79 protein-coding genes and 2 tRNA genes (2 of these 81 cut by a window edge) are annotated in these 115,343 nt (G+C 37.8%); 16 read left to right on the top strand and 65 right to left on the bottom strand.

What is annotated here, in order from left to right:
- A protein-coding gene (gene bamG, locus LNQ34_RS11795; RefSeq protein ID WP_229999846.1) for a BamG family beta-barrel-assembly machinery protein crosses the window boundary here: on the bottom strand, positions 1 to 174 show its 5' portion. 1,062 nt of this gene lie to the left of the window's left edge; only the first 174 of its 1,236 coding nucleotides appear in the window; it begins with the start codon at positions 172 to 174; its stop codon lies off the left edge, out of view.
- Positions 175 to 1,503 (bottom strand): DUF4270 family protein, encoded by a 1,329-nt coding sequence (locus tag LNQ34_RS11790; RefSeq protein ID WP_229999845.1) that lies wholly within the window; start codon positions 1,501 to 1,503, stop codon positions 175 to 177. It abuts the gene before it with no gap.
- 231 nt (positions 1,504 to 1,734) lie between these two features.
- On the opposite strand from LNQ34_RS11790, the gene LNQ34_RS11785 reads away from it, so the two are divergent.
- From LNQ34_RS11785 to LNQ34_RS11765, 5 genes are all read left to right on the top strand, one after another.
- On the top strand, positions 1,735 to 2,577 hold the full coding sequence (locus LNQ34_RS11785; protein ID WP_229999844.1) for a DUF6268 family outer membrane beta-barrel protein: 843 nt from the start codon (positions 1,735 to 1,737) through the stop codon (positions 2,575 to 2,577).
- A gap of 16 nt (positions 2,578 to 2,593) precedes the next feature.
- Positions 2,594 to 3,598 carry a Kelch repeat-containing protein gene (locus tag LNQ34_RS11780; RefSeq protein WP_202702085.1) on the top strand — a complete coding sequence of 335 codons (1,005 nt, stop codon included), beginning with the start codon at positions 2,594 to 2,596 and terminating at the stop codon, positions 3,596 to 3,598.
- 49 nt (positions 3,599 to 3,647) lie between these two features.
- Positions 3,648 to 3,920 (top strand): DUF4907 domain-containing protein, encoded by a 273-nt coding sequence (locus LNQ34_RS11775; RefSeq protein WP_229999843.1) that lies wholly within the window; start codon positions 3,648 to 3,650, stop codon positions 3,918 to 3,920.
- Positions 3,921 to 5,027 (top strand): sensor histidine kinase, encoded by a 1,107-nt coding sequence (locus LNQ34_RS11770; RefSeq protein WP_202702087.1) that lies wholly within the window; start codon positions 3,921 to 3,923, stop codon positions 5,025 to 5,027.
- Between the two features lie 137 nt (positions 5,028 to 5,164).
- A complete protein-coding gene (locus tag LNQ34_RS11765; protein WP_202702088.1) occupies positions 5,165 to 5,881 on the top strand; it encodes a LytR/AlgR family response regulator transcription factor in 717 nt (238 codons plus the stop codon).
- 81 nt (positions 5,882 to 5,962) lie between these two features.
- Here the strand turns inward: LNQ34_RS11765 and LNQ34_RS11760 are convergent, their stop codons facing one another.
- Together LNQ34_RS11760 and LNQ34_RS11755 are read right to left on the bottom strand one after the other, a co-directional pair.
- Positions 5,963 to 6,481, bottom strand: coding sequence for a gamma carbonic anhydrase family protein (locus tag LNQ34_RS11760; RefSeq protein WP_229999842.1), 519 nt, complete (start codon positions 6,479 to 6,481; stop codon positions 5,963 to 5,965).
- A 9-nt stretch (positions 6,482 to 6,490) separates the two neighbouring features.
- Positions 6,491 to 7,480, bottom strand: coding sequence for a PorP/SprF family type IX secretion system membrane protein (locus LNQ34_RS11755; RefSeq protein WP_202702090.1), 990 nt, complete (start codon positions 7,478 to 7,480; stop codon positions 6,491 to 6,493).
- Positions 7,481 to 7,626: 146 nt separating this feature from the next.
- On the opposite strand from LNQ34_RS11755, the gene LNQ34_RS11750 reads away from it, so the two are divergent.
- The 3 genes from LNQ34_RS11750 (at position 7,627) to LNQ34_RS11740 (ending at position 9,995) form a co-directional block, all read left to right on the top strand.
- Positions 7,627 to 8,526 carry a NifU family protein gene (locus LNQ34_RS11750; RefSeq protein ID WP_202702091.1) on the top strand — a complete coding sequence of 300 codons (900 nt, stop codon included), beginning with the start codon at positions 7,627 to 7,629 and terminating at the stop codon, positions 8,524 to 8,526.
- Positions 8,527 to 8,687: 161 nt separating this feature from the next.
- Positions 8,688 to 9,095, top strand: coding sequence for a YtxH domain-containing protein (locus LNQ34_RS11745; RefSeq protein ID WP_229999840.1), 408 nt, complete (start codon positions 8,688 to 8,690; stop codon positions 9,093 to 9,095).
- Between the two features lie 87 nt (positions 9,096 to 9,182).
- A complete protein-coding gene (locus tag LNQ34_RS11740; protein ID WP_202702093.1) occupies positions 9,183 to 9,995 on the top strand; it encodes a mechanosensitive ion channel family protein in 813 nt (270 codons plus the stop codon).
- A 6-nt stretch (positions 9,996 to 10,001) separates the two neighbouring features.
- Here LNQ34_RS11740 and tsaB read toward each other — a convergent pair whose 3' ends face one another.
- From tsaB to LNQ34_RS11705, 7 genes are all read right to left on the bottom strand, one after another.
- Positions 10,002 to 10,676, bottom strand: coding sequence for a tRNA (adenosine(37)-N6)-threonylcarbamoyltransferase complex dimerization subunit type 1 TsaB (tsaB, locus tag LNQ34_RS11735; protein WP_202702094.1), 675 nt, complete (start codon positions 10,674 to 10,676; stop codon positions 10,002 to 10,004).
- Between the two features lie 34 nt (positions 10,677 to 10,710).
- Positions 10,711 to 12,003 (bottom strand): efflux RND transporter periplasmic adaptor subunit, encoded by a 1,293-nt coding sequence (locus LNQ34_RS11730; protein WP_229999839.1) that lies wholly within the window; start codon positions 12,001 to 12,003, stop codon positions 10,711 to 10,713.
- Positions 12,004 to 12,009: 6 nt separating this feature from the next.
- Positions 12,010 to 13,392, bottom strand: coding sequence for a TolC family protein (locus LNQ34_RS11725; RefSeq protein ID WP_202702096.1), 1,383 nt, complete (start codon positions 13,390 to 13,392; stop codon positions 12,010 to 12,012).
- Between the two features lie 80 nt (positions 13,393 to 13,472).
- Positions 13,473 to 14,588, bottom strand: a complete 1,116-nt coding sequence (locus LNQ34_RS11720) for an efflux RND transporter periplasmic adaptor subunit (protein WP_202702097.1) — start codon at positions 14,586 to 14,588, stop codon at positions 13,473 to 13,475.
- Between the two features lie 40 nt (positions 14,589 to 14,628).
- The gene (locus LNQ34_RS11715; protein WP_202702098.1) at positions 14,629 to 15,894 is read right to left on the bottom strand and encodes an ABC transporter permease; all 1,266 of its coding nucleotides are present in this window, start codon (positions 15,892 to 15,894) and stop codon (positions 14,629 to 14,631) included.
- A 2-nt stretch (positions 15,895 to 15,896) separates the two neighbouring features.
- Entirely contained in the window at positions 15,897 to 17,141 is a 1,245-nt protein-coding gene (locus LNQ34_RS11710; protein WP_202702099.1) for an ABC transporter permease, read from the bottom strand.
- The gene (locus LNQ34_RS11705; RefSeq protein ID WP_017497898.1) at positions 17,134 to 17,835 is read right to left on the bottom strand and encodes an ABC transporter ATP-binding protein; all 702 of its coding nucleotides are present in this window, start codon (positions 17,833 to 17,835) and stop codon (positions 17,134 to 17,136) included. The genes LNQ34_RS11710 and LNQ34_RS11705 overlap by 8 nt, the downstream gene beginning before the upstream one ends.
- A 180-nt stretch (positions 17,836 to 18,015) precedes the next feature.
- Here LNQ34_RS11705 and LNQ34_RS11700 point away from each other — a divergent pair, with 180 nt between their 5' ends.
- Positions 18,016 to 19,422, top strand: a complete 1,407-nt coding sequence (locus LNQ34_RS11700; protein WP_229999837.1) for a DUF4403 family protein — start codon at positions 18,016 to 18,018, stop codon at positions 19,420 to 19,422.
- Between the two features lie 79 nt (positions 19,423 to 19,501).
- Here the strand turns inward: LNQ34_RS11700 and LNQ34_RS11695 are convergent, their stop codons facing one another.
- The 17 genes from LNQ34_RS11695 to tnpA all read right to left on the bottom strand — a co-directional run bounded on the left by LNQ34_RS11695 (position 19,502) and on the right by tnpA (position 40,864).
- Positions 19,502 to 19,804 (bottom strand): hypothetical protein, encoded by a 303-nt coding sequence (locus tag LNQ34_RS11695; RefSeq protein ID WP_229999835.1) that lies wholly within the window; start codon positions 19,802 to 19,804, stop codon positions 19,502 to 19,504.
- Positions 19,797 to 20,336 (bottom strand): DUF420 domain-containing protein, encoded by a 540-nt coding sequence (locus LNQ34_RS11690; RefSeq protein WP_017497895.1) that lies wholly within the window; start codon positions 20,334 to 20,336, stop codon positions 19,797 to 19,799. Before LNQ34_RS11690 ends, LNQ34_RS11695 begins: the two co-directional genes overlap by 8 nt.
- Before the next feature lie 2 nt (positions 20,337 to 20,338).
- Positions 20,339 to 21,028, bottom strand: a complete 690-nt coding sequence (locus tag LNQ34_RS11685) for an SCO family protein (protein ID WP_229999834.1) — start codon at positions 21,026 to 21,028, stop codon at positions 20,339 to 20,341.
- 10 nt (positions 21,029 to 21,038) lie between these two features.
- Positions 21,039 to 21,680, bottom strand: a complete 642-nt coding sequence (locus LNQ34_RS11680; RefSeq protein WP_202702103.1) for a hypothetical protein — start codon at positions 21,678 to 21,680, stop codon at positions 21,039 to 21,041.
- A 78-nt stretch (positions 21,681 to 21,758) separates the two neighbouring features.
- Positions 21,759 to 22,109, bottom strand: a complete 351-nt coding sequence (locus tag LNQ34_RS11675; protein ID WP_017497892.1) for a cytochrome C oxidase subunit IV family protein — start codon at positions 22,107 to 22,109, stop codon at positions 21,759 to 21,761.
- Between the two features lie 18 nt (positions 22,110 to 22,127).
- Positions 22,128 to 23,114, bottom strand: coding sequence for a cytochrome c oxidase subunit 3 (locus LNQ34_RS11670; protein ID WP_202702105.1), 987 nt, complete (start codon positions 23,112 to 23,114; stop codon positions 22,128 to 22,130).
- A 42-nt stretch (positions 23,115 to 23,156) separates the two neighbouring features.
- Complete coding sequence (locus LNQ34_RS11665) at positions 23,157 to 23,756, bottom strand: cytochrome c oxidase subunit 3 (RefSeq protein WP_017497890.1); 600 nt, start codon at positions 23,754 to 23,756, stop codon at positions 23,157 to 23,159.
- Positions 23,757 to 23,758: 2 nt separating this feature from the next.
- Entirely contained in the window at positions 23,759 to 24,661 is a 903-nt protein-coding gene (gene cyoE, locus LNQ34_RS11660; RefSeq protein WP_017497889.1) for a heme o synthase, read from the bottom strand.
- Positions 24,662 to 24,820: 159 nt separating this feature from the next.
- On the bottom strand, positions 24,821 to 26,944 hold the full coding sequence (locus tag LNQ34_RS11655; RefSeq protein ID WP_202702106.1) for an energy transducer TonB: 2,124 nt from the start codon (positions 26,942 to 26,944) through the stop codon (positions 24,821 to 24,823).
- An 18-nt stretch (positions 26,945 to 26,962) separates the two neighbouring features.
- Positions 26,963 to 27,706 (bottom strand): deoxyribose-phosphate aldolase, encoded by a 744-nt coding sequence (deoC, locus tag LNQ34_RS11650; protein WP_202702107.1) that lies wholly within the window; start codon positions 27,704 to 27,706, stop codon positions 26,963 to 26,965.
- Between the two features lie 368 nt (positions 27,707 to 28,074).
- On the bottom strand, positions 28,075 to 28,458 hold the full coding sequence (locus LNQ34_RS11645; protein ID WP_202702108.1) for a VanZ family protein: 384 nt from the start codon (positions 28,456 to 28,458) through the stop codon (positions 28,075 to 28,077).
- On the bottom strand, positions 28,451 to 28,831 hold the full coding sequence (gene gcvH / locus LNQ34_RS11640; RefSeq protein WP_026110132.1) for a glycine cleavage system protein GcvH: 381 nt from the start codon (positions 28,829 to 28,831) through the stop codon (positions 28,451 to 28,453). The genes LNQ34_RS11645 and gcvH overlap by 8 nt, the downstream gene beginning before the upstream one ends.
- Before the next feature lie 88 nt (positions 28,832 to 28,919).
- Positions 28,920 to 36,143 (bottom strand): T9SS outer membrane translocon Sov/SprA, encoded by a 7,224-nt coding sequence (gene sov, locus LNQ34_RS11635; RefSeq protein ID WP_229999832.1) that lies wholly within the window; start codon positions 36,141 to 36,143, stop codon positions 28,920 to 28,922.
- 24 nt (positions 36,144 to 36,167) lie between these two features.
- Positions 36,168 to 36,749 (bottom strand): Holliday junction branch migration protein RuvA, encoded by a 582-nt coding sequence (gene ruvA, locus LNQ34_RS11630; protein ID WP_017497883.1) that lies wholly within the window; start codon positions 36,747 to 36,749, stop codon positions 36,168 to 36,170.
- Between the two features lie 77 nt (positions 36,750 to 36,826).
- Positions 36,827 to 39,118 carry an NADP-dependent malic enzyme gene (locus LNQ34_RS11625; protein ID WP_229999831.1) on the bottom strand — a complete coding sequence of 764 codons (2,292 nt, stop codon included), beginning with the start codon at positions 39,116 to 39,118 and terminating at the stop codon, positions 36,827 to 36,829.
- 160 nt (positions 39,119 to 39,278) lie between these two features.
- Positions 39,279 to 39,704: a CBS domain-containing protein gene (locus tag LNQ34_RS11620; protein ID WP_017497881.1), complete on the bottom strand. Its 426-nt coding sequence runs from the start codon at positions 39,702 to 39,704 to the stop codon at positions 39,279 to 39,281.
- A 707-nt stretch (positions 39,705 to 40,411) separates the two neighbouring features.
- On the bottom strand, positions 40,412 to 40,864 hold the full coding sequence (gene tnpA / locus LNQ34_RS11615) for an IS200/IS605 family transposase (RefSeq protein ID WP_229999829.1): 453 nt from the start codon (positions 40,862 to 40,864) through the stop codon (positions 40,412 to 40,414).
- Positions 40,865 to 41,181: 317 nt separating this feature from the next.
- On the opposite strand from tnpA, the gene LNQ34_RS11610 reads away from it, so the two are divergent.
- Positions 41,182 to 41,511, top strand: coding sequence for a hypothetical protein (locus LNQ34_RS11610; protein ID WP_229999827.1), 330 nt, complete (start codon positions 41,182 to 41,184; stop codon positions 41,509 to 41,511).
- Positions 41,512 to 41,768: 257 nt separating this feature from the next.
- Here LNQ34_RS11610 and LNQ34_RS11605 read toward each other — a convergent pair whose 3' ends face one another.
- From LNQ34_RS11605 to LNQ34_RS11505, 21 genes are all read right to left on the bottom strand, one after another.
- Positions 41,769 to 43,709, bottom strand: a complete 1,941-nt coding sequence (locus LNQ34_RS11605) for an OmpA family protein (protein WP_229999825.1) — start codon at positions 43,707 to 43,709, stop codon at positions 41,769 to 41,771.
- 11 nt (positions 43,710 to 43,720) lie between these two features.
- Complete coding sequence (locus LNQ34_RS11600; RefSeq protein WP_229999823.1) at positions 43,721 to 44,626, bottom strand: PorP/SprF family type IX secretion system membrane protein; 906 nt, start codon at positions 44,624 to 44,626, stop codon at positions 43,721 to 43,723.
- A 49-nt stretch (positions 44,627 to 44,675) separates the two neighbouring features.
- Positions 44,676 to 58,922, bottom strand: coding sequence for an HYR domain-containing protein (locus LNQ34_RS11595; protein WP_229999821.1), 14,247 nt, complete (start codon positions 58,920 to 58,922; stop codon positions 44,676 to 44,678).
- A 480-nt stretch (positions 58,923 to 59,402) separates the two neighbouring features.
- A complete protein-coding gene (locus tag LNQ34_RS11590) occupies positions 59,403 to 72,374 on the bottom strand; it encodes a PKD domain-containing protein (protein ID WP_229999819.1) in 12,972 nt (4,323 codons plus the stop codon).
- 270 nt (positions 72,375 to 72,644) lie between these two features.
- Entirely contained in the window at positions 72,645 to 73,571 is a 927-nt protein-coding gene (gene queG, locus LNQ34_RS11585) for a tRNA epoxyqueuosine(34) reductase QueG (protein ID WP_017498169.1), read from the bottom strand.
- Complete coding sequence (locus LNQ34_RS11580) at positions 73,568 to 74,914, bottom strand: cytochrome P450 (RefSeq protein ID WP_229999813.1); 1,347 nt, start codon at positions 74,912 to 74,914, stop codon at positions 73,568 to 73,570. The genes queG and LNQ34_RS11580 overlap by 4 nt, the downstream gene beginning before the upstream one ends.
- Before the next feature lie 11 nt (positions 74,915 to 74,925).
- Entirely contained in the window at positions 74,926 to 75,948 is a 1,023-nt protein-coding gene (gene ruvB, locus LNQ34_RS11575) for a Holliday junction branch migration DNA helicase RuvB (RefSeq protein ID WP_017498167.1), read from the bottom strand.
- Between the two features lie 187 nt (positions 75,949 to 76,135).
- Entirely contained in the window at positions 76,136 to 76,705 is a 570-nt protein-coding gene (locus LNQ34_RS11570) for a hypothetical protein (protein ID WP_229999812.1), read from the bottom strand.
- Positions 76,692 to 77,186, bottom strand: a complete 495-nt coding sequence (locus tag LNQ34_RS11565) for an RNA polymerase sigma factor (protein ID WP_229999810.1) — start codon at positions 77,184 to 77,186, stop codon at positions 76,692 to 76,694. Before LNQ34_RS11565 ends, LNQ34_RS11570 begins: the two co-directional genes overlap by 14 nt.
- A gap of 1 nt (position 77,187) precedes the next feature.
- Positions 77,188 to 78,024, bottom strand: a complete 837-nt coding sequence (locus tag LNQ34_RS11560; RefSeq protein ID WP_229999809.1) for an alpha/beta fold hydrolase — start codon at positions 78,022 to 78,024, stop codon at positions 77,188 to 77,190.
- 154 nt (positions 78,025 to 78,178) lie between these two features.
- The gene (locus LNQ34_RS11555; protein WP_229999807.1) at positions 78,179 to 79,609 is read right to left on the bottom strand and encodes an AcvB/VirJ family lysyl-phosphatidylglycerol hydrolase; all 1,431 of its coding nucleotides are present in this window, start codon (positions 79,607 to 79,609) and stop codon (positions 78,179 to 78,181) included.
- 231 nt (positions 79,610 to 79,840) lie between these two features.
- The gene (locus LNQ34_RS11550; protein ID WP_229999803.1) at positions 79,841 to 80,512 is read right to left on the bottom strand and encodes a DUF998 domain-containing protein; all 672 of its coding nucleotides are present in this window, start codon (positions 80,510 to 80,512) and stop codon (positions 79,841 to 79,843) included.
- Positions 80,512 to 83,139, bottom strand: coding sequence for a bifunctional lysylphosphatidylglycerol flippase/synthetase MprF (gene mprF / locus LNQ34_RS11545; protein WP_229999801.1), 2,628 nt, complete (start codon positions 83,137 to 83,139; stop codon positions 80,512 to 80,514). Before mprF ends, LNQ34_RS11550 begins: the two co-directional genes overlap by 1 nt.
- A gap of 586 nt (positions 83,140 to 83,725) precedes the next feature.
- Complete coding sequence (locus LNQ34_RS11540; protein ID WP_202702259.1) at positions 83,726 to 85,528, bottom strand: cytochrome c oxidase subunit I; 1,803 nt, start codon at positions 85,526 to 85,528, stop codon at positions 83,726 to 83,728.
- A gap of 31 nt (positions 85,529 to 85,559) precedes the next feature.
- A complete protein-coding gene (locus LNQ34_RS11535) occupies positions 85,560 to 86,756 on the bottom strand; it encodes a cytochrome c oxidase subunit II (RefSeq protein WP_202702260.1) in 1,197 nt (398 codons plus the stop codon).
- Between the two features lie 19 nt (positions 86,757 to 86,775).
- Complete coding sequence (locus LNQ34_RS11530; protein WP_202702261.1) at positions 86,776 to 88,296, bottom strand: quinol:cytochrome C oxidoreductase; 1,521 nt, start codon at positions 88,294 to 88,296, stop codon at positions 86,776 to 86,778.
- Positions 88,297 to 88,323: 27 nt separating this feature from the next.
- The gene (locus LNQ34_RS11525) at positions 88,324 to 88,869 is read right to left on the bottom strand and encodes a c-type cytochrome (RefSeq protein WP_229999799.1); all 546 of its coding nucleotides are present in this window, start codon (positions 88,867 to 88,869) and stop codon (positions 88,324 to 88,326) included.
- Between the two features lie 8 nt (positions 88,870 to 88,877).
- Positions 88,878 to 89,402 (bottom strand): DUF3341 domain-containing protein, encoded by a 525-nt coding sequence (locus LNQ34_RS11520; RefSeq protein ID WP_017498155.1) that lies wholly within the window; start codon positions 89,400 to 89,402, stop codon positions 88,878 to 88,880.
- On the bottom strand, positions 89,395 to 90,798 hold the full coding sequence (gene nrfD / locus LNQ34_RS11515) for an NrfD/PsrC family molybdoenzyme membrane anchor subunit (protein WP_017498154.1): 1,404 nt from the start codon (positions 90,796 to 90,798) through the stop codon (positions 89,395 to 89,397). Before nrfD ends, LNQ34_RS11520 begins: the two co-directional genes overlap by 8 nt.
- Before the next feature lie 33 nt (positions 90,799 to 90,831).
- Positions 90,832 to 93,891: a TAT-variant-translocated molybdopterin oxidoreductase gene (locus LNQ34_RS11510; RefSeq protein ID WP_202702262.1), complete on the bottom strand. Its 3,060-nt coding sequence runs from the start codon at positions 93,889 to 93,891 to the stop codon at positions 90,832 to 90,834.
- Between the two features lie 32 nt (positions 93,892 to 93,923).
- Positions 93,924 to 95,258 carry a c-type cytochrome gene (locus LNQ34_RS11505; RefSeq protein ID WP_202702263.1) on the bottom strand — a complete coding sequence of 445 codons (1,335 nt, stop codon included), beginning with the start codon at positions 95,256 to 95,258 and terminating at the stop codon, positions 93,924 to 93,926.
- Positions 95,259 to 95,477: 219 nt separating this feature from the next.
- On the opposite strand from LNQ34_RS11505, the gene LNQ34_RS11500 reads away from it, so the two are divergent.
- A complete protein-coding gene (locus LNQ34_RS11500) occupies positions 95,478 to 95,867 on the top strand; it encodes an SPOR domain-containing protein (protein ID WP_202702264.1) in 390 nt (129 codons plus the stop codon).
- A gap of 131 nt (positions 95,868 to 95,998) precedes the next feature.
- Here the strand turns inward: LNQ34_RS11500 and LNQ34_RS11495 are convergent, their stop codons facing one another.
- From LNQ34_RS11495 to rimP, 5 genes are all read right to left on the bottom strand, one after another.
- Positions 95,999 to 96,781: an acid phosphatase gene (locus LNQ34_RS11495; RefSeq protein WP_229999798.1), complete on the bottom strand. Its 783-nt coding sequence runs from the start codon at positions 96,779 to 96,781 to the stop codon at positions 95,999 to 96,001.
- 221 nt (positions 96,782 to 97,002) lie between these two features.
- Positions 97,003 to 97,512 (bottom strand): DUF4920 domain-containing protein, encoded by a 510-nt coding sequence (locus LNQ34_RS11490; RefSeq protein WP_202702266.1) that lies wholly within the window; start codon positions 97,510 to 97,512, stop codon positions 97,003 to 97,005.
- A gap of 154 nt (positions 97,513 to 97,666) precedes the next feature.
- Positions 97,667 to 100,546 (bottom strand): translation initiation factor IF-2, encoded by a 2,880-nt coding sequence (gene infB / locus LNQ34_RS11485; RefSeq protein WP_229999797.1) that lies wholly within the window; start codon positions 100,544 to 100,546, stop codon positions 97,667 to 97,669.
- A 48-nt stretch (positions 100,547 to 100,594) separates the two neighbouring features.
- On the bottom strand, positions 100,595 to 101,848 hold the full coding sequence (gene nusA / locus LNQ34_RS11480) for a transcription termination factor NusA (protein ID WP_017498147.1): 1,254 nt from the start codon (positions 101,846 to 101,848) through the stop codon (positions 100,595 to 100,597).
- Between the two features lie 13 nt (positions 101,849 to 101,861).
- Positions 101,862 to 102,326 carry a ribosome assembly cofactor RimP gene (gene rimP, locus LNQ34_RS11475; RefSeq protein ID WP_202702268.1) on the bottom strand — a complete coding sequence of 155 codons (465 nt, stop codon included), beginning with the start codon at positions 102,324 to 102,326 and terminating at the stop codon, positions 101,862 to 101,864.
- A gap of 166 nt (positions 102,327 to 102,492) precedes the next feature.
- On the opposite strand from rimP, the gene LNQ34_RS11470 reads away from it, so the two are divergent.
- A complete protein-coding gene (locus LNQ34_RS11470; protein WP_229999795.1) occupies positions 102,493 to 103,317 on the top strand; it encodes a universal stress protein in 825 nt (274 codons plus the stop codon).
- A 48-nt stretch (positions 103,318 to 103,365) separates the two neighbouring features.
- Here the strand turns inward: LNQ34_RS11470 and LNQ34_RS11465 are convergent.
- Together LNQ34_RS11465 and LNQ34_RS11460 are read right to left on the bottom strand one after the other, a co-directional pair.
- Positions 103,366 to 103,436, bottom strand: a tRNA-Gln gene (locus LNQ34_RS11465).
- A 529-nt stretch (positions 103,437 to 103,965) separates the two neighbouring features.
- Positions 103,966 to 104,142 carry a hypothetical protein gene (locus tag LNQ34_RS11460; RefSeq protein ID WP_017498143.1) on the bottom strand — a complete coding sequence of 59 codons (177 nt, stop codon included), beginning with the start codon at positions 104,140 to 104,142 and terminating at the stop codon, positions 103,966 to 103,968.
- Between the two features lie 246 nt (positions 104,143 to 104,388).
- On the opposite strand from LNQ34_RS11460, the gene LNQ34_RS11455 reads away from it, so the two are divergent.
- Positions 104,389 to 104,736, top strand: coding sequence for an ISAon1 family transposase N-terminal region protein (locus LNQ34_RS11455; protein WP_229998832.1), 348 nt, complete (start codon positions 104,389 to 104,391; stop codon positions 104,734 to 104,736).
- Positions 104,729 to 105,712, top strand: a complete 984-nt coding sequence (locus tag LNQ34_RS11450) for an ISAon1 family transposase (protein ID WP_428979062.1) — start codon at positions 104,729 to 104,731, stop codon at positions 105,710 to 105,712. Before LNQ34_RS11455 ends, LNQ34_RS11450 begins: the two co-directional genes overlap by 8 nt.
- 102 nt (positions 105,713 to 105,814) lie before the next feature.
- Here the strand turns inward: LNQ34_RS11450 and LNQ34_RS11445 are convergent.
- Positions 105,815 to 105,885, bottom strand: a tRNA-Gln gene (locus LNQ34_RS11445).
- Between the two features lie 245 nt (positions 105,886 to 106,130).
- Between LNQ34_RS11445 and LNQ34_RS11440 the strand changes: the two genes are divergently transcribed.
- Both LNQ34_RS11440 and LNQ34_RS11435 read left to right on the top strand, forming a co-directional pair.
- The gene (locus tag LNQ34_RS11440; RefSeq protein ID WP_229999794.1) at positions 106,131 to 109,409 is read left to right on the top strand and encodes a glycosyltransferase family 117 protein; all 3,279 of its coding nucleotides are present in this window, start codon (positions 106,131 to 106,133) and stop codon (positions 109,407 to 109,409) included.
- 95 nt (positions 109,410 to 109,504) lie between these two features.
- Positions 109,505 to 110,140: a polysaccharide deacetylase family protein gene (locus LNQ34_RS11435; RefSeq protein ID WP_229999792.1), complete on the top strand. Its 636-nt coding sequence runs from the start codon at positions 109,505 to 109,507 to the stop codon at positions 110,138 to 110,140.
- 24 nt (positions 110,141 to 110,164) lie between these two features.
- Here LNQ34_RS11435 and LNQ34_RS11430 read toward each other — a convergent pair whose 3' ends face one another.
- From LNQ34_RS11430 to LNQ34_RS11395, 8 genes are all read right to left on the bottom strand, one after another.
- The gene (locus tag LNQ34_RS11430) at positions 110,165 to 110,467 is read right to left on the bottom strand and encodes a thioredoxin family protein (RefSeq protein WP_068844990.1); all 303 of its coding nucleotides are present in this window, start codon (positions 110,465 to 110,467) and stop codon (positions 110,165 to 110,167) included.
- Positions 110,468 to 110,541: 74 nt separating this feature from the next.
- Positions 110,542 to 111,777 (bottom strand): metallophosphoesterase, encoded by a 1,236-nt coding sequence (locus LNQ34_RS11425; RefSeq protein ID WP_202702272.1) that lies wholly within the window; start codon positions 111,775 to 111,777, stop codon positions 110,542 to 110,544.
- 179 nt (positions 111,778 to 111,956) lie between these two features.
- On the bottom strand, positions 111,957 to 112,142 hold the full coding sequence (locus LNQ34_RS11420; protein ID WP_202702273.1) for a hypothetical protein: 186 nt from the start codon (positions 112,140 to 112,142) through the stop codon (positions 111,957 to 111,959).
- Positions 112,143 to 112,248: 106 nt separating this feature from the next.
- Positions 112,249 to 113,586 carry a sensor histidine kinase gene (locus LNQ34_RS11415; protein WP_229999790.1) on the bottom strand — a complete coding sequence of 446 codons (1,338 nt, stop codon included), beginning with the start codon at positions 113,584 to 113,586 and terminating at the stop codon, positions 112,249 to 112,251.
- 12 nt (positions 113,587 to 113,598) lie between these two features.
- Positions 113,599 to 114,273, bottom strand: coding sequence for a response regulator transcription factor (locus LNQ34_RS11410; protein WP_202702274.1), 675 nt, complete (start codon positions 114,271 to 114,273; stop codon positions 113,599 to 113,601).
- A 190-nt stretch (positions 114,274 to 114,463) separates the two neighbouring features.
- Complete coding sequence (locus tag LNQ34_RS11405; protein WP_026110151.1) at positions 114,464 to 114,655, bottom strand: hypothetical protein; 192 nt, start codon at positions 114,653 to 114,655, stop codon at positions 114,464 to 114,466.
- A 45-nt stretch (positions 114,656 to 114,700) separates the two neighbouring features.
- The gene (locus tag LNQ34_RS11400; RefSeq protein WP_229999789.1) at positions 114,701 to 114,898 is read right to left on the bottom strand and encodes a hypothetical protein; all 198 of its coding nucleotides are present in this window, start codon (positions 114,896 to 114,898) and stop codon (positions 114,701 to 114,703) included.
- 171 nt (positions 114,899 to 115,069) lie between these two features.
- A protein-coding gene (locus tag LNQ34_RS11395) for a DUF4394 domain-containing protein (protein WP_229999787.1) crosses the window boundary here: on the bottom strand, positions 115,070 to 115,343 show its final stretch. The gene runs 1,262 nt beyond the window's last position; 274 of the gene's 1,536 nt are visible here — the last part of the coding sequence; its start codon lies off the right edge, out of view; it ends in the stop codon at positions 115,070 to 115,072.

Below are 115,343 nucleotides of genomic sequence, written 5' to 3'. Positions count from 1 at the left end.
AGTGGCAGAAGGCAAAGCAATTCCTGAAGACCCAATAGAAGGAATGTTTCCAAAATCAGAATCGTACACACTTCCTAAACCATACAGCGAGTAAGGAGAACTTGAAATACTTTGAGAAAACGACGTTAGCGACATCAAAATGAGGCAGCTTAAACAGGCAATTTTACTTTTCATTTAATAAGAGATATAATAAATTTTAAGCAGGAGTTTATTGTTCAAATGTTTCTGATCGCCTAAAACAATCCGGTTAACTGTCTTAGAAATCCCTGGCAAAGTGAGGATAAGAGAAGATCTGGAACTAGATTGCTTCAGCATTTCTTTCTGCAGAAAATAACCAATTGGGACCGAGTATCCAACATTCTCATTGAATTCATCCTTCTTTTTGTTCAGAATACCAAATACTGCCGTTCCAGCCGAATTGACCAACGAAGTACTGATCCGGTTTAAATTATCGCTAACATAAACTTTTAAAGAATCTTCCAGCGGATATTTTTCTGAGTACGTATTGTTTACAGGCTTTAAAAACAATTGCGCATCTACAATCGCACCATTAGCCGAAATACGTTTCAATTGTTTGATGTTCGGGAAATCAATCCGACAGGCAACTCCGGTACCGGACTGAATAAATCCCTGACGATTGGTTAATGCACTGGACAGCTTGCTATTCGAGGCAGGCAGATTTTGAATTATAGTTCCTGTTTTATCTAACGAGACTGCATTAAATTGCTTTTGTACATCCGAAATCTTAAAATCTAAGATATATGGAACTTCTTCCGTATTCGCCTGATATTTGGAATAATACAGCCGTACCTTACTCGACGCAACATGAAAGCCAATAACGTTTGCTGAATTCGAAACAGAGGGAACCAGAACAAGTCCTTTTAAATATTCGCTGAAACTATCAAAATCTGTGATTTCTCTCTTTTTTAGTTTCTGAAAAAGAGCGACTCCAAAAGCATTGTCCATCTTAAGACTAATCGAATCTTTCCCTACTGGCCTGGGTTTGTATGAAATGGTCCCCAGACTTTCATCACTATAACTTAAAACCGAATTATTGTAAAAATTCTTATCGTTTATGTTTGGTTTTACTTTTTGATTTAAACGATGAATATTGAAGGTCTGTACTCTAGTGGTATCTCCGTAATAATATTTATCATATTTCAAAATCATCGAAATAGAATCAAAAACATAATTGGTGGATTCTGTATCAGATCCGTCATTTTTTAAAGAATAAGAATCGGAAGCCAACTGAAAATAACTGTTCGATTTCACTTTTCCATAAATAGGATCTTCATAATTGCCAATTAAAATTCGGTTTTTCCCGGAGGTAATCAAAGAGTCAAAATTTATGGTTGACATCTCCACAGTCATCGTATCAATCAAAATAACTTTATTGCCCACGGCCAGATAATCAGACCCCACTACAAACTCACCCGTATCCGAATCGGTTCCGCATGAAAACAGAGTCATCGCCAAAAATAACATTCCTATGTACTTGTGCATATTCTAATTTTTTGAACAAATATAAATGGCACTCTTTCGCGCCACATCATAACATATACCGTCATGCTTTTTTACACTATAAACAGCCAAAAAATATCTATAACAGATCTACATCATCAAATACCTCGTTCGGCTTTGAAATCGGCTGTTTAGTCTATCAAAAATCGCCATACATATATCTTCTTTTTTTTAAAACCACTAGCCTCCTACTTTTGAACCAATAAATAAGTAATGAAAATAAGAATACTAATTCGTTCGTTTTTTTTGATTTCGTTTTTCAGTATGGAAGCTCAGGAGACTATTGGCATTAACCTGGATTTAAAAACAGAGCCAACTGCAAAAGCTGATTTTACAGAAAGTAGTATTGTTCTATCCTACAGCAAAAAGACTGACACTAAAAACAAAATAACAAACACGTTAGCGTATTCGAATTTAAACGTGAATTACGAACCAGGCAGCTACAAAACACGGGAGAACCAGGAGCATTTCAATCAGATTAAAAACAATTTTAAAATTTCACATGATTTCTCCAATACATTTAATATGAGTTTTTCGATTGTTCCCACAGTAAATTTTCAAAGCAGTCCGGGTCTGGATGACACTTCTCTTTTGGGAAGTTTGGAAATGAATCAGCAGTTCAATTCAAAAGCCAGACTTACAATTGGAATTTCGAGATCAGCTGTACTGGGTAATCCTAAGTTCTTACCTGTAGTGTCTTTCAATTATAAATTCAGCAATGAAAGCAGTTTGCTAATTGGCTTCCCGGATTCAAAGATTTCGTACTCCAATAATATTCGCAACACTTTTAATCTGACCAATAGCTTCAACGGTAATTTTTATCATCTGGATGAGGCAAAACAAGGAATTGATAACGCAGCGAAAGCTACGCTGTCGCAAATGACTACAGCATTCGAATATGAAAGAAATGTAGACCAGAACTGGTTTCTAAATTTTAAGGCCGGCTATGATTTTGACAAGAAATACAGTAGAACAGACAAAGACAATCATAGAGTTTATGATTTTAATACCGGTAACAGCTATGTCTTAGGAATTGGCATCAAATACAAACAATAAATAAACTTAATACATTATGAATAATTTAAAAAAAGGAATACTATTCGCGACGCTGTTTTCTGGTCTCTTTTTTATAAGCTGCAGCAATGACAGCAGCGAGGAGCTAATAGGAAACTGGGTTAAAAAATCGGCATTCGACGGACCCGCAAGATCCAGTGCGACCAGTTTTGTCATTGGCGATTTTGCTTATGTCGCAACAGGTTATACCGGAGATGTTTATCTGAAAGATTTATGGTCGTATAATTCAACGGGAGATTACTGGGAACAAAAAGCGGATCTTCCGGGTATTGGAAGAAGTTCTGCCTCGGCTTTTGCCTTAAATCAAAAAGGATATATTGGTTTGGGTTATGACGGAACTAATAAATTAAAAGATTTTTATCAGTACGATCCCAGCAGCAATACCTGGGTCCAAAAGACTGATTTTGCCGGAACAGGCCGCTACGCAGCGGTAGGTTTTCAGGCGGGTGGAAAAGCCTATTTTGGAACCGGTTATGATGGAAATTACCTGAAAGATTTCTATCAGTACAACGATCAAGCCAATAGCTGGACGCTTGTAAATGGTTTTAGCGGAAATAAAAGACGTAATGCCACTGCTTTTGTAATTGCCGATAAAGTTTATTTGGGAACGGGAATTAATAACGGAGTATATCAGGAGGATTTTTGGGAATTTGATCCCGTGACTGAGGCATGGACCAGAAAACGAGACATTGATAAAGATACTGAAGACGACAGCTCCTACAATGATGATTATGCTGTTGTTCGCTCAAATGCCTCTGCTTTTGCCATGAATGGTTTGGGATATGTTGTAGGAGGAGATAACATCAAAACCATCTGGGAATATAACCCCACCACGGATTTATGGGCAGAAAAAACACCTATGGAAGGGGCGACCAGAACAGATGCCGTTGGCTTTGCCATCAACAATCGTGGTTTTTATATGCTGGGAAGAACGGGTTCAACCTATTTTGATGATGCGTGGGAATTTAAACCGTTAGAAGCACAAACAAGTAATGACAACTAAAATAAAAATACCGTTCTTCTGGAGTAAAATCCGCAAGAATGTATTGCTTATGGCACTTATTTTACAATTTTTAGCCTGTGCGAAAAAGGAACCTTTTACGATCGAAGCCTTCAAAACTACGTCAGGTTGGGGTTATTCGATTGCTTTAAAGGATAAAATCATTATCAAGCAGGCTATTATTCCGGTAATAAACGACTCTAAAAGCTTTAGTACAAAAAGTGATGCTCTAAAAATGGCTCAGCTGGTAGTAACCAGACTCCATCAAAATAGATCCCCCACAATAACCAAAAATGACTTAATTTTATTAAAAATAAAATTATAAATGACAGTAGATACGATTAGAAATACCAGTTCAAACAAAATTCTATTTCATGGTATCATTTGGATTTTCTTTATTCTGACTTCATTAATTCAATTTTATGAAAGTCCGTTTAAAGTTAGTCCTGATTTTTATGTGCAGTGGGGTACAGGAATTGTTTTGTTTTATCTGAACTATTTTTATCTGGTTCCTGTTTTGCTGTTGGAAAAAAAGTACTGGCTGTACTTTGTGTTTGTATCTGCCCTGATTTTACTTTTTATGGTTATCAGACTCAATTATTTTATTCCTGATTTTGCTCAGACACGAGTCGTAAAAGCTTTACCGCCGCCGGAAGTTCTTAAACTGATCCATAAAGGCGGGAGACTAAAGACTTTTGTGGCTACAAAACAGCCCTTATTTTTTAAAATCGGTCCCTCTTTTTTTTATATTTTGATCATTACCATTAGTGCAGTTATCAGAACACTGACCGAATTTTACAACAATCAGCAAAACAAATTAATCGCCGAAACACACCGAACCAATACAGAGTTGATCTATCTGCGCAAACAAACCAATCCGCATTTTTTATTCAATTCATTAAATAGTATTTATTCTCTGGCACACAAAAAATCAGATTTAGTTCCGGATGCGATCGTTACCTTATCAGAATTGATGCGCTATATGCTGTATGAAACCGATAACAAAACGGTCGATTTAGAAAAAGAAATCAATTACATCCAGAACTACATTGAATTGCAAAAACTCAGATTAAACAATATTGAAGACATCGTAATCAATGTTCATGGAGACACCAGAAACAAATTTATTGAACCTTTATTATTGATTTCCTTTGTCGAAAATGCGTTCAAATACGGAACCGATTACAAAGGTGCTGCTCACGTAAAAATTAAAATATTCATTCTAAACAGCAGTCTGGATTTCTGGATTGAAAATACGATTGAAGACTATAGTAAAGATCCTGACAACTCAGGAATTGGACTGGTCAACATTCAAAACCGACTGGATCTACTTTATCCCAATGCGCATAAACTTGATATCACACAAGACGACGAATTTTTTCGCGTGCATTTGAATTTGGAATTGGATAAAATTCAAACCGCGATAGATTAAACCTTTTTACATAAGGTTACTTTGTTATAAAAGCCAAAAGTTCTTCTACGTATTTTTATGATAATTTTAAAACTTATTTTATTGGTTAAAAAGTACTTTTGGCGCTAAACAAAACTTTAAAACTAAAACTTCAACAGATGAAATGTGTAATTATAGACGATGAACCTTTAGCAGTTGAATTGCTGGAAGATTTTGTTCAAAAAGTAGATTCTCTCGAATTGATCCATACTTTTAACAATGCCATTGATGCCATTTCTTTCATCAATCAAAACAATGTTGATTTGATTTTTCTGGACATCCAGATGCCGCATTTCTCAGGAATCGATTTCTTAAATACGATCGAGAAAAAACCATTGGTTATTTTCACAACTGCTTTTTCTGATTATGCTGTTGAAGGTTTCAACCTCGGAGCAGTCGATTATTTGGTCAAACCCATTCCGTTTCACCGGTTTTTAAAATCGGTCGTGCGGGCACAGCAGGTATTAAATCCGACCACAACGGTTCAGGTTATTTCAGAACACACTACTTCGCCGGAACTGGAACAGGATTTTATGTTCGTAAGAGCGGAGTACGAAAATGTAAAAATGAATTTCTCTGACATTCTATTTATTGAAGGACTAAAAGATTACGTAAAAATTTATACTATTGATAACAAATTTACTCTCACACTAATCAGTTTAATTAAGCTTGAAAATCTGCTTTCGAACAAAGGTTTTTCCCGAATTCACCGCTCTTATATCATCAATATAAAACACGTGAAATCCATTCAGAAGAATAAAGTTTTGATTAGTGATAAACGTATTCCTATTAGTGAAAGCTATAAGACTTCTTTCTTCGAAAGAATCAACCTTTAGATTAAATTTCAAAAATAAAATTCCAAATTCCAAGGTTTGACACTTTTGGAATTTGGAATTTTATTTTTGAAATTTTTATTTTTATTCTTCGTTTTTAAACCAGCCGGAATACATGACGTAATTGTTTGAAATACGCTCAATTTCGCCTGCAAAATCAGACTGATCAATGTCTTTTACTTTTTTAGCCGGGACACCTGCATAAATACTTCCTGAAGTTATAACCATATTCTGAGTAACGACAGCACCGGCTGCAATAATCGAGTTGCTTTCAACCACACAATTATCCATAACAATAGCCCCCATACCAATCAAAACATTATCGTGAATCGTGCAGCCATGAACAATGGCATTGTGTCCTATGGAAACATTGCTGCCTATAATAGTAGGGTGTTTTTGATACGTACAATGGATGATAGCACCATCCTGAATGTTCACCTTATTTCCAATAGTAATGAAGTTAACATCACCACGAATAACGGCATTAAACCAAACACTGCAGGAATCTCCAAAAGTCACATCGCCTACAATTGTAGCATTTTCGGCCACGTAACAATCTTCTGGAATCAAAGGTGTTTTTCCGTTTACAGATTTAATCAGCATAATAAATTTTTAATTAATGGCAGGGCAATTACAGTCGTAACGTTCCTTTTTACAAAATAAATTGATTCCCAGTGTAATTTGGTGGTAACCACCCGTATCAAATTTCACATCACCGGTAACCTGAGAGTAGGTATAGGCAAACATGAAATTTTTATAATTCACCCCAACGATTGGCGTGATATACTGTAGTTTTTGCGCAGCTACTCCACTATTAGTGCCGTACTGGGTACCATTAAAACCTTTTCGATAAGACAAGGCAGCCCAAAGACTTCCAAAATCCATATTTTTATAAGCCTTAAGGTTTAAATCGATAGTCTTTTCTTTTGTTTTATCGAACACCTGAAACAATACAGATGGCTCCCAGGTCACTTTACTTCTTTTTCCAAAAACATATCCCGCGCTTAAAAGAAGCTTTCTCAGATTATTACTTTCATATTCGGTGTACAATTCTCTTCGGGTTTCCAGAACGCCCTGAACTGTTGCATGGGCATAAAAATCAAGATAGTTGTACGATGCTCCAATATCTAAATTAAAGTACGAATCTTTTTGAATAGAACCAAAAACGATAGGGTCAAAAGTAGTTCCAAATTTAGTTTCATCCAATTGACTCTGAATCACTCCCCCACTAATACCAAATGAAAGCTGATTTAAATCGAGTTCATCTCTGGAAAACAAGATATGATGAGCATAGGTAAGTTTTACCCCTTTTTGAGAATGGTAACCGTTTTTATCGTTAAAGATAATAATCCCGGCTCCTGAACGCTCTCCTATCCTGCCATTAAAAGTCAGGGTTTGCAAAGACGGAGCATCCTCCTGACCAAACCACTGTTTTCGGGCAGTCAATCTAATTTTGGCACAATTTGCCGCTCCCGCCATAGACGGATGAATGAGGTAATAATTATCTGACAAATAGTCCGAATAAACTGGTATCCCTTCTTGTGAGTAAGAGTAGGTTGATACAATTAAAAAAAACAATAAAACTCTGATTCTAAACTTCATAAAAACATCATATTGATCTAATAAATTTGAGGCGCCACAAATTTAATAAGATTTATTGGAAAAGAGTCTTAATTCTTTTATTAAAAAATCAAATAGTAGGTATTAGCAAAAAATAACTTTACTAAATTTGTAAAAAATTACAACTCATGACAAAAATCACCATAAAAGAAACTCAAAATCCAACAATCTTAAAGTTCGAATTTGAAGATTTTATTACTCAAAATCAAAGTTTCGAATTCAAAAATATTGACGAAGCACAAGCCTCCCCTTTAGCACAGCAATTGTTTTATTTACCGTTTGTAAAAACCGTTTATATTTCAGGAAACTTTATCGCCATCGAAAGATATAGTATTGTAGAATGGGAGGATGTAAAAGATGCCGTTGCCGAACAAATTACTGCATTTGTAGACAAAGGTGGCGTAATCATTAATGCGGATGAAACCAAAGCTAAAAAACAGCCGATCACCGTTTATGGAGAAACAACTCCAAATCCTGCAGCTCTAAAATTTGTGGTGAGCAGAATGCTGACAAGAAATGCGGTTGAATATAAAAATATCGATCAGACTGCTTCTTCTCCACTGGCCAAAGAGTTGTTCAAATTCCCGTATGTAAAAGAAGTTTTTATTGATGAAAATTATATTTCGGTAACCAAATACGACATCAACGACTGGCAGGAAATCACACTTGAAGTACGAACTTTTATCAAGCAGTTTATCGAAAACGGAGGAACTGTTTTAGATGAAAGTCTAATTGAAGTGGCTACAAAAAATGATATCACAAAAGACGAAGCATTTGACAAACTGGATGTTACTTCGCAACAAATCATTAACATTCTTGAAGAATATGTAAAACCGGCAGTTGCTGCTGACGGTGGAAATATTGCTTTTGATTCTTATAATGAAGAGGACAAAACGGTAAAAGTAATTCTACAAGGAGCTTGTAGTGGCTGCCCGTCTTCAACTTTTACTTTAAAAAGCGGAATCGAAAATATGCTAAAAAGCATGTTAAATGACGAAGCCATAAAAGTAGAGGCTGTAAACGCTTAATTTTTTATCCTTTATAAAATACCGAAAGCGTCTGTCATTGGCAGGCGCTTTTTTAATTAAAACATATATCTCACTAATTATCAGCAAATTATTAATCAAATAACGCTGTACTATTTTAAAAATAGTTAATATTGTATTCTAAACCAATCAATATCAAGACTATGGGATTATCTTCATTCTTTAAGAACTTATTTGGCACAGCCAAAGATTCTGCTACTGATCTGGCACATCAGGCCGAAACCACTTTTGAACAAGCCAAAGAGGCCGCTGCTCCTTATATTGATAAAGCAGAAACCTTCGCCGAAGAAACTTTCGCAAAAGCCAAAGAAGCATCAGAACCGCTGATTGAAACAGCAACGGATTATGCGCATCAGGCGAAAGATATTGTTAGCGAGTATGTTGAAAAAGCATCTGATTCTATAAGTGATGTAATTGATTCTGTAAAAGAAAAAACCACCGAACTAACCGGAGAAACTAAAGCAATTGTTTCAGAAACCGTAACGGATAGCAGCGAAAAAACGCTTACTAAAGCTGATGATGTTATTGATGGAACTACCAACAAGGAATAAAACTCCTTTTTCTTATACCGGGAAATATTTTTATATTTGCAAAACTAATATACCTTCTCTTTGGGAAGGTTTTTTTATTCTAAAAATATGTACAATTCAGAACAGATTAGCAATTATGCTGCTAAATTTATTAACGTATTAATTGATTATTCTCCAAAATTAATCTCGGCATTCATCATTTTATTTGTCGGAATCTATGCCATCCGATTAATCAGCAGAATCATCACAAAAATAATGATCCAAAGAAATCTGGATCCCACATTGACCCGATTCCTCTCTGACATATTGATTTGGGCACTTCGAATTTTATTGTTTGTGACCTTTATTTCAAAATTGGGTATCGAAACCTCCTCTTTTGTTGCCATATTAGGAGCGATGGGTCTTGCCGTAGGTTTGTCTTTACAGGGCTCTCTATCCAATTTTGCAGGAGGAATGTTAATTATCGTATTCAAACCTTTCAAAGTAGGCGATACGATTGAAACACAAGGTGGAGTTATTGCAACAGTTGTAGAAATTCAGATTTTTGTAACCAAGATGTTAACCGCTAACAATCAAACTGTTTTTGTTCCAAATGGAGCTTTATCAAACGGTACCATTATCAATTATTCAATGCAAGGAGAACGAAGAGCCGATTTGACTTTTGCGGTTTCGTATGATTCTGATATAAAAAAGGCAAAGGACATTCTTTTGAACGTTTTAAACAACAATCCAAAAGTACTTAAAAAACCTGCTCCTGAGGTTTTTGTAAAAAACTTAACCGCAAGTTCTGTAGAGTTTGCCGTACGTCCATGGGCAAAAAACGCTAATTATGGAGCTGTTTTTTCTGAGACTTTAGAGAATTGTAAAGCGGCATTAGATGAAGCCGGAATTTCGGTTCAGCCGTATACTCTTCAAAAATAAAAAGGTTTATGCTTTTTTTGATGGAGGAGCCATCATAAAATCTTTTAAATAATAAGGTTCAAAATAAGCGACATCAACAGTGTCGCTTTTTTGATATTTATCATAACTGATCTTACTCATCGCAGCAGCCGAAGGATATTTGATCTCTTCCAAAAACACAAAATTTGATTGGGTTAAAACTGTTTTGCATTTTTCGGCACAATCACCTACAAAATACACAGTCTCTGTATACCCCTTAAAAGAATCCTCCGTAATAATTTCAGCCTGAATTGTTCTTTCCACTTTTAAATCAGCTGCAAATATTTCGCTATACACTTCCATTCTTCTGGCATCCAGCATTGGAATAATTTTCCCTTCGGAAACCTTAGCCTGTGAAGCTAATGTTTGTAAAGTATCAACTGCAATCAAAGGAATATTTAAGGCAAAACACAATCCTTTCGCGGCCGAAACCCCAATACGCAGACCGGTATAAGACCCTGGTCCCTGACTCACGGCAACAGCCACTAAATCCTCAATCGCGACACCAGCTTCAGCAATTACCTCTTCGATAAAAACGTGGAGTTTTTCAGCATGTGAATAACCTTCTTCGGCGATTTCCCTGCATATAATGGTTTCTCCGTTTTTAGCAATGGATACGGAGCAATTTTTGGTAGCGGTTTCAATATTGAGAATAAAAGACAATGTATGTAATTTTAAATTTTTATTATGACGCAAATTATTTCTTAGAAGTATCTGCTTTTTTGAGTTTTACTTTATCTCCGGAATTCAAATCTTTAGAGACAGTGGTATAAGGTCCTGTAATAACAACATCTCCTGCTTTCAATCCTGTCATTACTTCGATATTCGTATCGTCCTGTATACCGGTTTTAATTATTTTAATTTTGGCTTTGTTTCCTACTTTTACAAAAACGCACTCAAACTTTTTATCGCTTTTCGGAGCTGCTTTTTTATCCTCGTTTGGATCTTCTACCTTAAAGTCTTTTACCGCAGCTGTATCAGATTTAACCACAACCGAACTGATTGGCACTGCCAAAACATTGTTTTTAGTTTTGGTACGAATATCAACCGTAGCCGTCATTCCAGGTCTGAAAGGAGAATAAGTACTTGGTTGTCCTTCCAGTAAATCCTGATACGATTCTTTCAGTATACGTACTTTAACTTTAAAATTTGTTACCTGATCAGAAGTTAATGCTGTACTGGCCGAATTAGAAATACTGGTTACGATACCTTTAAATTTCTTTTTCAGATAAGCGTCAACTTCCACGTTAGCTTCGTCACCAATTTTCACCTTAACGATGTCATTTTCGTTTACGTCAACTTCAACTTCCATATTGTTTAAGTTGGCTACACGTAAAAGCTCCGTTCCGGCCATTTGCTGCGTTCCTAAGACACGCTCTCCCAGTTCCACATTTAAAACCGAAATAGTTCCGTCAGCAGGAGCATAAATTAAAGTACGCCCTAAGTTGTCTCTGGCCTCTGTAACCGATGCCGAAGCACTTTTAACATTGTAATACGCATTTTGCTTGGTGGCCTTGGCTACTTCATAAGTCGAAATTGCCTTATCCCAATCTGATCTTGAAATTACTCCTTTTTCGTATAACGTTTTGTTACGGTCGTAATTTGCTTTTGCTTCATTATAACTAGCCTCAGACTGCGTTAAACCAGCCTTAGTTCCTGACAGATTAGCCACAGTACGATCTAAACCGGAGGTGTACAAATCAGGATTTATTTTTACCAATAAATCTCCTTTTTTAACCACCTGCCCTTCTTTTACATTTAACGCAATAATTTCTCCCGAAACCATTGACGAAAGCTTCACTTCAATTTCAGGCTGGATTTTTCCTGTTGCCGAAACTGTTTCAACAATTGTTGAAGCTATTACTTTTGAAATTTCTACTTCTGTTCCTTCATCCTTATTCCCAATAACTCCTGCTTTCGAAAGACCAACTAAAACTGCAATAAGTGCTACTGCGCCACCTACTAAAAGATAAATCGTTTTTTTAGACATAATAAATTATTTTGTAACAATTGGAACAATTGGAATTCCAAAGTAGAATTCTAATATTTTTATTTTAAATATATAATCGTATTTTGTTCTGATCACATCGGACTGTGCATTGGTTAACAATGTTTGCGCCTGAGTAAAATCAAAAGAATTCATTAAACCTACATCATACTTTTCTTTCGCATAGTTATAGGCCTGCTGTCTTGCTTCTAATGTTACGGTAGACGATTCGTAAGTATTTAATGCTCCTTTTGCATTTGTAAAAGCTGTATAAACATTACGTTGCAAATCTAAACTTTTTTGCTCTAAATCTATTTTAGATTTCTCTAAACTTACTTTACTACGCTCTACATTATTTCGAACTGAAAAACCGTTAAAAATTGGCACATCTAAACGAAATCCAAAACTATGTCCCTTATTGTCACTAAACTGTTGAAATATTGGATCCGGCCCTACTAGGTATGGTTTATTATTTTCATCCAATCTGGTTCGGTCACTGTAACTCGCTCTAGTATCGAATCCATAGAATCCTCTTAATGTTGGCTGATAAGCTCCTTTTGCAATGGTAACACTTTTCTGTGCAATTTCAAGATTGGTTTGTGCCAGTTTTAGTTCAGTTCTTGTTTCTTTTGCTTTATTGTAAATCTCATCGGGAGTTTGAGCCATAATGTTATTTTCATCTTTTGCGTTAGTATCATCTACCACATCAAAATCTGTAAATTCTTTTAGTTGTAAAAGTTGGGCCAAACTCAATTTTGAGATTAAGAAATTATTCTCTGAAACGGTGATATTTTGTTTATCAGTTGCTACAGTTGCTTTTAAATCAAACAAATCACCTCTGGGAATAGTCCCGGCATTAACCATTTCCTCTGAACGAGCCAAACGTTTTTCATCAATCGTTAGCTGTTCTTTTTTTATTTTTAAATCTTCTTTATTCGAAAGGATCTGAAGGAAGGCATTGGCCACATTCAGCGAAATATCTTCCTGCATTTTCATCAATTGATACTGTGAAGCTATGATGGCAAGTTTTGTTCTTCTATACGTATTTTGAATTTGCAAACCTTTATAAATATCGACTCCCGCACTTAAACCTACAGAAGAATACTGTGTTGTTTGATTACGCAAAAGACCGGTTGTAAGATCCTGATTCAAACCAATGTTCCAGGAATGTGATGCATTGCCGCTTACTGACGGAAGATAACTTCCAAAGGCAGCCCTTTTGTCAATCGCTGCATTTTGAACATCCAGTTCTGACAACTTTATTGTGATATTATTTTCTAATGCATAACGAACACATTCTTCCAAAGTCCATTTCTTGGTTTGCGCCTGACCAGACAAGCCAAACCCGAATAACACCGCAAAAACCAGACTATTATATTTATTTATTTTCATATATTTTGAATGAAAGCATAGTAACCCTACTACACAAATTTAACATTTTTTAAAAATCAAAAATTCTTTATTTGCTCAAATTACTTATTTTCTTCTTCATTGATCAAACCCTGATTCCAGATTTTAATTTTATCCGAAGCTTTGATTCCGCTTTTCACCTCGACATAAATTCCATCACTTACTCCTAAAACTAAATCTCTTCTTTGAAATTTCTGAGGGTTAGTTTCAATCTCAACATAGGGTTTTTGCGTTTTTTTATCGAACTGTACCAGTGATTCTTTTATTGCCAAAACTTTATCTGCTTTTTCTAAGATAATTGAAGCGTTTGCACTTAAACCTGCTCTGATAAAAGTAGCATCTCTATTCACCAAAGCTGCTTTAATTTCAAACTGAATTGCTCCGTTCTCTACCACTCCCTTAGGCGCAATATCGGTCAGAGCAGCTTCAAATTTTTTATTCTCGATCGCTCCAACGGTAATTTCAATTGGCATTTTTTCTTTGATTTTCCCCACTTCAGATTCATCAATTTTTCCAATAAAAATCATTCTTCCCACATCAGCTACGCTCGCAATAGTAGTTCCTTCATTAAAATTGTTACTCTCAATAACCTGATTTCCTACTTTTACCGGAACTGCCAGTACCATTCCGTTTACTGTTGAACGGATTAACGTATTGGCATAACTTCCAAGTGAAGTTGTTGTTCCAGTTTTAACAATATCTAAACTTTGCTTTGCTGCCAGATAGTTTTGTTTGGCCTGTTTGTACGCTAATTGTGCTGCATCAAAATCATTTGCTGAAATTACGTCCTTATCAAACAATGTTTTTTGTCTTTGATATATTTTTTCCTGATTGTCTAAAGCAATTTTGGCAGTCTGTACCTGATTCTGTGTACTGCTTACGTTAGAAACATTGGCTACAACTCTAATTTTGGCAATAAGATCACCGGCTTTAATTTTCTCTCCCGCTTTGATATACACTTCTTCGATAATACCTGAGATGTTTGGTTTGATCAGGACTTCTTCATTAGGCTGAATATTACCGGTTGCAATGGTATTTTTGATAATGGTTTTAATCTCTGCTTTCTCCGTTTTAAATACAATTGGAGACTCTTGATTCTTAGCGTACAGGTAATACAGTGCGCCAAAGAAAACTATAGCAATAAAGATTAAAATGGTTACGGTTACTCCTTTTTTCATTGTGTTTTCAGTTTAATTCGATTATATTCTGATTGATAATTTATTCTGTTCGTAAAGCATCTACAGGCTTCACATTAATTGCGGTTTGTGCCGGAATAAACCCTGCCAGCAAACCAGATCCTACTAATATTATTAAAGCTACAAATACGACTCCTAAATCGACGCTTGGATTAGCAAACATCGTGTTACTATCCGGTGGCATCGAAGCTAAAGCCATATTTAAGAGCGCGATAATTCCGGTAGCTACAGCAATACCCAGCATTCCTGAAATAATCGTTAAAAATATAGATTCAGATAAAATTTGCCCACGAATCGCTGCAGGAGTTGCTCCTAAAGCTCTTCTGATACCTATTTCTTTGGTACGTTCTTTCACTACAATAAGCATAATATTCGAAATACCAATTACTCCCGAAATCAAAACCAAAGTCCCTACAAAATAGGCAATAATTTTTAGGATGTTAAATAAACTTTGCACTTTATTGTACTGTTCGTATAAATCAAAATTCCCAACCGCTCTTTCATCAGCAGGATTAACGGAGTGAAGTGCTTTTATTTTTTCTAAAATTTTTGGTTTTAAATCGGTAATAGATGTACCGTCTTTTGCGGTTAGTGCCATCCACCCTACTTTATCTCCAAAATTAAAAGCCTGCTGAAAAGTAGTAAAGGGAATAAATATATTTTTTTGCTCCTGCTCTGCATTCCCCCCTTGCTGTTTTGATTTATAAACCCCCACCACCATGAAATTGATCCCGTTGATTTTCACATAAGTTCCAATCGCTTCTTCTTCTTTTCCATAAAGTTCATTGGTCACTCCTTTACCAATTACCGCAACTTTTCGTCTTTCGAGAATGTCCTGCTGATTGACAAATCGCCCTTTAATGATATCCATCGGCTGTTGTTTAATCAACTCCGGATAATCTCCGTAAATGGTAAATGCAGAAGTTTTGGTACCACGAACTACATTATTGGTTCCGTTAAAATCACCCAGCTGATTTCGTGGAGACACGTACACCAGATCCGGTAAAGCTGATTTTAATGCTGCAACATCGCTATTTCTGAAATCATAACGGCGTACTTTAGGCAAACCTTTGTAGGCTTTGGTTGTGGTTTGACTCCACATAAACATCGTATTTGTCGCAATCCCATCAAAACCTTTTTTCACACCATTCTCCAGGCCATTACCAGCTGCCAATAAAATGACCAAAATAAAAATCCCCCAAAACACTCCGAATGCCGTTAGAATGGTTCTGAAAACGTTGGCTGTCAGAGCCTGTAAAATCTCGTCCCAATTATCTTTTTTAAACATAATTATTCGTCTCTAAGTGCTACAATCGGTTTAATTTTGGCTGCTCGATATGCCGGAAAAAACCCTGCCATCGCCCCCGCAAATACAAGCAGTACAAGCGTGGTTAAAGCTACACTAAAGTCAACTTCAGGATTTCTAAAATATTCACTTTGTACCAGCGGTCCCACAAATTCCAATAACGCTAAACTAGCCAATAAGCCTATAAATCCAGCAATAGTGGTTATAAAAATAGATTCATGAAGGATCATCGAAATAATTGAAAAAGGGGAAGCTCCAAGTGCTTTTCGTATTCCAATTTCCTTTGTTCTTTCTTTTACGATGATTAGCATAATATTACTTACTCCCACAACTCCGGCAATGATCGTACAAATACCAACCCACCAAAAGAACAATCTGATATACAGATTTAAATCATAAAATTGTTTCGCTTCTTCCACTGAATTAAAAACACCTATGCCGCTATTGTCATCAGGTGCAATAACGTTTTTGCTTTTCAACAAGGCTTTTACCTCTGCTGTGAATTTTCTTGATTGCGCCAGTGCCTCTTCATAATTCATTTTTTTATTTAAAACAAACTGCATTGCGTCTATTTTATCACCAGCTCCATAAGCGCGCTGATTCGTCGTCATAGGCATATAAACCCTTGATTCTTCACGCTCTCCTGAAGGATCTGTAAAAACCCCAATCACTTTAAAATTAATATTATTGACTAAAATCTCTTTTCCTAACGCTTCTTGCCCTTTAAACAGATCTTGCTCCACCTTCAAACCAATAGCCGCCACTTTCGCATTATGTATCATATCACTATTATTAATGAAGCGTCCTTTAACAATAGTTGCATTTTCAAGATAGACATAATCCGAACTAATCCCTCTAAACAGATAATTTCCTGATTCTTTCCCGTAACTCACAATCCCGCCCCAGGTACTACGTACAGGTGACTTTTTATCAATCTCATCATCAAACTTTTTAACCGGAAGATCATAATCACTATTTCTTAACTGAATTTGCCTTCCCGGATTTAGTCCTTTATATTCTTTGGTTGTTGCTTCAGACCAGACTTCAATTATTCCTTTTGCATCATTTTCAAATTGTTTCTCGATTCCGTTCTGAAGCCCTTTTCCTGCTCCAAGTAAAATCACCAAAATAAAAATCCCTGACGCTACAGAAACTCCGGTCAGAAATGTTCTCAACCGGTTTTTAGAGATTGCCTCAAATATTTCCTGCCAACGCTCAATATTAAACATAAGATGAAGCTCTAACTTGTTCTACCTTTTTATCATCGATAATTAATCCGTCTTTCAGGACTACATTTCTTTTGCACATTGCGGCAATATCAGGTTCGTGAGTTACGATTAGGATTGTTTTTCCTTCATCGTTAATCCCCTGAATCAGTTCCATAACCTCATAAGAAGTTTTAGTATCCAATGCTCCTGTTGGCTCATCTGCCAATAAAACTTTCGGATTTGAAGCCAAAGCTCTTGCAATGGCAACACGCTGTTTCTGACCTCCTGAAAGTTCATTGGGTAAGTGATGAGAATGCGAACCAAGTCCAACTTTCTCTAAATATTTCATCGCGATGTCATAACGCTCTTTTCTTTTGATTCCCTGATAATACAAAGGCATTGCAACGTTATCGAGAGCGGTTTTATAGTTGATCAGATTGAAAGACTGAAATACAAATCCTAAAAACTTATTGCGGTATTTAGACGCTATTGTTTCGTTTAACTTTTTGATCGGGGTTTTATCCAAAATATAACTACCGGAATCAGCCTCGTCCAGAATTCCTAAAATATTCAAAAGCGTTGATTTACCTGATCCTGACGATCCCATAATTGCAACCAGCTCACCTTCTTCAATATTAAAATTAATTCCCTTTAACACATGTAACTCCGAACTACCCATTTTATAGGATTTGTGCAAATCTTTGATCTCAATCATGGTGGTTATTGTTAAATTTTAAAACAATAATAGCATTTTTCTTAACTATTTTATGGTAAGAAAACGTTAATAATTATCTCTTCTTCTTTGAATAAGACTCACTTGTTTGCTAATTGTTACACATTTTTATAATAATATAATTGTTTTATTAATTTTGTCAGACTAAAAAAAATCATAACGATGAAGTTTTCTTCCATTATCTCCTTATTCACCCTACTTGCTGTACTTGCAGGCTGCTCTACAGCCCAAAAACTGGAAACCCTAAAACCGGAGCCGGATGACGCAAGTCCGTTAGTTTACGAAGCAAACCCCTCCTTTATCAATTTACCAATTACAGTAAAACTTAGCGATATTGAAAATCAAACCAATACACTTTTAAACGGATTGATTTATGAAGACAATACGATCGACGACGACGATATCGAAATGAAAATCTGGAAGCAGGCGCCTATAAAAATTCAAAATGACCCCGCAAACCCAGACAAGAAGATAAAAACAATCCTGCCTTTAAAAGCCACTGTTAAATACCGAATCGGTACCAAAAAACTGGGCGTTGAACTTTACGACATCAGAGAGTTTAATCTGAATGGTGTGATTACCCTGTCCAGTGAAGTGGCACTGACAAACTGGAAATTAAACACTAAAACGGAGTTTAAATCATTAGACTGGAGCGAAAGTCCGACCATGCAGATTTTTGGTAAAAGCATGCCTATTACCTATCTAATAAACCCTGCAATTTCTATTTTTAAATCAAAAATTGAAAAGAAAATAGACGAGGCTATCGAAAAATCAATGGATTTCAAACCAAATGTTTTAACTGCCTTAGAAAAAATCTGCACTCCTTTTCAACTGAGTGACACTTACGAAAGCTGGCTTAGAATTGTTCCTGTTGAAGTGTATTCAACCAATGCCAAATTAAAAAATGATCAGTTTTTACTGGACATGGGAATGAAATGCAACATGGAAACCATCGTAGGCAAAAAACCTGAATCTAAATTCAGTGCCAATAAAATCATATTGAAACCTGTCGCTAAAGTTCCGAATCAGATTTCAGCAAACATTGCTGCCATATCTACCTATGTTGATGCTTCAAAGATTATGACGAAGAATTTTGCAGGTCAGGAATTTGGTTCGGGCAGCAAAAAAGTGACGGTAAAAAATGTATCCATCTGGCATAAAAACGGAAAGATGGTTATTGCTCTAGATGTTTTAGGCTCTGTAAACGGAACGCTTTATTTAAACGGATTTCCTCAATACAATCCTCAGACTAAAGAAATTTACTTTGAAAAACTGGATTACGTTTTAGATACCAAAAGCAGATTAATGCGCACGGCAAGCTGGTTGGGTCAGGGGTATGTTTTAAGAAAAATGGAAGAGAGCTGTCGTTATTCGATACAACCCAATTTAGAGGAAGGCAAGAAAAACATGGCGGCTTATCTTAAAAACTATTCTCCATTGCCAGGTGTTTTTGTCAATGGAAAAATGGAAGACATCCAGTTTGATAAAATTCAACTAACCAATCAGGCCATTATTGCCTTTATCAAAATAAACGGTACCGTAAATGTCTCGGTTAACGGTTTGAAATAATAATTAGGTAATGAGATAATTAGATAATGAGACAATTAGATAATGAATGAATTACCACATTATCTAATTGTCTAATTGACTAATGATCTGTTTTTTTCTTTTTTGACTGGTACATTCTGTAAATCAGAACACCTATTACTGCCACCAATAAATACGGAATAACCATTAAATATACGATTCCATTATTTACTGCTTCTGCTTTTTTAACATTTGAATCTCCACCAAGCGCTGCACGACACATGGCACATTGAGCATTTGCGCTTAGCGAAAAGAGAATAGATGCAAGAATATAGAAGCATTTCGTTGATAAAAAATTCGCAAACCTACTTCTAATTGCTTTTCTATTTTCTTTATTCTTTAATCTATTTTCCATTTTAAGCATAATAAGGAGAAATCATTAAGTAAACCACAACACCGGTAACTGCAACATACAACCATAGCGGAAATGTTATTTTAGCAATTTTTTTATGTCGGTCAAAGCGTTTTGCCAATGCACGTACGTACGTTATTAATACCAATGGAATAATGGCAATAGACAATAAAATATGAGTCACCAAAATAAAGAAATAGATATAACGAATTGCTCCTTCACCGCCAAATTTAGTAGAATCGGAGGTCATGTGATACGCCACATACATTACTAAAAAAGCTACCGAAAGCCCAATCGCTAAAGTCATTAAGCGTTCATGGAGCTTACGTTTTCCATTTTTAATGGCCAATACAGCCCAAACTAAAACTACAGCGGTAATACCATTTGTTGTTGCGTAAATTGGAGGCAGAAACGAAAGCGGTTCAACTTCAATTCCTAAGTCTTTCAATTTTACACCAAATAAAATGGCTACCACAAGTGGAATTACAATTGAAACCGCAACAATAAACTTACTGAATTTTTTCTCTAATGAATGATCTTCCATTTCTATTCTTCTAATAATATTTTAATATCTTCCTGTATGTCTCTAACTCCTTTTTTATCTAATCCGTCATAATAGATATTTGGATTTCCGAATTCATCTTTTCTGCAACGAATATTTCCTTCTTTATCAATTAAAGCGAACAAACCTGAGTGTTCAAAACCACCGCTCACTTTTTCATTCTCTCCGGCATATAAATTGAATCCTTTATTAGACAATTCCATGATCGTATTTTTATCCCCCGTTAAGAAATTCCAGGTAGAAGATTTTACTCCTAATAACTTAGCATGTTCTTTTAAAACCTGCGGCGTATCATGTTTAGGATCGATTGTGATGGATACGATTCCGAAATTTGGATTTCCGAAAAAAGTCTTTTCGATCTCCAGCATGCTTAAATTCATTTTCGGACAAATTGACGGGCAAGTTGTGAAGAAAAATTCTAACACATAAACCTTTCCTTTGTAAGTATCATTCGAAACTTTAGCATTGTCCTGATTGGTCAATTCAAATTTCGGCGCTGGTCCAATTTTCATCAATTTACCATCAGCCTTTGAAGTTTTCAATCCTACATTGTCCAGACGGTTTCCTTTTACAATGTCTCCGTTTTTAACTCTGTCAACAATTTTAGGAACGGCATAAATTCCAAAAATTAAAATAATAAACGAAATACCGATATATGATTTATTCTTAAACATGATAGAAAGATTAAAGTTGTTTAGTTGCGTTGTGATTCTTTTTTAGAGCAGCACGATATTCGTATAAAATGATTTTAAAATCATCCAGCATTTCATTGCTTAGCTCTGAAGGATGAAAAGTGTCATACCCTTCTTTGTATTCAGCTGCATCTTTTCTTCCTCTAAGATTTCTTTCTTTATCGACGATAAAAACATTCGGAGTTCCAAGATTCTGATCTAATTTTCCTTTTAACTTTAGCTGATCGTAAAATGCCTGAATTTCCTCAGGTGAAGCGAAGACAAAGTTCCAGCCTTTCACGTCTGTAAAAGGTTTAAGAGCATCTACTACTTTTTGTGCATCGGCTTCGGTTCCCAACGGGCAAAGTATTACAAACTGGAGATCTTCAAAACCGTTATAGCGCTTGTAAATTTTTTCGTTTAAGTTAAAGTAATTCCCTCGATTGCTTAAAATTTCAGACCCTGAAAAACCAAGAACCGTGATCTTTTTATCCAACAAAACTTTCTTTCCATTCAGGGATTTCCAATCACCGAAATCTTTAATTTTTGGCGTTATAACAGGAAGTGTAGTAAAGCTGTTAACCCCTGAAGCAAAAAACAAATAGGCTACAATTGGCAAAACAAAAAGAGCAAAGAGAACTATATTTTTTTTCATTATATCTGTACAAGTTATTGAGGTACAAAAATAAAAAAATCCCGATGTTATCGGGACTCTTTTCGAATTAATATCATGTTAAAAATTCCATTTAATAGTAGAATCTTTAAAAACCCCATAAATATAATGCCCTTCTGTTAACAGAATAAACAATAGATATAATACCAGGAAAATAACAGGTGCTACAACAGACCATCTAAGGCTGCTTTTTTCACCTTCCATGTGCATAAATGCCCATACTATATAATAAGCTTTAAAAATTGTAAGGATGTAAAAAATCCAGTTCAATAAGTTCAAGCCAACAAAATGATTAAACTCTAATGATGCAGGTTTGTAGATACCTAAAATAACCTCTACTGTAGTTACTACTGATAGTAATGCAAAAACAAACCAGATTCTTTTTGTATTTGATACGTGCTCGTGTGACATAATAATTAAAATCTAAAATTAAACTAAGTAGAAAACTGTAAATACAAATACCCAAACTAAATCGACAAAGTGCCAGTATAAACCAACTTTCTCTACCATTTCGTAGCTTCTTCTTTTTTCATAAGTACCTAATAATACATTAAAGAAGATAATGATATTAATGATAACTCCTGAAAATACGTGGAATCCGTGGAATCCTGTGATGAAGAAAAAGAAATCAGCAAATAATTTATTTCCGTATTCGTTTCTAATCAAATTAGCACCTTCAACCACATATTTAGCACTTGCTAAACGAGCTTCAGACTCTTCTCTTGATAAAACTGTTTTTTTCTTTTTATCTGTAAGTTGTTCTGTTCTGATTAAAACTTCAGGATGAGCTTTAAAACCTGCCTGAACTTCTGCAACTGTATAAGTTGGCTGTGCCTGAGCATCTTCCATAAACCATGTTGAATGGCTCCTTGTTAAAGCTTCTCTTTGTTCCGGTAATTTAACCGCAAAATCAGCAAGAGCAACTCTTTTACCATCTTTATCAACAAACTGCAGTAAACTTCCTCCTGCTGTTTCAACTGCTCCATACTCTCCTTTAATGAAGTTTTTCCACTCCCAGGCCTGAGAGCCTACGAAGATAAAACCTCCAATAATCGTTAAGAACATATAAATTGCAACCTTTGTTTTTTTCAATTGGTGACCTGCATCAACGGCCAAAACCATTGTTACAGATGAGAAAATCAAAATAAAAGTCATTAAGGCTACATAATACATTGGTGCCGCAACGCCATGCATAAAAGGAAAGTGAGTAAACACTTCATCAGCCAAAGGCCAGGTTTCAATAAATTTAAATCTTGAAAAACCATAAGCAGCAAGGAATCCAGAGAATGTTAAGGCATCTGATACGATAAAAAACCACATCATCATTTTACCATAACTTGCTCCTAATGGCTGGATCTCATGACCGCCTCCCCAAGTTTTTTCGTCGTTGTTTGCAGTAGTAACTGTCGCTCCCATAAAAGATATTCGTTAAAAAGTTCCCAAATTTACGTTTTTTTCTTATTTAAAGAAATATAAAAATAAAAATAAATACAACCATAATAAATCCAAAAAGTGCCAATACATCGCACCTAGTTCTATACCAAGAGTTTGAGTCGAATTGTATTTTTGTTTAAAATGATTATAAATTATAATTAAAAGTGAAATTAATCCTCCAGCCAAGTGTAACAAGTGTGTCACGGTTACTACATACAAAAATGTTGTAGTAATTGAACTACCTTCTCCTGTAAAATAATACCCGCTTTCTACGATTTGTCCAAAACCTGCAAATTGCAGCACCACGAACAAAATCCCTAAAGCTAAAGTTCCCAAAAGTAAAGCTGTAGTAGCGCTTCTATTGTCTTTCTGAATGGCTTTTTTAGCCAGGTAAAAAGTAACACTACAAGCCAAAATAACTGCTGTACTATAATAAAATGCCGTTGGCAATTCAAAATTCTTCAACCAGTCGGCTCTTGATTTACTTACCACAAAAGCACTTGTAAGTCCGGCAAACATCATGGTCATACTTACCATTGCAAACAAGAGGATAAGTTTTGCCGATTTGGCTTTCCTTAGCTTCTCTTCCGCTGCCGTTTCTGTTTTTGTCATTGTCATTTCCATAACTATCTTAAAAATTTATCTACTATAAATACGATTTGCAGTAACGAGATATACGAAACACTTACCAACATTAATGTTCTCGCTGCTTTTGGTGTTCTTAACTGATACAAACGTACTGCATAAAACAACATCCATAAACCTAACAAAAACACTAAAATTGCTGCTATTGGCGAAATAAACAATTGCCCTGTATATCCTAAAACCGGTAATAACGAAGCAACAATCAACCAAACTGTATATAAAATAACCTGCAAAGCGGTTCCTTTATCTTTTTTCCCTGTTGGCAACATGAAGATTCCGGCTTTCTCATAATCTTCATACAAAAACCAGCCAATTGCCCAAAAGTGAGGAAATTGCCAGAAAAACTGAATCAAAAACAGCGTTCCGGCCTCTATACCAAATTCTCCTGTAGCGGCAACCCAGCCTAACATGAAAGGAATTGCCCCCGGAAAAGCACCAACAAAAACAGACAACGAAGTTACCGTTTTCAAAGGGGTATAAATACTGGTGTATAAGAATATGGAGATTGCGGCAAACATAGCCGACTTAGCATTTATAGTGTAAAGCAAGGCAATACCAATAATAGTAAGCAAACTTGCTACAAACAAAGCCATTTTTGGAGACATGCGTCCTGAAGGAACCGGGCGATTTTTGGTTCGGTCCATTAAAGCATCGATATCTTTTTCGATCACCTGATTAAATGCATTCGAAGCTCCAACCATGCAATATCCACCGATTGCCAAAACTGCCAAAACACTCCATTTAAAAGGATGTTCCTCATTAACTCCCAATAAATATCCGGCCACAGAAGAGAACAATACGCTGATTGCTAAACCAGCTTTGGTAATCTCTTTGAAATCGGTAAATATTGATTTTAGTGAAAATGTATTTTTAGTCGCGTTCAATACAGTAATTATTTGTATGTTTTTTTTGAGTGGTGCAAATGTACAAATTAGATTGTAGAATTTAGACCTATAAAATTAGATTTTTTTCAATAAAACCTTTACAAAATAAGGACTTGCAAATCTTTAACACTATTATATCAAAAAATCTTATTAAAAACACTAGTAATCAAAATACCAATTGAAGATATCGGAACGCAATCCGATAGAAAACCAGGTGGTACTTTGCTTAAAAGTTGTGGGTGTATTTTTCGTGGGATCAAAATTTCGATATAAAAAACTTCCGAACAGTTTCAGATTCGTCATCGGGTTTATCAGGTATCCCCCTTGTATATCTGCTATAAAAACATTTGTTTTATTCCCCTGTCCTACTTTTACACCTTTATCATACGGTCGTTTCTCATCATAGTTTTTATAAATGTTACCTCCGTAATTAAAGCTATCTTCAGCGGTATCAAAGTCCAAACCTCTTTTTCCAACGGTAAATTTCGCATCAGCAAAATAACGCCCTTTATGATAACGTCCGATTGCCACCAGTTCCGAAAAATTACCTCCCCATTGGTGTCCTACACTCTGATTGTTGTGCCCATAATTGGTAATCACCGCACTGTGCGCATATACATACGGACGCACATGATTGTATTCTAACTGCAGCAGCAAATCTTTTACTTCAAATGCATTGAAATATTTTGCTCCCAATTGGTATCCGAATTTATTTTTCCAGCTGCCGTCTCCGCTTTTCATATCTCCTAATGAAAATTCATCCAATAAAAACTGAGCATACAAATTAACAGTATTGCTCCACTTGTATTTAGACGTTACTCCCAATAATGCATTTCCACTTCTTGATGATGATGCAAACTCGACAGAACGGTAGAAAATAATTGGATTCACAAAATTAATATCAAAACCTCTATTATTTGTATCGGTCCAGACTACTGATTCAAAAAAACCTAAGTTCAACTTATTAGACACGTTCCAACTTAAGTAATGATTGGCCATGAATTTTGTGGCATAAGTTCTCTCCAGGGTCACATCCGGACGAACATCTTTGAGCCACATATAGGTATTGGTGTATTTTATTTTCCAAAAGGTCGTATTGATTTTAAAATACGGATACGGACTTGCTCCGTCACTTTCGAGCAATGAACGGTATCCATCACCAATAAAATTTCTTCCATAACCCAATTGCAGATCAAAAAATTTACTTGGCGCGTAGGTAATATTTGCTTCTGCTAAAGGAAAATCATAAGCATCCGTTTTGAATCGTTTGGCAATTCCCATTCCCGGAAGAATAGCCGGATTTCCTCCCGACGGTTTTAGTGTCTCGGCAAAATCATTATAATAACCCGCAAACCGCCCCTGACTTTCAAAGATAGTTGTGGTAAAATTGATTTGTTTTCCTAATCCTCCTCTGAAATTTAAGGCACGTGTATTTACGTAGGTATAGGAAGCATCCAAATCCGAAGCTTTTCCCATTTGTAGATCCACAATAGGATTTAAGGACAGCCAATAATCTTCTCCCTGAATCTGAACCATATTTTCATTCCAGAATTTTCTCCCCAGCCAACTGGAGACATTTTTCTGAAGGGATTGATTTACTGCTTTTAAATTATAATATTTTGAAACTTCAGCATACGTATACGGCTTTGATGCGGTATGGTTATTACTTCCCACCTGATTCATTGCTTTATCAAATTGTGCATAATAACTGTGTGAAAACGGAATATTCAAATGACTTTCAAATTCCGGATTGTTGTATTTTTTATACACAATACTATCCAGTTCTGTCATTGGCTTTTCCAGAGGCTTTAAAATTTGGGCAGCAGCCAATGCTTCCTGAGCAATCTGATCGGCACTTTTTAAAGGAATATCGATCGAAATTGTGTATTTAGAATAAGTTGGTTTTCCGTTATAGGTAGAAGGCTTGATCTTGGGAAACTTCTTAAAAACACGTTTAGCTTCTTCTGATAACGCATCGTTTAACGCGTTTACATAAATCACTTTAAACTCGCCATTTGCATCTACTTCAAATAAGACTTTTACTTCCCCTTTATAATTGGCTTGTTTTAGATTTTCAGGCACCTGATAATTCTGAAATACAAAATCCTGCACTTCTTTATAAAAACAATTTTCTAGTTGCTTGGATTGAAGATTTTCACAGTTTGGAAAAACCGGAAACTGTTCTGCAGCGAAACCAGGTTTGATTGAAGTATTGTTACTTTCCTGCGAAAAAGCAAACAAAGCGGTTAAGGTTAAAATAAAAGACAGGGCAATCTTATTCACGTAAATTTAGGTTTTTATTTAATATTGATTTGAGGTATTCCCTCCATCCGCAATTGTTTTTGCAGCAGAGGTTCCGATTCGTTTTACACCTAAGCGAATCATTTCTATGGCATCCTGATAAGACCGAACTCCTCCGGCAGCTTTAACAGGCAAAGGTGATGCGTTTTCTAACATCATTATAATTGTTGGAAGGGTAGCTCCGTTTGGCAAATCGTTTTCGGTTTTATAAAATCCAGTGGACGACTTCACGAAAACTGAAGCGTAGTTTTCTTCTTTAAAATGAGACATCACTACATTTTTGATCAATGCCGAAAGCTGAATGATCTGTGTATCATTTAAGGCCGCAACTTCAATAATCCATTTCACTGTTTTATTACTTGCAAGACCAATTTGTGTTCCCACTAAAATCTCTTGTCTGACCAGGTCAACATCTCCTTCTTTGAATGCCTTATAATTGCAAACAAAATCCAGATCATCTGCTCCGTCTTCTATTGCTTTGTTGGCTTCTTTTAATTTAGACTCTAAATCTGAGTCCCCTTCAGGAAAATCAATGACTGTACCGATCAGCAAAGTCGAATTGGCTTTATGAATCATTTCTTTTGCCAAAACCACCTGTTCAGGCCGAATCATGATTAGTTTAAAGCCTTCGCGAATCGCCTCTTCAATAGCATTTTTAACCACAAGGGTATTTTCTGCTTCCGAAAGTCCTGCCTGGGAGGCTGTTTTTAAATACGTAGAGTCCAAATATTGCTTAACATTCATGATTTGCGCGTGTTCTGAGAATTCTGCAAAAGTACATTTTAAATTAGAATGAACTGCAAAGGCCGGGAAGATTTACGTAAAGTAGCCACGGGTTTCTTTTAAAACAAAGGAACATCATTAAATTAGATGATTTTAGAATGAAGATTAACGATTGCTGAGTTTTGATTTAATGCTGCTCAATAGTTCAATTATCAATTTTATATCCTTTCAAACATCTGACATCAAAAATCGTTAATCAAAAATATTAAATCTTTTTTTCATTTTTTCCGGACTAAATAACATTGCTCGCGAAGCCGCAAAGCTTTAACCAGCCTTGAAAGTGTTAAGATTAGAGCACAAAAAAACCCACCGAAGCGGGTTTTATATTCTTAAATTTTATCGATTTGTTTTTTAAAAACTATAGCGGCAAAGATGCCAAAAATAGCTCCAAGTGTATTGGCTAAAACATCTGTTACATCTGATGCTCGTGTAACCGTTAAAACACCTTGCAGAATTTCGATTGTAATTCCGAAAAAAACAGAAAATATAAATGAAATTAAATAGGCTTTGTAATCGTCTGGTGCTTTTCCTTTCAGCTCTTTTTTGAAAAACAAAATCCAGGAAATTGTAAATCCAAAATGAAAACAAAAATGGACAATCTTATCTATACTCGGAAAATTTACCGCCGGAATATTACTGGAATCTGTTAAACAAAAATAAGTAATGATTCCTGAGCAGATAATTGCCCAGATTAAGAGCAATTGTTTAGGCACCTATAAGTTCTTTATAAGCGTCAGCAGACAATAAAGAATCAATTTCTGATGCATCAGCAATTTTAATTTTAATCATCCATCCATCTCCGTAAGGATCAGAATTCACAGTTTCAGGCTCGCTTTCAAGATTTTCATTGAAGGCAATGATTTCTCCTGTTAATGGTAAAAACAAATCTGATACTGTCTTTACAGCTTCAACTGTTCCAAAAACCTCGTCTCTGTCAAGTTTTTGATCTAAAGTTTCTACTTCAACATACACGATATCTCCTAACTCTTTTTGTGCAAAATGAGTAATTCCTACTGTTGCAACATCTCCTTCGATGCTAACCCATTCGTGATCTTTTGTGTACTTTAAATTTGCTGGTATGCTCATAATAGTTGTGTGTTTGAAAATTGATAGTTTAATAATTGAGGCACAAATGTAATAATCTTATAATAAAATCCTCTTTAGAAATTCAAAATTAATTCCCAAAATTATATCGAAGTGTAAATCCTGATCTAATATTCGTTAAAGGGAATGATGTCGAGATTACCGCTTTCGAAAACGAATGATCGTAATAGAATATCGCCGTCAGGTTTTTACTGAATGCATAGTCTGCCGTAAGTTTTAACGACCATATATTTTGTCCTGCCGCTAATTGATTGTTGTCATAATCTAAATAGCGCACTAAGGTTTCATTATTTCGATACGAGAAGTCACACTTAATATTGATATCACTTTTTATAATTCCCGTTGGTGAATCAGCAAGTCTTGAGGAGAAAATTACATCTTTAAAACGATAGCCCAAACCTACCACATATTCCATTCCTTTTACTTCGGTCAATAAATTATTATCAAAACTCATAGACAAAGCTCTGTCTTTTTTAATCTCTGTCAATACACGTAATGAGCTTTTCAATTCAAAATCCATTCTAATTAACGGACTGAATTGCTCCACGAGGTTAATATTAGACATGATGGTTTTGTTAAAGAAATTGGTATTCACATCCTGTCCATTAGGCTTCTCTATATAGTCAAAATTAGATCTGAACTGATTGATGGTATACGATGCTCTGTAATTATGCTGCAAAGAAAAACGCTTGAATTTGTCTTTGAAATATTTATAACGCATTAAACCGTTGTACTTAATACTCCAGTTTGGAATTGGAAAACTTCTAAAAATATCTGTCGAGCTGCTTGATGCATTACTACCTGTATAGGCTGCTAAAAATGCTGGTAATAAAACCGCCTGATTGCTTTTGGTAAATCCTATCGGATACCCTTCATTAGCAGTATATACTTTATAATTAGGATCTGTAGGAGCCGGAATCGGGTTATTAGCATCTCCATATCTCGGAATTGGCGCTCCTGCACCATAACGCTCCTCTGCCAGACGGTTTGCTATAATCATACGGTTGTTTCTGAAATCATCAAATGCGGCAGACTCTGTTGCAGTGCTGGTCGAAAATGCTGTTTTTATAAGCACTGTTGAAATAGAGAACATCCCATAATTATACGGTGACAAAGCCTTATAATCTAAATCTCCGGTCACATTATTTTTAACAACACTATACTGCTCTGAATTATTTTCAGAATAATTACGATCCATGTTCAGGTCAATTTTCAAATCAGGCAATAAGTCGATGTTCGCCGTTACTTTCAGAAGCTTATTGGTTACCTGAGTAAAACTTTGATTAAAATCCTGGTAAGAGGTTAACCATCCTCTTTTCGCCGCTTCAAAACGAATGTCGTCCTGACTTCCGAAAACAAATCCTAAAGTAGGTCTCGATGTTCCGAAGAAACCAACACCCGGTGTATACCCCGGTAAAACGGTTCCACTATTCACGGTATAATTTACCTGAACATTTTTTATACTGGTCAGAACACCAATCATGCCATCATAGAATGGACTGCTAGTGGTAGCCGGTTTTGCCGTATTTACAATCTTCTCCCCCGGTTTTGGCGGTGCTGCCGCTTTAGGTTTTGCTCCTGTTTTTGGACCTGGAGTTAATCCTAAATACTTGTACAGCATGTTCATATTAAGCGTTGTCGTAAGTGTATTCGAATTGGCATTCTGAATAGTGTTTCCTAAATCAAAAGTACCTCCGCTGACAGGATCAACATATTCAGATAATGCAGTCGAAGCGCGCTGCCAGGTATAGTCGGCGGTATACGAATAATTTGCTTTGATAAAGCTTAAAACCGGAATTTTATGAATTGGAATATCATAGTTCAACACTAACTGTTGTACGTGCTGATTTGGTGTTCCAATATCAAAATAATCGTCCCAGATATTAAAATCCTGTTTTGGTGTATTGTCATCATTTAGAAAATTCCTTACGATATTATTGGATGCAGCTGTATAGTTAATTTTTAAAGATTTCGTTAAATTGAAACCAAAACCGTACTGATAATTAAAGGCAAAGTTTCGTCTGTACAACGGATCAAGACCAATTCCCTGTACCTCCACTTCTCTAAATTGCTGGCGGTTACTTTGTCTCAAAATATTCGTGTTAAAGGAAACATTTGAAGGCAAATAATTAAAATTAAAATCACTCAGCATTTTCCAATACTCACTTTTCTTCATGAATTTAGTCTTCTTGAACGGAACCACTTCTTTTGGCTGGAAGGTGTACGCATAATTCACGGCACTATTCGATTGCTCGTCTACGTAATCTGCCACTTCATAATCGTGACGTTCTACCTGATTGTACGATTGTGAAAAGGTGAAGTTTTCAACGTCATAAACATGCGGCTTCTGTTCCGGTGCTCTGTCTTTTCTTACGCCGATAAAGTTAATACTTCTTCTTTTGGTATAGTCAACAGCTCTGGTTCTGATGTTTTCTTTCTCTGCCTCATCGGTCGTTTCTTTAATCAGCTGTTTTAATTTTATATCCTGATTGAACGGGTCGTATTCTGGTGTGATAACTTCTTCTCCAATTGCGTAATTAAACGGCAAATTGATTCCCCATCTTTGTGGTAATAATTTTCCTAAATTCAAATTGGTAACAATATTATACTGCTGAAGATCTTCACGGCTTCTCTCATTTGCTCCTTGTTCTAAAGATCCAAAACCAATGGTACTCTTTTTACCGGTAGCCGATACGGTAGCAAAATCTGCCATATTGGTATCGATATTTAAAATTGCCGCCATACCACCTTTGTTCTCCAGATCGGCCATTCGAAGTTCGTTGAACCAAATCTCTCCTTTGATGGTTTTATGATCTGCCCTACTCTTAACACCTACCATCAATGTTCGGACTAAACCAAAATTAGGGTTTCCTTTGATTCCTAATCTTAATCTGCCGTCTCCATCACCTCCGCCAATACTCAGATCGTCATCCGGATAATAAATCCCGTTAACATCTCTTTTATCAGAATTAATATCAACAGTCATCCCCTTAATTTTCATTCGGGTCAATAACTCCAGTGCTAAATCAATATTATTCTCTTCCAGCCAAACCTGATCCGGACTTATGCTACAGGACCCTCCGGTTCTGGTCACTTTTAAAGGAACCTCGACCTGATAGAAATTTTGTGTAAAGTCATTTCCAAAACGGATAAAACCTACCATTTCATCATCGAGTAACGTGTTTTCGTTTGGCAATGATTCAGCATGTAAAAACATTTTCAGTTTTTTGTACTGACGCATGTCTACACTTACGTTCTTAAAAACCGCTCTTGAATCCTGATATTGTAATCCTGAACCGCCAACTCTAACCGCTAAGGCTTGCTCATTTTGATTGATAATGGTATTGTTATTATACAGCTGCTCTCTACGAACGCCCGGTGGCACCACGTAATTCACAGGACATTTTGTACCATTCTCCTGAATGTTTACTGCCGCAACATCAAACTCTGTTCCGTCGTCAGCCGGATTTGTATCATTGGCATCAAGTGTACCGGTATATCTTCTCCATTCTCCTCTCACTAAATCCAAAGCTCCAAAACGAACAGTCATCTGATCACTAAAGCCGGTCATAAACATACGCATGAAACGAATCGATCTGAAATCGGTAATATTTCCGATAGTATTTTGCGGTTGAGCAACCGGAATTTTAAACTGTATCCATCTTGCTGTTGTCGTTGATCCGTTTGGCAATTCAACATTACTTACTTCACGAATGTCTGTAACGAAGTTCTGTCCCACCTGCATTCCCGGTTTTACATCGATGCTATATTCATAATAGGCATTGATGGTACTCATGGTGTTATCACGGTTGATATCTTCAACATCCGGTAAAGTTGTTGATCCACGGTTTGGGGAATCGATACTTACAGGAGAGTTCCCTTCTGTACCATTGTAATTTTTATAGCGGTCTAAAACGCCTCCATCAGTATTCAAATAATAGGTATAATCGTCCCCGGCCGGATCTGTTTCTCCACCGTAATTTGTATATACTGAAGCTTCTTTCGAATTGGGTAAACCGTCTAAACCAACATCCTGATTGCTACGATTACCTGCGTTATTATCAAAGGCATAAATTAAAGATTGTGATGCCGGAACATCTCCCCAAAGCGGTCTGGGATTTACCATGATCTGATCCGGGCCTAATCCGTTTTCGTATTGTTTTCTTCCGTCTTTTAAAACGTCTTCCGAAATTTCTCCTAAGTTGAAATAAATTTTTCCGGTATTATTAATTGCTGCTTCTCCATTACCTACATAAGGATCCATTACCCAAAACTGGATATACTCGACATTCCCCTGTTCGAAGTTGGTCGAATTCAAAGCACGCATGATTCCTCCAAAATTAGAACCGGCGGGACTTGCACCAAAATTCGGATTGTTGTTATAAGGTCCGCGGTTAGAAGGGTAATACGTTAAGTCCAATGTATTCACTACCTGAATCTGTCCCTGAGCAATATCTGTATTTGGATATAATTCCCGGCTATAAATACGTCTCGTGGTATTTAATGACAGATCATCATTTGAAATACCCGATGGTTTTGAAGCGTAAAAGACAGGGTCGATAGTATACCAGGACAATTTTGCACGTTTAAAGCCATATTCTAATGTAGTTGAATTGGCATTAAAAGTATTGTCATTGATAGAATTTACAAATGGCGTCGAAGCCAGACTCCACGCATACGCTGATCGCATGTCGATGGTAGACTGAGAACCTTCGAAGTCATCAATATAAATGGTTGCCTCACCTTCAAAATCACTGGCTTTTGGAGCATCCGGTTTTAAGAAAGCTACTTCTCCTCTAATCGAAAGATTGGAAGGAACATCTGTATCTATGTTTGGTAATTTGTTAACTAATCTGGTGAAGAAAGGAACTTCGGTAGAGTAATTTCCGTTGAATCCAAAGATTGTATTGTTTACAGATTCCTGACCGTAACTTGATTTTTGAGTAAACGGTCTTTCGTTCATTTTCAAATAAGTTCCTCCTACAATAAATTTATCTGAAATTTTATGTTCAACATTGAAACCTATAAATCTTCGAGTCTGTTGTCCGAAAATTGAGTTATTCTCCAATGACACCTCAATTGGTGTATTAGAAGCCTGAAGCGAAGGATCTAAAATCTGAACACGTCCTAATTGGTAATCTACGCTATAATCGATCCCTTCCACCAGTCTTCTTCCGGCTGCCATAACCACAACAGATCCCTGCGGAACATTAAACGCTCCGATTGGAATACCATTGCTTCCTGATGATTTGTATTTTCCTCTTAATAAAAATTTATTCTTATCACTGTCCTGCAAAGCTCCGGACTGTGTGTTTCGGTACATGTTTCTGAACACATATCTTTTCTGATTGGCATTATAGGTCGTTGGATCGTCGTAGTTCTCACCCGAACCTGTATTTTGTAACTTTTTAAATAACAATTCTCCAAAAGGCTCTTTGGTACTAAAAATAATTCGAGCATTCTGAACGTCTACTGTAATTCCCGGAATATAATCAAAGAAACCATCTCCTCCGGCTTGCGGATCATTGTTATAATTCAATCGGTCCAGATTAAAGACATTCAATAAAGGGGTAAGCTCTACTTTATTATCTGCGGTAGGATTTGCAGGGAATGTTGTTCCCGGTACCGGTGAAATATAGTTGATTGGGGAAGGATCTGTATACAGTATGTTTAGTCTGAAATCGTCTTGTTTGATTTGATACGCCTGAGGAATTTGGTACACGTTTTTCATCATCAGATTCCAAACCGGATTCTGAACGTTCGTCAAATTACTCTTCAGCATTTTTAACACTAAACTTTGAGTAATAATCGCTTTATTGGCATTGTTGTTTCCGGTCACTACAGTTCCGTCAACCCCGTCACTTCCAAACTCCCCTACCTGATAGACTTTTCCTCCAACAGTATACTCAAATGCTACTGCTAAAATTTCGTCATTGGCCAGACGCTGCTGTAAGGAAATGTATCCCAATTGCGGATTGAAAGTAAATTCGTTTGCGGTTAATTTTCTGGCGTTTTCTAATACAGAATAATCTGTTCCTTCGCTGGTATTTGCGTTATTAAATCCAGATTTTGCCGTTACGATTTCTCTAATATTAGAATTTAGGTAGGCTCCTGGTTTTCCAATAGTAGCCGGATCGTATTTATTGTTGGTGTTGTTTGTTGGTGTATCGATAGGGTTATTAAAAAATCCAACCGGATTGCTTATCACCACCACCTGATTGTCCGGAACTCCCGTAACCTGTCCTTCTCCTAAATCCTGAAGCGCGATAATGTTACGTAAGTTATTGTTGTTGGTTGCGACCCTATTTTGTTTATTAGTTACCCAAACTTCTATTCTGGTAACCTGAACACGGCTATCGATAAAAGGATAGCTTTTTAATGATGTATCGTATTTATTTCTGAAATACTGAGATAAGAAGAAATGTCGGTCGTTATCGTAATCCAGCGCATACAAATCAAAGTTCTGTACGGTACCGCCACCTTCTGCAACTATACTCTTGGTTTGTGACTTCTGTTCTGAGAAAACTCCGGTAACGGTTGTCTTACCAAATTGCAAGACTGTTTTAACCCCGAACAAACTTTGGGCGCCTCGAATCAGGGTACTGTTTAAAGGCATACTCACGTTACCCACTTCCACTTTCTGAACAATATCATCTTCTGAAGGCGTGTAAGCAAGTTTAAATAAATTTTGAAAGGCAAAAGTAGACTGGGTATCATAATTAGCATTTACCTCTAATCTGGTCCCTACTTTCCCCAGCAAACTCATACTGATTCGCTGATCGAAATCAAACGTTAGACTGGATCTGTTTCTTGGTGAAAAAGCTGGATTGTCCTGTTTGGTATACCGGATCCCCAAGTCCATTTCTACTGATCCTGTTGGCTTTACGTCTATAGTATTACTTCCGAAGATGCTTTCGAAAAGTCCTGAATTGATATAATATCGCGGTAGTAAATTCTTTTTAGCCGCCTCACTTCCTGATTTTTTACCATCAATAGCGTCTGATTTTTTTCTGAAATAATCTCTTCTGGATTCTTTCAAAACTAAATCTTCGTATTCTTTTGGCGTTAATACAATTGGATAATTGATATTAAAACCGTCTACTGAACTGGTGTAAATGTAGCGGTCGGTTATAGGATCATACCGATAGGCTGAAAGTATACTTGGCGGATTTCCTATTTCTACTTTACCAACGGAGAATTGTGTTTTAGTTGTATCTTGAACTGTTGGGTTTACTTGCGCACGCAAAACATTACCGCAAAATAAAAACAGTAAAAAAATACAAATTTTACGCATACTCTTGGTTTAAATAAATTGGTTTTATAGGCTTTTTAGTGCTTTCTTGATAATGGTTTCTACAGTAGCTTCCGGATCTTCTTTTACGATTTTCTCTACTACTTTTTCAGAAGTTTTACGAACAAAACCTAAAACCTCCAAAGCAGATAACGCTTCATCTCGATTTGTATTGTTCTGTACGATAGAAACTTCGTCCAAATCGTACAATTTTAACACTTTTTCTTTTAAATCTAGTATAACTCTTTGTGCTGTTTTGTTCCCAATTCCTTTTATGGACTGGATTATACCTACGTCTCCTGAGGCGATAGCATTGATGATTTGTCTTGGCTCTATGGATGACAACATGGTTCTGGCAATGTTTGCACCAATTCCTGAAACCGACAATAACATTCTGAATATTTCGCGTTCTGATTTTTCTACAAAACCAAATAATGTATGCGCATCTTCTTTGATTTGAAGATGCGTATACAATTTTATATTTTCTACATTGGGAATTAATGAAAAGGTATGTAAAGAGATGTTTACCTGATATCCTACTCCACCACACTCAATGATGACTTCTGTTGGATTTTTCTCTACTAATTTCCCCTGTAAATGTGCTATCATAGTATAATTTATTAAGGTCAAATATAACAAAAATGCATTAAAAATACGACATTATTATTTGACCCTAATTATTTCTACTATTTTGCTAATTTAATCTTTTTACTTTCTTTTTCCTGAGCGTCAATAACTGCAATTGCAGCCATATTTACCATTTCCTCAACGCTTGCTCCTAATTGAAAAATGTGAACCGGTTTACCCATTCCCATCATAATTGGTCCAATAGAATTTACTTTGTAAAGTTCTTTTAACAATTTATAAGTAATGTTAGCCGAATCTAAATTAGGGAAAATCAAGGTATTCACTTTTTTACCTGCTAATTTTGAGAAAGGGAATTTTTCTGCAAGCATTTCCTGATTCAAGGCAAAATCTGCCTGAATTTCTCCGTCAACAATCATTTCCGGATGGTTTTTATGCAAATAAGCTACTGCTTCTCTCACTTTTGAAGCACTTGGACTTGTTGAAGACCCGAAGTTTGAATACGAAACCATTGCAATAACAGGCTCTACACCAAACATTTTAGCCGTTTTAGCCGTCATGATCGCAATGTTAATCAAATCTTCTGTTGAAGGATTAATGTTGATTGCTGTGTCTGACAAGAACATTGGTCCACGAGAAGTCAACATCATATTGGCTGTAGCCACTAATGAGGCTCCCGGTGCTTTTTCAATCAATTGTAACATTGGTTTCACAACAGTTGGATAACTTCTTGTATGACCTGTTACCAAAGCATCTGCTTCTCCTTCGTTCACCATCATCGCAGCAAAATAGTTTCTTTCGCGCATGAATTTTTGTGAATCTAATAACGAAACTCCTCTTCTTCCTCTTGTTTCCCAATAAGAATTAGCAAATCGGTTACGTCTTGCTTCTTCTTCATTAGTTTTAGGGTCGATGATCTCTAGTTCAGCATCAAAACCTAATTCTTCTTTAAGTTCTAAAATGACTTCTTTATTTCCTAGTAAGATTGGAAAACCAATTCCGTCTTCGTGTACAATCTGTGCTGCTTTAAGTACGTTTAACTGATCTGCTTCTGCAAAAACAATTCTTTTTGGACTTACTTTAGCACGGTTGGTAATCAAACGTACCATTTTATTGTCGTTCCCCATACGCTCGCGAAGCACATCTTCGTATGCTGCCCAGTCTGTAATAGGATTTTTTGCTACTCCGGATTCCATTGCTGCTCTTGCAACTGCAGGCGCAACCACAGTAATCAATCTAGGATCAAATGGTTTAGGAATGATATACTCTTGTCCGAAACCTAATTTTGTTGCTCCGTATGCTACGTTAACCTGCTCCGGTACCGGCTCTTTTGCCAAAATAGCTAATGCTTTTACGGCAGCCATTTTCATCGCTTCGTTAATTTTTGTAGCACGTACGTCTAATGCTCCTCTAAAAATATAAGGGAATCCAAGAACGTTATTTACCTGATTAGGAAAATCTGAACGTCCCGTAGCCATAATAATATCTTTACGGGTTTCTGTTGCTAAGTTATAATCGATTTCCGGATTTGGATTTGCCATTGCAAAAACAATTGGATTCTCGTTCATTGTCAATAACATTTCAGGTGACAAAATACCTCCTGAAGATAATCCGATGAAAACATCTGCTCCTTTCACTGCTTCTGCTAAATCAATTTTAGCTCCGTCAACTGCATATTTCAACTGCAATTCTGATAGTGAAGAATTATCTTTTGTTAAAAGTCCTTTACTGTTAAACATCTTAATGTTCTTAACCTGAACTCCTAACAAAACATATAAATCAGTACAAGCAATCGCTGCAGAACCTGCACCCGAAACTACGACTTTTACATCTTCTGCTTTTTTCCCTGCCAATTCAAGGGCATTAATTAAAGCTGCTGACGAGATAATTGCAGTACCGTGCTGATCGTCGTGCATTACCGGAATGTCTAATTCTTCTACCAATCGTCTTTCGATTTCAAAAGATTCCGGTGCTTTAATGTCTTCCAGATTTATCCCTCCAAAAGTTGGAGCAATATTTTTTACGGTCTGAATGAATTCTTCGATATCTTTTGTCCCGATTTCGATATCAAAAACATCAATATCAGAGAATATTTTAAACAACAATCCTTTTCCTTCCATTACTGGCTTAGAAGCCTCAGGACCAATGTCCCCAAGACCTAAAACTGCTGTACCGTTTGAGATCACGGCAACTAAATTTCCTTTTGCTGTATATTTGTAAACGTCTTCTACGTTTGCTGCAATGTCTAAACATGGCTCTGCAACTCCTGGCGAATAAGCCAAAGATAAATCTCTTTGGGTTGCATATTTTTTTGTTGGAACTACCTGAATTTTTCCTGGAGTTGGTTCTGAATGGTACAGTAACGCTTCTCTTCTTTTACTCTCTTTGTTCATTTATTTTTAGCTTTTATTCTAGCTTACAAAGATATAAGTCTTGTTTTAAAATGGCCTATTTTTACTGCTTTCTTTTCCTAAAAATAAAATTCGGAGCGAAAAAAAAATAGCCCAAATTAATTTGGACTATTTTTTTGATATGTTTTATTTTTTTCTTGTTTTATTGCGAAATATAAGAGTTTAAATGATTAATAGTATCTTTCTGAATTTCTATAATAGCCTTAACCACATCACTTATAGATATTATTCCTACTACAATTCCATCTTCCAGAACCGGTAAATGTCTGATTCTTTTGGTACTCATTAGTTCCATACAATCTTCAATCTTATTTGAAAGTTTTACCGAGAAAACATTGCTTTCCATAATTTCATGCACAAACGTTTCTTTTGATGATTTATCTTTCAAAACAATTTTTCGAGCATAATCCCTCTCAGACAATATTCCTTTTAAATCGGAACCATCAATAACCAGAATAGCACCTATGTTTTTCTCTCCCATTACCTTTAAGGCTTCATAAACCGTTGTGGTTGAAAGAACTGAATAAACATTTTTCCCTTTTGCGTTTAATATTTGTTCTACAGTCATAGCTGAAAAATTTTAGATTTATAAAGTTAGAAAAAAATGTAGATACACCACAATGAAAAACGGTTTTTTAAAACCATAAAACATTCATTTTAAGCAAAATAACTAATATTTTGTATTTTATAAATTTTAGTTTAAAAAAGCACTCGAATTCTAATCCTTTTTTACGAAAAGAGCAGTGTTTTTTTGGTCATTTGATTTATTCTAAATAAAAGAGAATTCTGCTGAAAATTTGCTTTTGCCCTTTCAGGGCGATACTCATTGTCTATTTAATCGCACTACGCTAATTTCATAGCGCTACGCACTATGCTAATGCTTTTGGGCCTTCAGCCCATTTTTACAGACTTTAAGTACTCATCATTATAAATCTATGGTTATGAATAAATCAATTAAATGTGTTTTGTTTTATAATAAGCGAGGCTTAGTAACAGCGCAATGTACCATTACGAATAAAAAATGACTCCTACCTTAAGCCCTGAAAGCTAATGTTTTTTTTGGCTTTCAGTCCTGTTTTTTAAAGGCTTTGAGTACTTATTATTATAAATCTATCATTATGAATAATCAATTAAATATATTTTGTTTTTATAATAAAGGAACTTCAAATCATAAACGTTCCAAACATGCTCTGAAAGAGCCTTAGCAATAGCCATAGTGCACCGCACTATGAACAAAAAACGATTCCTAACCTAAGCCCTGAAAGGGCAAAAGCACTAATCCCATAGAAAACGCTCATCATAAACTACCTGATATTTATTTAAAAATGCCACCAACTCTTCTTTGAAGGTACGCTTTCTATGATGTTCTTCCTGATTCTTAATATATTGTATTACTCTCTCTAGCTCTGATGGATTGACAGAAAATATACCATAACCATCCTGCCAATAGAATTTCGCGTAACAATCGTCTATTGTTTTTATCCATTTTGAGGATTGCTTTTTTACTTCTTCGACCAATTTCATTTGGGTGACTTTTTTAGATAGTAAACACAGTACATGTACATGATCTTTATATCCTCCTATCTGAATTGGATTGCATTCTAATCCTTTACAAATTCCGCCAAGATATTCCCATAAACGCTCTTGTATGACATTGTCAATAAAGGGATAACGTCTTTTAGTACTAAATACCAAATGAACATATACTTTTGATAATGATTGCGGCATGTTTTTCTTGCTGTTTTTTTAGTTGCTTTTGCCCTTTCAGGGCGATTGTTATCATCTATCTAATTCGTAGTGCGTTGCACTACGCTTTTGCTTTTGGGCTTTCAGCCCTTTTCTAAAACTTCTAACTATTTATTATTGCAAATCTAGCTATTATTTTATAAGAAAAAACCTAAATAATAATAACCCCAACTTACTTAAAATTAGAAAGAATACAACATTTTATTAACACGACATAAATGTCGTGCTATTTATGCCAATAGTTTAATAGATTTAATTTCTAAAAAAAGAATAGAAATTAATACATCAAAAATGCTATCATGGAAACAAATAAATTTAAAAATCTGGAACAACTACAAAAAATAACCGCCCGATATTTCCACAATTCAAAATCGGCCAATGACAATGTAGAAGCCAATACGACTCAAATTAAGTTTGCCAATTATTCTGAGTTAGGCAATGTGATTACCGACATGCTTAAATTATGCGTTCTCGCGTTGAATCAGAATCGATATGAAAATTCAGAGACTGGTATTAATGTAGGTCTCATTTTAGAAACGGTACTCCAGATATTTCCCGTGGATGAATTTGAGTTTTTAAGTGAAATTAGCCAAATCGTTGCTACTAGTTCTCACCCTGTCAATGAATGAATAAATCACTATTTTTTTTGCTCGCAAAGACGCTAAGGCGCAAAGTTTTTGTTGTGGGCTGTTGATGCCAATGTGTATTTTACGCATCGTTTTGTCCTTTTGACGAAGGAAACTTTATTCCCAATATCGTCAATCTTTGTCGAATTATTAGTGTGATCCCTCATTCCTCGGGATGACAAGATTGCGAATAATTTGATAACAACGAAAAAAGCCCTTTTCTAAAATTTAGAAAAGAGCTTTAAACTATTATTTTTTATTTACAAATTGGTGATTACAAATTCGCTTCTTCGGTTCCGTTCATGTTCTTCATCTGTACATTTTACGCCATCAGAACATTGGTTTACCAATTGTGTTTCGCCGTATCCTTTTGCCGTTAATCGGGCTGGGTCTACTCCTTTTTGAATCAGCCAGTTTCGGGTTGATTTAGCTCTCTTGTCGGATAAAACCTGATTGTACTGTTGGGTTTGTCGGCTGTCTGTATGGGAACGGATATCCAATTTTAAGGCTGGGTATTGTTTTAGAATTTCGACAATTTTCTCTAACTGATAAGCGGATTCTTTTTTAATAGTGGCTTTGTCGAGATCAAAATAGATGATCGGAATATCGAGCGTTTTTGCCAGATCTGTTCCCACTTCAATGGGTTTAATTCTTTTTTCCAGCTGAATCAATAAAGTCGTTTTTCCGGAATTTCTTTTAATTGCTACCGGTACCTCTTTGCTTTCATAATCTGTTTTCGACGCTCGTACGAAATAGTTTTTTCCACATTTTACATTCGGAAAAACATAATTCCCCTTCTCATCAGTGATGACTTCTGCAACGGCTTGGAAATTTTCATCCAACAATGCCACATTCGCATTTGAAAGAATGACATTGGTTTCTGAATCGGTGACAGTACCTGTTAATTGTTGTTCGCAATTTAGTTTTCGTCTTTCGGTAAATCGATAAACATCGTCAAATCCATGTCCTTTATCTCTGTTGGAAGAAAAAAATCCGTTTCTGTCTTTACTATTGATTATAAAAGCAAAATCGTCCTGCGGACTGTTAATTGGTTCTCCAATATTTTGTATTTCTTCAAAGGTGCCCTGATCATTTATTTTTGTCACAAATACATCAAGTCCGCCCAATCCTGGTCTTCCGTCTGTTGCGAAATAAAGTTCGTTATCATCGGAAATAAAAGGAAATGTTTCTCGTCCTTCAGTATTGATTGCTGCTCCCAAATTTTGAGGTTTCCCAAAGGTTCCATCTTCCTTTATGGCTACTTTAAACAAGTCGGATTGCCCTAAAGTTCCCGGCATATCTGAAGCAAAATAGAGCGTTTTTTCGTCTACACTTAAGGTGGGATGCGCTACGCTATACTGATCACTGTTAAACGGAAGTGCTTCGATATTTTTCCATTCTCCTTCTATTAAATTTGCTTTGTACAACTTTAATAAGGTAACTTTATTCTCGTCTCTGCCTCTTTTACCGTTTAAGAAATTGTTTCTTGTAAAATACATTGTTCGGCCGTCTTTTGTAAAAACGGGTGTCGATTCGTTGAATTTTGTATTTACTTTCTTCTGAAAACGCTGCGGTGTTCCTAAACTTCCATCCGGTAACAATTCGGAGGTGTATAAATTGGTAAAGGAGCTGTTGGTCCACTTGAAATTTTTCTTTGCGACTCCGCCAGTATCTCGTGCAGATGTAAAAACTAGTTTATTATCAAAAATAGTACTCCCATAATCTGAATACTTAGAGTTTATTCCGGCATCGGCAATTTCAAATCGTCCTGAATTTGCTTTTATCTCGTTCAAATAATTCTTATTGGATTCGAATAAGATCCCTCTTTTATCTGTTGCCTGTTTTTGATTGAATTTTTCTAAGATTACATCTGCTTTAGCGTAATTTCCAGCAGCTTTAAGGCATTGTGTGTATCGGTACAAATACTCAGACTCTTGTTCTTTATTCATAGCAAACAATTCATCGTACCATTTTAAAGCTTTTACCAATTCTCCATTAAAATAATAGGAATTCCCCAGACGCTGGAACATTTTTTCGTCTTTGTATCCTTTCTCAGCTACATTTTCATAGATTTTTATAGCATCGATATAGGCATACTTCTCGTATTTGGTATCGGCATACTTTATACTACCGGTTTGTGCAATTGCATTAAAAAAGAGGAATAAAAAGGATAGGGTATAGTATAGTTTTTGGCTTTTCATGTAGGGCTTTTTTAGAAGAATCTTGGTGAGGTAATTCTATTGTAATTATTAAGAAACTCAAAACGCAGGAAGACTTCATGTGACCCCGAATTGTATCTTCTTAAATTAGTAGTTTCATGATCGTAACCATACCCCACATATAAACCATCTGTAATCTGAAAACCTGCCATTGCGCTAACCGACGCGCTCCAACGATAAGCCAGTCCGATTACAAATTTATCATTGAACATAAAATTCCCCGAAACATCAACCTGTAAAGGGGCTCCCTGAACCATCTTGGTCAACAATGCCGGTTTGAATTTGAGGTAATAATCCAGATCAAAAACGTAACCTGCCATTAAATAATAGTTGATTTTATCCTTAAAAATAGCGGTATCATCATCATTGAATCGATTGGTTTCGATAAAATTCGGAATTGACAATCCCAAATATGCTTTGTCAGAATGCCAATAAACCCCGGCTCCAATATTGGGTGTGATTCGATTGTTTAAATTCTGAAACTGCGGGTCTCCCTGATTTTCAGGATTCAATTTATTGATATCCAGATTAAAAAGATTTGCTGTGGCTTTTATTCCAAAGGAAAGTTTAAAGGTTTCTGAGGTTGGAACACTATACGACAAATCGGCTGATAAAGTGTTCTCGTTGGTTGGACCAATTTTATCGTTTACCAAAGAAACTCCCAATCCTAAGTTACTGTTGTTTAAGGGGGTATTTATAGCGAAGGTGCTGGTTTCGGGTGCTCCGTCCAGTCCGACCCATTGTGTACGGTACAATCCGAAAACACTTAGCGCACCACGGGAACCCGCATAAGCCGGATTTATTGCCATGGTGTTATACATGTATTGTGTGTATTGTGCATCTTGTTGCGCCGAACACACCACTGTAAAAAACAGGAACATTACAATTATCTTTTTCATTTGAATGGCTTTTAATAAGCGACCCGGGATTACCAGGCCGCCGTAGTTTTTACTTGTTGATATATAAATAACCCGATTGTTCATGCGAATTAGATTCGTTGTCTTTGTATTTTAAGATGTAGAAGTAAGTTCCTACCGGTAATCCTTCGGATTGTTTTATAGTAGTACGTCCTTCTGAGAAACCTTTAAAAACACGATCTTCGTTATTGTAGTTATCTTTTTCGAAAACCAGAACTCCCCAACGATTGTATATTTCAACTGTATTGCTTGGATAACATTCTAAGCCCTGAATATAGAATCTGCTATTTTTGTCATCTCCATTTGGTGAAAACGCATTAAAGACTTTTATAACACAACCGGCTAAAGGCAATACCGTAGGTTTATCTTCCAGAATACTTTCATCATCTGAAATATCATCTACAACAACTCCTTTATTGCTTCGTCCCTGAACACTTGCCTGATTGCTTACACTTCCTTTATTGATATCACTTTGCGTGATTTTATAAATGGCTTTAAAGTTATATTCGTCAGATTCGTTGACACCTAAATCAATTGCCTGTCCTGAAACGACAACTCCCGGTAATGGATCTGAAATGGTGATTCCTTTTAATGGAACGTTTCCGGTATTGGTAACTTTAAATCTGTACGTAATGGTTTCGCCTGCATTGGCAAATCCGCTTCCGTTTTCGTCATTAAATACTGCTGTTTTAATTACTGCAATAGCAGGAACTTCAACAAAAACAGTTAATGTCGCAGTACCACAATTGGTTGGATGGGCCTTTTCACAAAGCTGGTAGTTTAAGGCATAAGTTCCACCCGGTGTGTTTGGTTTCACATTTACGGTTCCGTCTGAATTAAACTCAAAATAAGGGCTTTTTGACAGATCGGTAAATATAACTTCCGAAGGATTAATTGGTAAACCTTTCAGTAAATCATTGTTGAAAATATTTATGAATTCAAGAGAACCATTTATACCGTCTACATTTACAATTCCATCATTTGTAACTACAATTTTCACTAAAGGTACTGGCGGATCCGGGTCTATTACATTGATTACCGTAATCTTCGCCACTGCCTGACTGCAATTAGACGGATTTAAAGCTTCACATATTTGATACGTTAATTCATAAGTTCCAGAAGGCGTTCCCGATTTTACTTCAATTCTACCATCAGATTTTAAAGTTAAATTCGGATTTGGCACAATCGTCGTTAAGATAACGCTTGAAGGAGTCAGTAATACTCCGTTTAAAGTATCATTCTGGAAAATACTTGTTGGAGAACTTTGTCCTTTACTACTGTCAACAGTTCCGGCATTATCATTATTCGCTTTTATAACCGCTCCTGTTACCGGAACATAACTTTTTACAGTAGAACAATTCGTAGGATTCAGATATTCACAAATACTGTATTCAACTTCGTATCTTCCTATCGGTGTTCCGGCTTTTACCGTTACCGTTCCGTCCGCATTTAAAGTCAATCCTGTTGGAACATTTATTGCTTTTAAGATTACTCCTCCAACACTATTTTTGATTACTGCCGGATTTCCATTCAAAGTATCATTCGTTATTAATGAAGCTGTAGTTCCGCCAATACTTCCGTTTATCGAAAGGGTCTCTTCTGTCACTGCATTAATAATTGCTTTTCCAACTTCAACGGTGGTTGTAGCACTTGCACAGTTGGCAGGGGTTGCTCCTTCTTCACAGATTTCATATGTGATTTGGTACGTTCCTGTTACAGTGTTTGGATCTAAGGTCAATACTCCGTTGGCGTCAATGCTCAATGGTCCTGTTTTGATTGGGGTTACATTGGTATTGGCTGCGGTTACCGGCTGTCCGTTTAAGGTATCGTTTGCTGTTACGTTTCCAATTGTGGTTGCTGTTGTTGTACCTGGTGTTTGTACTGGGTAACTGTTGTCAACGTTGGCTACGATTGGGTTTTTAACTTCAACGGTAGCTGTAGCTGTAGCACAGTTGGCAGGGGTTGCTCCTTCTTCACAGATTTCATAGGTGATTTGGTAAGTTCCTGTTACAGTGTTTGGATCTAGAGTCAATACTCCGTTGGCGTCAATGCTCAATGGACCTGTTTTAATTGGGGTTACATTGGTATTGGCTACGGTTACCGGCTGGCCGTTTAAGGTATCGTTGATTGTTACGTTTCCAATTGTAGTAGCCGTTGTTGTACCCGGTGTTTGAACTGGGTAGCTGTTGTCAACGTTGGCTACGATTGGTTTTTTAACTTCAACAGTTGCCGTAGCTGTAGCACAGTTGGCAGGGGTTGCTCCTTCTTCACAGATTTCGTATGTGATTTGGTACGTGCCCGATACGGTATTTGGATCTAAGGTCAATACTCCGTTGGCGCCAATGCTCAATGGACCTGTTTTGATTGGAGTTACATTGGTATTGGCTGCGGTTACCGGCTGTCCGTTTAGGGTATCGTTGATTGTTACGTTTCCAACTGTGGTTGCTGTTGTTGTACCCGGTGTTTGTACTGGGTAGGTATTGTCAACGTTGGCTACGATTGGGTTTTTAACTTCAACAGTAGCTGTAGCTGTAGCACAGTTGGCAGGGGTTGCTCCTTCTTCACAGATTTCATAGGTGATTTGGTAAGTTCCTGTTACAGTGTTTGGATCTAGAGTCAATACTCCGTTGGCGTCAATGCTCAATGGTCCTGTTTTGATTGGGGTTACATTGGTATTGGCTACGGTTACCGGCTGGCCGTTTAAGGTATCGTTGATTGTTACGTTTCCAATTGTAGTTGCCGTTGCTGTACCTGGTGTTTGAACTGGGTAGCTGTTGTCAACGTTGGCTACGATTGAGTTTTTAACTTCAACGGTAGCAGTAGCTGTTGCACAGTTGGCAGGGGTTGCTCCTTCTTCACAGATTTCATAAGTGATTTGGTAAGTTCCTGTTGCAGTGTTTGGATCTAGGGTCAATACTCCGTTGGCGTCAATGCTCAATGGACCTGTTTTGATTGGGGTTACATTGGTATTGGCTGCGGTTACTGGCTGGCCGTTTAAGGTATCGTTTGCTGTTACGTTTCCAATTGTAGTGGCCGTTGTTGTACCCGGTGTTTGAACTGGGTAGGTATTGTCAACGTTGGCTACGATTGGGTTTTTAACTTCAACGGTGGCCGTAGCGGTAGCACAGTTGGCAGGGGTTGCTCCTTCTTCACAGATTTCATAAGTGATTTGGTACGTGCCCGATACGGTATTTGGATCTAAGGTCAATACTCCGTTGGCGTCAATGCTCAATGGACCTGTTTTAATTGGGGTTACATTGGTATTGGCTGCGGTTACCGGCTGGCCGTTTAGGGTGTCGTTTGCTGTTACGTTTCCAATTGTAGTGGCCGTTGTTGTACCCGGTGTTTGAACTGGGTAACTGTTGTCAACGTTGGCTACGATTGGGTTTTTAACTTCAACGGTAGCTGTAGCTGTAGCACAGTTGGCAGGGGTTGCTCCTTCTTCACAGATTTCATAAGTGATTTGGTAGGTTCCTGTTACAGTGTTTGGATCTAAAGTCAATACTCCGTTGGCGTCAATGCTCAATGGTCCTGTTTTAATTGGGGTTACATTGGTATTGGCTGCGGTTACTGGCTGGCCGTTTAAGGTATCGTTTGCTGTTACGTTTCCAACTGTAGTGGCCGTTGTTGTACCCGGTGTTTGAACTGGGTAGCTGTTGTCAACGCTGGCTACGATTGGGTTTTTAACTTCAACAGTAGCAGTAGCTGTAGCACAGTTGGCAGGGGTTGCTCCTTCTTCACAGATTTCATAAGTGATTTGGTAAGTTCCTGTTACGGTATTTGGATCTAAGGTCAATACTCCGTTGGCATCAATGCTCAATGGACCTGTTTTGATTGGGGTTACATTGGTATTGGCTGCGGTTACCGGCTGTCCGTTTAAGGTATCGTTTGCTGTTACGTTTCCAATTGTAGTAGCCGTTGTTGTACCCGGTGTTTGAACTGGGTAGCTGTTGTCAACGTTGGCTACGATTGGTTTTTTAACTTCAACAGTTGCAGTAGTACTTGCACAGTTGGCAGGGGTTGCTCCTTCTTCACAGATTTCGTATGTAATTTGGTAAGTTCCTGTTACGGTGTTTGGATCTAAGGTCAATACTCCGTTGGCGTCAATGCTCAATGGACCTGTTTTGATTGGGGTTACATTGGTATTGGCTGCGGTTACCGGCTGTCCGTTTAGGGTATCGTTGATTGTTACGTTTCCAATTGTAGTGGCCGTTGTTGTACCCGGTGTTTGAACTGGGTAACTGTTGTCAACGTTGGCTACGATTGGGTTTTTAACTTCAACAGTCGCAGTAGCTGTAGCACAGTTGGCAGGGGTTGCTCCTTCTTCACAGATTTCATAAGTGATTTGGTAGGTTCCTGTTACAGTGTTTGGATCTAAGGTCAATACTCCGTTGGCGTCAATGCTCAATGGTCCTGTTTTGATTGGGGTTACATTGGTATTGGCTGCGGTTACCGGCTGGCCGTTTAAGGTATCGTTGATTGTTACGTTTCCAATTGTAGTAGCCGTTGTTGTACCCGGTGTTTGAACTGGGTAGCTGTTGTCAACGTTGGCTACGATTGGGTTTTTAACTTCAACAGTTGCCGTAGCTGTAGCACAGTTGGCAGGGGTTGCTCCTTCTTCACAGATTTCGTATGTGATTTGGTACGTGCCCGATACGGTATTTGGATCTAAGGTCAATACTCCGTTGGCGCCAATGCTCAATGGACCTGTTTTGATTGGAGTTACATTGGTATTGGCTGCGGTTACCGGCTGTCCGTTTAGGGTATCGTTGATTGTTACGTTTCCAACTGTGGTTGCTGTTGTTGTACCCGGTGTTTGTACTGGGTAGGTATTGTCAACGTTGGCTACGATTGGGTTTTTAACTTCAACAGTCGCAGTAGCTGTAGCACAGTTGGCAGGGGTTGCTCCTTCTTCACAGATTTCATAAGTGATTTGGTAGGTTCCTGTTACGGTATTTGGATCTAAGGTCAATACTCCGTTGGCGTCAATGCTCAATGGTCCTGTTTTGATTGGGGTTACATTGGTATTGGCTGCGGTTACTGGCTGTCCGTTTAAGGTGTCGTTTGCTGTTACGTTTCCAATTGTAGTGGCCGTTGTTGTACCCGGTGTTTGAACTGGGTAGCTGTTGTCAACGTTGGCTACGATTGGGTTTTTAACTTCAACAGTAGCAGTAGCTGTAGCACAGTTGGCAGGGGTTGCTCCTTCTTCACAGATTTCATAAGTGATTTGGTACGTGCCCGATACGGTATTTGGATCTAAGGTCAATACTCCGTTGGCGTCAATGCTCAATGGACCTGTTTTAATTGGGGTTACATTGGTATTGGCTGCGGTTACCGGCTGTCCGTTTAAGGTATCGTTTGCTGTTACGTTTCCAATTGTAGTGGCCGTTGTTGTACCCGGTGTTTGAACTGGGTAGCTGTTGTCAACGTTGGCTACGATTGGGTTTTTAACTTCAACAGTAGCAGTAGCTGTTGCACAGTTGGCAGGGGTTGCTCCTTCTTCACAGATTTCATAAGTAATTTGGTACGTGCCCGATACTGTGTTTGGATCTAAGGTCAATACTCCATTGGCGTCAATGCTCAATGGACCTGTTTTGATTGGAGTTACATTGGTATTGGCTGCGGTTACCGGCTGTCCGTTTAAGGTATCGTTTGCTGTTACGTTTCCAATTGTAGTAGCCGTTGTTGTACCCGGTGTTTGAACTGGGTAGCTGTTGTCAACGTTGGCTACGATTGGGTTTTGCACAATAATAGTAACTGTAGCTGTTGCACAGTTTGCTATTGGATTTGCAACCTCACAAATTTGATAATCAAAAGTGTAAGTTCCAGTTGGCGTATTTGGCTGAACTGTAACGGCTCCTGTATTAGTGTCAAAATTTAAATTTGAAGGTAAAGTTGTAGTCGAAGTAATTATAACTTCATTGCTAACTACATTTTTACAGTTCAAAGAGTCATTATCCAGAACACTTGGAACTGCGATTCCACCCAGAACTCCATTAAAGGATGTTACACGATCTTCGATAGCTTTGATTGGTCCTATTACTTTCACCGTTTGCGTACACGTCTGAGTATTTCCGGCAGCATCAGTAGCGGTCCAGGTTACCGTAGTGATTCCGATTGGGAAGCTTGATGGCGCATCGTTAGTTACCGTTACTGTTCCTGAGCAATTGTCTGAAGTTACTGGAGTTCCTAAAACAACTCCGGTTGCAGCGCATGAATTAGTATCAGCCACAGCAGTTACATTTGAAGGACAAGTAATTGTTGGTTTCTGCGTATCGTTTACGGTTACGGTTTGCGTACACGTCTGCGTATTTCCGGCAGCATCAGTAGCGGTCCAGATTACCGTAGTGATTCCGATTGGGAAGCTTGATGGTGCGTCGTTAGTTACCGTTATTGTTCCTGAGCAGTTATCACTTGTCGTTGGAGTGCCTAAAACAACTCCGGTTGCAGCGCATGAATTGACATCGGCTACAGCAGTTACATTCGAAGGACAAGTGATGGTTGGTTTCTGCGTATCGTTTACGGTTACAGTTTGCGTACAAGTCTGCGTATTTCCGGCAGCATCAGTAGCGGTCCAGGTTACCGTAGTGATTCCAATTGGGAAGCTTGATGGCGCGTCGTTAGTTACCGTTACTGTTCCTGAGCAATTGTCTGAAGTTACTGGAGTTCCTAAAACAACGCCTGTTGCAGCGCATGAATTAACATCAGCTACAGCAGTAACATTTGAAGGACAAGTGATGGTTGGTTTCTGCGTATCGTTTACGGTTACGGTTTGCGTACACGTCTGAGTGTTACCTGCAGCATCAGTAGCCGTCCAGGTTACCGTAGTGGTTCCGATTGGGAAGCTTGATGGTGCGTCGTTAGTTACCGTTACTGTTCCTGAGCAATTATCGCTTGTCGTTGGAGTGCCTAAAACAACTCCGGTTGCTGTACATGAATTGACATCAGCTACAGCAGTAACATTTGAAGGACAAGTGATGGTTGGTTTCTGCGTATCGCTAACTGTTACGGTTTGCGTACAAGTCTGCGTATTTCCGGCAGCATCAGTAGCGGTCCAGGTTACCGTAGTGGTTCCGATTGGGAAGCTTGATGGCGCATCGTTTGTTACTGTTACTGTTACTGTTCCTGAGCAATTGTCTGAAGTTACTGGAGTTCCTAAAACAACGCCTGTTGCAGCGCATGAATTAGTATCAGCCACAGCAGTAACATTTGAAGGACAAGTGATGGTTGGTTTCTGCGTATCGCTAACTGTTACGGTTTGCGTACAAGTCTGCGTATTTCCGGCAGCATCAGTAGCGGTCCAGGTTACCGTAGTGGTTCCGATTGGGAAGCTTGATGGCGCGTCGTTAGTTACCGTTACTGTTCCTGAGCAATTATCGCTTGTCGTTGGAGTGCCTAAAACAACTCCTGTTGCAGCACATGAATTAGTATCAGCCACAGCAGTTACATTTGAAGGACAAGTGATGGTTGGTTTCTGCGTATCGTTTACGGTTACGGTTTGCGTACACGTCTGCGTATTTCCGGCAGCATCAGTAGCGGTCCAGGTTACCGTAGTGATTCCGATTGGGAAGCTTGATGGTGCGTCGTTAGTTACCGTTACTGTTCCTGAGCAATTGTCTGAAGTTACTGGAGTTCCTAAAACAACGCCTGTTGCAGCGCATGAATTAGTATCAGCCACAGCAGTAACATTTGAAGGACAAGTGATGGTTGGCTGAGTTAAATCTTTTAAAATGACCTTTTGTATCGCTGTTTCGATATTACCATTCCCATCATCAAAACTCCAAGTAATACTATGTGTTCCCTGAGTATTATATATTAGCGGATCTGTAGTCGTTCCAGTAATAGTTCCAGAACAATTGTCTGTTGTGGTAGGTGCTATAACTGTAGCATTACATTCTCCCGTTATATCTGCTAAAACTGGTTTCGTTGGTTTTTGAGTATCACTTACTTTTACAGTTGATACTGCTGAAGTTTGTTCACAGCCAGTCAAAGTGTTTATTACTTTTACTTTATAATCACCGTCTTGAGTGACCGTTAATGTTTGATTGGTCTGACCAGAAATTACTGTATTATCCTTATACCAAACAAACGTAGCTGAACTTGCGTCTGTAACAGCTGATAATGTTGTAGTTAAACAAGCTGTTAAAGCACCTGTTATGCTTGCAGTTGGTAATGGACTTACCGTGAAGGTAACATCTGAACTGCTAGCAGCACAACTTCCGTTAGAAGCAACCGTGTATCTTATCGTTACCGCTGTATCTGCTGTAACATCAGCTGGCGTATAAACCGATCCTGTGATGCTTCCGCCTCCTGAAACAATGCTCCACGTACCTCCTGCCGGTGTAGCGGTTAAGGTTTTGGTAGCAGTCTCACAAATAGCAGTAGTTGGAGTGGTATTATTGGCAGTGCCTGCAAAAGCATTAACCGTGAAGGTAACATCTGAACTGCTAGCAGCACAACTTCCGTTAGAAGCAACTGTGTATCTTATCGTTACCGCTGTATCTGCTGTAACATTAGCTGGCGTGTAAACCGATCCTGTGATGCTTCCGCCTCCTGAAACAATGCTCCAGGTACCTCCTGCTGGTGTAGCAGTTAAGGTTTTAGTTGCAGTTTCACAAATGGCTGTAGTTGGAGTGGTATTAGTCGCTGTACCTGCAAAAGCATTCACCGTGAAGGTAACATCTGAACTGCTAGCAGCACAACTTCCGTTAGAAGCAACCGTGTATCTTATCGTTACCGCTGTATCTGCTGTAACATCAGCTGGCGTATAAACCGATCCTGTGATGCTTCCGCCTCCTGAAACAATGCTCCACGTACCTCCTGCCGGTGTAGCGGTTAAGGTTTTGGTAGCAGTCTCACAAATAGCAGTAGTTGGAGTGGTATTATTGGCAGTGCCTGCAAAAGCATTAACCGTGAAGGTAACATCTGAACTGCTAGCAGCACAACTTCCGTTAGAAGCAACTGTGTATCTTATCGTTACCGCTGTATCTGCTGTAACATCAGCTGGGGTGTAAACCGATCCTGTGATGCTTCCGCCTCCTGAAACAATGCTCCACGTACCTCCTGCAGGTGTAGCAGTTAAGGTTTTGGTAGCAGTCTCACAAATAGCGGTCGTTGGAGTGGTATTATTGGCAGTGCCTGCAAAAGCATTAACCGTGAAGGTAACATCTGAACTGCTAGCAGCACAACTTCCGTTAGAAGCAACCGTGTATCTTATCGTTACCGCTGTATCTGCTGTAACATCAGCCGGAGTATAAACTGAACCGGTGATGCTTCCGCCTCCTGAAACAATGCTCCACGTACCTCCCGCAGGTGTAGCAGTTAAGGTTTTGGTAGCCGTTTCGCAAATAGCAGTAGTTGGAGTGGTATTATTGGCAGTGCCTGCAAACGCATTCACCGTGAAGGTTACATCTGAACTTGTAGCAGCACAACTTCCGTTAGAAGCAACCGTGTATCTTATCGTTACCGCTGTATCTGCTGTAACATCTGCCGGGGTATAAACTGAACCAGTGATACTTCCGCCTCCTGAAACAATGCTCCAGGTACCTCCTGCTGGTGTAGCAGTTAAGGTTTTGGTTGCAGTTTCACAAATAGCAGTAGTTGGAGTGGTATTAGTCGCTGTACCTGCAAAAGCATTCACCGTGAAGGTAACATCTGAACTGCTAGCAGCACAACTTCCGTTAGAAGCAACCGTGTATCTTATCGTTACCGCTGTATCTGCTGTAACATCAGCTGGCGTATAAACCGATCCTGTGATGCTTCCGCCTCCTGAAACAATGCTCCAGGTACCTCCTGCCGGTGTAGCAGTTAAGGTTTTGGTAGCAGTCTCACAAATAGCAGTAGTTGGAGTGGTATTATTGGCAGTGCCTGCAAAAGCATTTACCGTGAAGGTAACATCTGAACTGCTAGCAGCACAACTTCCGTTAGAAGCAACTGTGTATCTTATCGTTACCGCTGTATCTGCTGTAACATCAGCTGGAGTATAAACCGATCCTGTGATGCTTCCGCCTCCTGAAACAATGCTCCAGGTACCTCCTGCCGGTGTAGCAGTTAAGGTTTTGGTAGCGGTCTCACAAATAGCAGTAGTTGGAGTGGTATTATTGGCGGTGCCTGCAAAAGCATTCACCGTGAAGGTAACATCTGAACTGCTAGCAGCACAACTTCCGTTAGAAGCAACCGTGTATCTTATCGTTACCGCTGTATCTGCTGTAACATCAGCTGGGGTATAAACCGATCCTGTGATACTTCCGCCTCCTGAAACAATGCTCCAGGTACCTCCTGCCGGTGTAGCAGTTAAGGTTTTGGTAGCAGTCTCACAAATAGCAGTAGTTGGAGTGGTATTATTGGCGGTGCCTGCAAAAGCATTCACCGTGAAGGTAACATCTGAACTGCTAGCAGCACAACTTCCGTTAGAAGCAACCGTGTATCTTATCGTTACCGCTGTATTTGCTGTAACATCAGCCGGAGTATAAACTGAACCGGTGATGCTTCCGCCTCCTGAAATAATGCTCCAGATACCTCCTGCAGGTGTAGCAGTTAAGGTTTTGGTAGCCGTTTCACAAATAGCGGTAGTTGGAGTGGTATTATTGGCGGTGCCTGCAAATGCATTCACCGTGAAGGTAACATCTGAACTGCTAGCAGCACAACTTCCGTTAGAAGCAACCGTGTATCTTATCGTTACCGCTGTATCCGCAGTAACATCAGCTGGCGTATAAACCGATCCTGTGATACTTCCGCCTCCTGAAACAATGCTCCAGGTACCTCCTGCCGGTGTAGCAGTTAAGGTTTTGGTAGCCGTTTCACAAATAGCGGTCGTTGGAGTGGTATTATTGGCGGTGCCGGCAAACGCATTCACCGTGAAGGTAACATCTGAACTGCTAGCAGCACAACTTCCGTTGGATGCCACAGTGTATCTTATCGTTACATTTGTGTTTGTGCTCACATCTGCCGGAGTATAAACTGAACCGGTGATGCTTCCGCCTCCTGAAACAATGCTCCAGGTACCTCCTGCAGGTGTAGCAGTTAAGGTTTTGGTAGCCGTTTCGCAAATAGCAGTAGTTGGAGTGGTATTGGTCGCTGTACCTGCAAATGCATTCACCGTGAAGGTTACATCTGAACTGCTAGCGGCACAACTTCCGTTGGAGGCAACCGTGTATCTTATCGTTACCGCTGTATCTGCTGTAACATCAGCTGGCGTATAAACTGAACCGGTGATGCTTCCGCCTCCTGAAACAATACTCCACGTACCTCCTGCTGGTGTAGCAGTTAAGGTTTTGGTAGCCGTTTCGCAAATAGCGGTCGTTGGAGTGGTATTATTGGCGGTACCTGCAAACGCATTCACCGTGAAGGTAACATCTGAACTGCTAGCGGCACAACTTCCGTTAGAAGCAACCGTGTATCTTATCGTTACCGCTGTATCTGCTGTAACATCAGCTGGTGTATAAACTGAACCAGTGATGCTTCCGCCTCCTGAAACAATGCTCCAGGTACCTCCTGCCGGTGTAGCAGTTAAGGTTTTGGTAGCAGTCTCACAAATGGCTGTAGTTGGAGTGGTATTATTAGCGGTGCCTGCAAACGCATTCACCGTGAAGGTAACATCTGAACTGCTAGCAGCACAACTTCCGTTAGAAGCAACCGTGTATCTTATCGTTACCGCTGTATCTGCTGTAACATCAGCTGGGGTGTAAACCGATCCTGTAATACTTCCGCCTCCTGAAACAATGCTCCAGGTACCTCCCGCAGGTGTAGCAGTTAAGGTTTTGGTAGCCGTTTCGCAAATAGCAGTAGTTGGAGTGGTATTATTGGCAGTGCCTGCAAACGCATTCACCGTAACTACATGAGTGGTGGTTACAGGGCCATTACAGCCTGCTGCACTTGCAGTGATTGTAGTTGTGCCCGACCATGTTGCTGCATAAGTAACTGTTCCGGTTACCGCATCTATTGTATTTCCTCCTGCAAGACTTCCTGCATCGAGGCTATATGTGATTCCTGTTGCATTAGTAGCTGTAGTCGTTCTTGTTACTGTTCCGGCTCCCTGACAACGACTAGATGTTGTGGGTGAGAATGGCGCTATAGAAACCGCCGGATTTAAAGTAACCTGAATTACATTAGAAACAACACCTGTTGTACAACTATTGTAGGACCAAACTCTGTAAAAATAAGTTCCGGGAGCTAATCCTGTAACGCTGTATGAAGTAGCAGTATTCCCCAAATCCCTGCCATCTAAATTAGTGCTGACATGAGAACTAAAATTACTATTGTTAGAGACTGACAATCCATATGAAGTCGCCCCCGCAGCAGCATTCCAATTAGCGGTAAAGCTGTTACAAGTTATCACAGTTGCAGCAGTCGCTACCGGAGCTACCGGAGCAACTGGCTGTGCATTAATTACGACATTCGATGAAGCTGCTGAAGAACATCCATCTGCATTGGTCACTCTAAAAGTATAGGTTCCCGAAGCCGGAAGACCTGTGATAGTTGTACTTGCTCCTGTTCCTGTAGTCGTTACATTTCCAGGCGATCTTGTAATCGTCCAATTTCCAGTCGGTAATCCGCTTAAGACAACACTTCCGGTTGAAACCGTACACGTTGGTTGTGTTATGGTTCCAATAGTTGGTGCTGCCGGCAACGGAGCTACCGTTAATGTTGCATTAGGCGATGCGCTAAAACAAACATTATCCGGATGTTTAACAATTACAGTATATATTTTTCCATTTAATCCGGATACATTTGAAATTCCTAAATTAGCTGTAGTGGTTCCACTATATACCCCGGTATTCGTTAAGTTAACTCCATTTTCCTGCCATTGATATGTTATAGAACCCGAAACATCCGTAGCTGGCGGAACTGTATAATTTGGTACTCCATTTGTATAAGATATAGCATTAGCGGCATTTGCTACCACCGAGAAAGTTGCTGATTTACAAATCGCTACCGTTTGATTAGCCGGAGGAGTTGTTACAGTAACTTTTGTTGCTTTTGTAACATTTGTGTAACTACCGGTATAGGATGCTGCAGTTACTTTCCCGTTAAGATCAACTGCCGGCTTTCCGACACCATAGGCACCTCCATCACCTCCGTCTGCAGTTGTATTATTATAGTATTCGTTTGCATCAGTACAGCCATCATTATCACTATCTGTTTCTAATGAATTAGGAATACCATCTCCGTCTGTATCTGCACAAGACTCATTAATCGTTATTTTTATATCATCCAGAAAATTTCCTACAGATGAAGCACCACTCGACCCATTTGATGAAATAGATTTAAAAGCAATTACAAGTACCGTTTTTCCCGGTGCGATGGTATACGTCCCTGAGTAGGATCCCCACGACGAATTACCATCTGACATTCTAACTTGTTCGGTTGCTGTTGCTACAGTTTCTCCCATGTTAACACTTGCAATGTCAGTGCCTTCCCTTCCTCTGTGCTTTAAAGACCAGGTAACAGTACCTCCGGCTCCATTTAAACAAAACTCTTGATAAAGAGTAGAAACCTGATTGGCATTAAGTTCTACAAATTGATTTCCTTCAGCAGCAGGAACCCCCATAAATCCAGATTTCCAAATTTCGATATGGCCATCAGTAGCAGTAGTATTCCAACCGGGAACAGCCGTTTGGTTTAACAAAGTATAGGTACTACCCGCAATTACCGGATCTTCAAATCCTCCATTTGCAAACTTAACAGAGCAGCCTAAACATTCAACGGTATCGAGAATACCATCATTATCATCATCTAAATCTTTCCAATCCGGTACTCCATCAGCATCTGTATCAACTGTAAAATTTGGATCTATAACGCATGTTGTAGTGACTACCGAAGCATCGATAGAACTCAACGTTACATTTCCACTAAAATTACTCCCTCTTTTGACCTCTATGTATCTCCAATTAATAGGAGATGAAAAAGTATAATCTAATGATAAATCGGTTCCAACAGAGGTCCATGCACCAGTAGTACCTGCCCTAACACGTAAATCAAGTTTCCCCCCATCGCCTCCATTAACTTTTACAGAAGTACCGCTATTAATAGTAGTGCCCATATCAAGAACAAGCACATCACTACTACTGTCAAAAGTGGCCACAGTATTATCGTCACTTCCTATTGCATTCGTTCCATTAGCGACACCTGTATTTGACGTTACGCTTGCAGCATATACATGAGTGGTAGTACTGGAAGGCATTTGCCCTGGGAGACATTGCCCAGAAATTGTATTTACAGATAATAATAAAAAAGAAAATGTTATAAAAACATTCTTTATAAAAGTAAAGTTACACATAAACAACTGGGTTTTTAGAAATAGAAATACCAGATACTGAAAAAACAATAGTGGTTTTCAGCACATTGGATAAATACGAGAAAAAAACAGGAATGGTTTTTTGAAGTCTTAAAAAGTGCTTTTTAAAAGCTTTATCAAAAAAGGGTAGCGTTTGGACCATAGGTATATAGGTTCAAGACACAAAATGTCTTTTGGTTAAATTAGTAGTTTTTGGAGGCGCGAAAATATGCAAACAACTGGTTATCAGCTATATTTTTCGACAAACTACCCGAATTAACGATGAATGACATTTTTTATAAACCCTAATACTCTTTTGACTACAAAAAAAATGACTATTTGATAACGAAGCGGTAAAAATGAGGAGCTATATTATGTATATATTACACTTTTAAAGAATATAATGACAAAATTGCAATAAAAAAAAGCGCAACATTGTTGCGCTTTTTTTTATTGCAAGATACTGTTTTTCAGTATTTTATATTATTTAGAAAAATACAAATACCCCATTAAACTTACCGGTTCGTTTAAATACGTTTTATACGTAATCACGTAAAAATAAGTACCAACCGGTAATCCTTTTTGTTTATTCACAGTTGCCCTTCCTTCTGAAATTCCTCTAAAGGCAACTGACGTATTATTATAACCATGAGCATCATAAACCAGAACTCCCCAACGGTCATAAATTTCTACCGTTACATCAGGATAACATTCGACCCCATCAATTTTAAAAACTTCATTGATCCCATCATTGTTAGGTGAAAATGCATTGTGAACTGTAATTTTACAAGCATCTAATGGCAGTACGGTAGGATTGTCTCCTAAAATAGAATTTCCATCAGACAAGTCTTTTGCAATTTGCCCGTCCGGGCTGACGGCACTCACCTCAGCCTGATTTTCTACAGACCCTGCCTCGAGATCAGCAGCTGTTAAAACATAGGTTCCAACAAAGTTATTAGAATTTGTCTCTCCTTGTTTTAAAATCACCGGATCACCGGTAATAATTACTCCAGGTTTAGGATCTTTAACGACAACATTTACGAGTATAATATTTCCGGTATTGGTTATGCTAAAGCGATACGTAACTGTTTCCCCTACCTCAGCATATCCATTTTTGTTTTCATCATTAAAAGTAGCCGTTTTGATCAGTGCAATAGAAGGTTTAAGGCTTAAATTAACAACCGTTGGATCATCATCACCGATTAAAGTGGGATCATCGCTATCGGAGATATCGGTAACTGGATTCCCCTGAGGGTCATCTCCAATTGCAAGTGCCGAATTGATTACTACTCCTTTGGCAACGTCTGCAATATTTACGGTATACGATGCTGTGGCTGTTCCTGTTGCTCCCGGTGCGAGTACATTAGGAGAAACAGCAATGGTTGTCGCTGTTAACATCGGATCGGTTACCACCACATTGGTGAGTACTACATTTCCGGTATTCTTAACCGTAAAACTATAATTGATGATTGAACCTACTCCGCCATTTCCGGTTAATTTTCCACCTTTTATTAAAGTTAGTTCTTTATGTTGAGGCACCGGAGTAATTGTAGGGTCATTAGGTCCAATTAAGGTAAGATCATTACTGTCGGACAAATCCTGAATGGCTGATCCGCTAGTCGGCTGTGCTGTAACCAAAGCTTGATTTTCGACATAGCCCAGATTAATATCTGCCTGAGTCAACACATAAGTGCCTTTATAACTTGTTGTATTGGATTGCCCCACTCCCAAAACTGCGATTGGTGTACCTGTAATATTTGCCTTTGGATCGGTTACCACCACATTGTTTAAATCTAAAGTTCCCGTATTGGTAATAACGAAGGAATAACGAATTTGCTCTCCCGGCTGTGCATACCCATCACCATTGGAGTCAACGAAAACACCTTGTTTAAGCAATTGAATGGAAGGTTGTGCTACCGTTATTTTGATAACCGCTTCATCGCAATTTGACGGATTTAATTTGTCACAAATTTTATATACAATAGAGTATATTCCCGCAGCCGTACCCGCAGGAACATCTACAGCACCGGTAAGAATATTTAAAACAGGAACTGCAGCTCCGTTTATGGAGTTTGCCGCGGTAATAAGCGTACTATTAATATTGGTCTGCAGAATTGTTGTTCCGTTTAAAGTATCGTTGGCGTACGCATTTAAAACATTACTTGCTCCGGTTAATCCATTGATATTGTCAGCGGCATCATCATTCGCAACAATTGTCGGAACTGCTACTACAATAGTAATAATGGCATCGTCGCAATTTGCCGGGTTTAATTTGTCGCAGATTCTATATCTAATCTGATAAGTTCCCACCGGTGTACCTGCCGGAATGCTAACAAAACCAGTCGCCAGATCTAAGACAGGAACCAGTCCACCATTGATAGAAGTTGCCCCACTGATTATTGTTGGGTTAATTAAACTCACATCTGTTAGAAGAACTCCGTTGTACGTATCATTGTTTGTAAAAGCATTCAGTACATTATTTATTCCTGATAAGCCGTTTGCGTTTGTGATGGTATCATCTTCGGCAACTATCGGAGGTGCGTTTACAATTATGATAATCGTTGCCTGATCACAATTCGTCGGATTAAGTTTTTCGCAAATTTGATATTGAATGAAATAAGTCCCTGCGGAGGTTCCTGGCGGTACATTTACATTTCCTGTAGTGGTATTCAATACCGGAACAATTCCATTTGTTGATGTTGGCGGTGGCGTAGTACTCAAAACACTGATATTAACCAGAGTGGCTTGTGCTGTTACTCCATTAAGGGCATCATTAGTTAGCGTATTTACTACATTGTTTGCACCAACATAGCCGTTAATGTTACTTGCAAAATCATTATTAGCATCAATAATTGGGGCAATAACGTTTACGGTTATATCTGCCTCACTGCAATTGGACGGATTTAGTTTTTCGCAAATACGATAGTGAATAACGTAAATTCCTGCTGAAGTTCCTGCCGGTACATCGACATTTCCTGTCGCAGTATTCAATACCGGAACCGGGTTGCCGGAAACATATCCTGTTGGAGTTATTCCACTTACAGATGTAATATCAATGTTAACCAATTGAATATCCGAACCGTTCAGTCTGTCATTTGTAATGGCATTTATGATGTTTGTTCCGCCTGTATACCCATTAATCGTACCTGCGTTATCTGCATTGGCGACGATCGTTGGCGCTATAACATCAATAGTTATAGTTGCCGTATCAAAATTGGCAGGATTTAAGTTTTCGTTCAAGCGATATTGAATGGTGTAAGTTCCCGCTGCGGTTCCTGCCGGTACATTTACATTTCCGTTTGAAGGATTTAGAACTGGTACCGCTCCGCCATTAATTGGTGTTGCCGGAACTACATTACTGATGGTTACCTGAGAAGGAATAACGGCCGCTCCGTTTAGAGTATCGTTCGTTAGTGCATTTAGTACATTAACTGCTCCTGTAAAACCATTGATATTGGCCACGGCATCATTCACGGCATCTATTTGAGCTCCTGTTACATTAATGAAAACTGTAGCATTGTCACAATTCAGCGGATTTATCTTTTCGCAAATATGGTATTTAATCTCATAATCGCCAGCCGGAGTTCCTGCCGGAATACGAACAAATCCTGTTAGCGGTTCTAATACCGGAACCGGGCCTCCGTTTATTGGTGTTGCGGGAACGTCAACTGTAATGTTTACTTTCGAAATATTAGCTGCAGTTCCGTTAAGAGTATCATTTAGTAAAACATCAATTGCATTGTTGGTCGTTACATATCCGTTGACATTAGCAATGGTATCATCATTTGCGACAATTAACGGAGCCGAAACCTCAACGGTTATAATAGCAGCATCGTTATTTGACAAGTTTAGTTTTTCATTCAGCTGATAACCTATAAAGTAAATTCCCGCTGCAGTGCCCGGTGGTACGCTTACGTTTCCTGTTGTTGCGTTTAATACCGGAACGAGACCTCCATTAATAGGTGTTGCCGGAATAATATTAGTAATCGTTACTTCCGAAGGAATTACTGCCAAACCATTTAAGGTATCGTTGTTTAAAGCATTTAAAGCATTCGGATCACCAACAAACCCATTAATTGGGGCAAAATTAGCATCATCTACGGCATCAATTGGCGCAGGAACAACTATAATGGTAACGACTGCCTGATCACAATTCGTCGGATTTAGATTCTCACATATTTTATACACAAACTTATATTCTCCTGCCGGTGTGCCCGGGGGAACGTCTACTAAACCGGTAACGCTGTCAAGTGTCGGAACCGGACCGCCATTTATAGCCGCTGGAGTTGATATAACGGTTGTCGTAATATCCGGAAGGTCCAGCATGCCTCCATTCAGTAAATCGTTATCATAAATATTGATAATATCGTCTGCTCCATCATAACCATTCACATTTAAAACGGTATCATCAATGGCTTCAATAATTGGTGCAACTACATTAATGATTACAATTGCATCATCACAATTGCCGGGATTAAGGTCTTCACAGATCTGATATTTAATTTGATATTGCCCTGCCGGAGTTCCCGGTGGAACAGTCACAAAACCTAACGAAACATCCAATTCCGGAACCGGAGCTCCCGGAACTTTAGGCTGGGCAGGTGTTAAAATGGATGGGGTCAATAAATTGGCCAAATTGATATTAATGACTTGCCCGTCAAAAGTATCAGCGCCTGCTGCATTGGTATAAACATTAATCACATCTACCCCGCCTTCGTAACCGTTTACATTGTTTACCTGATCGTCATTTACAATTAGCGGAGCAGCTTTTACGACAACTGCAATACTAGCGTCTGCACAATTGGTTGGGTTTAATTTTTCGCAAATAGTATAAGTGATAAAATAAGTATTGGCCGGAGTTCCTGCAGGAATGCTAATACTTCCTGTCGCAGAACTAAAGACAGGCACATTAGCACCAGGATACAAAGGTGTAGCAGCTATATTTTGTGTTATTGTTATTTCATCAAAATTTGCTGCTGTAATTGGAACTCCGTTTAAACTATCATTGGTTAAAGCGTTTGCGGCGTTCATTTGCCCTAAATAACCATTTATATTTTCTACTTTATCATCATTCGCTACAATTAATGCATTTCCAACAGGAACCAAAATAAATGCAGTATCACAATTTGTAGGGACTCCAATTTCGCAAATCTTATATTCAATTTCATATAGCCCTTTTACAGTTCCCGGCGGAACATTTACATTTCCGGTGGTAATATCCAGATACGGAACTGTTGTAACCAAAGGGTCAATCGGCAAGGCCGGATTTACTACAGAAAGTGTCACATTAGATAATGTTGCCTGTGCACTGGCCAATCTGTCATTCGTCAGGGCATTGATTACATTGTTAGCTCCCGTGTATCCATTTACGAGATACCTAACAATATCGATTTTGGCATCAATTCCGGCAGTGGTTACACTAATTACCTCTGTTGCTGTAGAACAATTTTTAAAATTGGAAGGATCTGACGGATTTCCCGGGTTTACAATTTCACATATCGTGTAAGTTAAGGTGTAATCTCCCGCTGGTGTTCCCGGTGCCACAGAAATGGTTCTGGATAGCGGATTAAAATCATAGGTTAAATAACTTGAAATAGAGTTTATGGTCACATTAACCGATGAAGGATTCAAAATCACTCCGTTTATGGTATCGCTGTCTAATATAGAATGTGGTGCGGTACTTCCACCTGTGTCTCCGGAGATTGAGGCAAAATTTTCTGGAACTGCACAAATTCTGTTAAAAATAGTAAAGATAGTCCCTGACGAAATACAAGTATTCAGCCCTACCCGTCTGACATAAATCGTTACGTTTCCGGAAGGTAAACCTGTAAAAACGTTACTGGCCTGAAAAATTGTTCCATCACTGCTATATTCATAACCGGTACCCAGATCCGGATTCGTGATATTAACAGTACCTGTAGCAATGGTACAGGAAGGCTGTTCTGTTACTGCACCAACTGGGGCGGTCGGAAGATTAAAAACTTGTAAGGTTACCTGATTGGAAAAGGTACGACAACCGGATTCAGCCTGAGAGATCATAACTCTAAAATAACGGTTTCCTGCGGTCGCATAAGCAGGTGTTGTATAAGAAGCTGTTGTACCACCAACTCCAGCTGTTACATCTGTATAAGGTCCTGCCAAAGCAGCAGCACTTTGCCATTGATACAATATTGGGCTTCCGGAAATATTTCCTGCTGCCACAACGGTAAAAGTATGAGTCTCATTAATACAGGCTTCCCCATCTTTGGGTTGTGTGCTGATTATTGGAATCTCAAAAACATCTACTTTCGCCGGATTAGAATTTATAGTTCCGCATCCAACACCTGAATCTGTTACATTTAATCTGTAATACGCATCGGCATTTACAAAACCGGTGGTATAAGTTGTTGTATTGGCTCCTGAACCATCCGTTACGTTTGCCCAGCCTGTTGTTCCATCCAACGATTTTTGCCACTGATAGGTAAAGTTTCCAGAACCATTTTGGGCAGTTGATGTCATCGTAAACACACCTCCTTCACAAATATTTCCGCTCACGGGCTGTATGCCTATCGTTGGATCCGGAATAACACTTGCTACTACAACATTGGTAATAAGAGTACAGTTTGGATTTGACGAAGTGATTACACAACGATAATAAGTTGTAACTGAAAGTGGTCCTGTCAAATAATTCGGATTTTGTGCTCTGATTTCTCCGGTAATATCAGCCCAACCATTAACCCCGTCAGGAGAACGCTGCCATTGATAGGTAAACGAAGCCGACCCATTGTTAGCAGAAGCCGCTGTTGACATCAACACTGTTCCTCCCACACAAACGGTATTCGGATTAACAGGCTGAGTCGTAATACTTGGAATAATTACGGAAGCAATACTCGATAAAATTGGTATACATCCCTGAGTAGGATCAGAAATGGCCACCTGATAAAAAGTAGTCACCGTTAAGTTTGGAGTCGTATAAGATGCCGAATTTGCACCCGAAATATCAGTAAACGGACCCGCTAAAGCAGCAGAGCTTTTCCATTGGTACACATAATTTCCGGAACCTCCTGCCACTACTACATTTAAGGTGGCGTTTGAACCACTGCAGATGTTTGTTTTAAACACCGGCTGTGTCACTATGGTAATGGCCGACAAAACCGTTACGGTCGCTACGTTCGAAGTAATGGTATTACATCCGTTTCCACTGGCCGAAACCTCAACTTTATAATAAGTAGTTTGTGTTAAAGCAGGAGTTGCATAAGTTGCTGCCGTTGCCCCGCTTATGGCTGTAAAAGTCGCATTATTTGTACTGCTATACCATTGATAAGTTAAGGTCGGAGTTCCATTCGCTCCGGTTACCGATAAAGTATGATTTCCTCCCGAACAAATTGTCGCTCCTGTTGGCTGAACGGTAATAGATGGATCCGGAACCACTGTTGCTGTAACGGTATTGGAGGTTAAAGTACAATTGGTAGTCGATGAGGTCACTAAACATCTGAATTGGGTTGTTGCATTCAATATATCTGAAGTAAAATTAGCCGTAGTTGCCGTTGCATTGGTTTCATTCACAAAACCTGAACCCGAATTACTTTGCCATTGATAACTAAGTGATCCCGTACCTCCATTTAAAGAAGCCGAAATACTAATATTTACAATTCCTCCCACACATATAGCCACTGGAGTTACTGGCTGGGTAGCAATAGTTGCCACAAATACTGCTACGGCGTCTGAATAAACTTCGCAGCCATTTGCAGCTTGTCTCACTCTTACTCTGTAATAAAAAGTAGAAGTTAACGCTCCGGTGGTGTAAGCGGCTGTTGTGGCACCACTTCCTCCGGTTGTATTGGCCCAGCCTGTTGTACCGTTTGCCGATCTTTCCCATTGATAAATCAAAGTTCCTCCCAAAGGATCTCCCGAAGCTACTACTGTCATGGTATGTGTCGCACCGGAACAGATTGTATTTCCAATAGGCTGCTGGTTCACAACCGGATCAGGAATTACATCCACTAATACGCTATTGGAAGATACCAGACCACAACCGTTTCCGGTAGCCGAAACATCTACACGATAATAAGTATCCTGTGTTAATGCCGGAGTGGTATAGGTGCTGGAAGTCGCACCAGATATTTGCGCAAAACTTATATTATCCGAACTGCTGTACCATTGATAATTTAAAGACGGAGTTCCGCCTGTTCCTGTAACCGATAAGGTAAATGCTCCGCCTGAGCAGACAATTCTGCCTGTTGGCGGAACTGATATGGCAGGATCAGCGACTACAGTTGCTGTAACCGTATTTGAAGTCAATACACAATTGGTTGTTGATGAAGTTATCAGACATCTGAACTGGGTGGTAACATTTAAAACATCAGACGTAAAATTAGCGGTTGTTGCCGTCCCATTGGTTTCATTTACAAAACCCGCACCTGAATTACTTTGCCATTGATAACTAAGCGTTCCCGCACCTCCATCTAGTGTGGCAGCAATAGTAATGCTTACAATTCCACCTACGCAAATAGCCGCCGGAGTTGCAGGTTGCGTTGTAATTCGTGCAACATTGACCAATGCCGCATTGGAGAAGGTTTCACAGCCGCTTCCCGATTGTGTAATTTGTGCCCTAAAATACAAATTCGATGTTAAGGCCGCTGTAGTATAAGTTGCGGTATTGGCTCCACTTCCTCCTGAAACATTGGTCCAGCCCGAAGTTCCATTCACCGAACTTTGCCATTGATACCCAATCGTTCCTGCAGCGGTATTGGTAGTTGTCGCAGCGACCGTCATCGTATGTGTATCTCCCGAACAAATTGTACTTCCTGTTGGCTGAATTGTGACAACGGGGTCCGCAATAATCGTAAGTTTTGCCACATTACTCGTAACCTGTGTACAAGTACTCGAAACCATTACTCTATAATAATAATCTCCGGTTGTTAAAGCATTATTAGTGGAAAAAGAAGCATTCGTTTGCCCTGAAATATTGGCCCAGCCCGTTACGCCATTGGCAGAAGTTTGCCATTGATAGGTATAAGGAGCTATACTTCCGGTTGGGCTAGCCGTAAAAGTTGTGGTACCTCCTTCGCAAATGGTGGTGTCACTTGTTAATGCCGGAAGAACTAAGTCAGAAGGCCGTACTATATTGACTTCATCTGTATAAGAATTACAAGAACCATTACTGATCGTCCATTTTAATCGCGTTGTTCCTACTGATATATTCGTTACCGTAGTATTAAAAGCATTGGCATTGGTGATTACTGCCGTACCTCCGGGATTCGTGACAAAAGTCCACACACCTGTTCCCGTTACCGGATTGTTTCCATTTAAGGTTGCGGTTCCCGTATTACAAATCGTCTGATCGGCTCCTGCATTTGCTAAAGGCGGCAATGCATTTACGGTTACTGAAACAGTACTGGAACTTGATGCACACACTCCGCTTGTAATCGTCCATCTAAAAACATAATTACCTGCCTGTGTCCCCAGAACCGTTGTTGTTGGAGAAGTGGCATCTGTAAAACTTACCGTTACCGGCCCTGAAACTTGTGTCCATAAACCCGTTCCGATTATTGGTGTATTTGCTGCCAGAGTAAGTGTTTGAAATTCACAGATACTAATTGGAGTTCCCGCATTTGAAGTGGATGGCAGAGGGTTAACCGTTAAAGTCAGCTCATCAAAAAATTGACAGCTCAGATTTGTGGCTGTCCATCTCAAAACATAAGTTCCCGAAGCACTTGGCGTAAATGTAGAAGTCGGACTCGAAGCAGCAGAAAAAATTCCTGCCGGTCCACTACTTATTGACCATTGGCCAGTTCCAACTGCAATGACATTGGCGGCTAAAGTTGCACTATCAGATTCACAAATCGTCTGATCAGGTCCGGCATTAGGAACTGTTAAATCTGCAGTCACCGTAATTTGAACTGAATCTGTTGTAGACGGACAAAGCGCTCCATTGCTAACGGTCCAGCTAAAAACATATACCCCTCCTGTTTGTGTCAGATTGCTAACCGTTGTAGTAGGCATAATATCAGAACTAAATACCGCTGTAGTTGGTCCGGAAACCTGAGCCCATTTTCCCACTCCTGCCAGTGGTGGAATTGCCGTTAGATCTGTCACAGATCCACAAATACTTTTATCCCCACCCGCAATGGCCTGTGAAGGCGGTTCTGAATTCTCAATCCTAATTTGATCCGACTCACTACAGGTTCCTGAACTAACGGTCCAGTTAAACACATAAAAGCCATAACCCGGATTTATAAACATCGTATTAGGATTGGTATCGTTTACAAAAGATCCCGTTCCCGGGCCAAATAATAGGGTCCATTTTCCTGTTGTTCCGGGATCAGGTACCGACGCTGCCAGCTGAAATCCTCCTGCACCTACATCACAAAATTCCTGATCAGGCCCCGCATTTGGAGGTGTTGTAATCTGACCGTTTACCGTTACCTGAATATCATCTGACGTTTCAGGACAAAGGCCTTGTGCCGCGATAGTATATCGAAACACATAAACACCCGGTATTAAATTAGTTACTGCCGCGCTATTGTTACTGGTTGTTGTAATGGTTGGCACTCCTGCTCCTCCGGAAACATAAGTCCAGGTTCCTGTACTGTTGGGATTACCCGTTAAATATAAAGGTCCCTCTAAGCAGGTGGCATAATCAGACCCCGCAGCTGCAACTTCCGTTACTTTTACAGTCATCTGATCTTGGTTTGTCGGACAATTTATTCCTGTAGAGGTTGTCCATTCTAAAATATATTCTCCCGTTATAAGTCCGGATAAAGTTGAATTAGCCGCTCTAGCATCTGAAAACACAGGCGAATTGGGTCCGCTGACTAACGACCATATTCCATTGCCGATCACCGGAGGAGTTGCCCCGAGCGTAACCGAATTTTGATTACAAACCGTTTGATCAGGTCCTGCGATTGCCGGTGAAGGACCTTCATCAACATTAAGCTGTACCGTAGCTGATGTACTCACACAGAATCCTCTTGAGATGGTCCATTTGAACACCCAAGAACCTGAAGTTAGTCCCGTGATTGTAGTAGTGGGACTAGTCGGATTTGTAATAACAGGTCCGTCTCCTCCACTAACCAATTCCCATAGGCCGCTTTCTCCGGAAGCTGGTGCATTTCCGGTTACTGTTGTATTATTGGCACATAGTCTTTGACCAGGACCTGCCTGAGCTACAGTAATATCAGGTGCTATAGTTATACCTACACTATCTTCACCATCAGCACAGCCCACATTACTAACGGTCCACTTGAAAGTATAATCTCCGTCACTTAATCCTGTTACCGTAGTGTTATATTGCGTTGGATTTGTAATGGTTACCGGTGTTCCCGTTGTTTGAGTCCAAATACCGGTTCCGGGAGCAGGATCATTTCCGTTTAAGGTAATCGTGCTGGTACCGGTTGGAAAACATTGAGCAGCTCCTGCATCGGCATCCGCTCCTTCTGTTCCATTGGTAACAACATCAACTGTATCTGCCGACGTACCGCAGCCGTTTACAATAGTCCAGGTAAAAGTATACGTTGTATTGGCAGCCAATCCGCTTACTTTGGTATTTGGATCACCCGGATCGCTAATAATTACACCGGCACTGGGAGAAACTGTCCAGGTACCATTTTCGCTGTTCTGTATGGCATTTCCCTGTAGTTGAACTTTTGCCCCGAAACAAACTGCCTGATCAGGTCCCGCATTAGCAGCTGTAGGGGCAACACTGGATACCAAAACCTCAGAAGTGCTTTGAGATACCTCACAAGCTTCTCCACCGGAAATGGTCCATCTAAATTTATATGCCCCGTTAATTAAGGGAGACACTGTTGTAGTGGGACTATTGACATCAGAAAAGGTCACACTGCTAGGGCCCGAAATCTGTGACCATTTTCCTTTCCCCCGAACGACCAGATTTCCTGCCAATGTTCCGGAAGTTGAATTACAAGGTACTATCTGCATCGTTCCAGCACTCGAAGTGGTAGGAGTTGCAGATACCACCAATGTCACATTATCATTAACAGTTTCACACTGACTCCCCTGATTTGGCGCTTTAATTAACCGAACAACATAAGTTCCTGAAAAAGTCAATTGACTAATCGTAAGACTGTTTCCTGAAAAATTCACCGGAGGTGTCGGGAACGAAGGATAGGGCGGATTCAGAATGGGGTTGATACTTGGGCCTGATACGATCTGCCAGCTCATTTGCCCATTACCTGCAAAAGTTACCGGAATTGTTGCCTCAGACTCATTACAGCCCAGAACCTGATCCGGACCTCCTGAAATGGATATTATATCTTCTAAGACGACGACATAGTTAGCCGTCGTCACGCAATTTGTTACACTATTAGTCAGGGTGTACAAAAAAGTATAGATTCCTAATGTGGTCATTCCTGACACTGCTGTGGAAGGGGAAGTCGGATTTTGAATTACAGCTGTCGGGCCTCCGGTTTGTGTCCACTGCACACTTTCATTTACGTATCGGGGTATTGTTCCCTGAAGGATTGTTGAGGTTCGGCCATCACAAAAATAAGCGGTTGAACCACTCACATTGGTAACATCTGCTGTTGGAGGCGGAACCACTACTGTTACTTCATCCATTCCATTGGCACAGGTTCCGGCAACAGTCCATCTAAAAACATAAGTACCTTCAAGCAGACCTGTTACGGTTGTATTGTTTTGATTGGCATTCGTAAAAGTTGGAATACCAGGTCCTGAAACAACTGTCCAGGTACCTTGCTGCTGTCCTGGTGTACTTCCGCCAAAACTCCCATTAAGAGTAACGGTCTGAGTAGCAGAATAACAGTTTGAAAGCGTGATGTCAGCTCCTGCGGTAACAGGCATTCTTCCGCCCAAGCTTGAAATAACTACGTCATCCGTTGAAGTACAGGATGCATTTGTTATCGTCCATCTTAAAGTGGTCGAACCGGAACTATTTCCGGAAACCGAAATGGTACTAGTGGGAGAATTTGGATTGTTGATTGTAACTCCGGCATTATTATTTCCTACAATACTCCAGGTTCCTGTTTCTGTTCCTCCAACTGTATTTCCGTTAAGTGGATATGTCCCCTGACAATAGGTTTGATCTGGTCCTGCATTTGCACGTGTAAGTGGCGAAACCGTCACTACAACATCATCAAATATGGTTGAATCGTCGCCACATTTAGCCGTTAATCTAAAAGTATAACTATTTCCTGGAATCGCTCCCTTAATTAAGGTTTGCAATGCGTTCGGATCATCGATTTGTACCGCTGGCCCTCCTATCTGACTCCATTTCGGAGCATCCATAAAATTAGTCCCCGGTGCCGTATTGGCTGTCCCCAGTAAATAAAACTGATCCGGCGGTAAAGCTGTTGCTCCACCCGGACAAATTGTTCTGTCTGCATTTGCATTTACAGTACAATTCTGTGAAAAAGTATAAACGGGAAGTACAAATAAAAAAAAGAAAAGCGTTTTATTTAGTCCTTTATGTAATTTATCAGAGTAATTTAATTTCATAAATTTAAATTTTTGAATTAAAAACAAAGAAATAACAGTAAAAACATTGGGGCGGCTTAACACAAATTTAATAAAAAAAAGCTTATCTCCTTAATAAACATATTGATTATTAGATAGTTACAGAATCAAAACGATTTGAAGTCTTATTTTACTGATTATCAATAAGTTACAAGTGTTAAGGGGTTTTATTTGTATAAAAAAACGAAATAAGAACTCCTAAAATCATTAAAAAAACAAAAAAACAAGACAAACTACATCCTGTTTTTAGTTTTATTCAAGAAAGAGAATATTGCGTTTTAAGCCATCAAATTTGGTTCTTTTGATAGGAGAATTTTTAAAAACTAACCGAAAAGTCTCTTCGGTAATTTCGATCCAATCCTTTTTAGAAAAAGAAAGCAGTTCCGGATTGGGATTGAATAAAGGTTCGGAATGCGGCTTTGAGAACCGATTCCACGGACAAACATCCTGACAGGTATCACAGCCAAACATCCATTCATCAAACTTTCCCTTCATTTCATGAGGTATGTTTTCTTTGAGTTCGATCGTGTAATACGAGATACATTTACTGCCGTCGACTACATGAGGAGCCACTATTGCCTGTGTGGGACAGGCATCAATACAGGCGGTACACGATCCGCAATGATCTGTTGTAGCATGGTCGTACTCTAAATCTAAATCCAGAATAAGTTCGGCTATGAAATAAAAAGATCCTACTTTTTGAGTCAGCAGGTTACCGCTTTTACCAATCCAGCCCAGTCCGCTTTTTGCTGCCCAGGCCCGATCTAAAACGGGTGCCGAATCTACAAAAGCACGGCCTGATACTTCTCCTATATTCTCCTGAATCGAGTGTAAAAATTCTTTTAATTTTTCTTTAATCACAAAATGATAATCCTGACCGTAGGCATATTTCGAAATTTTAAAACTTTCGTCGGTCTGAGTTTCTGTTGGGTAGTAATTTAGTAAAAGCGACACTACACTCTTAGCATCATCTACTAATAAAGTAGGATCCAGACGTTTGTCAAAATAGTTCTCCATATACCCCATCTGCCCATGATGGTTGTTGTTTAACCATTTTTCAAGACGCGGCGCCTCCTCTTCCAGAAATCCTGCTTTGGATATTCCACAAGAAAGAAAACCAAGCCTTTTGGCTTCAGCTTTTATGAATTTTGAATAGGTCTCTTTAGAATTGATTGTCATCTTTTAGAGAATAAAACTTCTATTCCAACAGGTTTTAAAGTAATTAACGGATTGAATTGAACCGTATCAGTCTCCGATTTAATTACATATTTTTTCACAATATGAGCCACAGTAAGGCACATTTCATAGATCGCAAATCCCGCTCCGATACACATTCTTGGTCCGGCTCCGAAAGGATAAAAATATTGCATCGAGTGTTTCTTTTGTTCCCCAAGAAAACGCTCGGGAATAAACTCTTCGGGATTTTCCCAGTATTTAGGATTTCGATGCAACTCATAAAAAGAAACTCCAATTAATGTTCCTTTTTTTAAATGATACGGTCCTATAGTATCGTCTTCAACATTTTGCCGGTCTGTAATCCAGGCTGGCGGATACAGGCGCATCGCTTCATTGATAACGGCATTCAAATAGGTCATCTTCTGCAATTGTTCTACTACATTCTCTGTCTGTGTTTCGATTTCCAGAATTTCATCCAATACTTTCTGCTGTATCTCCGGATTTCTTCCCAAAAGATATAGTGTAAAAGTTAAAGCGTTGGCACTGGTTTCATGTCCGGCAATAAAAAGAATCTTAATTTCATCGATCAGTTGTTTGACCGACATTCCTTCACCGGTATCTTCGTAACGGGTTTCTAAAAGCAGCTGAAGCAAATCGTTTACGGGCTCTCCCGAAGTGGTTCGCTCGTCGATAATTTCCTGAATGATTCGGTTGTTTTCTTCGGCCAGTTCCAAATGTTTTGCCACCTGACCACTCACCGAAAACCACCATGCTTTATGGGGAAGCCGAATTTCTTTGATCAAAAAATGCTGAACTTCTTCGATGATGTATTTGATCCGATTTAATTTCTCTTCCGAAATCGAAAGATGAAACAGTGACTTCGCCACTACATTAAATGCGAGCTCACTCATAACAGGAAAGAGGTCAATGCACTTTTCTTCCTCCAATTCCTTTAATTCTGAAACGATTGTCTCATTCATATTCTCAACCAGCTGATTCATCTTCTGTTTATGAAACGCGGGCTGAATGAGTCGTCTTTGTTTCAGCCAAAAATCGCCATCAACGGTCAAAAGTCCTTTTCCTAAGTATTTTGAAAGATAAACGGACTGAAATTTAGATTTGTGATAGTTCTTTTGATTTTTCTGTAAAATATGCTGGGCAATCTCATTATCACGCGATAAAATCAAGTGTTTCGAACGTCCTATCTGAAGCGAAAAAGAATCCCCAAACTGATCAAAATATCTTTTATGATAAGGAATAGGGTTTCTACGCACTCCTTCGGCATCTAAAAAGAACCTTACGATCGAAAGCTTATTCGGGTACTTGTATTTTTTATTTTCAGACATGCTTAACAGGATTAAAACAATCCGCCCTGAATGTTGGTATTTATTTTTCCTAAATGTTTGTAGGCCTTATCCGTAACCTCACGTCCGCGTGGTGTACGCATAATAAAACCTTCCTGAATCAAAAAGGGTTCGTAAACTTCTTCAATGGTTTCACTGCTTTCTGATACAGCAGTTGCCAAAGTCGAAAGTCCTACGGGGCCACCTTTGAATTTGTTAATAATGGTCAGTAAAATTTTATTATCCATTTCATCCAATCCATGCGCGTCTACATTTAGTGCTTTTAAGGCATAACGTGCAATTTCGATATCGATGGTTCCATTTCCTTTAATCTGTGCAAAATCGCGAACTCTTCTCAGCAATGCATTGGCAATACGAGGTGTTCCACGGCTTCTACCGGCTATTTCGATAGCGGCATCCAATGAAATTGGCATTTTAAGTATAGAAGAACTTCTTTCTACAATGGTGGTCAAAAGTTCAGTAGTATAGTATTGCAAACGGGAGGAGATTCCAAAACGAGCTCTCATCGGGGCTGTCAATAATCCGGAACGCGTTGTAGCTCCTATCAGCGTAAAAGGATTCAGATTGATTTGTACCGTTCTGGCATTTGGTCCGGATTCAATCATAATATCGATTTTGAAATCCTCCATAGCCGAATACAAATATTCTTCGACAATAGGACTCAAACGGTGAATCTCATCAATGAATAAAACGTCTCTTTCGTCAAGATTGGTCAATAAACCTGCCAAATCTCCCGGTTTGTCCAAAACAGGGCCTGAAGTAATTTTGATCCCCACTTCAAGCTCATTGGCCAAAATGTTCGCCAAAGTAGTTTTACCCAATCCCGGAGGTCCGTGAAAAAGAGCGTGATCAAGTGCTTCACCACGCTGATTAGCGGCAGCAACGAAAATCTTTAGGTTCTCTAAAACCTGATCTTGTCCTGCAAAATCATCAAATGACAGTGGACGCAATCTTTTTTCAAGATCTAATTCTTCCGGATTGTACCCTTTTGTAGTGGGATCTAAGTTTTCATTCATTTTACAAAGATAGACAAAGAAATCAGTTTGTAAAACAGTTACATTTCAAATTCGAAGTTTCAGGTTTCAGCTTTCAGGTTTCAAGTTTCAAGTTTCAAGTTTCAGGTTTCAAGTTCTAAATCATTCCTTTGCCGGACTAATGACGAACACCTCTTCGTTATCCGCCATTTGAATTCCGATACTCTTTTTAGGAAATGTCTTTTAAGAAATCCAGGAGCTTTACTTCCCTCTTAATGATTCTTACCAACATAACTCCAAAAAACAGTAAAAAACCAAATCCGCTAACAAGGATATAGAGATAAAAACCTCTGGAGAAATTTTCTTTAAAAACGGGTAAAAGCAAGGTAAAGCCGGCAACATAAGTCATATAAATTATGGGCGTAAAAATGTAATGGATTTTTTTTCTCCATTGATAAAAGTGTTGAGCCTGCTTGCTGTATTCGATTAAAGGAACGTCTGTTTTTAAATTCTCGAATTTTCTTGCGCTCCTCCACTCCAGAGCGATGCGGACCACCAGCATGGTAATCATAATTCCCAATCCGAAACTGAATACAGTTTGTTTATAGGCTCCCACCCAAATGTAATAGACGATCAGTATGATTGCCGTCAGACTCAGAATTATTCTGGTCCAAAGATGATTGCGTTTTATTTTTTTAGTATGTGCTTCTGCCTTTTCAATGACATCATTGGCGGCTGGTTTTATATTGGATGCTGCTTGCTGATCCCAAATGTTTTGTAAATCTTCAAATGTTTTCATTTTGTACACATTGCGTTAAACTTTTTTTAATTCGATGGATTCTAACCCGAAGTGTTTCTTCAGTGATTCCAATTACTTCTGATATTTCGGGATATTCGACACCATCTAAGATCATCAGAATGATCATTTTATTGGTTTCTTCGAGCTTTTGTATGCACTGATACATTTGCTGAAGCTGTTCTTCTTTTTCATCCGAATACGTTTCCGAAGCAACCTTAGGCGGTATATCTGTTCTGATTTCTTTTCGCGTAGATGATTTTCGTAAAAAAAGAAGACAGGTATTAACGGTGATCCTGTAAATCCAGGTACTGATGCTCGATTCATTCCGAAAGGTATCTAAATGCTCCCAAACCTTGATGAAAACTTCCTGAGCTGCATCAGAAGCTAATGCAATATCTCCACAAAAATAACCTTTGCACAAACGAAACACTTTATTGTAATGTTTGTTATATATCTCGTTAAATTGTTCTTTTTTATTCACCTTAACGTATTTCTGATTTTACTTTTTCCATGAACCACTCCGGTTGATCGTACATTACAAAATGTGCCGAATTTGCTGCATAATAAATTTTCACCGATGGCAGATTTTCATACTGTGCTTTATAAGTGTTTTGTACAGTAGCAAGATCGGGATTTGTGGCCGCTAAAATTACTACCGGAATTTTAATTTTGGCAATTTCTTTGCGTAAATCTAAATTAAGCATATCGATATAACCGTATACATAGGTTTTCCTGTCGGCCGCATTCATCCATTCGTTGATTGTTTTTTGCTTTTCTTTGTTCAGACACATATAAGAAGTCGTCTGGGAATTCATGGCATTGAAAGCCTTTTGGTCCATAGCCAGCATCATTTTGCTTTGTGGATTGTCATAAGGAATAACTTCTCCTTTGTAATTAGGAATCATTAGTGCTGCACTTGCCGGTAAAGCATCAACGATGATTACTTTTTTGAACAAATTCGTTTCTTCGGCTGCCAGCCACAAACTTAGAGTTCCTCCCAAACTGTGACCCATTAATGTGGCTTTCTTTAGTTTCTTCGTTTTGACATAAGAGACAACCTGATTTTTTATTGTAGACAACCAAGGGCCTTCAATTGGAGGAACATTTCCAAACCCGGCAAAAGTAAAAATATGGCATTCGTAATTTTTAGAAAGTTCGGCTACGGTTTCGTTCCACACTTCTCCTGTACAGCCAAAACCCGGAAATAATAAAACAGGTGCTCCTTTTCCTTTTACATCAACCTTAAAAGCGGTTTGCGAAAAAACAGATTTTGAAATAAGAAGCATCAATGCGATCAGTAAAATTGATTTAGTTTTCATAATGTTATTTTTTAAAGTTTCTCTTTTGATGCAGTGCTATGCTATTTGTTACCTCAAAAAATACTTTTTTTTAAAATAAATTACAATCCCTTAATCTGCGGCACTTCACGTGTGCTTTTGTTCCGCAAAAAACTGAATAATCCAGCTACTTTAATTATTTAATCTCTTTCAGAATACTCTCGACTATTTTATTATAGTCATTGTTGTAGTGATGTGACCCGGGCAAAGCAATAGTTTTGATTCCGGCTGCTGAGAAACGATTGCGGGTTGCGGCGTCTTCTTCATCTCCGAAAAAACAAATTGGATTATAGGACTTGATTTTTTTTATTTCGGAAATCACATCAAAAGTGTCCTTCGAACTTTCCATACTCAGCATGTCTGCAATATGAATTTCAAAATCAGCTTTTACATCCGGAGACAACAAATACAATCCTTTTAATTTTTCTTTTAGGGGTTCCGGAAAATTACCTGCTACAAACGGAATTACAGAAGCACCAAATGAATAACCGGCAAGTATAAATGTTTTTCGATTCCATTGCTGTAAATAATGTTCAACTGCTTTGGCTATTGCATTCGAAGTCTCGGCAGGAGTTTTGGCATTCCAAAAATATTTCTGGGAATCCAATCCTATTACGGCAATTCCTTTCTCTGCCAAAGTTTCCCCGACAGATTGATCAAAACTTGTCCATCCTCCATCACCTGAAATTAAAAAAGCGACCGGCAAAGATTCCTCTTTACTTTTTGTTGGAATTAAGATTAAAGGCATTTCAAAAGGCAAAGGTGCAAGGTGCTGTTCTTTCAGCAAAAGGTTTTGTTCTGATTTCTGTTGACTATAATTCGGGGTGTTCAAAATCTCCCTGAAGGCAGTTGTAAATTGAGGCAGCCAGTTTTTAGTAACAGAAAAACCATGTCCCACTTTGGGCAGTGTGATTAGTTTTCCCTGATTCATGCCTTCCATGTATTTTTGGGTGTCGGCATAATTACAAACCTGATCGGTGGTTCCTTGCAAGACGATAAAAGGAGCCGATAATTTTACGGTTTTTTCCAGAAAATAAGCTTTTCCTTCTTTCAAGACATGTGACGTCAGTCCGGAACCGTCACATAAAGTCCTGTCGGTTTCTATATCGGGACAAAACCCTAAAGCAATGGCTCCGCCAAAAGTATTCGCGGGAGCCTGAGCCAGCATACCATAGACCAAGGTTGCTCCCGAAGAATATCCGGCCAATATTGGCTTTAGATATTGCTTCATCTTTATCTTTTTTTGCAGCATCAGACTAAGCTCTTCAAAGTCTCCGGCAGGATAATAACATTTGGATTTTTCTTTTTTGATTTCCTTAAAATAATACTGAATATCAATCCCCGCAACCACAGCTCCCTGGTCGACAATATTTTTAGCCATATCGACGACACCGCTGTTCCATCCACCATCACCTGACACAAACAAAACAACCGCTGTTGGTGTTGTTTTAGGTTTGTATATCATAATTTTTCCAAATGCTCCAACCCTTAAAGTATCTGTTGTTACGGCATAAACATTAGTCCCAAAAATAAAAACCGACAGAAGAAGTGTTACGACTTTGTTCATCTTGATTGTTTTTTAACATTACGAAATCTTAAACTATAAACCTGTTGGGTGTAATTAATTTAACTCATAGAAACATAGGCTTTGACTAACAAAAAAAGGCGTTTCACTTCATTTTAATACACAAAGTATTTACTATGTGAGAGAAATTTGTTTCTTTTTGTATTCCTTTCCAGTTGAAAAATCAATGTTTCTATGTGTTTAACTAAAAATTTAGTAATTACGCCCAACGAGTTAAACTGGAATTTTCCTATTATACATTATGACTGAAATTGCAATAAAATAAACATACAGATTGAGCAGAAAAAGCCTTTGCCATAATCCTTTGCATGAAGCAATTAAATCACCTGCCTCAGAAGGAAAACGAATCCCAAAGCACAACAGCGTAATACTGCCAATGATAAAAACAATCCATGAAAAACAGTAAAACGGTGAATTGTCTTCTTTTGAAATCACGCTGCACATTACTAAAGGCAACAATACTGCAGCAATAATTCCGATACCCCCTACAATATCATGCAAAAGAAACGAGAATGTCCTTTTACCGTTTATGCTATCCGCTTTAAACAAACCGGAGCCTATCCCTTCTCCTAATCCATACATCACAATCAACAAAGAAGCAAGTTTTACATATCTCCCATCTTTCTCAAAAGCTTTTCTGAAAAAGACTCCAAAAAAAACAAATACGATTCCAATTAAAATCCACCAGGCAGAAATTAATTTGGATACCGGACTAATAGTGGCTCCCAACGAACTAATGGTGTTCCGCAGCTGACTATACCCTTGATAACAACTCCCCAAAACAAATAGCACTACAAAATCAGAAATACAGGTAATTATACACATTACTGCTGCTGCTCTAACCCAATTGAATGGTACTGTTTTCCCGGTCTTCATCTTCTCCATTATGGTTTTACGACTTTATTTAAAACTAGCGGAGCCTGCAGCAAATCATAATCATGCGTATACACTAAGTATTTATTGTACCAAACCGGAGAAAATCTTTCCTTAAAATCACGCAATCCTTTATAATGCGAAAAATACTTAATTCTTTCATAAGCAAACTTCATTGACTTTTCCGGAAAAGTGTCCGGGTCTTCAATTCCACTCATCGCAGCTAATCCTAAATTGACTGACGTACAGCCCTGAGTTTTCAAATAAGCAAAAAGTTCTAAAAGGATAAAATCGATGATGCCATTCGGCGCATCATTGGTTTTCCGAATCAAATCGTAGGTTCCTTCTCCTTTAGCATAATCCGGAATCACATTTAAAAAAGCCACAATTTTCTCTTCTGCATTTTCAACTGTTATGATGGTTTGCTGTTTGAGTTCTTCCCAATCAAATTTACCCTGCGAAAAAACGATTTCAGTTCTTCCGGTACCTGCAAGCCATTCATCACTTACCGCTTTAACTTTTTGCAGCAATCCGTCTTTAACCGGTGCGGTATGAATCGTAGTCTTAAACCCCTTTTCTTTGACTTTGCTTATCGCATTACGCAATGATTTTTTAGCCCCTCCTTCCATAGTAAATACCGATAAATCTACGACAGCTTCCTGTCCTATAAACAAATTCTTTTTGTGTAGTGAGGCAAAGAGTTCTAAATTTTCTTCGGGTACACGATAATAAATACTTCGCAAGCCATTCTCGTAACAATACGAGTCAAACTCGACAATACACTGTTTAAATTCATCCTCCGATGCTGCGACGGGGTTTTCTAAAACCACCGCAAAACTATCCCCCACACGATAAGCTAAAAAAGACTTTTTACTTGTCGCTAAAAAAATATTTTTATCGTCATACGTTTTAAAATAATCCAAAGCAGAAGTTCCATAAAGAGTCAGAAGATCTTTAGCAGATAAAAAATCATCTTCTACTGCCTCTTTCTTTATGGTGTAGGGACGAATTAAGGCAAAGATCAAAAAGCCAATGGATAAAAAACCACTAATGTTGATGGAAAGTAAAAAGCGCCTTGCAAATCTGTCGAGGGGAACCAAATCAGAGCTCCCCACCAAAAAGTAATTCTGAAATCCATATCTAATAGATTGCTGCCAATGAAAATCGATACCAAAATGTTTCTTATCCAAAAAATAGAATCCCAGAATGCTGTATATTAAAACAGCTGCCATAGTAATTAAAACTGTTTTTAATCCGATACTCTGCAAGTGCGAATTGCTCTTGATATAATATTCTTTTCTGGTAATAATTAAACTGATAAAAACAATCAAAGCGATTACTGCTTCTTCATAATCAATGGCCTTTGTGAGGTGTCCGATCACAGAAATACCGCTTAAGAAAATGGCAGACCACCAGGCATTTCGCAAACCTTTGAGCATAAATGTCGCATTTACCAACATGAATAAACCCGCAGTTATCACAAAATCATTTGATGCTTTAATAGCCGAGACAGGAATAATGTTTCTGAGAATGTGCAGTCGTTCTGAAATAGCCGGAGTTAATACAGACACTATATTTATTAACCCCAGAACAAAAAGTAAAAACGATGGCACCACCCGCATCAATAAGGTATTCGCATGAAACAAAAAAACTAGTGCCCCTGCAACTAATGGAATCCAAAATTCGAAGAAACGATACAAAAAAGTGATGGCAATAGCACTAACATTATCAAACCCGAATTGTATTAATATAAAACTCATCGAGATTTCTATAGCCCCTAACCCTCTCAAAAAAGGAGAAACGATTAAAAAAACAACCGAAACAATGTATCCTATTACAGCGGCAGGCAACGACGGTTCAAACCCCAAAGCAATCATCGCAATATACAAATGAGCTATTCCGGCAAACTCGATGAGTACGGAATACAAAACAACTTGCAGAAATTTCTTTTTTAAGATTCTGTTTTGTTGCAAATCATCTAAAAAGACAACTGCAGAAGGAAGAAGTTTTATAACGAGACGGTACAGAGACCCTTTTTTTAATATCGAATCATAAATCAGAAAAACAAACAAAGCTAAGATCACAACCGCTCCCAGAGCATATCCTACACCAGACCCCGCAGTTCCCTCAAATAAAGAGTAAATTAACGCCGGTATTGCCACAATAATAACCGAGAGTATCCCGACAAAACCATAAACTACAGAAGCAAAATGAATTTGAGTTGGTTTTACACCGCTCTTTTCAATAGATTTTGTAAAAAAAGCTAAAGAAGAAATTCCTCCCGCCGGCAAAAAAACGCTTACAAAATTTCGCTTGAGAAATAAAACAATGGCCTGTTTAAAAGAGATCCCACTTTGAACAGCTTTAAAAGAAGCAAAATACATTAACGCCTGAAGAGATACATACAAGAAAGCAAGAGCAATTCCGCACGAAACCCAAAAAAAGCTGGCATTGGTAATTACTGTATTAACTTCTACTAATTCCGAACGTTCGTGTTTGATAAACCAGATTCCGATTCCAATAAAAAAAATAGTAAATACAAACTGTCTGATAATTTTATCATTCTCACGTAAAAAAGAGACTCCCTTTCTGTCTTTAAAAAAACTAAAAATGCTATTGGAAATCACTTGTGTCTTCATATTACAGCGATTAATTTACTTATGAAAAATGAAACCTGTTTCTATATAAATATACAATAATTATCTACCTGTCAATCATTTAACCTGCTATTTTTCTCACTTTTACAAACCATAAAAAGCTAAGGCTAATTATGACTACAACTAATTAACTTTTTCGAACCAAGAACAAAAGTTGGCAAAAAGGACTGAAAGCCAGAAAAGCGCGAGCATAGTGCAAAGCGCTACAACTTCGATTAAGGTGTAGAATTATCCTGAAAGGGCAAAAGCAATTTTCAACTCCAACAAATCCCAATAAAAAAAGCATTCTTAGAGAATCAAGTACTAAATATACCGGATGCTTTTCTTTGCGGACAGGCTTTTGCCCTTTCAGGGCGTAACCCACAATTGCCATCATCATTCATAGTACTGCGCACCATGCTTTTGCCATAGTTCCTTCACAGCAAATCCAAATTTCAATAGTGCTCCTGTCACAATTGAAATTTGGATTCAAATCTTTTCCTACGCAAATCAAATAATCAGATTCGCATTCTATGCGGCTTATAAAAACAAAAAAGACTGTCTTCTCAGACAGTCTTTTAAAATATTTTTAGTGGTGTAGAACTTCTTCACCTTCTTTCATCGGTACATTTTGCGGTACAAAATCTACATCGTGATTCGGGTTACTGTAGTCATACGGCCAACGGTATACGTGAGGAATTTCACCTGGCCAGTTACCGTGGATATGTTCTACAGGAGTAGTCCACTCTAATGTTGTTGATTTCCATGGATTCTGAACTGCTTTCTTACCGTAGAAAATACTAACGAAGAAATTGTATAAGAATACTAATTGGAACGCACCTCCTACAAGAGCAAATGTTGTAATTAAAACATTCACATTTTGTAAATCATCAAATAATGGGAAGTTTGTGTTTGTATAGTAACGTCTTGGTAAACCAGCTAATCCGATAAAGTGCATTGGGAAGAATACTCCGTAAGCACAAACTGCTGTGATCCAAAAGTGAATGTAACCTAAATTTTTATTCAACATTCTTCCGTACATTTTAGGGAACCAGTGGTAAATACCAGCAAACATTCCATAAAGTGCAGAAATACCCATTACTAAGTGAAAGTGAGCAATTACGAAGTAAGTATCGTGAACGTTAATATCCAGCGTACTATCTCCTAAAATGATTCCTGTTAAACCTCCAGTGATGAAAGTAGAAACCATTCCGATAGAGAATAACATTGCAGGGTTGAATTGTAAGTTACCTTTCCATAAAGTTGTGATCCAGTTGAACGCTTTTACAGCAGATGGAATTGCAATCAATAAAGTAGTAAAGGTAAATACAGATCCTAAGAAAGGATTCATACCTGAAATAAACATATGGTGACCCCAAACAATTGTAGATAAAAATGCAATTGCAAGAACTGACATAATCATCGCTCTGTAACCAAAGATTGGTTTACGAGAGTTTGTAGCCATAATTTCAGAAACAAGACCCATTGCTGGTAAGATTACGATGTAAACCTCAGGGTGTCCTAAAAACCAGAATAAGTGTTCGAACAATACAGGAGAACCACCTTGGTAGTGTAAAACCTCTCCGGCAATATAGATATCAGATAAGAAGAATGAAGTACCAAAACTTCTGTCAAAGATCAATAATAAAGCAGCTGACAATAATACAGGGAACGAAATAACACCAATGATAGCTGTTACGAAAAATGTCCAGATAGTCAATGGAAGTCTTGTCATAGACATTCCTTTTGTTCTAAGGTTGATAACCGTTACAATGTAGTTCAAAGATCCCATTAAAGAAGATGCGATAAAGATAGCCATTGAAACTAACCACAAAGTCATACCTGTTCCAGAACCTGGGATTGCTTGTGGTAAAGCACTTAATGGCGGGTAAATTGTCCAACCTGCAGATGCTGGTCCAGCTTCAACAAATAAGGAACATAACATTACTACAGCAGATAAGAAGAACAACCAGTATGAAATCATATTCATAAATCCGGAAGCCATATCTCGCGCTCCAATTTGAAGTGGAATCAATAAGTTACTAAAGGTTCCGCTCAAACCGGCCGTCAGTACAAAGAATACCATGATGGTACCGTGAATGGTAACCAAAGCCAGATAAATATCATTTGCCATTACACCATCAGGTGCAAATTTATCTCCTAATAAAACATTAAAAATTTTAAAAGACTCTTCTGGCCAAGCCAATTGCATTCTGAAAAGCAACGACATTGCAATACCAATTACTCCCATTACAATACCTGTAAGTAAGTATTGCTTAGCAATCATTTTGTGATCAATACTAAAGATGTATTTAGTAATGAAGGTGTCTTTATGATGATGTTCGTGCTCGTGATCGTGTCCGTGATCGTGACCGTGCGCTTCTGCTGACATATATGTGTACTTTAAATTTTCTTAATAAATATTATTTCATAGCCACTTTAGCTACAACTGCTTTAACCGTATCAATAACTGCTTTCACAGTATCTTTAGCAGTACTATCAGTGCTCGCTTTTGCTTCTTCACCAGCCTTTTTTTCAGCATCTGCAGCAGCAGCGGCTTTAATATCCTGAGCTAATGTAGTTTTTTCGCTTAACCATTTTTTATAATCTTCCGGAGTATCCACAACTACTTTCATTTGCATGTTGTAGTGAGAAGATCCACAGATTTTATTACATAATAATAAATAGTCAAATGTATAAGGATCTAAAGCTGTTCCACCTTTAGCCACTAACTCAACGCTTTTTTCAGCTCTAAGTTTATTGATGTGTGCAACTTTCTCCACCATAAAAGGTAACTCTCTGTATTCAGAAGTAGTGTACGTTGGAATAAAAGCAAATTCAGTAACCATACCCGGAACACAGTTCATCTGCGCTCTAAAGTGAGGCATGTAAGCCGAGTGCAATACGTCTTGAGAACGCATTTTGAAATGTACTTTTTTACCTTTTGGAATATGCAATTCAGTAACTACAATATCATCCTGAGCATTAGGATCAGACATGTCAACTCCTAAAGTATTAACACCTTCGATTAAACGAACGTTTGCTTTTCCTAAAACATTGTCCTGACCAGCATATCTTGCTGTCCATTTAAATTGTTGAGCGTATAATTCAATTTCGATTACATCCTCGTCTTTATCAACAAACATAATGTTGTTCCAAGCGTATAATCCGTAAAGAATTAAACAAGCCAAAACTACAGATGGAATAATACTCCAAATTGCTTCTAATTTATTACTATCAGCAAAGAATAAAGCTTTTTTATCTTTATGTCCTCTGTTTTTAAAAGAGAACCAGTATAATAAACCTTGTGTAATAAACTGAACTACAAAAATTAAAACCCAGGTAATATTCATTAAATTATCTACCAAAAGTCCGTGCTCTGAAGCCGGAGTATGAAGTGCTAAACCACCCCATTTTAGTAAACCGTAAATCGTAAAGATATAAATGAAAGCCAAAAAGCCAAACATAACATATCCCTGAACATTATTATCATTATCAGATGCTACTTGCGAATCGTCCGAAGAAGAGGATCCCACCTGCGTAAGATCGAATATCTTGGTCAATTGCCACAATGCAACTGCTAATAAAACTAAAACTATAATTACCAACAAACTTGTCATCTGTTTACTTCTTTAAATATTAATAATGAAAATGTTTACTTTCTTCAATGAAAGGATTTCTTTTTGCTAACAAAGGAGCTTTAGTTAATGCAGTAAATACGACAAAAATAAACAAACCTAAGAAGAAAAGAATAGATGCAATTTCAGAAACTCCAATAAACCATTTATCTCCAACTGTACCAGGCATAATCATATTAAAGAAATCAACATAGTGTCCTAACAAGATCACTACACCAGCCATTACGATAACCCAGTTAAGACGTTTGAAGTCTGTATTGATCAATATTAATAATGGGAACAAAAAGTTCATAACTACAGCTCCAAAAAATGGTAAGTTGTATAATTGAATTCTAGTTACGAAATACGTAACCTCTTCAGGAATATTAGCGTACCAGATCAACATGAATTGTGAGAACCATAAGTATGTCCAGAATACACTGATACCAAACATGAATTTAGCTAAATCATGAATATGGCTTGTGTTTACATATTCTAAATATCCTTTAGATTTTAAGTAGATCGTTACTAATGCGATTGTAGTAATACCACTTACAAAGAAAGAAGCAAAAACATACCATCCGAACAATGTACTGAACCAGTGTGGATCAAATGACATAATCCAGTCCCAAGACATAATAGACTCAGATACGATAAAGAAAACTAAGAATCCTGCAGATAACTTAAAGTTCTTTTTGTAGTATAGATCATCTTTAGCTTCGTCCTGAGCCAAACAGTTTTTTCTGGAATAGTGACGGTATAAGTTCCATCCTATTAAAAAGATTGCTGCTCTGATGATCCAAAATGGAAAGTTAAGGTAACCTGCTTTTCCAGCAATGATAGCATCATAATTAGCATGTTTTGGATCTGTAACTCCTTCTCCTAACCAAACGAAAATGTGGTTAAAATGCAATCCGCAAAGTACTAAAATAATAAAGAATATAACAGAACCAGCTGGTAAATAACCTGTGATTCCCTGCATTACTCTAAACAATACCGGAGACCAACCTGCCTGAGCAACTTGTTGAATAGCATAAAATGCTAAAACTCCCATAGAAAGTAGTAAAAAGAAAATACAAGCAACATATAATGCTGACCATGGTTTGTTTTGCAATTGGTGCAATACATGCTCCAAATGTTTTTCATGTTCACCTGCGGCATCAACTTTCGCATGCTCTCCACCTTCGTGTGAGTCATGTGAAACTTTTGCAGCTTCATGAGAAACTGCTGGAGTTTCTGCGTGCGCTGCACCTTTAAGTGAATCATGTGAAGCTTCTGCTGTATCATGTGAAGCTGCCGGAGCTTCTGCATGTGCAGCACCTTCATGTGAAGCTTCTGTAGCTTCATGACCTGCAGTTTCATGAGAAGCTTCCGCAGCTTCACCATGCGCAGCACCATGAGAACCATGAGCATCTGCAGCTAGTATTTTTTCAACTTCTTGAATATCTTTAGGTGCATTTAAAAAACCATACCCAATTCCTAATAGGCCAAGAACCATTAGGACGATAGAAAAAGTTTTTAATTTACTTGAAAATGTATACATATCTATTACGATCAGTTTGTTCAACAATTATAATTGGCTTTTTAGTTTTAGAACATAGTCAGCAACTAACCAACGTTCGTGGGCACTTAATTGATTTGCATGTGAACCCATTGCATTTAAACCATAAGTCTCAACGTGAAAGATACTCCCTTCAGTGATTACTCTGTCTTTGTAGCTAGGTACTCCAAGAAATTTTTCTCTTTCAACCAATTTACCTTTACCGTTTCCAGTTGCACCATGGCAGCTGATACAATAAATTTCAAAAAGTTCTTTTCCTTTTTCAGAACTTTTTTCAGCTTCAGTCAAAGGTGATTTTAAATTTGCTTTCGCTAATTCATAACCAGCAGTTGAATTCTCATACTCATAAGGTTCAAAACCTCTGTTGATAGTTCCTTCTACAGGAAGCTGTCCTTCTTTTCCTCCTTTAAATACTTTTGCTTCTGTATAGGGCTCGTAAGCAACAGATTCATACATATTTGGGAAATACTGATAGTTTGGTGCCGAATTATTGTGGCAAGATGAAACTAAAATAGTTATACCAACTAAAAGTGTTATTTTATATATCCTTTTCATAGCTACAATTAATTCTTTTCGATTACTTTAACTTCAACAGCTCCTGTTCCTTCGAAAAAAGAAACTAATTCTGCTTCGTTATCATTTACAGCAACTTCCATTAAGAAATGGTCGTCTGTTGTTCTTACATCAGGATTTTCAGCTTGTTTGAATGGCCACAATCTACTTCTCATGTAAAAAGTGATTACCATTAAGTGGGCAGCAAAAAATACAGTCATCTCAAACATAATTGGCACAAAAGAAGGCATATTCTGAATGAAACTAAAACTTGGTTTTCCACCAATATCCTGAGGCCAGTCATGAATCATGATATAACTCATCATGAATGTTGCAACAGAAATACCAACACATCCGTATAAAAATGCACAAATTGCTAATCTTGTTGGTGCTAAGCCCATAGCTTTATCCAATCCGTGAACTGGGAATGGAGTAAAAACTTCTTCAATATGATGATGAGCAGCTCTGGTTTTCTTTACTGCATCCATCAAAATATCATCGTCATTATAAATGGCGTATATTACTTTATTACTCATGGTGTGAATCTTTATTTGCTGCTCTTTCTCTAATATAATTATCTCCTGTTCCTTTCAAAATTGTTTTCACCTCCGCCTGAGCAATTACAGGGAATGTTCTGGAGTATAATAAAAACAATACGAAGAAGAAACCAATTGTTCCAATGAAAATTCCAATATCAACGAATGTTGGTGAGAACATTGTCCAAGAAGATGGAAGGTAATCTCTATGTAAAGAAGTAACAATAATTACGAATCTTTCAAACCACATTCCGATGTTTACTACAATCGAAATAATGAAGGAGAACATGATACTTGTTCTTAGTTTTTTGAACCACATGAACTGTGGAGAGAAAACGTTACAAGTCATCATCGACCAATATGCCCACCAGTAAGGTCCGGTAGCTCTGTTTAAGAAAGCATATTGCTCATACTCTACACCTGAATACCAGGCTACGAATAACTCAGTGATGTAAGCGACACCTACGATAGAACCGGTGATCATGATAATGATGTTCATCAATTCGATATGTTGTAGTGTAATGTAAGCTTCAAGATTTGAAACTTTTCTCATAACGATCAACAAGGTGTTTACCATCGCAAATCCTGAGAATACCGCTCCTGCAACGAAGTAAGGAGGGAAAATCGTGGTATGCCATCCTGGGATTACAGAAGTAGCAAAGTCCATCGATACAATGGTGTGTACAGAAAGTACAAGTGGAGTAGCTAAACCTGCAAGTACTAAAGATACTTCTTCAAAACGCTGCCAGTCTTTTGCTCTACCGCTCCATCCAAAACTTAGGATAGAATATACTCTTTTATTGAAAGGTGTTATTGCTCTATCACGTAGCATTGCAAAGTCAGGCAATAAACCAGTCCACCAGAAAACTAATGATACCGAAAGATACGTTGAAATTGCAAATACGTCCCAAAGTAATGGCGAGTTAAAGTTTACCCATAAAGATCCAAATTGATTTGGAATAGGTAAAACCCAGTAAGCCAACCATGGACGACCCATGTGAATAATTGGAAATAAACCTGCCTGAACTACTGAGAAGATAGTCATCGCTTCAGCAGAACGGTTAATAGCCATTCTCCAACGCTGACGGAAAAGTAATAATACCGCAGAAATTAATGTTCCGGCGTGACCAATACCAACCCACCAAACGAAGTTCGTGATATCCCAAGCCCAACCAACTGTTTTATTTAATCCCCATGTTCCGATACCTGTAGATACAGTGTAAATTATACAACCTAATCCCCAAAGGAAGGCTATTAATGCGATTGAAAATACAATCCACCATTGTTTGTTTGCAGGCCCTTCAACAGGTGCAGCTACATCTACTGTTACATCGTGATAAGATTTATCACCTATAACTAAAGGTTTTCTAATGGGTGCTTCGTAGTGAGACGACATAATCCTTTATATTGTTTCTAATTAATAATTTTACTAAGTATTTCTAACTTTTACATGATAGAAAACGTTCGGTTTTGTACCAACATGCTCTAATAAATGATACATTCTTTCGCTTTCTGCTAACTTAGCAACTTCGCTTTCTTTATCATTTACATCTCCAAACACCATAGCTCCAGAAGAACAAGCTGCAGAACAAGCGCAAGCATTGTTGAATTCATCTTTCGCCACAACTCTTCCTTCACGTTTTGCCTGAAGAATAACAGCTTGTGTACTTTGAATACAGAATGAACATTTTTCCATAACTCCACGAGAACGAACGTTTACGTCTGGGTTTAATACCATACGACCTAAATCATCATTCATGTGATAGTCGAATTCACTGTTTTTGTTGTACAAGAACCAGTTGAAACGACGTACTTTGTATGGACAGTTGTTTGCACAGTAACGAGTACCAACACATCTGTTGTATGCCATGTGGTTTTGACCTTGACGACCGTGAGATGTTGCTGCAACCGGACAAACTGTTTCACAAGGAGCGTGGTTACAGTGTTGACACATTACTGGCTGGAATGCAACCTGTGGATTGTCTCCTGGTTTTTCCATTTCATTAAATGTAGATAATGAACTTGATAAACCTGCAATTCCTTCTTTTCTTTCGTTATCACCTTCAAAAGTGCTTTCAGAAGAATAGTATCTGTCGATACGCAACCAGTGCATATCACGGCTTCTTCTTACCTCTGCTTTACCAACAACAGGAACGTTGTTCTCAGCGTGACAAGCAATTACACAAGCTCCACAACCTGTACAAGCATTTAAGTCGATAGAAAGGTTAAAGTGATGTCCTGTAGAACGATCAAATGATTCCCATAAATCTACTGTTGTAGCTTTAACTTCCTGGTGATCTAAAGATACCATTGGCTGTGGATTCCAATGTTCAGCATTTTCTTTGTTAAATACATCAAGGGTAGTTTCTTTAATGATATCTCCTCTACCCATTAATGTTTTTTGTCCCTGAACACAAGCAAACTCATGCTCTCCATTTGCTTTCGCAATAGAAACAGACTGAACACTATTGAAATTTTTATATAAAGCGTAAGCATTTAAACCTACCTGCATTTCTTCTTTTAACGCTGCCTTACGACCGTAACCAACTGCTAAACCAACTGTACCAACAGCTTGTCCTGGCTGAACAATTACCGGAACGTTTTCTAATTTAGCCCCGTCAGCAGTAGTAATAGTAGCATAACTTCCGTTCAAACCACCATTAGCAACGATTTCATTTGATAATCCTAATTTTTTAGCATCAGCATTAGAAACAGTAACATAGTTATCCCATGAAACTCTGGTAATTGGATCCGGGAACTCTTGTAACCAAGGGTTATTAGCATGTTGTCCATCTCCTAATCCTGTTTTAGTATATAATACCAATTCGAAATCACCGGCAGCTTTAGATTTTGCAAGTGCATTTGCAGCGGTAGCAGCATCAACAGCACCACCAGACAATGCAGAAGATCCAACTACTGCAACACCATCATGTAATACTTTGTTCCAAGAAGATCCTGCAGTAAATGCTGAAGAATTAACTTTTAAATAATCATAAAAAGTACCTCCGGCACCATTTAATGACAATAAAACATCCTGAAATTGTTTGGTATTAAAAATAGGGCGAATCGTTGGTTGCGTTAAGCTATAAGTTCCGCTTGTTATTTCTAAATCTCCCCAAGACTCTAAATAATGAGGAGCCGGAGCAGCAACAGTAACAATTGAAGCAGTTTCATCTTCTTTTAATGAAAAAGCAACAGATGTTTTAACTTTTTTCAATCCTGAAACAAAAGCAGCTGAATCAGCTAAAGTGTAAACAGGATTAACTCCACTCATAATTAAAGTATGAACACTTCCAGCATTCAAATCTTTAATTAATTGAGAAACAACAGCATTCGATCCTTTTCTAATTTGTCTTGCTCCTGCAGTAGTATAAGCTTCACTCGCTAATATTTGATTGATAGCTAAAACTAATAACTGAGCATTTTTATCTTCGATTCCGGATACCAGAACCCCTTTAGATCCGGCAGCTTTTAATTGCTGAGCAGCTTTCACTACCTCTGCTTTATAAGCAGCATCTAAAGTAACAGGAACAGAAGCACCTGCAATAATGTTATATATTTGAACTAAAGCCTGTTTTTGAACAGCAGTAGTCATTGGAACACGCTTATCAGCAGCGGCTCCGGATAATGTCATATTTGATTCGAATTGGAAATGACGGGACATTTTTCCGTTTTGAGGAATACGTCCTTTTGCATATCCACTATCGTATCCACCACCTTGCCAGTCTCCTAAGAAATCAGCTCCAACAGATACAATTAAGTTAGATTTTGAAAAATCGTAATCAACTAAAGCTCTTTGACCATATACAGCCTGAAAAGCATCTAAAGCCTCAGATGAAGAAACTGCATCATAAACAACATGCTTAGCATTTGGATTTTTAGCAATAAATTCAGCGATTAATTTTTCAGTAGATGGACTTGCAAGTGTATTTGTTAATAATACCACCTGTTGGTTTTTAGCTTTTGCTTCAGCTAAACTTGATTTAATTTTCAAATCAACAGCCGACCAAGTAGTTTGTTTACCATCTGCTTTTGGCTCTTTTAAACGAGCGCTATCATACAATCCTAAGATAGATGCGTGAATTCTCGCATTGGCTGCAAATTTAGCACCAGCGATTGCATTGTTTTCAATTTTAATTGGACGACCCTCACGAGTTTTTACCAAAAGATTAGCAAAATCAAAACCATCAAATACAGTAGTTGCATAATAATCTGCAACACCAGGAATGATTTGCTCTGGTTGTAAAACATAAGGGATAGACTTGTGCACAGGACCTTCACATGCAGCAAGTGTAACTGCCGCAGTACTAAATCCTACGTACTTTAAAAAGTCACGACGTGAAGTTCCAGATGAAGCTAAAGCATCTGCATTCCCTAAGAATTCATCTGTAGGAATCTCTTCAACAAACTCGTTATTTCTAAGCGCCTCAACAATAGAACTATTTTCTAGTTCTTCAACACTTTTCCAGTATTTTTTGTTTGATGACATTGTATATAAATATTAAAATCTTAATAATTCGATTAATAGTGGCATTTACCGCATTCTAAACCTCCCATTTGCGCTGCAGTTAATTTCTCTACACCGTATTTTTTAGAAAGTTCAGCATGAATTTTATCATAGTATGCATTTCCTTCCATCTTAACATCAGTTTTTCTATGGCAATCAACACACCATCCCATTGTTAATTTAGAGTATTGCTTCATGATTTCAAATTCTTCCACAGGACCGTGACACGTTTGACATTCGATACCTCCAACAGTAACGTGTTGAGAGTGGTTGAAGTAAACAAAATCAGGTAAGTTGTGAATACGAACCCATTTTACTGGTTGCGTTTTTCCGGTATAAGCTTGCTTTGCCTTATCCCAACCAACTGCATCGTATAATTTTTGGATCTGAGCATCGTAAAATGCTTTGCTGTACTCAGGAGTAGCAGTAGTTTCAGCAACTTCAGAGATGTTTTTATGACAGTTCATACAAACATTCAAAGACGGAATACCAGCAGTCTTACTTACACGAGCAGCAGAGTGACAATATTTACAATTGATTTCGTTATCACCAGCGTGAATTTTATGAGAATAGTGAATTGGCTGAATTGGCTCATAATTTTGATCCACACCCACTTGCATTAAGTATCCGTACACAAAATATCCACTTGCCAATAGCAAGAATATTGCAGTAACTAATACCAAGAACTGGTTTCTAGCGAATGCTTTCCAGATAGGAGTCGTAGCTTCTTTAGGAGCAACTACAATTCCATTATTACTAGCTACTTTAGTCAATACTTTGTTCACCATGAACAACATTACCACCAAGATAGCCATTACAAGTGCAAGTGCACCTAAAATAATATTGTTTGAAATACCACCACCGTCAACGTTTGTTCCCGGAGGAGTTGCAGCTCCACCACCAGCAACAGCTGGTTCAGCTTTTACTTCAGAAGTATAGGCGATAATATTATCAATATCCCCCTCAGATAATTGAGGAAAAGAAGTCATTACTGACTTGTTGTTTTCTTCAAAAAGCTTCACAGCCACAGCGTCACCTGACTTAATCATGTCAGAACTGTTGTGAATCCATTTATAAAGCCAAGCTTTATCATGCTTTTCAGCAACTCCCCTTAAAGCAGGACCAGTTGATTTGGCATCTAATTTGTGACATGCAGCGCAATTTGCATTAAAAAGTTCTTTCCCTTTTACCGGATCACCACCAGCAGTTGCAGCCGGAGCAGCAGCAGCTTCAGTCGCCGCAGGAGCAGCTGGATCTTGAGCAAATGAAGTTAGGGAGAAAATCAGCGTTAGCGATAAGCTAAGCAGCAATTTTCTTGAGATCGAATTATGGTTACCCACCTTTTTCATATAGTATAATAATTATCTACTAATTTTTGGTATGATTTTTTCTGTAGTAAATCAACAAAAAACTAATACCTTCTTTTAAAACTTGCACAAAAATACGACTTATGTGTTATTCTCAAAACCTTAAAATAGTCTTAAATATCAATTTATATCAATTCTAAATAATATCAAATTTTCACATACAATTTTTAAATAGTATTTTTGCTCAAAAACCACCACATTATGAGAATTTTAACCCCATCTAAAAGAGTTTTCTTCACGCTAACAATGATCACTTTAGCTTACAACATTCAGGCTCAGGATCAAAATTTAACACTAAATCAGGATCCAAAATTTGAGCAATTATTGAATGATAAACGCAAAATTAACACATCAATAAGTACAAACGATACCTATAAAATTCAAATCTTCAGCGGCAAAAGCGAAGAAGCAAAGAAAACGTTATCGGATTTCAAAAGAGAATACAGCAACATCGACGGAACCATAATTTTCAACACCCCAAATTACAAGGTTATTGTTGGAAATTTCAAGACCAGAATAGAAGCAGAAAGAAACCTGGCAGACATCAAAAAGAGATACAAAAGTGTTTTTCTACTAAAGCCAGGGAAGTAAATTCTCAATTAAAACAGAACAATCAAAAAAAAGGGCAGCTTCACAATCGAAGTTGCCCTTTTTCGTATGATTTACATCCAACTGCAAGAACATAAGTTTCACCAGCAAACTACATTCCTTCACAACAAACATCACCCATTAGTTTTCATTGATTTCAACACCTGAAATACCTCTTCCTTAACCTGCAATAAATCAGTATTGAAAGCGGTATTCACACGAAGACAATCCACAGTAGCCTTTCCCATTTCCCTACCTTTCACTACGTCACTATGCCAATGCACATTACAAATCAACCGACTTTCACCAAAGTCAAGTCCCCGCTCAAGAATTACCTTCTCCTTATCCGGAAAGATTTCACTAAACACCAAAGCCCATGCCCAGCCTACAGCAGCATGTCCTGACGGAAAACAGCCTACTTTACGCAGTACCTCTTCCAGCTCGGGAGTACAAGTTTTTTGCTTGTTAACCACAAAGGGCCGTTCGCGATTGTAAAAATTCTTCGCCGTATACGTCGACAATCTTGCATCCGTCATCACCCGACGCATAAGCGAATACAACTTAGGCGTAAGCACCTCATTAATATCAATTCCCAAAGTAGCCTCAAACGATCTAACCGCATGCGGAAAAGACAAATTGGCATCACTAACAGCCTGCAAAAAACGAATCTGGTCTTTAGATTTTGACACTCTCCTGGCATACTCCAAGTCGAATTCAAAAACAGCAGAAGCAGGTTCAGGAGGCGGAGCCAACAACACCAAACTATTTGGCATTTCACCATCAGAAAGATACCCATACAACAAGTCAGGCATTTCAACTCTCATCTCTTCCACATTTGCAAACTTATACTCAGCCTCGTCAGACTTGCCCCTTTTGTCAAAAAGACGGGTGATACTATTAAATAATTTAAGTCCCATACAAAATACGCAATCAATTCAGATTTATCTCTTTTTGCAAAACTAAAAAAAATCTTACAAATAAACCAATTCCACCTCTCACAAAACCAATAAACATTCCAACTTTCTCTTCCATATTATAAATGGAAACACGATAATCTGAAATTTGTTCCAATAAAAAAGTCCCAACTTTCGCTGGAACTCTAGAATATAAACATGGGACAGTACATCAAAAAAAACTTCTAATTCACCACCTTAATTCCATCTGCCATAAACCGTATTTCTTCTTTCGGCATCTTGATCGCATCAATTTCGACCTTTGATTTTTTAGCATCTTTAGCATAATGCTTCAACTCATCAACGGAGGTGATTTTCTTCTCGGCCGTACCTTCCAAAACAACATTTTTACCTTTTAAGGCGGTTGGCACAAAAAAAGCATAGTCCTTCATTTTCACAAAGAAGGAAGATCCATCTTCTGTTTTAACAGTAACCCAGCATCCTTTCTTCGGACAAACATCGGTCACAACTCCTTTTACTGATATATTTTCAGCTTTATTAGCAGTTTTTAAGTCGTTTTTCAACTTCTCAACCGTGATCGCTTTGCTTTCTGAAATTTTCGAAACATCGGCACCGTAATGATCTCCCACTACAGCATTTCCTGCCGGAGGAGCACTTTTTTCAACTGCTTCCTGCGAAAAAGACACTGAAGAAAAACTCGCAGAAAGAACGATTGCAAATATAAATTTTCTCATAATTAAATATTTTTTAATCAAAAATAGCATTAAAATTGAAATAAACGAAAATATTAATGACACCTCATTTTTTTAAACACTACAAACTTCGTTTAAATATTCCCACAAAAAAAGTCCCAACTCTCATTGGGACTTTTGATATAAGTATTGACTATTATTTCAATTTCTTTTTGATTGCTACCTCGTGGTAAGCTTCAATAACATCTCTTTCTTCGATATCATTGTATCCTTTGATCTGAATACCACAATCGTATCCTTTAGTAACTTCTTTAACATCGTCTTTGAAACGTTTCAACGCCACAAGCTCACCTGTGTGCACCACTACTCCATCTCTGATTACTCTAATTTTAGAAGTTCTCATAATCTTACCATCCATCACCATACAACCAGCGATTGAACCCACTTTAGAAATTTTGAAAATCTCACGAATTTCAGCAGTTCCTAAAATTTCTTCTTTCATCTCAGGAGCTAACATTCCTTCCATTGCATCTTTTAAGTCATCGATTGCAGCGTAGATAATAGAATAGTAACGGATATCAATTTCTTCTTTATCAGCAAGCTGTCTCGCATTTCCTGCAGGACGAACGTTAAATCCGATAATGATTGCATCAGATGCAGAAGCCAACATAACGTCAGTTTCAGTAATTGCTCCAACACCTTTATGAATGATACTAATCTGAATTTCTTCTGTAGACAATTTAGAGAACGAATCTGATAATGCTTCAACAGATCCATCCACGTCTCCTTTAAGGATTACGTTCAATTCTTTAAACTGACCAAGTGCGATACGACGTCCAATCTCATCTAATGTAATATGACGTTGTGTACGTACTGATTGTTCACGCATTAATTGAGAACGTTTCGAAGCAATTTGTTTTGCTTCTTTTTCGTCTTCAAAAACGTTAAACTTATCACCGGCAGTTGCAGCTCCGTCAAGACCTAAAACAGATACCGGAGTCGAAGGCCCTGCTTCTTTAACAATATGTCCGCGTTCATCATGCATAGCTTTAATTTTACCATGATGCTTACCTGCCAACATATAATCCCCTACTTTTAAAGTTCCATGTTGAACTAAAATGGTAGACACATATCCTTTTCCTTTATCTAAGAACGCCTCAACAACTGTTCCTTGAGCCGCTTTGTTTGGATTCGATTTTAAATCTAAGATCTCCGCTTCTAATAAAACTTTCTCTAATAATTCTTTTACACCTGTTCCAACTTTTGCAGAAATATCATGCGATTGAATTTTTCCACCCCAATCTTCAACAAGTAAGTTCATACTAGCCAAGCGCTCTTTGATTTTCTCAACATTAGCATTTGGTTTATCAATTTTATTGATTGCAAATATAATTGGAACTCCCGCCGCTTGTGCGTGAGAAATTGCTTCTTTTGTTTGTGGCATGATATCATCATCCGCAGCAACAACAATAATAGCGATATCGGTAACTTGAGCTCCACGTGCACGCATCGCGGTAAACGCCTCGTGACCCGGAGTATCTAAGAATGCTATTTTCTGACCGTTATCTAAAGTTACGCCATAGGCTCCAATGTGCTGTGTAATACCTCCAGACTCTCCGGCAATAACATTTTCTTTACGGATATAATCCAATAAAGAGGTTTTACCATGATCGACGTGACCCATTACTGTAACAATTGGCGCTCTAACCACTAAGTCTTCTTCTTTATCTTCAACTACCTCGATAGCTTCTTCGATATCAACCGTGATAAACTCTACTTCGTAACCAAACTCATCCGCTACGATTGTTAGAGTTTCAGCATCCAGACGTTGGTTCATGGTAACCATGATACCAAGAGACATACACGTTCCAATTACTTTTGTAATCGGCACATCCATCATGATTGCAATTTCACCTACCGTAACAAACTCGGTAACTTTAATTGTTTTACTTCCTTCGTCAAGTGCTCTTTGCTCATCATCTGATTTTTGACGGTGCGTTTCTCTTTTATCTCTTCTGTATTTAGCAGCTTTAGATTTTCCACCTTTACCCTGAAGTTTTTCAAGAGTCTCTCTAATTTGGTTTTTTACTTCCTCTTCAGTTGGCTCCACTTTTGCTACAATTGCAGGACGGTTTCCTTTTACAAAACCTGGTCTTGCACTTCTGTTTGCATTAAAACCTCCTCCACCAGTATTTGGTGTAATTTTATTAGGGTTTGGAGTTCCCGGCGCATTACCTGTTGCAGGTTTTGGCGCACCCGGAGTTCCCGGTTTAGGAGCGATTCTTTTACGCTTATTTTTATTAGCGTTATTTCCGGCTCCCGGAGCTCCTGGTTTATTAGGAGTTATCTTTGGATCTTCTTTCTTTTTCTTAGGCTTATTGAATTGAGACAAGTCAATTGTCTGCCCGGTAAGAGTAGTTCCAGATAATTTTTGATATTGTGTAGTAATTATTTCCTCAGCAGTGTTAGGATCAGTTGAAACAACCGGTTCCTGCGCTACTTTTGGAGACTCTACTTTTACTTCTTTCTTCTCTGTAATAATAGGTTTTTCCACCTTTTTCTCTTCAGAAACTACAGGAGCAACTACCGGCTCTGGCTGTACAATTTCTTTTTGAACAGGTTTTTCTGGTTGAGTTGGAGTAACAACTGCTTTTGGCTCTTCGGTTTTCACTGGTTCCTCAACAGGAGTAGAAACAATTGCAGGTTTCTTCGGGTTTAAATCAATTTTACCTACTTGAACAGGTCCTGTTACAACAGCTCTCGCTTTTATAACCTCCTGTTGTTTTTGGCGCTCTTCGTCTTGTCTGCGTTTGTCCTCAATTTCTTTCTCACGTTCAACACGTAATGCTTCTTTCTCTTTTCTTTTCTCTTCTCCTACCTCCTTAGAAGCTTCCTTATTCCCCTTATCGCCCGCAAATTGGCTTTGTAGGATATTAAATTCGCTATCAGAAATTTTTGCATTTGGATTTGCATCAATAGCAATTCCCTTATCTTTTAGATAATCAACAGCTCTTTCTAACGAAATATTTAATTCCCTTAAAACCTTGTTTATTCTTATTACTCTCTCTTCAGACATATAACCTTTTTATTATTACCTTTTTCGTTGTGTTGTTAGAGCAGACAACTAACTGTCAAACTCTTCTTTTAGTATTTTCATAACATCAAGAATAGTTTCCTCTTCTAAATCTGTTCTTCTTACTAAATCTTCTACTTCCTGCTTTAGAATACTTTTTGCTGTATCCAAACCAATTTTAGCAAATTCTTCAATTACCCAGCCTTCGATTTCATCTGAGAATTCTGTTAATTCAACATCATCCTCATCCGCCGTTGCTCCTGCAACATCTCCTTCACGAATTACATCTAACTCGTAACCTGTTAACTGACCTGCTAATTTAATATTGTGACCTCCTCTACCAATTGCTTTAGAAACTTCTTCTAATTTCAAGAAAACTTCAGCTCTTTTATTTTCTTCGTCAATTTTGATAGACGAAACTTTTGCAGGGCTTAAAGCTCTTGTAATAAACAATTGAATATTGTTTGTATAATTAATTACATCGATATTCTCGTTTCCTAACTCACGAACGATTCCGTGAATACGAGATCCTTTCATCCCCACACAAGCTCCAACAGGATCAATTCTATCATCATAAGAATCTACCGCTACTTTTGCTTTTTCTCCAGGAATACGCACTACATTTTTAACTGTAATCAAACCGTCGAATACCTCAGGAATTTCCTGCTCAAACAATTTCTCCAAAAACTTCTCAGAAGTTCTGGACATAATGATTTGAGGTTTGTTTCCTTTTAATTCAACGCTTTCAATAATTCCGCGTACATTATCTCCTTTACGGAAAAAGTCAGATGGAATTTGTTTTTCTTTTGGAAGTACAATTTCATTTCCTTCATCATCGACCAAAATTACAACTCTTGGACGTACGTGGTGCACTTCGGCAGTATAAATATCACCAATAATATCTTTAAATTGCTTGTAAAGATTTGTATTATCGTGTTCGTGAATTTTAGATATTAAGTTTTGACGCAAAGCCAAAATAGCCCTTCTTCCTAAATCAATCAATTTCACCTCTTCAGAAACCTCTTCACCGATTTCAAAATCAGCTTCAATCATTCTTGCTTCAGTCAAAGTAATCTCTTCGTTTTCGAAATCCAGATCTTCATCAGCAACAATTACTCTTCTTCTCCAGATCTCCATATCTCCTTTATCAGGATTTATAATGATGTCAAAGTTATCATCAGAACCGTATTTTTTCTTTAATGCATTTCTAAACACGTCCTCTAAAATTGCCATAAGCGTTACACGATCAATAAGTTTATTATCCTTAAACTCTGAGAATGAATCGATTAATGCTAAATTTTCCATGCGAATTCTTTAATTAAAATGTTACTGTAACAATTGCCTCCTTAATATCTGTATAAGGTATTTGTTGCTCTTTTTGAACTGTTTCTTTTCCTTTTCCTACTTTTTTCGGTTCTCTTGCTTTCCAAGACAAAATTATAAAAACATCGTTAGCTTCCACCAATTCTGCCTCAATTTTTTCAGTATTTGTAGTAACAATCAACGTTCTACCAATATTTTTAATGTATTGTCTTGTCATTTTCAAAGGCGATCCTACTCCAACAGATGCTACTTCAAGCGAAAAATCCTGCTCTTCACGATCCAGATTATTCTCGATTGCACGACTTATGTCAATACAATCCTGCAGCGCCACTCCATTATCACCATCTAAACCAACACTAATTTTAAAAGAGTCTGACACAGCCAGATCAATCAAAAAGATCGATGGCTTCTCCAGAAGAGCTTCTGTAATTAATCCGTTTACTTTTTCTTTAAATGTCATAATTTTATAAAAAGAGGGGACACTTAGTCCCCTCATTATTTAGATTTTAATAAATAACGGTGCAAATATAGTGTTTTTTTTATAAATCAAAATAAATAGATTAACCTAAAAATATTTCTTATCTTTATAATAATCGATTTTTTAACTATTCAAGCCCTAAAACACCATGAAAAGAATCCTAGTACCTACCGATTTCTCCGAACACGCAGAAAACGCTTTAAAAGTTGCTTCACAAATTGCAAAGAAGAATAATTCTGAGATAATCATTTTACACATGCTCGAATTACCAAGTCAAATGAACGATGCCGTTTTAGGCGGAGCAAGTATTCCCGAAACAATGCTTTTCATGAAAAAAGCCAACGAAATGTTGGATCAGGTTTCATCAAGACCGTACCTGGACGGAATCCCAATTACAGAAATTGTAAAAATAGACAAACCCATTCACGGCATCACTCAGGTAAGCAAAGAATACGAAATCGACCTGATCGTAATGGGATCACACGGATCATCCGGCATAGAAGAACTCTTAATTGGTTCAAACACCGAAAAAGCAGTCCGAAATTCCGAAATCCCGGTCCTGATAATCAAAAAAGACACTGCCAACTTCAATGCCTCCAACATTGTTTTCGCCTCAGACTTTTCAGAAGAAGCCAAAAAACCCTTCAAAAAATTCCTGAAATTCGCCAATGTCTTTGACTCTAAGATACACTTAGTCACCATTTGCACTCCGAACAGCTTCAAACCAACTCATGAATTACAGAAAACAATAGATGCCTTTGTAACCGAATTTAACCTGACCAATTACTCTGCTCATATCTACAACGACACCAACATCGAAAAAGGAATCATCAACTTCTCCAACAGCATCAATGCCGATATTATAGGAATGTGCACACACGGAAGAACCGGCTTTGCTCATTTTTTCAACGGCAGTATCAGCGAAGGACTTGTAAATCATGCCATCAGACCGATACTTACTTTTAAAATTTAAAAAAAATAAACACATAAAAAAAGCCTCTCGATTGAGAGGCTTTTTACGTTGGTCTACTAGGACTCGAACCTAGAAAGACTGCACCAAAAACAGTTGTGTTACCATTACACCATAGACCAGCAGTGCGATTAAGCGAGTGCAAAATTAAAACTTTTTTTAGTTTACGCAAACTTTTTTCAATAAAAATATAAATATCCCAGAATTAATAAATCGTAACATCACTCCACTTCCTACCCTCAAACCTTTCCTCCAACCCTAAAACACCACACAAGCCTCACAAAACCAGTTATTAACTCCAAAAAAAAAAAAAAAAAACGAAGTACAAAATTTTTGCTTTTTTTCACATCCCCTCAATATTTTTTTTCTCAACAGACACCCCATTTTCAACAATATCCACTCATAAAGACCAAAAATCAAAAAAAATCACAAATGAAACTTCAAAAACTTCAGCCACATTGCCCCCTTTTTCCGATAAGTAAATACAACAATTAAAACACTCGAAACACTACTAACAAAAACAACAAACACTCATTTTAAACATCATACACATAAAAAAAGAGAAAGTTTCACAACGCAAAACTTTCTCTTTTTATTTTCAAACATTTTTGAACTTAAAAATTCAACAACGTTTCTTTTTTTTTCACAAAACTAGACAAGTACGGCAAGTAATTGCTGAACAGTTACACCTAGAATTCGTGCTACCTCCCATATTGTCTTACCCTCATTCAGCAAGGCCAAAGCATCACTCAAAAGACCTCCGCCTTTTACTTGTTTCATTTGAGTAGAATCTAACTCTGTAAAATTCATTTCTTTAATAGTTTTCATAATTTTAATTTTTTAGAATTATTAATTAGCTAAAACAAAAACTTATTCTACCATCAAATATACACAAAAACCTACAAATAACACTCAGTAAGTACTATATTTTTTACCTTTACACCTAAAATACACTTAACCAACCACTCCCTGGTCAACCCAAAAAATCTTAAAACCTATTAAAACCGGATCAAGAACAAAACCTGGGGAGGAATGTCAAAATAAAATTAGAAATTTGTAATCTAAGAATTAGATATGACACCTATAGAGCTTTTAAAATTTATGCTTCCTGATTTTTTAATAGAATACTTTGAAGTAGTTTCTACCACTAACACAGAAGAAGTATTGCATCTGTATTTTGAAGAAAAAATAAAACCTCCACAAGAGTTTAATTCTTTTGAATTGATTTCTAAGGGGTTTCTTGATGAGATTACTATTCAGGATTTTCCATTAAGAGGTAAATTTGTGTATTTACACATCAAAAGACGCCGTTGGACTAATAAAACCAATGGAGAAATCATCAAAAGAGATTGGACTTTAGTTGCTAAAGGAACTCGCATGACTCAGGAGTTTGCGACTTTTTTAAAAGAAATTAATAGATAAGAGTGCCACAGATTGTCATACCATTGGAGGCTTTTTCGGGGTTAACGGAAAGAGACTCCAAAGACAATACAAAAAACATTTAAGCTCATTTAATACATGGGCTCCACGCGAACATGCGCACCAATGGATGATTTACCCTGAAAACATGGGCACTCATTTATCCATTGACGAGGTGGCTTTGTCTCAGGGGGAACTTTACACTATCCTGACCAACAAGAAATTCAAAGGCAAAAAAGGTTGCTTGGTAGCTATTGTTGCCGGAACTAAAGCAGACCAGGTTATAGAACACATCAGAAAGATTGATTACAAGAAAAGATCTTTTGTCAAAGAGATAACGCTCGATATGGCTAATTCCATGAAGCTAATCTCTAAGAAATGTTTTCCTAAAGCCATACAGGTTACAGATCGGTTCCATGTTCAAAAATTAGCGCTCGAAGCAGTACAAGAGATTAGAATCAAACATCGCTGGGAAGCTATGGACTTTGAGAATCAATCGATACTACAAGCCAAATTAGAAAACAAAACATACATTCCCCAGCTTTTACCTAACGGAGATTCTGTTAAACAGTTATTAGCCAGAAGCAGGTATCTACTTTATAAGTCTCGCGAAAAATGGACTCGGAGCCAAGAAGAAAGAGCACAAATGGTATTTGAACTATATCCTGACATTAAAACAGCTTACAATTTAAACCAACAGCTTCGAGGAATTTACAATAACTACAATGACAAACATATTGCCATGACCAAACTGGCACATTGGTATAGAAATGTAGAAGAATCAGGTTTTAAAAACTTTAATATTCTACTCAATACCATAACTATTAATTATCAGTCAATCTTAAACTATTTTGATAATAGAAGCACAAATGCTTCGGCAGAATCTTTCAATGCTAAAATAAAAGCTTTTAGAAGTCAATTTAGAGGAGTGAGCAATATAGATTTTTTCTTGTTCAGATTATCTAATCTTTTTGCTTAATCCCCAACTTTTGAACCTGATCCCTTAAAACCCTAACAAAATCTTATGTTAACCGAAACATTACCGCATAAAAAAAGCCTCTCGATTGAGAGGCTTCTTATGTTGGTCTACTAGGACTCGAACCTAGAAAGACTGCACCAAAAACAGTTGTGTTACCATTACACCATAGACCAGCAGTGCTGTTAAGCGAGTGCAAATTTAGAGCTTTATTTAGTTTGTGCAAACTTTTTGAGCAAAAAAAATCATTTTTTACTGTTTTTTTTTGCTCAAAATCCGTAACACTTTTACAAGTATTTCACAAACAACACCTTACTTCAACCAAATACTTTTACAGATTTTTTTGTTAATGCTCGTTTCTTTAAACAAAAAAACATTTTCTTTGTACGATAGAAAAATTACAAAATTTTAACACCTAAATATGGCACAATTCAATTTCAATAAATGGAATACTATTATTGGTTGGTTTGCATTTGCAATCGCTTTAATTACTTACACCTTAACTGTTGAACCCACGATGAGTTTCTGGGATTGCGGAGAATATATTGCCACTGCCGCAAAACTGGAAGTGGGACACCCGCCGGGAGCTCCTTTATTTCAAATGATGGGTGCTTTTTTCGCAATGTTTGCGACAGATGCACAACATGTAGCGGTAATGGTTAATATGATGTCGGTTTTTTCAAGTGCCTTTACTATTCTATTTATGTTTTGGTCTTCTTCTATGATTTTGAAAAAAATTGTAGCCCGTTTTGCCGAAATCGACCAAAACAATTCAATTGTTATTTTAGGAAGTTCTTTTGTTGGAGCCCTTGCCTACACTTTCTCAGACAGCTTCTGGTTTAATGCTGTTGAAGCGGAAGTTTACGCGATGGCCTCCCTTTTAATTGCCTTGCTTTTCTGGCTTGGTTTACGTTGGGAACAAGATATGGACCAACCAAAAGGAAACAAATGGTTATTGATCATTTCTCTTGTTATCGGACTATCGTTTGGAGTTCACTTTATGGCTTTGTTAACCATTCCTTCTATTGGTTTTCTGTATTACTTCAAACATTACGAAAAAGTTACCATCAAAAACTTTCTTATTGCCAATATTGTTGTAATTGGTGTTCTTCTCTTTATCTTCAAATTGCTTTTACCTTTAACAATGGAGGCCTTTGCTGACACTGAAGTTTTTATGGTAAATAGTTTTGGATTGCCTTTTAACTCGGGAACAATTTTCGTAACGCTGATCCTAATCGCCTTCTTCTATTTTGGGTTAAGATTTACCAAACAAAAAGGATTAATTTTTTACAACACTATTATTCTTTGTGTTCTTTTTATACTTATTGGATTCTCTACCTGGATAATGCTGCCTGTTCGCGCTAATGCCAACACCGTAATCAACGAAAATAAACCTTCGGATGCCGCGGAAGTACTGGCGTACTACAATCGTGAACAATATGGAGTAAATCCTCTTTTTTACGGACCTCAGTACACGGAATATTTCGCAGGCCTTGATGCCAAAAATCCTTATTCAGACAAGGCTCCTAACTACGAAAGAGATTACAAAACAGGTAAATACATCATTACCAATAATTTCAAAAACGCTCAGCAAAACTCTGACGACAACCAAAAAACGATTCTTCCAAGAATGTGGAGCACTGAAATGGGGCACATTCAAAACTATATTAACTTTACAACCCCGCCTAACTTCCGAATAAACCCAAATTATGACTACGAGCAGGATTTAGGAAAATACGGAATTGACGCCAGTCAGTTAACTGAAGAAGAATACAGCAAAGCTACAGCTCAATTGCGAAATGAAGTTGAAAAAACAATTTCAGAATTCAGAAAAGCTTATGCTCAAAAACAAATTGATAACGAAGGTTATGTGAAATTCTTAAAAAGCTATGGCGATTACCTGATTATCGAAAAACCATCTGCTGTCGACAATTTCAGTTTCATGTTTGAATACCAATTTGGATATATGTACTGGAGATATTTGATGTGGAACTTCGTTGGACGTCAAAGCGACAATCAGGGGAAATACGATAATATTGACGGAAACTGGATTAGCGGAATCAAAGCACTTGACTCTTTACATCTTGGCTCACAAGACAATTTACCTTCTGATGTTACCAACAATAAAGGAAGAAATGTTTATTACTTCCTGCCATTTATTTTGGGACTTATCGGATTAATGTACCATGCCAACAAGGACTTAAAAAGTTTTTACGTACTATTGGCTCTATTCTTATTTACCGGAATTGCTTTAAAAATATACCTGAACGAAAGACCTTTTGAGCCTCGCGAAAGAGATTATGCATTAGTAGGATCTTTTTATGTGTTTGCGATCTGGATTGGTTTTGGTGTTTATTCACTTTACGAAAGCATTCAAAAATATGTCGCCCCTAAAATTGCCGGCCCAATTATTATTGCCGGAAGTTTGTTAGCTGCACCGATTTTAATGGCTTCTCAAAACTGGGACGATCACGACAGATCCGGAAGATATACTGCAGTTGCAATGGCTAAAGCGTATTTAACTTCTTGCGATAAAGACGCTATTTTATTTACTATTGGAGATAATGACACCTTCCCGCTTTGGTATGCCCAGGAGATCGAAGGCATCAGAACCGATGTTAAGATAGTAAACACCAGCTTATTTATGACCGACTGGTACATTGATCAAATGAAAGCGAAAGCTTACGAATCTGATCCGTTACCAATATCCTTTACCCATGATGAATATGTAGGTGACAAATTGGACTATGTAGCTCATATTCCTAAAATTGACACGCGTTGGAACATCAAAGATTTTATTGATTTTATTAAAAATCCAAAATCGACAGTAGGTTTACAAAACGGACAAACGATCCATTTTTACCCTACGAACAAAATCAGAGTTCCTATTGACAAAAATGTGATTATCAAAAACAAAGTCGTTAATCCGAAATACAACGACTCTATTGTTCCTTACATGGATATCGACATCAAAGGAAGTGCTTTATATAAAAATCGCTTAATGATGCTGGACATTTTGGCCAACAACAACTGGAAAAGACCTATTTATTTTAGCGGAGGAGCTTTTGACGACGAAGATTACTTATGGCTGAAAAACTATCTGCAATTGGACGGAATGGTTTACAAATTAGTACCTATTAAAAATATCCCTTCAAAAGACGGAGGCCCTATGGATATGGGGCAAATGGATGCTGATAAATCGTACGATATCGTAATGAAATGGGACTGGGGCAATAGCAATGGGACTATTTATCACGATCCCGAAACCAGAAGAAACAGTATTACCTACCGTACTAATTTATCCCGTTTGATGGATCAATTGATTACTGAAGGCAAAACAGATAAAGCCAAAAAAGTGATCGAACTGGCAATGACAAAAATGCCGGTAGATAAGTTTGGTTATTATTCGTTAGTTGAACCTTTTGCAGGAGGATATTACAAAGTAGGAGAAACTGCCAAAGCACACAATTTACTCAACCAACTGGTTCAGAAATACAAAGAGGAACTAAACTATTACGCCACTCTGACTCCTGGTGACCAAACTGACTTAGCGATTGACATCATTACTGACATTGAACGCTACAGAAGTCTATTACAAGTGATGAAAGAAAACAACGATCTTACTTTCTATGAGAAGCACAAAGTAACATTTAATACTTATGTAAATGTTTTCGAACGTTTTGGAAGAGAAAAAGAATAATAAGATACGAAAAACATAGTAATTAAAAAAATGCAGCGCAGCTTGATTAGTAGCGCTGCATTTTTTAATTTTACATATCTGTAAACCAAAACAAAATGAGCTTTTATTGGGTAAAAACAAATTCATTCATCAAGAAGGTATTTTCTAAATATTGTTGGGACATTCCAAACAACGAAAAGAAAATATATCTCACCTTTGACGATGGCCCAACTCCCGAGATTACAGACTGGGTTTTATCTGAATTGAAAAAATTTGACGCAAAAGCCACTTTCTTTTGTATTGGAAAAAACATAAAAGCAAACCTTTCTTTGTTTGAAAAACTAATCAAAGAAGGACATTCTATTGGCAATCATACCATGAACCATGTCAATGGCTGGAAAAGCCACACCGATGATTACATTAAAAATGTACAAAATTGTGCCGCTGTTCTGGAAGAGGAAAAAACACGCAATCTTATCTTTCGTCCGCCTTATGGAAAAATCAAAAAGGCACAGTCCAGAATCCTTCGAAAATTAGGATATAAAATCATCATGTGGGACGTTTTAAGCGCTGATTTTGACCAGAGCATCACACCTGAGAAATGTCTTGAAAACGTAACAAAAAATGTGAAATCAGGAAGCGTAATTGTATTTCACGACAGCATAAAAGCCTCGCCAAATTTAAAATTTGCCTTACCTAAAACCTTACACTTTTTAAAAGAAAATGGGTATACATTTGATATTATTCACTAGATAATATCTTTAAGAAGTAGTATTCTATAAATTAAATTGTTCCTGAACAATTCCTATAATTGTATTCGCATCCAGTTCACCGGATTGCCTCCAAATCATCTGCCCTTCTTTATAAATCATTAAAGTAGGAAGTCCCTTAATACGCAGTGCTTCTGCTAATTCCTGATTTTTATCCACATCAATTTTGATCACCTTGGCTTTATCGCCAAGTGCAGCCGCAACATCCTTAATTACAGGATGCATTGATACAGATGATTCGTTCCAATCGGTGTAAAAATCAATCAACACTGGAACTTGAGCATTTATAAGTTCTCCAAATTTTGACATAAAACCAAAAATTTAATTCTTTTTTAATCTTTTAAAAAGAGGTAATTATATACAAATGTAGCATTTTTAACGAATTAAGCCACATTGTTCCCCTTTTTTAGTTCAATCACGGTTATTTCGGGCATAATCCCTACACGCCCCGGATATGCGTGAAAACCAAATCCACGATTTACATAAACGTATCGACTTACATTTTCATATAAGCCTGCCCATTGTTTATAAATATACTGAGCCAGACTCCATTTAAAATAACCCGGAATTTCTATCCCAAATTGCATGCCATGTGTGTGACCTGACAAGGTTAAATGAAAATTTTTCGGATGCTCTTTAATTACGTATTCCCAGTGTGTCGGATCATGGCTCATGACCACTTTAAAATCGCCCTGAGACACATTCTGAGAGGCTTTATCTATATCTCCATACTTCGCAAAATTCTTTCCCCAGTTTTCTACGCCAATCAGTGCAATTTTGTCATCTCCTTTTTGAATGTATCGGTGCTCGTTTAACAAAAGCTCAAATCCAATTTGCCCATAAAGGCTCTTAATTTCTTCAAAATTTTCCTTTTTATCCTTTTCAGAAGGCCAGGTTACATATTCCCCATAGTCATGGTTACCTAAAACAGAAAACTTCCCGTATTTATAGTTTTTTATTCTCTTAAAAGTTTCCAGCCAGGGATGCATTTCTTTAGCATGTGTATTGACAATATCTCCTGTAAACAAAATCAGATCAGCTTCCTGAGCATTAATCAGATCAATAGCATAATTTATTTTATCCGGATTATCAAAACTTCCACTGTGAACATCAGAAATCTGAGTGATTTTAAAACCATCAAAAGCATCCGGAAGATCCGGAAAAAAGACAGTTTGCTTGATTACCTTAAAATTGTATTTTCCTTCAAATATCCCATAAATCAAAGAAAGAAAAGGAACTGCTGCCAATCCTAAGGCGATCTGACTGATAAATTTTCTCCTCTCAGGCATCATTTCCTTTTTTGGAACATTATACACGAAGTAATTGACGATGCTAACCCCTATTCTAAAAATATCCTCACCAAACATAAAAAGCGTAAGAACAATTTTTGGCACATAAACCAATAACATTAACCCTGTTGTAAACATAAATTGTTTCGTTTGTCCAACAGACCGGTCAATTTGCGAAAAAGAATAAATGATAAAAATTAGAATTAGTAAACTTATAACCTGATAACTAATCAAAACCCATCTTAACTTGATTAAGGCTCGAAATGCCTGGTAAGAATAGTACTCAATAAATAATAGAAGAGCACAAAGAATTAGAAACTTAAGGATCATTATTTTTTAGTTTTGAACAAAGTAACAAAGAATGAAAATCTTATGGCTTTTTATTATCAAAATTTTAACGCTGATAATAACAAAAAGCTGACAGATTACTCTATCAGCTTTTTCTCTACCAAATTTTTAAAACCTTTTAAAATCCACAACATGTGTTTACCGAAATAAACTATACCTTTTTATTTTTGTGTTTTTGCTGCTTCCGGTTTAGCGGCTGCTTCTTTTTTCGCTTTTTTATCTGCTTTTTTCTCTTTTTTAGGAGCTTTTGCTTCTTTTACAGGGGCTGATTTTACTGGAGCTGTTTGAGCGTTCACCATCGCAACTGTTCCTAAAACAGCTACTGCCAACATTACTAATTTTCTCATGATTTTAGTTTTTATGATTATTATTATCTTCATTTATTATACCCCAAAGATATTCTCACAAAATGAAGATAAAATGAAGATTAGGCCTGTCTGAAAAAATTAACTTTTAATTGTGTTTTTGCCCTCCCGGAAACAATAATGTAAAGGTGGTTCCTTTATCAATCTCAGACGTAACTTTTAATTCGATATGATGAAAAGAAGCAATACTCTCCGCAATAGCAAGCCCTAACCCCTGCCCTTCCTGATCTGAACTAAGTCTGGCAAACCTGTTGAATATCTGTTCTATTTGAAAATCATTCATCCCAACACCGGAATCGGCAATAGAAATAAAATAGTAATGATCCTGAAAACCATCCGCAACACTTATGCTGCCCTGAGGTTTATTGTATTTTATGGCATTGGTAACCAAATTATAAATAAGAATATGAATCAGCGTTTTGTTTCCTGTAAAAACATAATGATGGTTCATTTTATTCCAAAACTGAATTTCTCTGTCGTCGATACGATCCTGTAAATCTTCCTGCAAATCGGCGACTATTTCATGAAAATTTATATTCTCGTTGGCTTCATACTGATTGTTTTCGATTCTGGAAATCAACAATAAATTATTAATGATTTTTTTGAGCATATCTAATGTTTTCAATGCTCCTGCAATTTTATCAATAGCATTATCATCTAAAGATTCATTTTGCAATAAGTTCTCAAACTTACTTTTGAGCAATGCAATTGGCGTTAGCAGCTCGTGGGAAACATTTGATATGAACTGTTTTTCTTTTTTAAAAAGCTCCGCAATACGGTCCATCATTTGGTTTAAAACAGAATCGAGTTCTCTAAAATCATGAGACCTGACTTTGATTGGGGTATGATCAAAAGCTTCAGGCTCATTGACCCGCCTTATCTTGGTATCAATAATTTTATAAAAAGGCTTTAATAAGTATTCGATATAAAAAGTATCTGCCAAAAAAGTAATCAATAATATCACTACAAAAACGATAATAATAAAAAATCGGATGATAAAAGTAAGGTCTTTTACTTCTCCCAAACTGCTTCCAATTTCGAGCTGGTATCCCTGATTTCCGAAGGTAAAATGATACTGCAAGATTCTGTATTCGTTTTCTTCTCCTTCAATAATTCGGTAGTCATTACTAAAAACAGGTTTTTTCTGGTCGTGTTTTAGAGAAGATTTTGAGAGCACCAAAAACTCGCTGTGAAGGGTTGAAAACTGTGAATAGGTTTCGGTCGAATCACCTGAATTTTCAATAAAGTCATCGATTTCATTCTGATTCAGATGTTCAATAAACTTCTGTTTCTTTTCGAGCAGCCCGTTATTGATATGTCTGTACACCACATTTTCTACCAAAATAGGCAGCATCAGCCATAAAATAAAAATAACCAACAGTCTTGTCAGCGCATTAAAAATAGCCAATTGATGTTTTATCTTCACAACCTGTATTCTTTATTCGTTTATACGATACCCTACATTTCTAACGGTTTCAAACCAATCAATTTCTGTATGCTTGTCTAATTTTTTTCGAAGGTTTCTAACATGGACGTCAATAAAATTAGAGTCGGAATTGACTTCGAGAATGTCTCCCCAAATATGTTCTGTCAATTGCAACCTCGTAATTACTCTGTTTTTATTAAGGACTAAATACTGAAAAATATCAAATTCCTTTTTGGTCAAATTAATGGGCGTTTCATCATAACTCACTTTATAATCCTGAAGCTGCAATAAAAAACCATGAATGCTTAAATTATTCATAGTAAAACCATGCATCCTGCGAATAACCGCAAACAATCGCGCACTAAGCTCTGTGAGGGCAAAAGGTTTGGTCAGATAATCATCGGCGCCCAGATGCAAACCATTTATCCTGTCATCCAGTTCTCCACGGGCTGTAAGTACAATAACGGCCATTTTCGATTTCGTTTTACGAACTGTTTTCAGTACTTCAAATCCATCTCCGTCAGGCAGACCAAGGTCCAGCAGCATAGCATCATAATCATTACTGTTTACCTCCTCCAGAGCATCACTGCAGTTGTGAACTATTTTACAGATGTAGCCTGCATTACACAGAAAATCGTAAACTTCTGCCGCAAGTTCTTTCGTATCTTCAACAATCAAAATATTCATAATTCGACTTTTAAATGCAACTAAATTTAAGCAATTATAAAAAGCATTGTTACGCATTATTAAAAAAATTAACGAATAAAAAAAAGCCAGTAAATTTCTTTACCGGCTCTCTTCAACCGCATTCTCATAATCATTACTTCTGTTTTGCCTCGTATACAATTCTTCGTAAGCAAAACGAAAACAATTTTTCCTACTTCATTTTGGTTGTTTCTGCTTTTGGAGCTTCGCTTTTTTGCGATTTCATTTTTTTATCGGCTTTGTTTTTGTGATGTTTAGTTGCTTTCACTTCTTTTGCAGGAGCTGTCTGTGCCGGAGCTGTTTGTGCGCTAACCATTACACTTGTTCCTAAAACTGCCACGAGTAACATTACTAGATTTTTCATAATTTTTAATTTAAATTGATTTATCTTTTTTATCCTTTTATAGTCTTATTTTTTTGCTTTTGGAGCTTCTGTTTTTGGAGCTGCCATTTTTGGTGATTTTACTTTTTTATCCGCTTTGTGTTTAGGATGTTTGGTCGCTTTTACTTCTTTGACCGGAGCCGGTTTAACATCTTTAGCCGGAAATGCATGTACCATAACGCTTGTTCCCAAAACTGCTACTAATAACATCAATAAATTTCTCATGATTTCTACATTTTTATATTAATACCTTTTATTTTACAGATCAAATTTACCCTCGTAATATGAAGACAAAATGAAGAAATCATGTCCCATTAAAATTTTAACTTTAATTTATAAAAAAAGCGACCGGAATATCCTGTCGCTTTATCGCATGTATATTTAATGCTGTCTTTTTTAAAAGCCCAATCCTAAAGTCATCGAAGTAACTGCCGGAGAAAAATCAACTGTTTTTGTTGCTGTACCAGTAGTTAGGTTAATCTTATAAACAGACTGCACACCACTAACTGTTAATACTGCAAAGGCTTCATTACTGTTACCTCCTATATCAAAACCATTCATTCCTGTGGCTGTCACTCCAAGACTACCTACTAATACTAAAGTTCCGTTGTTTGGAGGATTTTGCAGATATAAGCTACTAGTACCGGAATCGATAACAAATAACTGTGTA

It is taken from the genome of Flavobacterium lipolyticum (genome assembly GCF_020905335.1).
Taxonomy (GTDB): Bacteria; Bacteroidota; Bacteroidia; order Flavobacteriales; family Flavobacteriaceae; genus Flavobacterium; species Flavobacterium lipolyticum.
The sequence above is the reverse complement of the archived record's forward strand: the minus strand, read 5'-3'. Positions and strand labels throughout refer to the sequence as shown.

What these genes read in the sequence shown, in the direction of transcription:
- LNQ34_RS11790 (WP_229999845.1), bottom strand. Translation starts at nt 1,503, where the DNA reads ATGCACAAGTACATAGGAATGTTATTTTTGGCGATGACTCTGTTTTCA.
- LNQ34_RS11785 (WP_229999844.1), top strand. Translation starts at nt 1,735, where the DNA reads ATGAAAATAAGAATACTAATTCGTTCGTTTTTTTTGATTTCGTTTTTC.
- LNQ34_RS11780 (WP_202702085.1), top strand. Translation starts at nt 2,594, where the DNA reads ATGAATAATTTAAAAAAAGGAATACTATTCGCGACGCTGTTTTCTGGT.
- LNQ34_RS11775 (WP_229999843.1), top strand. Translation starts at nt 3,648, where the DNA reads ATGGCACTTATTTTACAATTTTTAGCCTGTGCGAAAAAGGAACCTTTT.
- LNQ34_RS11770 (WP_202702087.1), top strand. Translation starts at nt 3,921, where the DNA reads ATGACAGTAGATACGATTAGAAATACCAGTTCAAACAAAATTCTATTT.
- LNQ34_RS11765 (WP_202702088.1), top strand. Translation starts at nt 5,165, where the DNA reads ATGAAATGTGTAATTATAGACGATGAACCTTTAGCAGTTGAATTGCTG.
- LNQ34_RS11760 (WP_229999842.1), bottom strand. Translation starts at nt 6,481, where the DNA reads ATGCTGATTAAATCTGTAAACGGAAAAACACCTTTGATTCCAGAAGAT.
- LNQ34_RS11755 (WP_202702090.1), bottom strand. Translation starts at nt 7,480, where the DNA reads ATGAAGTTTAGAATCAGAGTTTTATTGTTTTTTTTAATTGTATCAACC.
- LNQ34_RS11750 (WP_202702091.1), top strand. Translation starts at nt 7,627, where the DNA reads ATGACAAAAATCACCATAAAAGAAACTCAAAATCCAACAATCTTAAAG.
- LNQ34_RS11745 (WP_229999840.1), top strand. Translation starts at nt 8,688, where the DNA reads ATGGGATTATCTTCATTCTTTAAGAACTTATTTGGCACAGCCAAAGAT.
- LNQ34_RS11740 (WP_202702093.1), top strand. Translation starts at nt 9,183, where the DNA reads ATGTACAATTCAGAACAGATTAGCAATTATGCTGCTAAATTTATTAAC.
- LNQ34_RS11730 (WP_229999839.1), bottom strand. Translation starts at nt 12,003, where the DNA reads ATGTCTAAAAAAACGATTTATCTTTTAGTAGGTGGCGCAGTAGCACTT.
- LNQ34_RS11725 (WP_202702096.1), bottom strand. Translation starts at nt 13,392, where the DNA reads ATGAAAATAAATAAATATAATAGTCTGGTTTTTGCGGTGTTATTCGGG.
- LNQ34_RS11720 (WP_202702097.1), bottom strand. Translation starts at nt 14,588, where the DNA reads ATGAAAAAAGGAGTAACCGTAACCATTTTAATCTTTATTGCTATAGTT.
- LNQ34_RS11715 (WP_202702098.1), bottom strand. Translation starts at nt 15,894, where the DNA reads ATGTTTAAAAAAGATAATTGGGACGAGATTTTACAGGCTCTGACAGCC.
- LNQ34_RS11710 (WP_202702099.1), bottom strand. Translation starts at nt 17,141, where the DNA reads ATGTTTAATATTGAGCGTTGGCAGGAAATATTTGAGGCAATCTCTAAA.
- LNQ34_RS11705 (WP_017497898.1), bottom strand. Translation starts at nt 17,835, where the DNA reads ATGATTGAGATCAAAGATTTGCACAAATCCTATAAAATGGGTAGTTCG.
- LNQ34_RS11700 (WP_229999837.1), top strand. Translation starts at nt 18,016, where the DNA reads ATGAAGTTTTCTTCCATTATCTCCTTATTCACCCTACTTGCTGTACTT.
- LNQ34_RS11695 (WP_229999835.1), bottom strand. Translation starts at nt 19,804, where the DNA reads ATGCTTAAAATGGAAAATAGATTAAAGAATAAAGAAAATAGAAAAGCA.
- LNQ34_RS11690 (WP_017497895.1), bottom strand. Translation starts at nt 20,336, where the DNA reads ATGGAAGATCATTCATTAGAGAAAAAATTCAGTAAGTTTATTGTTGCG.
- LNQ34_RS11685 (WP_229999834.1), bottom strand. Translation starts at nt 21,028, where the DNA reads ATGTTTAAGAATAAATCATATATCGGTATTTCGTTTATTATTTTAATT.
- LNQ34_RS11680 (WP_202702103.1), bottom strand. Translation starts at nt 21,680, where the DNA reads ATGAAAAAAAATATAGTTCTCTTTGCTCTTTTTGTTTTGCCAATTGTA.
- LNQ34_RS11675 (WP_017497892.1), bottom strand. Translation starts at nt 22,109, where the DNA reads ATGTCACACGAGCACGTATCAAATACAAAAAGAATCTGGTTTGTTTTT.
- LNQ34_RS11670 (WP_202702105.1), bottom strand. Translation starts at nt 23,114, where the DNA reads ATGGGAGCGACAGTTACTACTGCAAACAACGACGAAAAAACTTGGGGA.
- LNQ34_RS11665 (WP_017497890.1), bottom strand. Translation starts at nt 23,756, where the DNA reads ATGGAAATGACAATGACAAAAACAGAAACGGCAGCGGAAGAGAAGCTA.
- deoC (WP_202702107.1), bottom strand. Translation starts at nt 27,706, where the DNA reads ATGAATGTTAAGCAATATTTGGACTCTACGTATTTAAAAACAGCCTCC.
- gcvH (WP_026110132.1), bottom strand. Translation starts at nt 28,831, where the DNA reads ATGAGCATACCAGCAAATTTAAAGTACACAAAAGATCACGAATGGGTT.
- sov (WP_229999832.1), bottom strand. Translation starts at nt 36,143, where the DNA reads ATGCGTAAAATTTGTATTTTTTTACTGTTTTTATTTTGCGGTAATGTT.
- ruvA (WP_017497883.1), bottom strand. Translation starts at nt 36,749, where the DNA reads ATGATAGCACATTTACAGGGGAAATTAGTAGAGAAAAATCCAACAGAA.
- LNQ34_RS11625 (WP_229999831.1), bottom strand. Translation starts at nt 39,118, where the DNA reads ATGAACAAAGAGAGTAAAAGAAGAGAAGCGTTACTGTACCATTCAGAA.
- LNQ34_RS11620 (WP_017497881.1), bottom strand. Translation starts at nt 39,704, where the DNA reads ATGACTGTAGAACAAATATTAAACGCAAAAGGGAAAAATGTTTATTCA.
- tnpA (WP_229999829.1), bottom strand. Translation starts at nt 40,864, where the DNA reads ATGCCGCAATCATTATCAAAAGTATATGTTCATTTGGTATTTAGTACT.
- LNQ34_RS11610 (WP_229999827.1), top strand. Translation starts at nt 41,182, where the DNA reads ATGGAAACAAATAAATTTAAAAATCTGGAACAACTACAAAAAATAACC.
- LNQ34_RS11605 (WP_229999825.1), bottom strand. Translation starts at nt 43,709, where the DNA reads ATGAAAAGCCAAAAACTATACTATACCCTATCCTTTTTATTCCTCTTT.
- LNQ34_RS11600 (WP_229999823.1), bottom strand. Translation starts at nt 44,626, where the DNA reads ATGAAAAAGATAATTGTAATGTTCCTGTTTTTTACAGTGGTGTGTTCG.
- LNQ34_RS11595 (WP_229999821.1), bottom strand. Translation starts at nt 58,922, where the DNA reads ATGTGTAACTTTACTTTTATAAAGAATGTTTTTATAACATTTTCTTTT.
- LNQ34_RS11590 (WP_229999819.1), bottom strand. Translation starts at nt 72,374, where the DNA reads ATGAAATTAAATTACTCTGATAAATTACATAAAGGACTAAATAAAACG.
- queG (WP_017498169.1), bottom strand. Translation starts at nt 73,571, where the DNA reads ATGACAATCAATTCTAAAGAGACCTATTCAAAATTCATAAAAGCTGAA.
- LNQ34_RS11580 (WP_229999813.1), bottom strand. Translation starts at nt 74,914, where the DNA reads ATGTCTGAAAATAAAAAATACAAGTACCCGAATAAGCTTTCGATCGTA.
- ruvB (WP_017498167.1), bottom strand. Translation starts at nt 75,948, where the DNA reads ATGAATGAAAACTTAGATCCCACTACAAAAGGGTACAATCCGGAAGAA.
- LNQ34_RS11570 (WP_229999812.1), bottom strand. Translation starts at nt 76,705, where the DNA reads ATGAAAACATTTGAAGATTTACAAAACATTTGGGATCAGCAAGCAGCA.
- LNQ34_RS11560 (WP_229999809.1), bottom strand. Translation starts at nt 78,024, where the DNA reads ATGAAAACTAAATCAATTTTACTGATCGCATTGATGCTTCTTATTTCA.
- LNQ34_RS11555 (WP_229999807.1), bottom strand. Translation starts at nt 79,609, where the DNA reads ATGAACAAAGTCGTAACACTTCTTCTGTCGGTTTTTATTTTTGGGACT.
- LNQ34_RS11550 (WP_229999803.1), bottom strand. Translation starts at nt 80,512, where the DNA reads ATGGAGAAGATGAAGACCGGGAAAACAGTACCATTCAATTGGGTTAGA.
- mprF (WP_229999801.1), bottom strand. Translation starts at nt 83,139, where the DNA reads ATGAAGACACAAGTGATTTCCAATAGCATTTTTAGTTTTTTTAAAGAC.
- LNQ34_RS11540 (WP_202702259.1), bottom strand. Translation starts at nt 85,528, where the DNA reads ATGTCAGCAGAAGCGCACGGTCACGATCACGGACACGATCACGAGCAC.
- LNQ34_RS11535 (WP_202702260.1), bottom strand. Translation starts at nt 86,756, where the DNA reads ATGACAAGTTTGTTGGTAATTATAGTTTTAGTTTTATTAGCAGTTGCA.
- LNQ34_RS11530 (WP_202702261.1), bottom strand. Translation starts at nt 88,296, where the DNA reads ATGTATACATTTTCAAGTAAATTAAAAACTTTTTCTATCGTCCTAATG.
- LNQ34_RS11525 (WP_229999799.1), bottom strand. Translation starts at nt 88,869, where the DNA reads ATGAAAAGGATATATAAAATAACACTTTTAGTTGGTATAACTATTTTA.
- LNQ34_RS11520 (WP_017498155.1), bottom strand. Translation starts at nt 89,402, where the DNA reads ATGAGTAATAAAGTAATATACGCCATTTATAATGACGATGATATTTTG.
- nrfD (WP_017498154.1), bottom strand. Translation starts at nt 90,798, where the DNA reads ATGTCGTCTCACTACGAAGCACCCATTAGAAAACCTTTAGTTATAGGT.
- LNQ34_RS11510 (WP_202702262.1), bottom strand. Translation starts at nt 93,891, where the DNA reads ATGTCATCAAACAAAAAATACTGGAAAAGTGTTGAAGAACTAGAAAAT.
- LNQ34_RS11505 (WP_202702263.1), bottom strand. Translation starts at nt 95,258, where the DNA reads ATGAAAAAGGTGGGTAACCATAATTCGATCTCAAGAAAATTGCTGCTT.
- LNQ34_RS11500 (WP_202702264.1), top strand. Translation starts at nt 95,478, where the DNA reads ATGAGAATTTTAACCCCATCTAAAAGAGTTTTCTTCACGCTAACAATG.
- LNQ34_RS11495 (WP_229999798.1), bottom strand. Translation starts at nt 96,781, where the DNA reads ATGGGACTTAAATTATTTAATAGTATCACCCGTCTTTTTGACAAAAGG.
- LNQ34_RS11490 (WP_202702266.1), bottom strand. Translation starts at nt 97,512, where the DNA reads ATGAGAAAATTTATATTTGCAATCGTTCTTTCTGCGAGTTTTTCTTCA.
- infB (WP_229999797.1), bottom strand. Translation starts at nt 100,546, where the DNA reads ATGTCTGAAGAGAGAGTAATAAGAATAAACAAGGTTTTAAGGGAATTA.
- nusA (WP_017498147.1), bottom strand. Translation starts at nt 101,848, where the DNA reads ATGGAAAATTTAGCATTAATCGATTCATTCTCAGAGTTTAAGGATAAT.
- rimP (WP_202702268.1), bottom strand. Translation starts at nt 102,326, where the DNA reads ATGACATTTAAAGAAAAAGTAAACGGATTAATTACAGAAGCTCTTCTG.
- LNQ34_RS11470 (WP_229999795.1), top strand. Translation starts at nt 102,493, where the DNA reads ATGAAAAGAATCCTAGTACCTACCGATTTCTCCGAACACGCAGAAAAC.
- LNQ34_RS11460 (WP_017498143.1), bottom strand. Translation starts at nt 104,142, where the DNA reads ATGAAAACTATTAAAGAAATGAATTTTACAGAGTTAGATTCTACTCAA.
- LNQ34_RS11455 (WP_229998832.1), top strand. Translation starts at nt 104,389, where the DNA reads ATGACACCTATAGAGCTTTTAAAATTTATGCTTCCTGATTTTTTAATA.
- LNQ34_RS11440 (WP_229999794.1), top strand. Translation starts at nt 106,131, where the DNA reads ATGGCACAATTCAATTTCAATAAATGGAATACTATTATTGGTTGGTTT.
- LNQ34_RS11435 (WP_229999792.1), top strand. Translation starts at nt 109,505, where the DNA reads ATGAGCTTTTATTGGGTAAAAACAAATTCATTCATCAAGAAGGTATTT.
- LNQ34_RS11430 (WP_068844990.1), bottom strand. Translation starts at nt 110,467, where the DNA reads ATGTCAAAATTTGGAGAACTTATAAATGCTCAAGTTCCAGTGTTGATT.
- LNQ34_RS11425 (WP_202702272.1), bottom strand. Translation starts at nt 111,777, where the DNA reads ATGATCCTTAAGTTTCTAATTCTTTGTGCTCTTCTATTATTTATTGAG.
- LNQ34_RS11420 (WP_202702273.1), bottom strand. Translation starts at nt 112,142, where the DNA reads ATGAGAAAATTAGTAATGTTGGCAGTAGCTGTTTTAGGAACAGTTGCG.
- LNQ34_RS11410 (WP_202702274.1), bottom strand. Translation starts at nt 114,273, where the DNA reads ATGAATATTTTGATTGTTGAAGATACGAAAGAACTTGCGGCAGAAGTT.
- LNQ34_RS11405 (WP_026110151.1), bottom strand. Translation starts at nt 114,655, where the DNA reads ATGAAAAATCTAGTAATGTTACTCGTGGCAGTTTTAGGAACAAGTGTA.
- LNQ34_RS11400 (WP_229999789.1), bottom strand. Translation starts at nt 114,898, where the DNA reads ATGAGAAATTTATTGATGTTATTAGTAGCAGTTTTGGGAACAAGCGTT.